The 110,298-nt window shown below is 51.6% G+C and carries 92 protein-coding genes, 10 tRNA genes and 4 rRNA genes; 28 read left to right on the top strand and 78 right to left on the bottom strand.

Annotated features, from left to right (window positions below; genetic code table 11):
• Nucleotides 1-132: 132 nt before the first annotated feature.
• From SK36_RS22240 to pepQ, 7 genes are all read right to left on the bottom strand, one after another.
• A tRNA-Ala gene (locus SK36_RS22240) sits at nt 133-208 on the bottom strand.
• Between the two features lie 105 nt (nt 209-313).
• Nucleotides 314-390, bottom strand: a tRNA-Ile gene (locus SK36_RS22235).
• Between the two features lie 70 nt (nt 391-460).
• A 16S ribosomal RNA gene (locus SK36_RS22230) occupies nt 461-2,002 on the bottom strand.
• Nucleotides 2,003-2,376: 374 nt separating this feature from the next.
• A complete protein-coding gene (gene hemG / locus SK36_RS22225; protein WP_045449176.1) occupies nt 2,377-2,922 on the bottom strand; it encodes a menaquinone-dependent protoporphyrinogen IX dehydrogenase in 546 nt (181 codons plus the stop codon).
• Between the two features lie 11 nt (nt 2,923-2,933).
• Nucleotides 2,934-4,385 (bottom strand): Trk system potassium transporter TrkH, encoded by a 1,452-nt coding sequence (trkH, locus tag SK36_RS22220; RefSeq protein ID WP_045449175.1) that lies wholly within the window; start codon nt 4,383-4,385, stop codon nt 2,934-2,936.
• A gap of 38 nt (nt 4,386-4,423) precedes the next feature.
• The gene (locus tag SK36_RS22215; RefSeq protein ID WP_048223317.1) at nt 4,424-5,038 is read right to left on the bottom strand and encodes an IMPACT family protein; all 615 of its coding nucleotides are present in this window, start codon (nt 5,036-5,038) and stop codon (nt 4,424-4,426) included.
• A complete protein-coding gene (gene pepQ / locus SK36_RS22210; protein WP_048223315.1) occupies nt 5,038-6,369 on the bottom strand; it encodes a Xaa-Pro dipeptidase in 1,332 nt (443 codons plus the stop codon). The genes SK36_RS22215 and pepQ overlap by 1 nt, the downstream gene beginning before the upstream one ends.
• A gap of 189 nt (nt 6,370-6,558) precedes the next feature.
• Here pepQ and fadB point away from each other — a divergent pair, with 189 nt between their 5' ends.
• Nucleotides 6,559-8,748: a fatty acid oxidation complex subunit alpha FadB gene (fadB, locus tag SK36_RS22205; RefSeq protein WP_048223313.1), complete on the top strand. Its 2,190-nt coding sequence runs from the start codon at nt 6,559-6,561 to the stop codon at nt 8,746-8,748.
• 9 nt (nt 8,749-8,757) lie between these two features.
• Nucleotides 8,758-9,921 (top strand): acetyl-CoA C-acyltransferase FadA, encoded by a 1,164-nt coding sequence (gene fadA, locus SK36_RS22200; protein ID WP_048223310.1) that lies wholly within the window; start codon nt 8,758-8,760, stop codon nt 9,919-9,921.
• Nucleotides 9,922-10,073: 152 nt separating this feature from the next.
• On the opposite strand, the gene SK36_RS22195 is transcribed toward fadA, so the two are convergent.
• The 4 genes from SK36_RS22195 to ubiD all read right to left on the bottom strand — a co-directional run bounded on the left by SK36_RS22195 (nt 10,074) and on the right by ubiD (nt 14,528).
• Nucleotides 10,074-11,054 carry a LacI family DNA-binding transcriptional regulator gene (locus SK36_RS22195; RefSeq protein ID WP_048223308.1) on the bottom strand — a complete coding sequence of 327 codons (981 nt, stop codon included), beginning with the start codon at nt 11,052-11,054 and terminating at the stop codon, nt 10,074-10,076.
• Between the two features lie 7 nt (nt 11,055-11,061).
• The gene (locus SK36_RS22190; RefSeq protein ID WP_045449165.1) at nt 11,062-12,000 is read right to left on the bottom strand and encodes an ROK family protein; all 939 of its coding nucleotides are present in this window, start codon (nt 11,998-12,000) and stop codon (nt 11,062-11,064) included.
• Between the two features lie 292 nt (nt 12,001-12,292).
• Nucleotides 12,293-12,994, bottom strand: coding sequence for an NAD(P)H-flavin reductase (gene fre / locus SK36_RS22185; RefSeq protein ID WP_045449163.1), 702 nt, complete (start codon nt 12,992-12,994; stop codon nt 12,293-12,295).
• Between the two features lie 40 nt (nt 12,995-13,034).
• Complete coding sequence (gene ubiD / locus SK36_RS22180; RefSeq protein ID WP_045449162.1) at nt 13,035-14,528, bottom strand: 4-hydroxy-3-polyprenylbenzoate decarboxylase; 1,494 nt, start codon at nt 14,526-14,528, stop codon at nt 13,035-13,037.
• Between the two features lie 204 nt (nt 14,529-14,732).
• Between ubiD and rfaH the strand changes: the two genes are divergently transcribed.
• Nucleotides 14,733-15,221 (top strand): transcription/translation regulatory transformer protein RfaH, encoded by a 489-nt coding sequence (gene rfaH, locus SK36_RS22175; RefSeq protein WP_045449160.1) that lies wholly within the window; start codon nt 14,733-14,735, stop codon nt 15,219-15,221.
• A 6-nt stretch (nt 15,222-15,227) separates the two neighbouring features.
• On the opposite strand, the gene tatD is transcribed toward rfaH, so the two are convergent.
• From tatD to udp, 9 genes are all read right to left on the bottom strand, one after another.
• On the bottom strand, nt 15,228-16,010 hold the full coding sequence (gene tatD / locus SK36_RS22170) for a 3'-5' ssDNA/RNA exonuclease TatD (protein WP_048223305.1): 783 nt from the start codon (nt 16,008-16,010) through the stop codon (nt 15,228-15,230).
• A gap of 41 nt (nt 16,011-16,051) precedes the next feature.
• Nucleotides 16,052-16,843, bottom strand: a complete 792-nt coding sequence (gene tatC, locus SK36_RS22165; protein WP_045449155.1) for a Sec-independent protein translocase subunit TatC — start codon at nt 16,841-16,843, stop codon at nt 16,052-16,054.
• A 2-nt stretch (nt 16,844-16,845) separates the two neighbouring features.
• Complete coding sequence (gene tatB, locus SK36_RS22160; protein ID WP_045449154.1) at nt 16,846-17,394, bottom strand: Sec-independent protein translocase protein TatB; 549 nt, start codon at nt 17,392-17,394, stop codon at nt 16,846-16,848.
• Between the two features lie 3 nt (nt 17,395-17,397).
• Nucleotides 17,398-17,652, bottom strand: a complete 255-nt coding sequence (tatA, locus tag SK36_RS22155) for a Sec-independent protein translocase subunit TatA (protein ID WP_045449152.1) — start codon at nt 17,650-17,652, stop codon at nt 17,398-17,400.
• A gap of 78 nt (nt 17,653-17,730) precedes the next feature.
• Entirely contained in the window at nt 17,731-19,371 is a 1,641-nt protein-coding gene (gene ubiB / locus SK36_RS22150; protein WP_045449149.1) for a ubiquinone biosynthesis regulatory protein kinase UbiB, read from the bottom strand.
• A complete protein-coding gene (gene ubiJ, locus SK36_RS22145; protein WP_045449146.1) occupies nt 19,368-19,973 on the bottom strand; it encodes a ubiquinone biosynthesis protein UbiJ in 606 nt (201 codons plus the stop codon). Before ubiJ ends, ubiB begins: the two co-directional genes overlap by 4 nt.
• Nucleotides 19,974-19,986: 13 nt before the next feature.
• Nucleotides 19,987-20,742, bottom strand: a complete 756-nt coding sequence (gene ubiE, locus SK36_RS22140; RefSeq protein ID WP_045449144.1) for a bifunctional demethylmenaquinone methyltransferase/2-methoxy-6-polyprenyl-1,4-benzoquinol methylase UbiE — start codon at nt 20,740-20,742, stop codon at nt 19,987-19,989.
• 94 nt (nt 20,743-20,836) lie between these two features.
• Entirely contained in the window at nt 20,837-22,267 is a 1,431-nt protein-coding gene (gene rmuC / locus SK36_RS22135) for a DNA recombination protein RmuC (protein ID WP_136345606.1), read from the bottom strand.
• Nucleotides 22,268-22,407: 140 nt separating this feature from the next.
• Nucleotides 22,408-23,169: a uridine phosphorylase gene (gene udp, locus SK36_RS22130; RefSeq protein WP_006686084.1), complete on the bottom strand. Its 762-nt coding sequence runs from the start codon at nt 23,167-23,169 to the stop codon at nt 22,408-22,410.
• 266 nt (nt 23,170-23,435) lie between these two features.
• On the opposite strand from udp, the gene SK36_RS22125 reads away from it, so the two are divergent.
• A complete protein-coding gene (locus tag SK36_RS22125; protein WP_048223301.1) occupies nt 23,436-24,245 on the top strand; it encodes a dienelactone hydrolase family protein in 810 nt (269 codons plus the stop codon).
• An 84-nt stretch (nt 24,246-24,329) separates the two neighbouring features.
• Here the strand turns inward: SK36_RS22125 and metE are convergent, their stop codons facing one another.
• Complete coding sequence (gene metE, locus SK36_RS22120) at nt 24,330-26,591, bottom strand: 5-methyltetrahydropteroyltriglutamate--homocysteine S-methyltransferase (RefSeq protein WP_048223299.1); 2,262 nt, start codon at nt 26,589-26,591, stop codon at nt 24,330-24,332.
• Between the two features lie 235 nt (nt 26,592-26,826).
• Between metE and metR the strand changes: the two genes are divergently transcribed.
• On the top strand, nt 26,827-27,780 hold the full coding sequence (gene metR / locus SK36_RS22115) for an HTH-type transcriptional regulator MetR (RefSeq protein WP_045449138.1): 954 nt from the start codon (nt 26,827-26,829) through the stop codon (nt 27,778-27,780).
• Here metR and SK36_RS22110 read toward each other — a convergent pair.
• The 3 genes from SK36_RS22110 to pldB form a co-directional block, all read right to left on the bottom strand.
• The gene (locus tag SK36_RS22110; RefSeq protein WP_048223295.1) at nt 27,668-28,567 is read right to left on the bottom strand and encodes a carboxylate/amino acid/amine transporter; all 900 of its coding nucleotides are present in this window, start codon (nt 28,565-28,567) and stop codon (nt 27,668-27,670) included. The genes metR and SK36_RS22110 overlap by 113 nt on opposite strands.
• Before the next feature lie 80 nt (nt 28,568-28,647).
• Nucleotides 28,648-29,448 carry a sugar/pyridoxal phosphate phosphatase YigL gene (gene yigL / locus SK36_RS22105; protein ID WP_048223292.1) on the bottom strand — a complete coding sequence of 267 codons (801 nt, stop codon included), beginning with the start codon at nt 29,446-29,448 and terminating at the stop codon, nt 28,648-28,650.
• A gap of 15 nt (nt 29,449-29,463) precedes the next feature.
• The gene (pldB, locus tag SK36_RS22100) at nt 29,464-30,480 is read right to left on the bottom strand and encodes a lysophospholipase L2 (RefSeq protein ID WP_045449131.1); all 1,017 of its coding nucleotides are present in this window, start codon (nt 30,478-30,480) and stop codon (nt 29,464-29,466) included.
• Between the two features lie 110 nt (nt 30,481-30,590).
• On the opposite strand from pldB, the gene rhtB reads away from it, so the two are divergent.
• The gene (rhtB, locus tag SK36_RS22095) at nt 30,591-31,211 is read left to right on the top strand and encodes a homoserine/homoserine lactone efflux protein (RefSeq protein ID WP_045449129.1); all 621 of its coding nucleotides are present in this window, start codon (nt 30,591-30,593) and stop codon (nt 31,209-31,211) included.
• Nucleotides 31,212-31,374: 163 nt separating this feature from the next.
• Nucleotides 31,375-32,259 carry an Rpn family recombination-promoting nuclease/putative transposase gene (locus SK36_RS22090; RefSeq protein WP_045449128.1) on the top strand — a complete coding sequence of 295 codons (885 nt, stop codon included), beginning with the start codon at nt 31,375-31,377 and terminating at the stop codon, nt 32,257-32,259.
• A 39-nt stretch (nt 32,260-32,298) separates the two neighbouring features.
• Here SK36_RS22090 and rhtC read toward each other — a convergent pair whose 3' ends face one another.
• The 3 genes from rhtC to pldA form a co-directional block, all read right to left on the bottom strand.
• On the bottom strand, nt 32,299-32,919 hold the full coding sequence (gene rhtC / locus SK36_RS22085) for a threonine export protein RhtC (protein WP_045449125.1): 621 nt from the start codon (nt 32,917-32,919) through the stop codon (nt 32,299-32,301).
• A 63-nt stretch (nt 32,920-32,982) separates the two neighbouring features.
• Complete coding sequence (gene recQ, locus SK36_RS22080) at nt 32,983-34,812, bottom strand: ATP-dependent DNA helicase RecQ (RefSeq protein ID WP_048223290.1); 1,830 nt, start codon at nt 34,810-34,812, stop codon at nt 32,983-32,985.
• A 90-nt stretch (nt 34,813-34,902) separates the two neighbouring features.
• A complete protein-coding gene (pldA, locus tag SK36_RS22075; RefSeq protein WP_045449120.1) occupies nt 34,903-35,772 on the bottom strand; it encodes a phospholipase A in 870 nt (289 codons plus the stop codon).
• Between the two features lie 163 nt (nt 35,773-35,935).
• Here pldA and yigI point away from each other — a divergent pair, with 163 nt between their 5' ends.
• Both yigI and rarD read left to right on the top strand, forming a co-directional pair.
• Nucleotides 35,936-36,403 (top strand): acyl-CoA thioesterase YigI, encoded by a 468-nt coding sequence (gene yigI, locus SK36_RS22070; RefSeq protein WP_005133301.1) that lies wholly within the window; start codon nt 35,936-35,938, stop codon nt 36,401-36,403.
• Between the two features lie 51 nt (nt 36,404-36,454).
• Nucleotides 36,455-37,351 (top strand): EamA family transporter RarD, encoded by an 897-nt coding sequence (rarD, locus tag SK36_RS22065; protein ID WP_045449117.1) that lies wholly within the window; start codon nt 36,455-36,457, stop codon nt 37,349-37,351.
• A gap of 83 nt (nt 37,352-37,434) precedes the next feature.
• Here the strand turns inward: rarD and corA are convergent, their stop codons facing one another.
• From corA to lptM, 8 genes are all read right to left on the bottom strand, one after another.
• Nucleotides 37,435-38,385: a magnesium/cobalt transporter CorA gene (gene corA, locus SK36_RS22060; protein WP_045449116.1), complete on the bottom strand. Its 951-nt coding sequence runs from the start codon at nt 38,383-38,385 to the stop codon at nt 37,435-37,437.
• Nucleotides 38,386-38,539: 154 nt separating this feature from the next.
• Nucleotides 38,540-38,596 carry a YsgD/CorL family protein gene (gene ysgD / locus SK36_RS25110; RefSeq protein WP_212723238.1) on the bottom strand — a complete coding sequence of 19 codons (57 nt, stop codon included), beginning with the start codon at nt 38,594-38,596 and terminating at the stop codon, nt 38,540-38,542.
• Between the two features lie 213 nt (nt 38,597-38,809).
• On the bottom strand, nt 38,810-40,972 hold the full coding sequence (gene uvrD / locus SK36_RS22055) for a DNA helicase II (protein WP_045449113.1): 2,163 nt from the start codon (nt 40,970-40,972) through the stop codon (nt 38,810-38,812).
• An 88-nt stretch (nt 40,973-41,060) separates the two neighbouring features.
• The gene (gene yigB / locus SK36_RS22050; RefSeq protein WP_045449112.1) at nt 41,061-41,777 is read right to left on the bottom strand and encodes a 5-amino-6-(5-phospho-D-ribitylamino)uracil phosphatase YigB; all 717 of its coding nucleotides are present in this window, start codon (nt 41,775-41,777) and stop codon (nt 41,061-41,063) included.
• A complete protein-coding gene (xerC, locus tag SK36_RS22045; RefSeq protein ID WP_048223287.1) occupies nt 41,777-42,679 on the bottom strand; it encodes a tyrosine recombinase XerC in 903 nt (300 codons plus the stop codon). Before xerC ends, yigB begins: the two co-directional genes overlap by 1 nt.
• Entirely contained in the window at nt 42,676-43,383 is a 708-nt protein-coding gene (locus tag SK36_RS22040; RefSeq protein ID WP_045449108.1) for a DUF484 domain-containing protein, read from the bottom strand. Before SK36_RS22040 ends, xerC begins: the two co-directional genes overlap by 4 nt.
• Nucleotides 43,380-44,204, bottom strand: coding sequence for a diaminopimelate epimerase (gene dapF / locus SK36_RS22035; RefSeq protein ID WP_045449106.1), 825 nt, complete (start codon nt 44,202-44,204; stop codon nt 43,380-43,382). Before dapF ends, SK36_RS22040 begins: the two co-directional genes overlap by 4 nt.
• 36 nt (nt 44,205-44,240) lie before the next feature.
• Nucleotides 44,241-44,444 carry an LPS translocon maturation chaperone LptM gene (gene lptM, locus SK36_RS22030; RefSeq protein WP_045449105.1) on the bottom strand — a complete coding sequence of 68 codons (204 nt, stop codon included), beginning with the start codon at nt 44,442-44,444 and terminating at the stop codon, nt 44,241-44,243.
• Between the two features lie 137 nt (nt 44,445-44,581).
• Here lptM and cyaY point away from each other — a divergent pair, with 137 nt between their 5' ends.
• The gene (gene cyaY, locus SK36_RS22025; RefSeq protein ID WP_045449855.1) at nt 44,582-44,902 is read left to right on the top strand and encodes an iron donor protein CyaY; all 321 of its coding nucleotides are present in this window, start codon (nt 44,582-44,584) and stop codon (nt 44,900-44,902) included.
• Nucleotides 44,903-44,997: 95 nt separating this feature from the next.
• Here cyaY and cyaA read toward each other — a convergent pair whose 3' ends face one another.
• Nucleotides 44,998-47,544: a class I adenylate cyclase gene (cyaA, locus tag SK36_RS22020; RefSeq protein WP_048223285.1), complete on the bottom strand. Its 2,547-nt coding sequence runs from the start codon at nt 47,542-47,544 to the stop codon at nt 44,998-45,000.
• A gap of 396 nt (nt 47,545-47,940) precedes the next feature.
• Here cyaA and hemC point away from each other — a divergent pair, with 396 nt between their 5' ends.
• From hemC to hemY, 4 genes are read left to right on the top strand one after another with little or no spacing between them, the layout of a single operon-like run.
• Nucleotides 47,941-48,882: a hydroxymethylbilane synthase gene (hemC, locus tag SK36_RS22015; protein ID WP_045449853.1), complete on the top strand. Its 942-nt coding sequence runs from the start codon at nt 47,941-47,943 to the stop codon at nt 48,880-48,882.
• Nucleotides 48,879-49,619 carry a uroporphyrinogen-III synthase gene (hemD, locus tag SK36_RS22010; protein ID WP_045449101.1) on the top strand — a complete coding sequence of 247 codons (741 nt, stop codon included), beginning with the start codon at nt 48,879-48,881 and terminating at the stop codon, nt 49,617-49,619. Before hemC ends, hemD begins: the two co-directional genes overlap by 4 nt.
• Nucleotides 49,620-49,640: 21 nt before the next feature.
• A complete protein-coding gene (gene hemX / locus SK36_RS22005; RefSeq protein WP_048223283.1) occupies nt 49,641-50,822 on the top strand; it encodes a uroporphyrinogen-III C-methyltransferase in 1,182 nt (393 codons plus the stop codon).
• A 2-nt stretch (nt 50,823-50,824) separates the two neighbouring features.
• Entirely contained in the window at nt 50,825-52,021 is a 1,197-nt protein-coding gene (gene hemY, locus SK36_RS22000; RefSeq protein ID WP_048223280.1) for a protoheme IX biogenesis protein HemY, read from the top strand.
• A gap of 541 nt (nt 52,022-52,562) precedes the next feature.
• On the opposite strand, the gene SK36_RS21990 is transcribed toward hemY, so the two are convergent.
• The 18 genes from SK36_RS21990 to trxA form a co-directional block, all read right to left on the bottom strand.
• Nucleotides 52,563-52,639 (bottom strand) — tRNA-Pro (locus tag SK36_RS21990).
• A 41-nt stretch (nt 52,640-52,680) separates the two neighbouring features.
• A tRNA-Leu gene (locus tag SK36_RS21985) sits at nt 52,681-52,767 on the bottom strand.
• A 20-nt stretch (nt 52,768-52,787) separates the two neighbouring features.
• A tRNA-His gene (locus SK36_RS21980) sits at nt 52,788-52,863 on the bottom strand.
• A 56-nt stretch (nt 52,864-52,919) separates the two neighbouring features.
• A tRNA-Arg gene (locus SK36_RS21975) sits at nt 52,920-52,996 on the bottom strand.
• Between the two features lie 102 nt (nt 52,997-53,098).
• Nucleotides 53,099-54,484 (bottom strand): bifunctional threonine/serine APC transporter ThrP, encoded by a 1,386-nt coding sequence (thrP, locus tag SK36_RS21970; RefSeq protein ID WP_045449093.1) that lies wholly within the window; start codon nt 54,482-54,484, stop codon nt 53,099-53,101.
• Between the two features lie 278 nt (nt 54,485-54,762).
• Nucleotides 54,763-55,503: a lipopolysaccharide N-acetylmannosaminouronosyltransferase gene (wecG, locus tag SK36_RS21965; protein WP_045449092.1), complete on the bottom strand. Its 741-nt coding sequence runs from the start codon at nt 55,501-55,503 to the stop codon at nt 54,763-54,765.
• Nucleotides 55,503-56,858 carry an ECA oligosaccharide polymerase gene (wzyE, locus tag SK36_RS21960; RefSeq protein WP_048223275.1) on the bottom strand — a complete coding sequence of 452 codons (1,356 nt, stop codon included), beginning with the start codon at nt 56,856-56,858 and terminating at the stop codon, nt 55,503-55,505. The genes wecG and wzyE overlap by 1 nt, the downstream gene beginning before the upstream one ends.
• Nucleotides 56,855-57,934: a TDP-N-acetylfucosamine:lipid II N-acetylfucosaminyltransferase gene (locus SK36_RS21955; protein WP_048223272.1), complete on the bottom strand. Its 1,080-nt coding sequence runs from the start codon at nt 57,932-57,934 to the stop codon at nt 56,855-56,857. The genes wzyE and SK36_RS21955 overlap by 4 nt, the downstream gene beginning before the upstream one ends.
• A complete protein-coding gene (gene wzxE, locus SK36_RS21950; RefSeq protein WP_048223270.1) occupies nt 57,931-59,181 on the bottom strand; it encodes a lipid III flippase WzxE in 1,251 nt (416 codons plus the stop codon). Before wzxE ends, SK36_RS21955 begins: the two co-directional genes overlap by 4 nt.
• A 1-nt stretch (nt 59,182) precedes the next feature.
• The gene (gene rffA / locus SK36_RS21945; RefSeq protein WP_048223510.1) at nt 59,183-60,313 is read right to left on the bottom strand and encodes a dTDP-4-amino-4,6-dideoxygalactose transaminase; all 1,131 of its coding nucleotides are present in this window, start codon (nt 60,311-60,313) and stop codon (nt 59,183-59,185) included.
• A gap of 4 nt (nt 60,314-60,317) precedes the next feature.
• Nucleotides 60,318-60,995 (bottom strand): dTDP-4-amino-4,6-dideoxy-D-galactose acyltransferase, encoded by a 678-nt coding sequence (gene rffC / locus SK36_RS21940; protein WP_048223269.1) that lies wholly within the window; start codon nt 60,993-60,995, stop codon nt 60,318-60,320.
• A complete protein-coding gene (gene wecC, locus SK36_RS21935; protein WP_048223267.1) occupies nt 60,992-62,254 on the bottom strand; it encodes a UDP-N-acetyl-D-mannosamine dehydrogenase in 1,263 nt (420 codons plus the stop codon). Before wecC ends, rffC begins: the two co-directional genes overlap by 4 nt.
• Entirely contained in the window at nt 62,251-63,381 is a 1,131-nt protein-coding gene (gene wecB / locus SK36_RS21930) for a non-hydrolyzing UDP-N-acetylglucosamine 2-epimerase (RefSeq protein WP_045449070.1), read from the bottom strand. Before wecB ends, wecC begins: the two co-directional genes overlap by 4 nt.
• Before the next feature lie 55 nt (nt 63,382-63,436).
• Nucleotides 63,437-64,483, bottom strand: a complete 1,047-nt coding sequence (gene wzzE / locus SK36_RS21925; protein ID WP_048223265.1) for an ECA polysaccharide chain length modulation protein — start codon at nt 64,481-64,483, stop codon at nt 63,437-63,439.
• 12 nt (nt 64,484-64,495) lie between these two features.
• The gene (gene wecA, locus SK36_RS21920; RefSeq protein ID WP_233617306.1) at nt 64,496-65,626 is read right to left on the bottom strand and encodes a UDP-N-acetylglucosamine--undecaprenyl-phosphate N-acetylglucosaminephosphotransferase; all 1,131 of its coding nucleotides are present in this window, start codon (nt 65,624-65,626) and stop codon (nt 64,496-64,498) included.
• 203 nt (nt 65,627-65,829) lie between these two features.
• The gene (gene rho, locus SK36_RS21915) at nt 65,830-67,089 is read right to left on the bottom strand and encodes a transcription termination factor Rho (protein ID WP_002437993.1); all 1,260 of its coding nucleotides are present in this window, start codon (nt 67,087-67,089) and stop codon (nt 65,830-65,832) included.
• 78 nt (nt 67,090-67,167) lie between these two features.
• Nucleotides 67,168-67,296, bottom strand: a complete 129-nt coding sequence (locus tag SK36_RS24175; RefSeq protein ID WP_071829085.1) for a rho operon leader peptide — start codon at nt 67,294-67,296, stop codon at nt 67,168-67,170.
• Between the two features lie 130 nt (nt 67,297-67,426).
• A complete protein-coding gene (gene trxA / locus SK36_RS21910) occupies nt 67,427-67,756 on the bottom strand; it encodes a thioredoxin TrxA (RefSeq protein ID WP_001280776.1) in 330 nt (109 codons plus the stop codon).
• A gap of 239 nt (nt 67,757-67,995) precedes the next feature.
• Here trxA and rhlB point away from each other — a divergent pair, with 239 nt between their 5' ends.
• The gene (rhlB, locus tag SK36_RS21905) at nt 67,996-69,264 is read left to right on the top strand and encodes an ATP-dependent RNA helicase RhlB (protein ID WP_045449063.1); all 1,269 of its coding nucleotides are present in this window, start codon (nt 67,996-67,998) and stop codon (nt 69,262-69,264) included.
• A gap of 7 nt (nt 69,265-69,271) precedes the next feature.
• On the top strand, nt 69,272-70,756 hold the full coding sequence (gene gppA / locus SK36_RS21900) for a guanosine-5'-triphosphate,3'-diphosphate diphosphatase (protein ID WP_045449060.1): 1,485 nt from the start codon (nt 69,272-69,274) through the stop codon (nt 70,754-70,756).
• 75 nt (nt 70,757-70,831) lie between these two features.
• Here gppA and rep read toward each other — a convergent pair whose 3' ends face one another.
• On the bottom strand, nt 70,832-72,853 hold the full coding sequence (gene rep, locus SK36_RS21895; RefSeq protein WP_048223263.1) for a DNA helicase Rep: 2,022 nt from the start codon (nt 72,851-72,853) through the stop codon (nt 70,832-70,834).
• 84 nt (nt 72,854-72,937) lie between these two features.
• Here rep and ppiC point away from each other — a divergent pair, with 84 nt between their 5' ends.
• Nucleotides 72,938-73,219, top strand: coding sequence for a peptidylprolyl isomerase PpiC (gene ppiC, locus SK36_RS21890; protein WP_015960967.1), 282 nt, complete (start codon nt 72,938-72,940; stop codon nt 73,217-73,219).
• A gap of 99 nt (nt 73,220-73,318) precedes the next feature.
• Here the strand turns inward: ppiC and ilvC are convergent, their stop codons facing one another.
• Nucleotides 73,319-74,794: a ketol-acid reductoisomerase gene (gene ilvC, locus SK36_RS21885; RefSeq protein ID WP_045449054.1), complete on the bottom strand. Its 1,476-nt coding sequence runs from the start codon at nt 74,792-74,794 to the stop codon at nt 73,319-73,321.
• 151 nt (nt 74,795-74,945) lie between these two features.
• On the opposite strand from ilvC, the gene ilvY reads away from it, so the two are divergent.
• Nucleotides 74,946-75,836 (top strand): HTH-type transcriptional activator IlvY, encoded by an 891-nt coding sequence (gene ilvY / locus SK36_RS21880; protein ID WP_048223261.1) that lies wholly within the window; start codon nt 74,946-74,948, stop codon nt 75,834-75,836.
• A gap of 51 nt (nt 75,837-75,887) precedes the next feature.
• On the opposite strand, the gene ilvA is transcribed toward ilvY, so the two are convergent.
• The 6 genes from ilvA to ilvL all read right to left on the bottom strand — a co-directional run bounded on the left by ilvA (nt 75,888) and on the right by ilvL (nt 82,440).
• Nucleotides 75,888-77,432 carry a threonine ammonia-lyase, biosynthetic gene (gene ilvA, locus SK36_RS21875; protein ID WP_045449849.1) on the bottom strand — a complete coding sequence of 515 codons (1,545 nt, stop codon included), beginning with the start codon at nt 77,430-77,432 and terminating at the stop codon, nt 75,888-75,890.
• Nucleotides 77,433-77,437: 5 nt separating this feature from the next.
• Complete coding sequence (gene ilvD / locus SK36_RS21870) at nt 77,438-79,288, bottom strand: dihydroxy-acid dehydratase (protein WP_045449050.1); 1,851 nt, start codon at nt 79,286-79,288, stop codon at nt 77,438-77,440.
• A gap of 60 nt (nt 79,289-79,348) precedes the next feature.
• Nucleotides 79,349-80,278 carry a branched-chain amino acid transaminase gene (locus SK36_RS21865; protein ID WP_045449049.1) on the bottom strand — a complete coding sequence of 310 codons (930 nt, stop codon included), beginning with the start codon at nt 80,276-80,278 and terminating at the stop codon, nt 79,349-79,351.
• A 17-nt stretch (nt 80,279-80,295) separates the two neighbouring features.
• Nucleotides 80,296-80,559 carry an acetolactate synthase 2 small subunit gene (gene ilvM / locus SK36_RS21860; RefSeq protein ID WP_045449048.1) on the bottom strand — a complete coding sequence of 88 codons (264 nt, stop codon included), beginning with the start codon at nt 80,557-80,559 and terminating at the stop codon, nt 80,296-80,298.
• On the bottom strand, nt 80,556-82,202 hold the full coding sequence (gene ilvG, locus SK36_RS21855; protein ID WP_048223251.1) for an acetolactate synthase 2 catalytic subunit: 1,647 nt from the start codon (nt 82,200-82,202) through the stop codon (nt 80,556-80,558). Before ilvG ends, ilvM begins: the two co-directional genes overlap by 4 nt.
• Nucleotides 82,203-82,341: 139 nt before the next feature.
• Nucleotides 82,342-82,440 (bottom strand): ilv operon leader peptide, encoded by a 99-nt coding sequence (gene ilvL, locus SK36_RS24170; RefSeq protein ID WP_001311244.1) that lies wholly within the window; start codon nt 82,438-82,440, stop codon nt 82,342-82,344.
• A 353-nt stretch (nt 82,441-82,793) separates the two neighbouring features.
• Here ilvL and SK36_RS21850 point away from each other — a divergent pair, with 353 nt between their 5' ends.
• Entirely contained in the window at nt 82,794-84,314 is a 1,521-nt protein-coding gene (locus tag SK36_RS21850; protein ID WP_048223249.1) for a YifB family Mg chelatase-like AAA ATPase, read from the top strand.
• A 25-nt stretch (nt 84,315-84,339) separates the two neighbouring features.
• Here the strand turns inward: SK36_RS21850 and maoP are convergent, their stop codons facing one another.
• The gene (gene maoP / locus SK36_RS21845) at nt 84,340-84,678 is read right to left on the bottom strand and encodes a macrodomain Ori organization protein MaoP (protein WP_003018025.1); all 339 of its coding nucleotides are present in this window, start codon (nt 84,676-84,678) and stop codon (nt 84,340-84,342) included.
• Between the two features lie 118 nt (nt 84,679-84,796).
• On the opposite strand from maoP, the gene hdfR reads away from it, so the two are divergent.
• Nucleotides 84,797-85,630, top strand: coding sequence for an HTH-type transcriptional regulator HdfR (gene hdfR / locus SK36_RS21840; protein ID WP_048223247.1), 834 nt, complete (start codon nt 84,797-84,799; stop codon nt 85,628-85,630).
• A gap of 102 nt (nt 85,631-85,732) precedes the next feature.
• On the opposite strand, the gene SK36_RS21835 is transcribed toward hdfR, so the two are convergent.
• From SK36_RS21835 to SK36_RS21805, 7 genes are all read right to left on the bottom strand, one after another.
• A tRNA-Trp gene (locus tag SK36_RS21835) sits at nt 85,733-85,808 on the bottom strand.
• Nucleotides 85,809-85,861: 53 nt separating this feature from the next.
• Nucleotides 85,862-85,938: transfer RNA gene (locus SK36_RS21830), tRNA-Asp, on the bottom strand.
• A gap of 55 nt (nt 85,939-85,993) precedes the next feature.
• Nucleotides 85,994-86,109, bottom strand: a 5S ribosomal RNA gene (gene rrf / locus SK36_RS21825).
• Nucleotides 86,110-86,200: 91 nt separating this feature from the next.
• A 23S ribosomal RNA gene (locus tag SK36_RS21820) occupies nt 86,201-89,107 on the bottom strand.
• 207 nt (nt 89,108-89,314) lie between these two features.
• Nucleotides 89,315-89,390: transfer RNA gene (locus SK36_RS21815), tRNA-Ala, on the bottom strand.
• A gap of 105 nt (nt 89,391-89,495) precedes the next feature.
• Nucleotides 89,496-89,572 (bottom strand) — tRNA-Ile (locus SK36_RS21810).
• Nucleotides 89,573-89,642: 70 nt separating this feature from the next.
• Nucleotides 89,643-91,184, bottom strand: a 16S ribosomal RNA gene (locus SK36_RS21805).
• Together the 16S, 23S and 5S rRNA genes with 4 tRNA genes alongside form the textbook arrangement of a ribosomal RNA operon.
• A gap of 478 nt (nt 91,185-91,662) precedes the next feature.
• On the opposite strand from SK36_RS21805, the gene SK36_RS21800 reads away from it, so the two are divergent.
• Both SK36_RS21800 and mdtD read left to right on the top strand, forming a co-directional pair.
• A complete protein-coding gene (locus tag SK36_RS21800; protein ID WP_045449039.1) occupies nt 91,663-92,367 on the top strand; it encodes a FadR/GntR family transcriptional regulator in 705 nt (234 codons plus the stop codon).
• Between the two features lie 3 nt (nt 92,368-92,370).
• Nucleotides 92,371-93,798 (top strand): multidrug transporter subunit MdtD, encoded by a 1,428-nt coding sequence (gene mdtD, locus SK36_RS21795; protein WP_048223244.1) that lies wholly within the window; start codon nt 92,371-92,373, stop codon nt 93,796-93,798.
• Here mdtD and rbsR read toward each other — a convergent pair.
• The 7 genes from rbsR to kup form a co-directional block, all read right to left on the bottom strand.
• Complete coding sequence (gene rbsR / locus SK36_RS21790; protein ID WP_136345351.1) at nt 93,764-94,756, bottom strand: ribose operon transcriptional repressor RbsR; 993 nt, start codon at nt 94,754-94,756, stop codon at nt 93,764-93,766. The two genes, mdtD and rbsR, sit on opposite strands and share 35 nt — an antisense overlap.
• A 3-nt stretch (nt 94,757-94,759) precedes the next feature.
• A complete protein-coding gene (rbsK, locus tag SK36_RS21785; RefSeq protein ID WP_048223241.1) occupies nt 94,760-95,686 on the bottom strand; it encodes a ribokinase in 927 nt (308 codons plus the stop codon).
• A 137-nt stretch (nt 95,687-95,823) separates the two neighbouring features.
• On the bottom strand, nt 95,824-96,714 hold the full coding sequence (rbsB, locus tag SK36_RS21780) for a ribose ABC transporter substrate-binding protein RbsB (protein WP_003023760.1): 891 nt from the start codon (nt 96,712-96,714) through the stop codon (nt 95,824-95,826).
• A gap of 24 nt (nt 96,715-96,738) precedes the next feature.
• Nucleotides 96,739-97,704, bottom strand: coding sequence for a ribose ABC transporter permease (gene rbsC / locus SK36_RS21775; protein ID WP_045449027.1), 966 nt, complete (start codon nt 97,702-97,704; stop codon nt 96,739-96,741).
• Nucleotides 97,705-97,709: 5 nt separating this feature from the next.
• A complete protein-coding gene (rbsA, locus tag SK36_RS21770) occupies nt 97,710-99,215 on the bottom strand; it encodes a ribose ABC transporter ATP-binding protein RbsA (protein WP_048223238.1) in 1,506 nt (501 codons plus the stop codon).
• Between the two features lie 7 nt (nt 99,216-99,222).
• A complete protein-coding gene (rbsD, locus tag SK36_RS21765) occupies nt 99,223-99,642 on the bottom strand; it encodes a D-ribose pyranase (protein ID WP_045449025.1) in 420 nt (139 codons plus the stop codon).
• A gap of 193 nt (nt 99,643-99,835) precedes the next feature.
• Nucleotides 99,836-101,704, bottom strand: coding sequence for a low affinity potassium transporter Kup (kup, locus tag SK36_RS21760; protein WP_048223237.1), 1,869 nt, complete (start codon nt 101,702-101,704; stop codon nt 99,836-99,838).
• A gap of 341 nt (nt 101,705-102,045) precedes the next feature.
• Here kup and ravA point away from each other — a divergent pair, with 341 nt between their 5' ends.
• Together ravA and viaA are read left to right on the top strand one after the other, a co-directional pair.
• The gene (gene ravA / locus SK36_RS21755; RefSeq protein ID WP_048223234.1) at nt 102,046-103,542 is read left to right on the top strand and encodes an ATPase RavA; all 1,497 of its coding nucleotides are present in this window, start codon (nt 102,046-102,048) and stop codon (nt 103,540-103,542) included.
• Nucleotides 103,536-104,987, top strand: coding sequence for an ATPase RavA stimulator ViaA (gene viaA, locus SK36_RS21750; protein ID WP_045449017.1), 1,452 nt, complete (start codon nt 103,536-103,538; stop codon nt 104,985-104,987). Before ravA ends, viaA begins: the two co-directional genes overlap by 7 nt.
• A gap of 3 nt (nt 104,988-104,990) precedes the next feature.
• Here the strand turns inward: viaA and asnA are convergent, their stop codons facing one another.
• Nucleotides 104,991-105,983: an aspartate--ammonia ligase gene (asnA, locus tag SK36_RS21745; protein ID WP_045449015.1), complete on the bottom strand. Its 993-nt coding sequence runs from the start codon at nt 105,981-105,983 to the stop codon at nt 104,991-104,993.
• A 151-nt stretch (nt 105,984-106,134) separates the two neighbouring features.
• Between asnA and asnC the strand changes: the two genes are divergently transcribed.
• The 4 genes from asnC to rsmG all read left to right on the top strand — a co-directional run bounded on the left by asnC (nt 106,135) and on the right by rsmG (nt 110,116).
• Nucleotides 106,135-106,593: a transcriptional regulator AsnC gene (gene asnC / locus SK36_RS21740; protein WP_045449013.1), complete on the top strand. Its 459-nt coding sequence runs from the start codon at nt 106,135-106,137 to the stop codon at nt 106,591-106,593.
• Between the two features lie 88 nt (nt 106,594-106,681).
• A complete protein-coding gene (gene mioC / locus SK36_RS21735) occupies nt 106,682-107,131 on the top strand; it encodes an FMN-binding protein MioC (protein WP_045449011.1) in 450 nt (149 codons plus the stop codon).
• 372 nt (nt 107,132-107,503) lie between these two features.
• Nucleotides 107,504-109,393, top strand: coding sequence for a tRNA uridine-5-carboxymethylaminomethyl(34) synthesis enzyme MnmG (gene mnmG, locus SK36_RS21730; protein WP_048223223.1), 1,890 nt, complete (start codon nt 107,504-107,506; stop codon nt 109,391-109,393).
• Between the two features lie 99 nt (nt 109,394-109,492).
• Nucleotides 109,493-110,116: a 16S rRNA (guanine(527)-N(7))-methyltransferase RsmG gene (gene rsmG, locus SK36_RS21725; protein ID WP_045449007.1), complete on the top strand. Its 624-nt coding sequence runs from the start codon at nt 109,493-109,495 to the stop codon at nt 110,114-110,116.
• Nucleotides 110,117-110,298: the final 182 nt, after the last annotated feature.

Genomic DNA, 110,298 nt, shown 5'->3' with positions numbered 1-110,298 from the left:
TCTTATTACGGAGAACAGACACAGTGTGTCGTTTCAATTTTCAGCTTGATCCAGATTTTTAAAGAGCGAAACTTCGCAGTGAACCTTTTCAGGTACACTCTGAAGTTTTCTTGGTATTTTTGCAGTAAGTAATGGTGGAGCTATGCGGGATCGAACCGCAGACCTCCTGCGTGCAAAGCAGGCGCTCTCCCAGCTGAGCTATAGCCCCATCGAAGTCATCTCGTTCACCTCAATTCGTTTCCGGGCGCGGCGTGGCGAAGCGAAGCATACTGAAGTATGCGAGCTTTGGCACAACAAAGCGCGGGAGCGAATTTGGTAGGCCTGAGTGGACTTGAACCACCGACCTCACCCTTATCAGGGGTGCGCTCTAACCACCTGAGCTACAAGCCTGCAGAGATTTCTTACTGCTAATTTTCATCAGACAATCTGTGTGGACACTACAAGGAACGGTTCTTTAAGGTAAGGAGGTGATCCAACCGCAGGTTCCCCTACGGTTACCTTGTTACGACTTCACCCCAGTCATGAATCACAAAGTGGTAAGCGCCCTCCCGAAGGTTAAGCTACCTACTTCTTTTGCAACCCACTCCCATGGTGTGACGGGCGGTGTGTACAAGGCCCGGGAACGTATTCACCGTGGCATTCTGATCCACGATTACTAGCGATTCCGACTTCATGGAGTCGAGTTGCAGACTCCAATCCGGACTACGACATACTTTATGAGGTCCGCTTGCTCTCGCGAGGTCGCTTCTCTTTGTATATGCCATTGTAGCACGTGTGTAGCCCTACTCGTAAGGGCCATGATGACTTGACGTCATCCCCACCTTCCTCCAGTTTATCACTGGCAGTCTCCTTTGAGTTCCCGGCCGGACCGCTGGCAACAAAGGATAAGGGTTGCGCTCGTTGCGGGACTTAACCCAACATTTCACAACACGAGCTGACGACAGCCATGCAGCACCTGTCTCAGAGTTCCCGAAGGCACCAAAGCATCTCTGCTAAGTTCTCTGGATGTCAAGAGTAGGTAAGGTTCTTCGCGTTGCATCGAATTAAACCACATGCTCCACCGCTTGTGCGGGCCCCCGTCAATTCATTTGAGTTTTAACCTTGCGGCCGTACTCCCCAGGCGGTCGACTTAACGCGTTAGCTCCGGAAGCCACGCCTCAAGGGCACAACCTCCAAGTCGACATCGTTTACGGCGTGGACTACCAGGGTATCTAATCCTGTTTGCTCCCCACGCTTTCGCACCTGAGCGTCAGTCTTTGTCCAGGGGGCCGCCTTCGCCACCGGTATTCCTCCAGATCTCTACGCATTTCACCGCTACACCTGGAATTCTACCCCCCTCTACAAGACTCTAGCCTGCCAGTTTCGGATGCAGTTCCCAGGTTGAGCCCGGGGATTTCACATCCGACTTGACAGACCGCCTGCGTGCGCTTTACGCCCAGTAATTCCGATTAACGCTTGCACCCTCCGTATTACCGCGGCTGCTGGCACGGAGTTAGCCGGTGCTTCTTCTGCGAGTAACGTCAATTGCTGAGGTTATTAACCTCAACACCTTCCTCCTCGCTGAAAGTACTTTACAACCCGAAGGCCTTCTTCATACACGCGGCATGGCTGCATCAGGCTTGCGCCCATTGTGCAATATTCCCCACTGCTGCCTCCCGTAGGAGTCTGGACCGTGTCTCAGTTCCAGTGTGGCTGGTCATCCTCTCAGACCAGCTAGGGATCGTCGCCTAGGTGAGCCGTTACCCCACCTACTAGCTAATCCCATCTGGGCACATCCGATGGCAAGAGGCCCGAAGGTCCCCCTCTTTGGTCTTGCGACGTTATGCGGTATTAGCTACCGTTTCCAGTAGTTATCCCCCTCCATCGGGCAGTTTCCCAGACATTACTCACCCGTCCGCCACTCGTCACCCAAGGAGCAAGCTCCTCTGTGCTACCGTTCGACTTGCATGTGTTAGGCCTGCCGCCAGCGTTCAATCTGAGCCATGATCAAACTCTTCAATTTAAGTTTGATGCTCGTGAATTAAACTTCGTAATGAATTACGTGTTCACTCAGAGACTTGGTATTCATTTTTCGTCTTGCGACATTAAGAATCCGTATCATTGAGTGCCCACACAGATTGTCTGATAAATTGTTAAAGAGCAGTTGCGACGCGCTTTAGCGCTCTGTCGCGAGGTGGCGTATATTACGCTTTCCTCATTCAGAGTCAAGCATTTATTTTTGCTTTTCTCCGCGAAGTTCTCAGTGGAACCCCGCTGACCCGGCGGCCTGTAGTCCGTTGTTCCGTGTCAGTGGAGGCGCATTATAGGGAGTTATTTCAGGCTGACAAGGGGAAATTTAAAATAATCTTCCGACTGCGTATTTTTTATTCTTTGCGTTTATTTTAACAACGCTTTGTTGGTTAATTGGGCAATTTCCCGCGCAAAAATCGCGACCTGTTCCCAGTCGGTATATACGACTTCTTTACTTGTATCCGTTTCACCGCCCGACATCTTCATAATCAGTTTGATCATGACACGGTCATACCAACGATAACGAGGATAAAGTAAAGCTCCGGCAATCACCGCACTGCGGTCTGGTCGCCACGGCGAGCTCATCAGAAACTTGCGCGCATAGCTGTTGGTCTGCGGGGTACGCTTTTCCGGCTTACGAGCAACCAGGTTAACGGAGTAGAACGCACTCGGCATCGCATTCAGCCGCGTGGCATGCTTCTTCACGAACTCCTGAAAAGCAGTATGGTAATGACCGTAGCGAATTGATGCACCAATCACCACGCTGTCATAGTTTTTCCAGTCAGGCTCTTCGGTGCGATGCAGATTCACAACATCGGCCCAGACGCCCAGTTCTTTTAGTTCAGAAGCCAGATACTCGGCGATTTCGCGCGTTTGTCCATCCCGGGAAGAAAAAAGAATCAGTGTTTTCACGTGTTACTCCGTTATTCACGCCAGAAGGTAGGGGTAAAGAGTACCAGCAAAGTAAAGACCTCGAGACGACCAAATAGCATATTGGCAATCAGGATCCATTTCGCCACTGGGTTCATACTGGCAAAGTTGTCGGCAACAACGCCCAGCCCTGGTCCCAAGTTATTCAGGGTCGCAACAACAGAGGCAAATGCTGAGAAGTCATCCACACCGGTCGCTATAATTGCCAGCATACTGATAATAAACACCAGCGCATAGGCTGAGAAGAATCCCCATACCGCTTCAAGGATCCGTTCCGGCAGCGCACGATTACCCAGTTTAATACTGTAAACCGCATTGGGGTGGACCAGCCTTTTGAGTTCCCGGTTACCCTGCTTAAACAGCAGCAGGATACGAATGACCTTCAAACCACCGCCCGTTGAGCCAGCACAGCCACCAATAAATGCAGAACACAGCAACAGTACCGGTAGGAACAGCGGCCAGCGGGCAATACTGTCCGTAGTAAACCCTGCGGTGGTCGCCATTGATACTACCTGGAAAAAGGCCTGATTGATCGTCGTTAGCGCCGAACCATAGGTGTTGTGTACCCACAGCACCAGCGTACAGACAGCCACCAGCGTCAACTGCACACCGATGAACATGCGAAATTCCGGGTCGCGCCAGTAGACCTTTAAACTACGCCCACTTAATAAAGAGAAGTGCAGGCCATAGTTACAGCCGGAGATCAGTAAAAAGATAGCAATAATCGTGTTAATAGTGGGGCTGTCGAAATAGCCAACACTGGCATCGTGTGTAGAGAAGCCGCCAATAGCAATGGTGGCAAAACTGTGCCCAATGGCATCAAACGCCGGCATCCCGGCAAACCATAGCGCCAGCGCACATGCAATCGTCAGCAGTACATAGATAAGCCATAACGTTTTTGCCGTTTCAGCAATACGCGGACGCATTTTATTATCTTTGAGCGGCCCAGGCATTTCTGCCCGATAGAGCTGCATACCACCGACGCCAAGAATAGGCAGGATAGCGACCGCCAGCACGATGATCCCCATACCACCAAACCATTGCAACATTTGGCGATAAAAGAGAATGGCGTGCGGCAATGAATCCAGCCCCACCAGCGTCGTCGCACCTGTCGTTGTTAACCCCGAAAAGGATTCGAAAAACGCATCAGTAATCGTGAGGTTAGGACTTTCGGAAAAGATAAATGGTAGCGCACCCACGCTGCCCAGCACGGTCCAGAACAAGACGACGATCAGAAACCCTTCGCGGGATTTCAGTTCACCCTTTTCCTTACGGTTCGGCCACCACAGCATGGAACCAATTGCCAGCGCGACAAAGAAAGTTTGCGTAAATGCACGACCCGCACCATCACGGTAGATGAGAGCGACCAGTCCGGGGAGGATCATTGTCCCCGAAAATAAGATGACCAGTAGTCCAACGATTCGGGTAATGGCGCGAAAATGCATCTCTGCCGCTTCCTTAATTCTTCAAAATGAGGTGGGGATTATTCTTCAATCGCTAACAATTGCAATGAACCACGACTAAAATCCGCCAGCTTTGCCGAAAATTCATCCACTTTCGCATAAGGAAGCGCTACCCTGAGCCGAACAAATGCCTGGTAATCACTGGAAATTATTTTACCGTCAAACTGCCCCAACAATATTTCAATGCCAGCCAACTGGCCGTACTCACACTGCAAAGTATATTCGGTTAATGGCGTCTTGCGCTGCGTTGTTAAGTGACGTAAAGCCTGATTCACGCCGCCGCCGTAGGCTTTCACCAGCCCACCCGTACCGAGAAGAATACCGCCGTAGTAGCGTACCACCACGGCGGTAATTTCACCGACACCGCTCCCCATCAGTTGAGCAAGCATCGGTTTCCCTGCCGTCCCCGCTGGTTCACCATCATCCGAGAATCCCAGCTGTTGCGAATCATTCGGCGCACCCGCCACCCACGCCACACAATGGTGGCGCGCGTCCGGGTGTTCCGCTCTAACTGACTCAACAAAGGCTTTCGCCGCTTCCACACCATCCGTATGCGCGAGCAGAGTAATAAAGCGGCTTTTTTTGATCTCTTCAACAACGCTAACCGGCGCCGCAGGGATTAACCAACTGTCCATTACGCCAGTTTTAAATCCCGCGTCATGTTTTCGACATTGCTCTCGTGGATAACCACGTTATCTTCAATACGAATACCACCGAACGGCTTCAGCGCTTCAATTTTCTGCCAGTTAAAGTGCTTGCTGAATTGCCCTTCGCGCCATGGCGCCAGCAGCGATTCGATAAAGTAAATACCCGGCTCGATAGTCAGGACCATGCCCGGCTGCAGCACTCGCGTACAGCGCAGGTAGGGATACTTTGATGGTGCAGCAAGGTGTGTACCGCTGTCATCCTGCATAAAGCCAGCAACATCATGAACCTGCAGCCCCAGCGGGTGGCCAATGCCGTGCGGCATAAACGGCCCGGTGAGATCGTTCTCTACCATCGCCTCTTCACTCATACCGGTGATGATTTGATGTTTACGCAACAGCTTTGCAATACGTTGATGGAACTGAATGTGATAATCCACATAGCTGACGCCCGCCTTCATGGTTGCAATCAGCGCCAGTTCTTCGTCGTTAACGTCCTTCACCAGTTGCGCATAGTCGTTGTCGCTTTTCGCCGACCAGGTTCGCGTCAGGTCTGCCGCATAACCGTTGTATTCTGCGCCAGCATCCAGCAGGAAACTGCGGATTTCTGACGGCGCCTGGTGATCCAGTTTGGTGTAATGCAGTACGGAGGCATGTTCGTTGAGGGCCACGATATTGCTGTAAGGCACGTCGGTGTCACGATGACCCGTGGCAGTCAAATAGGCCAGGTTAATGTCGAACTCGCTCATCCCGGAACGGAAGGCTTCTTCTGCCGCACGATGCCCACTCACCGCCATTTTCTGCGCTTCACGCATACAGGCCAGCTCGTAATCCGTTTTATACGCACGATAATAATGAAGATAGTCGATCACCCCTTTCGGGTTGATATTGCTGGCAGCGATGTCCAGTTGCAACGCACGCTCAGGAACCGGGCCGATATAACCAATATTACCGCGTGCAGCTGGCAGTTGGCCGCCAATACCATCGGCTTTTGGCAGCGCAATAATGTCAATTTCTTCCGTCCAGAAAGAGGTCGGTAGCGGTTCAACGTTGTGCCAGTAGTCGACCGGCAAGTAGAACCACAATTTAGGCTTATTAACGCCATCTACCAGCAACCAACAGTTAGGAACCTGCGTGACAGGTACCCAGGCTTTAAACTGCGGATTAACCTTAAACGGATATGGATGATCGTCGAGAAAAACGTTTAACAGCTCGCCGGAGTGAATAAGTAACGCATCCAGCTTAAAACGAGCCAGCGCATCGCGGGTCCGTTCCTGTAAGGTAACAATATGATTTTTATAGAGTGCGGCCAGTGATTCCATTATTTACCCTTCTGTTTTTTTGACCTCAAGTCACCGCATCTTAGCACATCGTTCTGTAGCTGCGTGATTTCTGCCGAGCGTGATCGAATCGTCATTTCTTTAATCATTCATTTGCATTTTATTAACATAAAACACACACTTCGATTCATCTGGTATGACCAGATCACCTTGCGGATTCAGGAGACTGACATGCTTTACAAAGGCGACACCCTGTACCTCGACTGGCTGGAAGATGGCATCGCCGAACTGGTGTTCGATGCCCCTGGCTCGGTCAACAAACTCGATACGGCAACCGTAGCCAGCCTGGGCCATGCGCTTGATGTGCTGGAAAAGCAGACAGATTTAAAAGGTCTGCTGCTGCGCTCGAATAAAGCGGCCTTTATTGTTGGCGCCGATATCACCGAATTCCTTTCATTGTTTCTTGTTCCTGAAGAGCAGCTAAGCCAGTGGCTGCATTTTGCCAACAGCGTCTTTAACCGGCTGGAAGATTTACCGGTGCCAACCATTGCCGCCGTAAACGGTTATGCGCTGGGCGGCGGTTGCGAGTGCGTGCTGGCGACCGATTACCGTCTGGCAACGCCGGACCTGCGTATCGGTCTGCCGGAAACGAAGCTGGGCATTATGCCGGGCTTTGGCGGCTCTGTGCGTATGCCACGTATACTGGGCGCCGACAGCGCGCTGGAAATTATTGCGGCGGGTAAAGATATCAGCGCTGAGCAGGCACTGAAAGTTGGCCTGGTCGATGGCATTGTTAAGCAGGAAAAACTGCTTGATGGCGCGATGGCTGTATTACGTCAGGCAATCAACGGCGACCTCGACTGGAAGGCCAAACGCCAGCCGAAACTGGAACCACTGAAACTCAGCAAAATTGAAGCCGCAATGAGTTTTACCATCGCCAAAGGCATGGTCGCGCAGACTGCAGGTAAACATTACCCTGCCCCCATCACCGCGGTAAAAACGATTGAAGCCGCAGCACGCTTTGGTCGTGAAGAAGCACTGAATCTGGAAAATAAAAGCTTTGTGCCACTGGCGCACACCAGTGAAGCACGCGCGCTGGTCGGTATCTTCCTCAACGATCAGTACGTAAAAGCAAAAGCGAAGAAGCTGACTAAAGACATTGAGGCACCGAAGCAGGCCGCAGTATTGGGCGCAGGCATTATGGGCGGCGGTATCGCTTACCAGTCTGCCTGGAAAGGTGTGCCGGTTATCATGAAAGACATCAATGATAAATCATTGACGCTTGGTATGACTGAAGCCGCCAAACTGCTGAACAAACAGCTTGAGCGCGGCAAGATTGATGGTCTGAAAATGGCAGGCGTGATTTCAACCATTCATCCCACCCTCGACTATACCGGCTTTGAGCGCGTAGATGTGGTAGTGGAAGCGGTCGTTGAGAATCCGAAAGTGAAAAAAGCAGTACTGGCAGAGACCGAAGAGAAGGTTCGCCATGATACCGTGCTGGCCTCAAACACCTCCACTATTCCAATTAGTGAACTGGCCAGCGTTCTGAAGCGTCCGGAAAACTTCTGCGGCATGCACTTCTTTAACCCGGTGCACCGTATGCCTCTGGTAGAGATCATTCGCGGTGAAAAAAGCTCGGATGAAACCATCGCCAAAGTTGTCGCCTGGGCAAGCCGTATGGGTAAGACGCCGATTGTGGTCAACGACTGCCCCGGCTTCTTCGTTAACCGTGTGCTGTTCCCGTACTTTGCTGGTTTCAGCCAGCTACTGCGTGATGGAGCGGACTTCCGCAAAGTCGATAAAGTGATGGAGAAACAGTTTGGCTGGCCGATGGGTCCGGCATATCTGCTGGATGTCGTCGGCATTGATACCGCCCATCACGCGCAGGCAGTCATGTCAGCAGGCTTCCCACAACGCATGCAAAAAGATTATCGCGACGCGATTGACGCATTATTTGACGCCAGTCGCTTTGGACAGAAAAACGGCCTCGGCTTCTGGCGCTATAAAGAAGACAACAAAGGTAAACCGAAGAAAGAAGAGGATGCCACTGTTGATAGTCTGCTGGCAGATGTCAGTCAGCCGAAGCGCGATTTTAGCGATGAAGAGATTATCGCCCGCATGATGCTCCCGATGGTCAACGAAGTGGTCCGCTGCCTGGAAGAAGGCATTATTGCCAGTCCAGCAGAGGCAGATATGGCGCTGGTTTACGGCCTGGGCTTCCCTCCGTTCCATGGCGGTGCGTTCCGCTGGCTGGATACACTCGGCAGCGCGAAATATCTCGATATGGCGCAACAGTATCAGCACCTCGGTCCGCTGTATGACGTCCCGGAAGGATTGCGCAATAAAGCACGTCATAACGAACCGTATTATCCCCAGGTTGAGCCTGCCCGCCCGGTTGGCGACCTGAAAACGGCTTAAGGAGTCACAATGGAACAGGTTGTAATTGTTGATGCGATCCGTACCCCGATGGGCCGTTCGAAAGGGGGGGCGTTTCGTAACGTGCGGGCAGAAGATCTCTCCGCACATTTAATGCGTAGCCTGCTGGCGCGTAATCCCGCGCTTGATCCTGCGGCTCTCGATGACATTTACTGGGGCTGCGTACAGCAGACGCTGGAGCAAGGGTTCAACATCGCCCGTAACGCCGCGCTGCTGGCAGAAGTTCCGCACTCCGTCCCGGCAGTAACGGTCAATCGCCTGTGCGGTTCATCCATGCAGGCACTGCACGACGCGGCACGCATGATCATGACCGGCGATGCACAAGCGTGTCTGGTTGGCGGCGTGGAGCATATGGGCCACGTCCCCATGAGTCACGGCGTCGATTTCCATCCGGGTATGAGTCGCAACGTAGCTAAAGCGGCGGGAATGATGGGCCTGACGGCAGAAATGCTCTCCCGTATGCACGGTATCAGCCGTGAAATGCAGGATGCCTTCGCCGCACGCTCACACGCCCGGGCCTGGGCAGCGACACAGTCTGGCGCATTCAGAAATGAAATAATCCCGACCAGTGGCCACGATGCTGACGGCGTGTTGAAACAGTTTAACTACGATGAAGTTATCCGCCCGGAAACCACCGTCGAAGCGCTGTCCACCCTGCGCCCGGCGTTCGACCCAGTCAGCGGTACAGTTACTGCCGGAACATCTTCAGCTCTCTCTGATGGCGCAGCTGCCATGCTGGTGATGAGTGAAAGCCGCGCTCGTGAACTGGGTCTGAAACCACGCGCCCGTATTCGTTCAATGGCGGTTGTCGGCTGCGACCCCTCAATCATGGGTTATGGCCCGGTCCCGGCCTCAAAGCTGGCGCTGAAAAAAGCAGGGCTCTCCACCCGCGATATCGGTCTGTTTGAAATGAACGAAGCCTTTGCCGCGCAGATCCTTCCATGCATTAAAGATCTGGGACTGATGGAGCAGATTGACGAGAAGATCAACCTCAACGGCGGCGCGATCGCACTGGGTCATCCACTGGGATGTTCCGGTGCACGTATCAGCACCACCCTGCTGAACCTGATGGAGCGCAAAGACGTGCAGTTTGGTCTGGCGACGATGTGTATCGGGTTGGGTCAGGGGATCGCGACAGTATTTGAGCGAGTTTAATCAGAGAGTGTCATCTATTGCAGGTCGGGTAAGCGAAATGCCCCGGCAACCATGCCGGATGGCGACGCAATATCGTCTTATCCGGTCTGCAACGACAGCGCCACTGTATAACAATTAGTTGCCGTTTTTCCCGCCTGTCAGGGGCGGGTTTTTTATTTCACAGAACTGGTACGGACCACTAACTGCACGGGTAGCAACAAATTCTGTTCCTGCTGTTCTTCCAACAACAAACGCAGTGCTTCACGCCCCAGTTGCTGTTTATCAACGGCAATGGTGGTCAGCGGTGGATGTGACCAGGCTGCGGCATCAATATCATCAAACCCTACCAGTGAAAGATCTTCCGGGATACGTATACTTTGCTGCGCACACACTCGCTGAACCACCAGCGCTGCCGCATCGTTATAAGCAAAAATGGCATCGGGCGGCTCGGGCAACCTGAACAATTCGTTGACCGCCTCGACCAGTGATTGTTCAGTATCCAGAAGCGGTGGTGCAATGGCTTCATACTCTGGCGGCATCAGTAGACGAGCGTCATACAGCGCCTGGCGATAGCCCTTCTCACGCTGGCGAATACTGTAATGAGAGAGTGTGCTGGCAAGAAAGGCAATGCGACTGCGCCCTTGTTCGATTAGATGTCGAGTGGCCAGATAGCCACCCTGGGTATTATCCGGATTGACGCATGGCAAACCAGGCACCCACAAATCCACCAGTACCATTGGCAGCTTCATTTGTTGCAGTAGCCCAAGCAGTTCAGGCTCAAAAAATCCGGCACAGATCAGCGCATCAGGCTGATGCAGCATCACCTGTTCACCCACTGCGTCACCAGGGCCAATAGAGAGAAAGCTCAGCGCAATATTGTGATCACGACATACTTCTTCTATGCCCAACAACAGCGGTGAATAAAACGGTAATGCCCGACTAATGTTGTGCTGGCGATGCAACAAAAACAGGACGCGCCTGAGTTTATCGCTACGCAGACGGGAGAAATCGTAGCCCTGCTGTTCCGCCACGGAAATAATGCGCAATCGGGTATCCTCACGCAGTCCCGGTTGCCCTTTTAGTGCGCGGGAAACAGCGCCAACCGACACACCGCAGGCTTCGGCAATATCTCTGATTCGTACAGGTTTCGTCATTTCACTCTCATTGATCGTGCGTCATCATACGGGTAGTTGCGGTCGCAGGCTGTTGTGCACCCAGCCAGGCGGCACCACGTACGCCGCTGCTGTCGCCGTGACGAGCCTGGACAATCGGCGTGCGGCACTGTTTTCCAAATACGTACTGTGCCACCCGCGCCTGTAAGCCTGAATAGAGTATGCCAATATTGGATACTCCGCCGCCCAACACGATAACATCTGGATCAAGCGTATTGACCACGCCAGCTAACGCTCGGGCTAATTGATCGCAGTAGCGCTCCCATAGCAGGCAGGCGTCTACGTCACCAGACTCGACCCGTTTCATTATTTGAGGAACACCGGCATGTTGCGTGGTGTGATTCAGGTACTGACGCTCCAGGCCGCTGCCCGAAATAAAACTCTCAATACAGTTTAACTGCCCGCAATAGCACGTTACCGCCGCGCCGTCCCGCTCTTCATTGTAACGCGGTAGCGCATTATGTCCCCACTCTCCCGCACAGGCATTAGGGCCTGAGATCAAACGGTTATCGACACACAATCCACCACCGCATCCCGTACCAAGGATCACTCCAAACACTACTCCATACCCGCGTCCGCTTCCGTCCATGGCCTCCGACAACGTAAAACAGTTGGCGTCGTTGGTTACGGGCACAGGTATTCCCAGCGCCTGCTCAAGATCGCGTGCGAAGGGTTGTTGATTGAGCACCAGAATATTGGAGTTTTTTATTAACCCATCACTGTCGACTGCGCCGGGCACACCCACACCGACTGATAATGGTCGATTAACGGTCTTCATGGCTTTCACGATAGCGTCCGTGACGACCCGGAAAAAATCGCCGTAGCTCTGCTTTGGTGTACTGCATCGTTCGCGGTAAATAATCTCACCCGTGTTATCAATCACCACTGCTTCGATTTTAGTCCCACCAATATCCAGTCCGAGCCTCATGATTCCCCCATTCGCTTGACGCAGAATTATCTCTGCACAGACTGACTTTTTTGTTTACTAAACACAAAGACAGACATCACAAAATAGAATTTTGACGATAGTTTTTATATAAAAACATGGCAAATAGAGCGTCAAGGCAGAACACCTGTGTTTACTAAAAAATAACGATGAGGGTAATTCGTCACGAACGGGGAGATTCACAGAGACCGAACCAGCAATCTCAGCAATTCAGGGAGTGAGTGATCGGGCATTAACGACCTGAATGCGCCGGAAAAGCTCCGGCGCACCCTGCTTAAATAAATGCGAAAGCGTCGCCAAACAGGCGGTCTTCACGCGCGCTGCGTTCATTGCAAAACAGGTCGCGTGCGATTTTTGCCATCTCAAAACGTCCGGCGATATAGATATCATGTTCCGCCAGGGTACCGTAATCCTGCAATACAGCGGTTAATACTGTGCCTGTGCGACCACGCCAACCCGCTTCAGGTTGTTCCACCACTGGCTCAACGCGCAGATTAGGGTGATTAACTGACAGGGCTTCCAGCTCGGAGAGATCATAAAGATGCTTCTCTTCTCGCCCGCCCCAGTAAATCGTGACATCACGGTCTGGATTACGCGCCAGTGCTGTTAGCAGAATTGAGCGCACATAAGAGAACCCTGTACCGCCAGCGATCAGGATCAGCGGACGATTTTCATCATCACGCAGCCAGGCTTCACCGTGTGGAATATCGACCTTAATTTCCCGGTCTTTCAGAATTCGATCCATAACGGCCATGGCATAAAGATTTAGCTCAGAGGCGCCAACGTGCAGCTCAATGAATCCGTGCTCATCCGGTGTAGATGCCATGGAAAACGGACGCTTATCCCGTTCATCCATCACGACCATTAAATACTGACCAGCACGAAAGGAAAACGCCGCGTCTGGCACTAAACGAACGCGATATACGGTGTCAGTGATAGCTTCTACCGAGGTCACTTTACAGCTTAAGGTTGTCATGCGCTCTCTCTGTCGGATCAATAGGCAAAATGATCGCGCCTCAGGCGCTTTTGCCGTCATTAAAGATGGCCAATTCATCCCAAATTGCGTCAATACGCGCAGTCACTTCAGGATCTTTTTTAATCGGGCGTCCCCACTCACGTTGGGTTTCACCCGGCCATTTATTTGTGGCATCCAGTCCCATTTTTGAACCAAGGCCGGAAACCGGCGAGGCAAAATCCAGGTAATCAATTGGCGTATTTTCTACCAGAACCGTATCCCTTGCCGGGTCCATACGGGTGGTAATTGCCCAAATCACATCGTTCCAGTCACGTGCGTTGACATCATCATCGCAGACAATAACAAATTTGGTGTACATAAACTGACGTAAAAACGACCAAACACCCATCATGACGCGTTTAGCATGGCCAGCGTACTGCTTTTTCATCGTCACTACGGCCAGTCGATAAGAGCAGCCTTCCGGCGGCAGGTAAAAATCGACGATTTCCGGGAATTGTTTTTGCAGAATAGGCACGAAAACTTCGTTCAGCGCCACGCCTAGTACCGCAGGCTCATCTGGCGGACGGCCGGTGTAAGTCGAGTGATAAATCGCATCTTCACGCTGAGTAATGTGTGTAACGGTGAAAACAGGGAAGCTATCCACCTCATTGTAGTAGCCTGTATGGTCGCCATACGGGCCTTCCGGCGCCATTTCTCCCGGCTCTATATACCCTTCCAACACAATCTCCGCGCTGGCAGGAACTTCGAGATCGTTGGAAATACATTTAACCACTTCGGTCTTGGTACCACGTAACAAGCCCGCAAAAGCGTATTCCGATAACGTATCAGGTACTGGCGTTACGGCCCCCAGAATCGTTGCCGGATCAGCGCCCAGCGCAACGGAAACCGGGAAACGTTCGCCTGGATGAGCCGCACACCACTCCTGATAATCAAGCGCGCCGCCACGATGAGAAAGCCAGCGCATGATGAGTTTATTTTTGCCAATCAGCTGCTGGCGGTAAATACCCAGATTCTGTCGCTCTTTATGGGGGCCCCGCGTTACGGTGAGTCCCCAGGTGATCAGCGGAGCTGCATCTTCCGGCCAGCAGGTCATTATCGGAATACGGTTTAGATCGACATCATCGCCTGAATAGATTTTTTGCTGACAAGGCGCACCGCGTAACCGCTTAGTCGGCATGTTCAGTACCTGCTTGAACTGCGGCAGCTTATCAAACAGATCGCGAAATCCTTTTGGCGGCTCAGGCTCTTTCAAAAACGCCAACAACTTACCCACTTCCCGCAACGCAGAGACATCTTCTTGTCCCATTCCCATGGCAACACGCTTCGGCGTGCCAAACAGGTTACACAGCACTGGCATTGAATAGCCTTTGGGATTCTCAAACAGCAACGCAGGCCCACCAGCACGCAGGGTGCGATCGGCTATTTCTGTGATTTCCAGATGGGGATCCACCGGAAGCGTGATGCGTTTGAGCTCGCCTTGCTGCTCAAGTTGCGTCAGGAAGTCGCGTAAATCGTGATATTTCATGGCGTCCATTGTGGCCTCTTCGTAAGCGCTTCATTATACGGCGTTCATCATTGCGATGCTGTATTTTTGTTAAATTAGCGTGAACTCTGGCGGTACATCTAAGCCCCGGGAGTATATACCCAACGGATTTCGAGTTGCTTTAAGTCGGGTATAATTAACTTAGCGCATGGCTTTTGTTATGCTTGCGCTCAGAACAAGCGGATAAGAGTTATTATGCAATCCTGGTATTTACTGTACTGCAAACGCGGGCAACTTCAGCGTGCCCAGGAACACCTGGAAAGGCAGGCGGTGAACTGCCTGACGCCTATGATCACCCTGGAAAAAATGGTGCGCGGCAAACGTACCACAATCAGTGAGCCACTTTTCCCTAATTACATGTTTGTCGAATTCGACCCGGAAGTGATCCACACCACGACGATCAATGCCACGCGTGGCGTCAGCCATTTTGTACGCTTTGGAGCAACACCAGCGACGGTTCCCTCTGCAGTTATTCACCAGCTTTCCATCTACAAACCCGAGGGTATTGTTGATCCGGAAACCCCTTATCCAGGGGACTATGTGATTATCACTGAAGGTGCATTTGAAGGATTGAAAGCGATCTTCACTGAACCTGATGGCGAAGCACGCTCTATGCTTCTGCTTAACCTGTTGAATAAAGAGGTTAAGCAGAGCGTGAAAAATACCGGTTTTCGAAAAATTTAATCTACCTTAGAAGGTAACTTCAAACAGCGTTCTCACGTTGGAGTCGATTGTTGTTGATAGCCATTGAGGATCTTCCCCGCGCCAGTGTGCAATCCGTTCAAGAATGTGCGGCAGGTAGGCCGGCTCATTACGCCGTGTAGACGGTTTAGGTGTTAAATCGCGGGGCAGTAAATAAGGCGCATCAGTTTCGATCAGGAGCCTCTCTACCGGAATAAAAGGTAACAGCTCCCTAAGCTCCATCCCCCGACGCTCATCGCAGACCCATCCGGTAATACCAATATAAAGCCCTCTGTCCACGCAGTCCTGCATCTCCTGACGTGAACCGGTGAAGCAATGCAGTACCGCGCCTGGAATGCTGTCCAGCCAGGGCTCCAGCAATGCCAGAAAACGGTCATGCGCATCCCGGCAATGCATGAAAACTGGCATCTGCAGTTCAGCGGCAATGCGCAGTTGTGCCTCAAAAGCCCGCTCCTGCTCTTGTGGCGTGGAGAAATTACGATTGAAATCCAGACCGCATTCACCAATGGCGACCACTTCAGACTGGTTTGCCAGAGCGACTATCGCTTCTTCGGTTGAGGATTGCCACTGGCTACTATCATGCGGATGGACGCCGGCTGTGGACCAACAATTCGGGTAATGCTGCGCCAGCTTTAGCGCCTGCTGGCTTTCATGCAGGTTCGTTCCGGTCAGAAGCATACCGTGAACACCGGCCGCAAAGGCGCGCGCTACAACCTCATCCCTGTCTTTCGCAAATTGTGAACTGGTTAAATTAACGCCAATATCAAACATGCTTCCTCCCATATGACAACCGCCCTGACGGGCGGTTGAATTTATTCTTCGGTTTTCTCGGTGGCTTCAGCTTCTTTTGCATTCTCAGCCTCGTTATCTTCGTCTCGCGTACGTCGCTTACCGACATAGAAACGGGAGAAGAAAACGCCCACTTCAAACAGGCAGTACATTGGTATTGCCAACAGCGTTTGCGAGAAGACATCTGGCGGGGTCAGTAACATCCCCACGACAAATGCACCGACAACAACGTATGGACGTTTCTTACGCAAGTCATCAGGCGTCGTAATACCCATCCAGCACAGCAGCACAATGGCAACAGGAACCTCAAAAGAGACCCCAAAAGCCATAAATAGCGCCATCACGAAGCTAAGGTAACTGGCAATATCTGTCGATACTTGTACGCCTTGCGGTGCCGTATTAGCAAGGAAACCAAAGGCTAACGGGAAGACGACAAAGTAGGCAAATGCCATACCGATATAGAACAGCAACGAACTGGAAACCAGTAACGGCACAACAAGGCGACGCTCATGCTTATACAAAGCAGGAGCAATAAACGCCCATACCTGATACAGGATCACTGGCGCTGAAAGGATCAGCGACACCATGAAAGTGAGTTTTATCGGGGTAAAAAACGGCGAGGCCACATCCGTGGCGATCATCGTCGCACCCTGCGGCATCTGTTTTATCAGCGGTGCCGCAACCATATGGTAAATGTCGTTGGCAAAATAAACCAACGCCAAAAAGATTACCATTACGGCAATAATGCAGTTCAGGAGTCGCTTACGCAGCTCAATAAGATGCGTGATGAGCGGTTGAGTATCTTCTACAGCCATGTTTACGGTTTATCACTCGACGATGGGGAGGATTCGACAACAGGCGCGGCGGTTTTCTTTTCAGCGTCCATCACTGTTTCGGACGCGGTTTCCGTCGATTCAGATGTCCTGGTACCCGTGGATTGCGGTTTTTGCTCCGGCGAGCTGGCCTGCGTTTCAGCGGAAGCAGGAGTAACCCCTTCATGCTGCGCTTCGCTATCTTTCACCACCGGATTATGGATAGTGTGCGCTTCATCGCTCGCTTTCTCAGGCTCGTTAACGCTGTAAGAACGCTTCATCGACTCTGCAGCTTCACGCAATTCATCCATCGATGCTTTCAGCTCCGGCGTCAGATTTGTCAGGCTCGCTTTCTCAACCTTCTTCAGGCTGTCCTGAAACTCCTGAAGCTTAAGCTCCTGGGTCAGTTCATTCTGAACAGTAGTTGCAAGGGAACGCAACGCACGAACCCAGCCCGCGACCGTTTTTACCGCAACCGGCAATCGTTGTGGCCCCAATACGATGAGGCCTATCACGAACACCAATAACAGTTCGCTAAAACCGATATCAAACACGGATTATACCTGCTCTTTATCGTGGCTTTTGGCGTCTTCTTTTTTCACTTCGCCCTGCTTATCGGTGATGGATTTAGCAGTAAAATCAGCGTCCTGACTGGATTTATCCTGCTTGGGTTCATCATCTCCCATCGCTTTCTTGAAGCCTTTAATAGACGCACCAAGATCGGAACCGATGGAGCCGAGTTTCTTGGTGCCGAATAGCAGCACAACGATGACGGCAATGATCAACAACTGCCAGATACTGATACCACCCATACATGTTCCTCTGTCATAGATGATGAATTAATAAGGCCGTAGTATACGTTACACGACCTGCCTTGAGCGATGAAAAATTCAGCGCATTTTGCGCCAGCCGATCAGCCAGGCAATGACGCCGCCCGCTATTAACCAACCAGGCATAAGCCCCCACTCAGGACGGCTTACCAGCAAGAATGTCCCACTTAACAACAACGTCGCGCCAATACCCAATAAATAACGAGATTGTCCCTGACGGACGTGATTCGCATGAAGCTCGCGCGCAATCTTATCAACACTGTGCTGTAAATATTTGCCCTGGCGCAAACTGTCATACACCAGTTCAGGTATTTCTGGCATTTTTTCGACCCAGAACGGTGCTTTTTCTTTAAATGCCCTGACAAGGGCGGGAATTCCGACCTGCTCTTTAATCCAGGATTCAAGAAATGGCTTGGCCGTCTTCCACAAATCCAACTGCGGATAAAGCTGTCTCCCAACGCCTTCAACATACAGCAGTGTTTTCTGCAACAGCACCAGTTGGGGCTGGACTTCCATGTTAAATCGACGTGCCGTATTAAACAGATTCAGCAGCACGTGACCAAATGAAATCTCCGCCAGCGGCTTTTCAAATATCGGCTCGCAGACGGTACGAATAGCAAATTCAAATTCTTCGACGTTGGTATCCGGTGGAACCCAGCCAGAATCTACATGCAGCTCTGCAACCTTACGGTAGTCACGATTAAAGAACGCAATGAAGTTTTCAGCCAGATAGCGTTTATCTTCTTTATTTAATGAGCCAACAATCCCGCAATCTATGCCGATGTACTTTGGATTTTCAGGGTGTTCATAGCTGACAAAAATGTTGCCAGGATGCATATCGGCATGGAAAAAACTGTCACGGAATACCTGAGTAAAGAAGACCTGCACACCGCGCTCGGCCAACAACTTCATGTTGGTGCCGTTCTTCTCAAGCGTTGCAACATCCGAAACGGGGATACCGTAAATACGCTCCATCACCATCATGTTCTGACTGCAATAGTCGGAATACACTTCCGGGATGTACAGCATTGGGCTGTCTTCAAAATTGCGGCGCAATTGAATAGCATTCGCCGATTCACGCAGCAAATTCAACTCATCAATTAATGTCTTCTCATATTCGCGAACCACTTCCGTCGGCCGCAAACGGCGACCGTCAGGCAGCAAGCGAGGAACCCAACGGGCAAGGCGATAGATCAGTTTTAAATCCGCTTTGATAACCGGCAGAATGTCCGGGCGAATAACCTTGATCACGACCTCTTTACCATTCGATTTCAGTCGGGCCGTGTGTACCTGTGCAATGGACGCAGATGCCAGTGGCTGGATCTCAAAATCATCAAACCATGCCTCAACGGGTAACCCACCCATTGCTTCTTCAATTTGCTGTTTTGCTCTTTGTCCATCAAAGGGGGCAACACGATCCTGCAACAGTGCCAGTTGATCGGCGATATGCGGAGGGAAAAGGTCACGACGGGTGGAGAGCATTTGACCAAACTTGATCCACACTGGCCCCAATTCTTGCAACGCCAGTCTCAGTCTCTCACCCAGTGGCTTTTCTTTATGCCGATTAGGCATCCAGAACAAGGTGTAACGCCACAACCGAAGCGGCAGCGTAATACGCATTTTGGGGATGAGTTCATCAAGACCGTAGCTTAAAAAAGTGCGAATGATGAAATAAAGGCGCCGTACTTCACCTGGCGTCATTTGACCTCCAGTTTTTCCAGCCGTTTGGCCAGAGATTCAACCGCACGCTCAACGGCTGCCGTTTCTTCCGCGAACCATGCAACCTCAAGCGGACCAGGAGCCATACGCCACTCTTCAGTGATCGCTTCGGCAACGTAACGCTGCTGACGTTGCATGGTGTGACACAGAAACTTCGCCCCACCACGCAGGGCTTTGCTGACCCCTTCCGCGACGATATCGCCGGTATAGGGCGCTAACAGTTCAGCAGGATCAAACTCTGCAAGGTCAGCCAGAGCGACAAAGTTCTGTACCACCTGAATATCGCCCTGAACTTCCAGCTCGCCGCTACGAATAAGGGTTGTGAGTTGCTGCCGGTCACGTAATTTCGGTAAAACGCTGGCATGTGTGATCACGGTGCAATCGGCTTCGCCTTCCCAGGCCCCCAGCACATCGACCTGGCGCTCACTAAACACCAGGACTAACGGTGTCGAAAATCCTTTGAGATCCACACGCAGCACCTTGCTCTGCAGACGCGTTCGGGCTGATTTCAGCGCAGGCGAACGGTACAGAAAGGTGTTGAGTAGGTTTTCAACTCCTGCGGTCACTAAGGGTTTTAAAGGCATCCCCGATCTCCTGTCAGAACTTATAGCCACGGTGCAGCGCAACCACACCTGCTGTCAGGTTGTAGTAATCCACGCTTTCAAACCCGGCATCTTGCATCATCGCTTTTAAGGTGTCCTGATCGGGATGCATGCGGATGGACTCCGCCAGATAACGGTAGCTTTCTGCATCGTTGGCCACCATTGAACCAATACGTGGCAGAATATGGAAAGAGTAAGCATCATACGCTTTGCTCAGAGGTTCGATAATCGGTTTGGAAAACTCCAGCACCAGCAAGCGTCCACCGGGCTTCAATACCCGATACATGGATCGTAATGCTTTCTCTTTTTCCGTTACGTTACGCAGACCAAACGAAATCGTGATGCAGTCGAAGGTATTGTCAGGGAAAGGCAGTGCCTCAGCATTTGCCTGGACATACTCGACGTTACCAATCACACCGATATTGCGCAGCTTTTCGCGACCCATTTTGAGCATTGAGTCATTGATATCCGCCAGGACGACTTGACCGGTTTCACCAACCATGCGAGAAAATTTCGCCGTCAGATCTCCCGTACCACCCGCCAAATCCAGAACGGTTTGTCCGCGACGCACGCCACTACAGTCAATGGTGAAGCGCTTCCACAAACGATGAATGCCAAATGACATTAAATCATTCATAACGTCATATTTAGACGCCACAGAATGAAAAACGTGGGCCACCATGTCAGCTTTCTGCTCTTTAGCGACGGTCTGAAAGCCAAAGTGCGTCGTTTCTTGTGAATCTTCCACCATCTCAGTGCCTACTCATCAATAAAATGTTCGAGAAGTGTAACAGATTGGGCCAATTTGCCCTACCCTTCTGCCGGGTTCAACTACCCCAAACGGGCTAGTTCGATTGCTGATTTGCCGCCACATTATCGGGATAAGCCTCATCCAGCTGCGCCTCCGGGACCGAGCGTAAGCGGTATTCTTCATCCTGAGTTGTGGCTTGTTCAGCCAGTTCAGGATTAATCTCGCGCTTAATTTCTACACCTAATCCACGAAACGCTTCTGCCTGCGACAGGACGTTTCCACGCCCTGAGGAGAGTTTTTTCATCGCCTGTCGGTAGTTGTCCTGCGCTTTGTCCAGACTCTGGCCGATCGCCGACATATCATCGATAAACAACCGCATTTTGTCATAAAGCTTGCTGGCCCGATCTGCAATCTGCTGCGCGTTACGGCTCTGGTGTTCATAACGCCACAGATTCGCGATAGTGCGCAATGCCACCAACAACGTAGTAGGGCTAACCAGCATAATGTTATTTTTGAGTGCTTCGGTTATCAGTTCGGGCTGTCTGTCCAGCGCAAGCAAAAAAGCAGGTTCAACGGGAATAAACATCAGTACATAATCAAGCGTGCGTAACCCTGGGAGCTGTTGGTAATCTTTGCGTCCCAACAGACGAATATGGTTACGCACAGAGGCAATATGCTCCTGCAACGCGCTCTCCCGGGTGTAGTCATCTTCTGCATTAAAATAGCGCTCGTAGGCGACCAGCGTCATTTTAGCGTCGATAACCACGTCTTTTCCCTGTGGTAGTCTGACAATAACATCCGGTTGCATCCGTGAACGCGCGTCATTTTCAATGCTGACCTGGGTTTCATATTCATAGCCTTCACGCAGACCGGAAGCCTCCAGTACTCGCGTGAGCACCACTTCTCCCCAGTTCCCCTGGGTCTTGTTATCCCCTTTCAACGCCCGCGTCAGGTTAACGGCTTCCTGCGCCATCTGCGCGTTCAATTGCTGGAGATTACGAATTTCGTGCGCCAGAGTGTGCCTTTCCTGCGCCTCTTTACCAAAGCTATCCTGAACCTGACGGCGAAAACCGTCCAGCTGTTCACGCAATGGCGTAAGCAGACTATTCAGGCTTTGCCGGTTTTGCTCGTCAACGCGGCGGTTGCTGTGCTCAAAAATACGGTTCGCAAGGTTTTCGAACTGCTCGCTCAGACGCTGTTCACTGTTGATCATCTGGCGAATTTTATCTTCAGCGTGCTGCTGCGTCGCTTCCAGACGGGTGGTGACTTCCCGGAGATCGGCTTCCAGAGAGATGTTGATGCTGTGTAAGCTGCGTAACTCGTTATTGAGTAGCTCACACTCTTCTCGCCAGTGGGCTTCCTGCGAAAGCTGTTGCCGGGCGGCGCTCAGCGCAATATCCAACTCACGCCGTTCTTCGATGAGATCTGCTCGGATCTGATCGGCACGCGCTTTGGTCGCCAGCCAACCCACAAGCAGCCCTGCAGCCAACGCCACCACAGCACTCATCATAATTGAAATATCCACAACGCCCCCTTACAGCAACGACTTACCTGCACAAAATAGAATTGTGCTGTATAAACGTCCAGTTTAAAAGGAATTTCCTGCGAGGCACTACGCAAAATAAAAAGGCCGAACACGTCGGCCTTTTTACAAAGAAGGGTGTATTACAGCAGGCGACGCGCTGCTTCTACCACGATTTTCACCGCGTGGCTTTCCGTTTGCTTCATGGTTTCTGCATTCGGGATCTCTTGCTGAGTACGGTTGACGATAACACCAGCAACCATACCTGCACGCAGACCCTGACTTGCGCACATAGTCAGCAGCGTAGCGGATTCCATTTCATAGTTCATAACGCCCATGGACTGCCACTCTTCCATAGAACCTTTGAAACGGCTCACCACACGACCAGAGAAGGTGTCGTAACGCTCCTGGCCTGGGTAGAAGGTATCAGAAGAGGCAGTAACGCCCACGTGAGTAGTTGCACCGATAGATTTCGCTGCTTCAACCAGCGCGGTGGTGCATTCGAAGTCCGCAACAGCCGGGAATTCCATTGGCGCAAAGTGCAGGCTTGCACCGTCCAGGCGAACTGATGCCGTGGTTACCAGCACATCACCAACATTGATATGCGGCTGAATAGCACCAGTAGTGCCGATACGCAGGAAGGTACGAATGCCCAGTTGAGCCAGTTCTTCTACAGCGATAGAAGTAGATGGGCCGCCGATACCGGTGGAGCAGACGATCACTGCTTTACCATCCAGTTCTGCACGCCAGGTAGTGAATTCGCGATGAGATGCCAGCTTGACCGGCTTATCCATCAGCGCGGCGATCTTTTCCACACGCTCCGGGTCGCCAGGGACGATAGCGAGCTGGGCCCCTTGTAAATCGTTCTTAGTGAGGCCGAGATGAAAAACATCAGACTTAGACATAAAAAACTCCTCTGTGAATCGGTTTTGTCAGAAGAAGCAAAAAGACACTTTACCGAAGGCATAAACATATTTTCGTGACAGCCATCACCATGATGTAAATCAATTGCATTAATTTACCGTGAAAAAGTGACACACATCACATTAACTACTCATCATCGGGAAGCCTTGCACAAAAGATAGACCGTTTAAGGCAATGTGATTCGTTGCATGTGTCTATAGTTAACAATGCGCTTTTTTGCTGATTATTTAAGGGTACGGAGAATACCATGACAACAATACGACAATCTGGCTTTGCACCTGCTGCATCCCCACCCGCATCAACAACAGTTCACACACCGGATAACGCGATTATCGCAGGTGTAACGTCAATACCTTCTCAAGGCGATGATATGCCGGCGTATCACGCGCGGCCAAAACAGGCTGATGGCCCGCTGCCCGTAGTCATTGTCGTGCAGGAAATATTTGGCATTCATGAACATATCCGTGATGTTTGCCGCCGACTTGCGCTGGAAGGGTATCTGGCTATCGCCCCGGAACTCTATTTTCGCGAGGGCGATCCAAATGATTTTGCAGATATCCCTACGCTACTGAGTGGCCTGGTAGCTAAAGTGCCTGACTCCCAGGTGCTGGCCGATCTGGACCACGTTGCCAGTTGGGCCTCCCGCAACGGCGGTGATGCACATCAACTGATGATCACCGGTTTTTGCTGGGGCGGTCGTATCGCCTGGCTGTATGCCGCTCACAATCCACAGCTCAAAGCGGCTGTGGCGTGGTACGGAAAACTGATTGGCGACAAAACCCTGAACTCACCTAAACACCCTGTCGATATCGCTACCGACCTGAATGCACCGGTATTGGGGCTTTACGGCGGTCAGGACCACAGCATTCCACAAGAGACTATCGAAACGATGCGTCAGGCACTGCGCGCCGCGAATGCCAAAGCGGAAATCGTGGTCTATCCCGATGCCGGACACGCGTTTAACGCCGATTATCGCCCGAGCTATCACGAAGAGTCTGCAAAAGACGGCTGGCAAAGAATGCTGGAGTGGTTCGCACTTTATGGCGGGAAGAAATAACGTATTTTGCCGGGTAGTGGCTACGCCTTACCCGGCTTACAAAACATCTCATCAGAACAGAGGCTTGCGCCTCCGTTTTTAATCTTACGCCTGACGCAGGTTCTGCGCGGCTTTGACCATGTTTGCCAGTGCGGCACGGGTTTCCGGCCAGCCGCGGGTTTTCAGACCACAGTCCGGGTTCACCCATAGACGCTCTGCGGGGATACGTTGCTCAGCTTTCTTCAGCAGGGCTTCAATCCACTCGACACTTGGAACGTTCGGTGAGTGGATGTCGTACACGCCCGGTCCGATTTCATTCGGATAGTCAAATTCTTCGAATGACTCCAGCAGCTCCATGTCAGAACGTGAGGTTTCAATAGTGATCACGTCTGCGTCCAGCGCCGCAATCGAATCCATGATGTCGTTAAACTCGCAATAACACATATGAGTGTGGATTTGGGTTTCGTCCTTCGCCACCGCAGCATTAATGCGGAAAGCTTCCACGCCCCACTCCAGGTATGCTGCCCAGTCGCTGCGACGCAGTGGCAGACCTTCGCGCAATGCCGGTTCGTCAATCTGGATGATGCCAATGCCAGCGGCTTCCAGATCCGCGACTTCATCACGCAGCGCCAGCGCAATCTGTTTAGCGATAGTTTCACGAGTCACATCTTCACGTGGGAATGACCAGCAGAGAATAGTCACAGGGCCAGTCAGCATGCCTTTAACCGGTTTATCAGTCAGTGACTGTGCGTACTTCGCCCACTCAACGGTAATCGCTTCCGGACGGCTGACATCACCAATTACCACTGGCGGCTTCACGCAGCGAGAGCCGTAACTCTGTACCCAACCGTTCTGGGTGAAGACAAAGCCATCCAGATGCTCACCGAAATACTCCACCATGTCGTTACGCTCGGCTTCACCGTGTACCAGCACGTCGAGGCCTAAACGCTCCTGTTCTACAATGGCCTGTTTAATGTGCTCCGCAATGCCGGTGCGGTAGTTGTTGGCGTCAAGATTGCCTTTCTTGAAGTCCAGACGCAGGCCGCGAATTTCCGTGGTTTGCGGGAAGGAACCAATGGTCGTGGTCGGCCATGCCGGCAGGTTAAAGCGCGCACGCTGCGCTTCGGCACGTACCGGATAAGCATTGGTACGCTGGCTGTCCTGTGCAGTGATCGCAGCCAGACGTTTTTCAACGGCTGCATTATGTACACGGGTTGAATGGCGACGAGCCTGAATCGGCGCGCTCCACTCCTCCAGCGCGGCAGTATCACCGCTGTTCAGCGCATCACGCAGCAGCGCCAGCTCACCGCATTTTTGCAGAGCGAAAGAAAACCAGCTCTTCACTTCAGCATCAAGGCGAGTCTCGACACTCAGATCAATTGGGCTGTGCAGCAGGGAACACGAAGAGGCTACCCACAGCGCACGTTTGCCGACAATGTCTTTAATCTGCGCATATTTCTCGGTTAAATCGGCACGCCAGACGTTGCGGCCATTCACCAGACCCGCAGAGAACAGCCAGTCAGTTGGCAAACGTTTGTGCAGTTCTGCCACGTCATCTTTACCATGGACCAGGTCAACATGCAGACCCTGTACCGACAGTGCGGTGATGGTGTCGAGATTCGGGGTTACTCCTTCGAAATAGGTGGTCAACAGCAGCTTCACTTGTCCTGTAAGCGCGTCATACGCTGATTTGTAAGCATCCAGCCACTCCAGCGGCAGTTCCAGCACCAGTGCCGGTTCATCAATCTGCACCCACTCAATGCCACGTTGCGCCAGCTCAGTCAGCACCTGCTGGTAAACTGGCAGAATGTCTTTCAGCAGGCTCAGACGGTCAAACTGCTCGCCCTTCACTTTGCCCAGCCACAGGTAAGTCACAGGACCCAGCAGCACCGGTTTCACTTTGTGACCCAGCGCCTGCGCTTCGTCAACTTCGTCCAGCAGTTGGGTCCAGGTCAGTTTGAACTCCTGACCTTTAGTGAACTCCGGCACCATGTAGTGATAGTTGGTATTAAACCATTTGGTCATTTCTGCCGCCGCCGCCGGTTGACCGGTCGGTGCACGGCCACGGCCAATGCGGAATAAGGTGTCGATGTCGACAGAGCCGTCTTTGTTCTGATGGCGGGCCGGGACGTTACCCAACAGCAAACTGGTGGTCAGGACGTGATCGTACCAGGCAAAGTCCCCCACCGGCAGCAGGTCAATACCCGCTTGCTTTTGTTGATCCCAGTGGCGGGCACGCAGCTCACGGCCTACTACCAGCAACTCTTCACGAGAGGAATTTCCCGCCCAGTAGCTTTCTTGTGCTTTTTTCAGCTCGCGGCGCAGGCCAACACGAGGGAAACCGAGGGTGTGATTAAGTATTGTCATTTTTCTTCCTCTAATTATATGTAAATCCTATAGATTTTGAATTTAGGGAAGGAGGCAAGTTTATTCATCCCTGAGAGCTTACTGAAGTAAGTGACCGGGGTGGAAAAACGCAGCCAACACACCATAAATTTAAAAGACGAAGGATTTTAGCCATCCAGATGTTTACACATCCATAATGTAAAGGTACTGTGTATTCCTCAAGCGCAATTTGTTCATGCCGAGGTGAAGGACTTTCATGATCGAGATTAAACATCTGAAAACGCTGCAAGCGTTGCGGAATAGTGGTTCGCTGGCAGCCGCAGCAGCGACGCTGCATCAGACTCAATCCGCCCTGTCTCACCAGTTCAGCGATCTGGAGCAGCGTCTTGGCTTTCGACTATTTGTCCGTAAAAGTCAGCCTTTGCGCTTTACGCCGCAGGGCGAAATTTTGCTGCAACTGGCAAACCAGGTGCTGCCACAAATTGGTCGTGCGCTGCAGGCATGTAATGAGCCGCAGCAAACCCGGCTGCGTATCGCCATTGAGTGTCATAGCTGTATTCAGTGGTTGACCCCCGCGCTGGAGAATTTCCGCGCAAATTGGCCGCAAGTAGAGATGGATTTTAAATCCGGCGTGACGTTCGATCCGCAGCCGGCATTACAGCAGGATGAGCTGGATCTGGTAATGACGTCCGACATTCTGCCGCGTAGTGGCCTGCACTACTCACCGATGTTCGATTTTGAAGTGCGTCTGATCCTGGCACCCGATCATCCGCTGGCCAGCAAAACGCAGATCACGCCGGAAGATTTAGCCAGTGAGACTCTTCTCATTTATCCGGTACAGCGCAGTCGACTGGATGTCTGGCGTCATTTCCTGCAGCCTGCTGGCATTAGCCCGTCGTTGAAGAGCGTGGATAACACCCTGCTGTTGATTCAAATGGTTGCCGCCAGAATGGGTATCGCCGCCTTGCCGCACTGGGTAGTGGAGAGTTTTGAACGCCAGGGTCTGGTGGTGACCAAAACCCTGGGCAATGGATTGTGGAGTCGACTGTACGCCGCTGTACGCGACGGTGAGCAGCGCCAGCCAGTCACTGAAGCGTTTATTCGTTCAGCGCGGAATCACGCCTGCGATCACTTACCGTTTGTGCGGAGTGCGGAGCGACCCAATGCCGATGTACCCACAGTGAGGCCACTATCACAGCCGCACCAGTGATAAAGCTCGGCCAGTGAGGCTGTTGATGCCAGATTGCCAGGTTAACCAACAGTCCCGCAGGCACATGCATATTATTCATAATGCCCAGCGTACCCGCGTCCACCTGCGTCGCGCCATAGTTCCACATAAAGTAACCAATGCCAGATGCCGCCACCCCAAGAAACACCAGGATCCCCCACTGCAACGTGGTTTCAGGCATTTTTTGGGCATTCCCCAACATGAACCAGGCAACAATCGCCACCAGCAACGCCCCCATATAAAACCAGGCAAAGGCGTTGTGTTGTGGCATTGGACGAGTTTCCATTAGACGCTTGTAACCCACCATACCGATGGCAAAGCTAATGTTGGAAAGCTGCACCAGAAGCAGACCGGTCCAGAAATGACTGGTCACCTGATCGTAACGAATAATCCCTGCACCAATCACCGCCAGTAACGCGCTGAACGCGTAACTCCAGCGTAAGCGGCGTCGGCTCATCAGGTCATAAATTAGCGTAATGTAGAGCGGCGTCAGGACAGTAAACAACAGTAACTCTGAAACCGTCAGATAGAGATAGGCACGGAAACTCAGCATATACATGATGCCAAGCTGCATGGCTCCCACCAACATGTACAGACCGATTGTTTTTACGCTGTGCCCACGGGTACGCAGAAACGGCAGGAATACCAGCGCCGCAAGCCCAACACGAACCAGTACCGCAAAATAGCTATCAACATGACCGGCAAGGTACTCGCCAAACAGGCTAAAAGAAAAGGCCCACAGAATCGTGGTAATGATGAGTAACGCCACAATGGATGTCTCTTAACAAAAGGTACACCCATTGTAGCGAAGAACAGAGTTGACAACTGGTCAATTAACAAACAACAACATTACTGTAAAAAAAGCTCACGCAAATAATGTGGCACAGCATCGTCGGCATTGAGACCAATCACATCCAGTTCCGGATGCAGATCTTTCAGGCGCTGATGCGCATTCCCCATAATGCAGCCTTTTCCTGCCATGGAGAGCATCTCTGCATCATTCATACCGTCGCCGAAGGCAATGCAGTCCTGAAGGCTGTAACCCATCGCTTTCGCTACCGCTTCCAGTGCATGGCCTTTCGAGACGCCGCCAGCCATCACTTCCAGGCAAGTGAGAGTGGAGAAACTGACGTTCACGCGATCGCCCCAGCGGGCATTAATCGCCTGCTCCAGCGGTAGCAGCCTTTCGTGTGAGTCGGTGGTGAAAAACACTTTGCTGATGCCTTCCGGCTCCAGTAGCGCAGGTTCAAACAGCGAGTAGTTAAATACCGCTTCTTTGAAAAAACGCATTTCATCCGGGCGATGGCGGTTCATAAACCACTCATCATCGCGATAAACGTTAGTCACGATGTCCGGATTTGCATTCACCACACCAAACAGGTCACTGGCAATGTCACGATCCAAGTTATGCGAGAACACCAGCTTTCCATCAGGATCATGCACACGCGCGCCGTTGGAGGTGATCATGTAGGATTTAATCCCCAGGTTATCGCGAATTTGCCCCACATCAACATGATGCCGACCGGTTGCGAACACAAAGTTGACACCACGAGCAGTCAGCAATTTCAGTGTCTCTTTGGCATAAGGGGACAGGGTATGGTCGGGGGAAAGCAATGTACCATCTAAATCAGACGCAACAACCTGATACATAAGAAAATTAAACCTCTAAGCAAAGCGATTTCCGCTGGATGAGTTATGCCTGTTGAAAAATTCAACAATGGCGTTGAGCGCGACTGAGCGCATTGCGTCCTTTTCAAAAAGGATCTCATGGTACGCGCCTTTTATGACAAGCGGCTGACCTCCTTCTACAGGATGGTCCGCTGCGGCGCGGAGTTCACAAAAACGATCGTGCATGCGGTTATCCACCACACGTTCTTCTTCAGCCTGAATTAGCAGCATTGGGGTAGCGTCATCTCCAGCTCCGGCCAGGACCTGCTCACCAGCCAGAATGCCTTCACGCACCCAGTGATAAGTGGGACCGCCGACACGCAGTTGCGGATCATCAGCATAGAAGCGCAAATTACGCCGATAGCGCTGTCGGCTATGGGTTAGCGAATTCATCCCAAACGGCAGTGCCCGCCAGCGACCGGTTCCCATAGCATAGCCTTCGCGAATGCGCGGGTGCCCCTCGGCCCAGTCAAGAATATGGCGCACCATCCAGTCAGGAAAGCGCATCACAATACCAAACATTGGGGCGCAGAGCGCGATGGCATCACACTGATTAGGATGGCGCTGCAGGAACAGCGTTGCAATCGCACCGCCCATGGAATGCGCCAGTATGTAACGTTTTCTCCATGGACCTGGCTGTACTTCCTGCTGCCAGAAGGCGGCTAAATCGTCAACATAGTCATTAAAGTTATCCACATGACCACGATGCGGGTCCGATAACATCCGCCCGGAACGCCCTTGCCCGCGGTGATCGATAATGAGTATGTCAAAACCAGAATAAAACAGGTCATACGCCAGTTCAGCGTACTTCACGTAGCTTTCAATGCGCCCAGGACAGATAACGATCACACGATCGTTTTTTTCTGCACGAAAGCGGACGAAACGAACAGGGACATCATCTACGCCTGTAAACTCCGCTTCCTCCCGCTGATGCCAGAAATCTGTCAGTGGCCCCATGGAAAAAGCGGCAAACGCGTTTTCTCTTGTTTCCCAGTCTTTTTGCTGCTGAAACATCAGGTATCCAGCCTCGCTGACCAAGTAAAATCGTTTTTTTCGCCGTGTCTGACACAACGCAGCGACAGTAGCGTATTGTGGCATAAAAATAGACAATCCGGGAGTTTCTCATGACCTTTGAATGGTGGTTCGCCTACCTGCTGACCTCTATTATTTTGAGCTTGTCTCCGGGCTCAGGTGCAATCAATACCATGACTACCGCCATCAGCCACGGCTATCGGGGAGCAAGTGCATCGATTGCTGGTTTGCAAACCGGGCTGGGTATCCATATCGTGCTGGTTGGCGTTGGACTGGGAACGTTATTCTCACGTTCGGTTATCGCATTTGAGGTGTTGAAATGGGCGGGAGCGGCTTATCTGATTTGGCTGGGAATTCAACAATGGCGCGCTGCGGGCGCTATCGACCTGAACACCATGGCGAATTCACAATCACGCAGTCGCCTGTTCAAACGGGCCGTTTTTGTCAATCTGACTAACCCGAAGAGTATTGTGTTTCTCGCCGCACTGTTCCCCCAGTTCATTATGCCGCAGGAGCCTCAGTTAATGCAGTATGTCGTGCTTGGCATCACGACCATTGTGGTCGATGTGATAGTGATGATCGGTTACGCGACACTGGCCACGCGCATTGCAGGCTGGATTAAAGGGCCAAAGCAAATGAAGGCGCTAAACAAAGTGTTTGGGTCACTGTTTATGCTGATAGGCGCCCTGTTGGCATCAGCTCGGCATGCGTAGCAAATGGAACAGTGCTCGCACTGAAATACTGACAGTCAGAACATCTGTACATGGCTTTTCGGGCCTCGCCGCAAAGGGATAAAAGTCTTTTATTCTGCGCTATCAGGGGGTTAATTGCTCATGCCAGAATTCAGCCACATTCACCTTTCACGGATGATGGACGATGGCGGAAGCAACGACACCACACGATGCTGTATTTAAGACCTTCCTCTCCCGCGTGGAAACCGCGCGGGACTTCATCGAACTTCATCTTCCTCCCTCATTACTCAAAATTTGCAAACTGGAAACGCTGCAACTTGAATCAGGTAGCTTTGTGGAGGACGATCTGCGTCCCTATTTCAGTGACATCCTCTATTCACTGGAAACCACCAGCGGCCATGGCTACGTACATGTGCTTATTGAGCATCAAAGCTCACCGGATAAATATATGTCGTTTCGACTGATGCGCTATGCAATCGCAGCCATGCAACGTCATCTGGAGGCAGGAAACGATACTCTACCGCTGGTTATTCCTGTTCTCTTTTACCATGGGAAGCAAACGCCCTGGCAAGGTTCAATGAACTGGCTGGATCACTTTGAGGATCCGGGTACCGCCCGTCAGCTTTACAGCACGCCATTTCCACTGGTGGATGTGACGATAATCCCCGATGATGAAATCATGCAGCATCGCAGTATGGCAGCACTGACATTAGTGCAAAAACATATTCGCCAGCGTGACATGGCGCAGTTGCTGGATAAACTTACCCGCCTGTTTATGCTGGAGAAGATGAGCGGACAACAAATAATCGTGCTGATAAACTACATGGTGCAAGCAGGGAATACACAAGATGTTCAGACATTACTGTATAAGCTGGCACAGCGCGTGCCGCAGCATGGAGACAAACTGATGACAATGGCGGATCAGCTAAAGCAAATTGGTCGCGAAGAGGGCAAACGTATTGCCATACTGGACATTGCAAAAGCAATGCTTAAGCGAGGTCTGGATATTGATGCAATTATGGAAATGACCGGCCTTTCGAAGGATGAATTACAGAAACTTGCGCAATAAACAGCTCTCCGCCTGGGTCTACCCAGGCGGGTAACCGAATTAACGCGAAATAATCAAATGGATACCAAAACCAGCGAACAACGCGCCAGCAAATCCATCAATCCACTTCGCCAGACGCTGATAGCCACGACGCATTTTCGGTAGCGCAAACAGGCTGGCGACCACGGTAAACCAGGCCAGCGTTTCTACGATTATCAGGGCAAAAATGCCCCAGCGCGCGCCGGTACCTACGCTATCACCTACAAACAGCGAGAATACAGAGCCAAAATAGATAATGGCTTTAGGATTCGCCAGGTTGGTCAGCAGGCCTTTGATAAAGCTGCGTCCACTCTGTGCCAGCTCAACCTGCGGTGCGGGAGCAGCGACATCCTGTTTTTTAAACGCGCCACGCAGCATCTGGTAGCCCATCCAGCACAGATACAGACCGCCACCCACCATAATAATAGTGTGCAGCCAGGCCATTTTTTCGATGATCAGATGCAGACCGAGCAGCGCCACACCTGCCCAGACCATGACACCACAGGTGATGCCCAGCACGCCCATCATCGCTTCTTTACGCGAACGGCTGACGGCCGTTTGAGAAACAAAGAAAAAATCGGGGCCAGGGCTCATCAGCGCAACGATGTGTACCAACGCAACGGTAAAAAATAGCGTTAACATAAAATTGACTCGCGGGGGAATAGTTCAGTGAGTCACCATCCTGGCACTTTTTTGCCTGGCTGACTACTCTTCGTCGTCACCATCAACGTGCGCACGAATAAGCGCCATAAACTCTTTGCCGAATCGCTCAAGTTTACGCATCCCTACGCCATTGACGCTCAGCATTTCGCTCGGTGAAACTGGCATCTGTTCCGCCATTTCAATCAGCGTGGCATCGTTGAAGACCACATACGGTGGAATATTCTCTTCATCTGCAATGGCTTTGCGCAGCTTACGCAATTTGGCAAACAGCTTGCGATCGTAGTTGCCGCCAAAGGATTTCTGCATCGCACGCGGTTTTAGCGCCACAATACGCGGCACGGCAAGCTGTAGCGGGACATCGCCGCGCAGTACCGGACGCGCCGCTTCGGTTAACTGTAACGCGGAGTGATGGGCAATATTCTGCGTGACCAGGCCAAGATGGATCAACTGGCGGATCACGCTCACCCAGTGCTCGTGGCTCTGCTCACGTCCAATACCGTAGACTGGCAGTTTGTCATGAGCCAGCTCACGAATACGCTGGTTATTTGCTCCGCGCAGCACTTCGACGACATAGCCCATCCCAAAACGTTGGTTAACGCGATATATCGTCGACAGCGCTTTACGCGCATCCATTAAACCATCGTACTGTTTCGGCGGATCGAGACAAATATCGCAGTTGCCGCACGGCTCCTGACGCCCTTCACCAAAATAATTCAGCAGGACCAGACGACGGCAGGTTTGCGCCTCGGCAAACGCCCCCATCGCATTCAGCTTATGTCGCTCAATATCAAGCAATTGCCCGGCGGGTTTCTCTTCAAGGCAGCGGCGTAACCACGCCATATCGGCTGGATCATAAAACAGCATCGCTTCTGCAGGCAGGCCGTCACGCCCGGCGCGCCCCGTTTCCTGGTAATACGACTCGATGTTACGTGGGATATCAAAGTGCACCACAAAGCGTACGTTAGGTTTATTAATTCCCATACCAAACGCCACGGTTGCCACGACGATTTGCAGGTCATCGCGCTGGAATTTCTCCTGCACCTCAGCACGAATGCTGTTTTCCAGCCCGGCATGATAGGCCCCTGCGCTGATCCCACGACTTTGCAGACGTGCGGCGGTATCTTCTACTTTCGCACGGCTATTACAGTAAATAATACCGGACTTGCCGCGCTGTTCTTGCACGTAACGCATCAGTTGATCGAGAGGCTTAAACTTCTCCATCAACATGTAGCGAATGTTCGGTCGGTCAAAGCTGCTGATCTGAATTAACGGATCATTCAGCCCCAGCAGACGAACAATATCCAGTCGGGTTGTTTCATCAGCGGTTGCCGTCAGTGCGACAAACGGCAGAGCAGGAAAACGTTGACGCAGCTGGCCCAGTGCGGCGTATTCCGGACGAAAATCATGCCCCCACTGAGAAATACAGTGCGCTTCATCAACAGCCAACAGCACCGGATTCCAGTGCGCCAGATGTTCAAGAAAGTTATCCAGCATCAGACGTTCGGGCGCAATGTATAGCAAGCGGATTTGCCCGCTGCGGCAACCGGCCATCACCTCAAGCTGCTGCTCGCGACTCTGGGTGGAGTTCAGACACGCAGCCGCTACGCCATTTGCCAGCAGTTGATCAACCTGGTCTTTCATCAGGGAAATCAGCGGTGAAACGACAACGGTTAGCCCGTTCAGCAATAATGCGGGAATTTGATAGCAGAGGGATTTACCGCCACCGGTCGGCATGACGACCAGGCAGTCGCGGCCAGAGAGCACGGTGTCGATGATTTCTTCCTGACCAGGGCGAAACTGTTGGTAGCCAAAGGTTTCCTGTAAAACCTGTTTAGCGCCCATTTCCAGATTCAACACTTCCGCCTGCGCCACATTAACCCCATTAGCTATAAATAAAAACAGGCGCTATTTTCAGCGCCTGAGAGAGAAACTGCAATGTTTAAAACACAATCATTGCGCAGATCAGAAAATGTCATTGAGCATCACGCCCACACCCACGCGCGTCTGATTAAAGTTGTAGTCGATCAACGATTCGCCATAGCCACTGTAGACCTGGGTATAAAGACGAACATGCTTCGTGATGGGGTAACTTAAACCCAGCTCCGCGCCGCCATAGCCCGTATTCCAGTTGTACTGACCTTTGGCGCTTAATACGGCATCCCCCAGGTGATAACCAATTTTGAGCTGATAGTAACCCATGTATTTGGTGATATCGGGGTTGTCATCTGTGCTACCGATGACGTACCACGGTTTCACTTCCACCAGCCAGTTACCCTGTTCTGCCATCAGGCGGGTATACAGGCGGTTCCAGCTACGCGAGGTCGGATCGGAACGACCGTTAGAGTCATGGTTGTACCCCATTTCGACATCACGCAGCGTCCAGCCGGCAAAGCGATAGTCGGTGGCAAAACCGAGGAAAAGTTGCGGCTCGTAGTTGGTTTCGCGAAACGGTGAGGACTCTTCACTATTGGAAAGCTGCCACCATGATTTCTGGGTATAGGAGCCACCGAGCACAGAGTTCGGGCCTAAAATCCCGCGCCAGAGCGGAAACGCCAGGCTCAGCTGGAACTTAACCTCATCTTTACGCGCATTATCAGACCAGCTATAGCTACTGATAGCCTCTTTATTCATGTCGCTGGTATTGGTGTAGATGAGATAGTTGGTGTCATAAGGGTAAAGCGTGAAGGGGTTATCATGCTCCTGCAGCATATTGGCGATAACACTGCCGCGCACCGCTGGTGCATCATGAATCTCTTTCACTGTCGCTTCCTGCGCATACGCGGTCAACGGCAGCATGACTGCTGGTAATAACCAACCCAGAATCGCCCGCATTTTTAGTGTTCTCCAGACCAAATATTGATGAATTGTATAATTATCTGGCAAGTATTCTACATACTTAGCTGGCTTCTCGTTAGTTATCCCGTCTTAAAGTAGAAAACAACAAATAATAAGCATAATATCAACATTTCATTAACCAATGGGGTATCAGGATCGTATGTCTGCCGTACTTACTGCTGAGCAAGCGCTGAAATTAGTGGGTGAAATGTTTGTCTACCATATGCCGTTTAACCGGGCTCTGGGGCTGGAACTGGAACGCTATGAAAAAGAGTTTGCGCAATTAGCGTTTAATAACCAACCCATGATGGTCGGCAACTGGGCGCAAAGTATCCTGCATGGAGGCGTAATCGCCTCAGCATTGGACGTTGCCGCCGGACTGGTATGCGTTGGCAGTACGCTGACCCGCCACGAAACCATCAGCGAGGACGAACTGCGCCAACGGATGTCTCGTATGGGGACTATCGATCTACGTGTTGATTACCTGCGCCCGGGCAGGGGCAATCGCTTCACGGCGACCAGTAGTCTGCTGAGAGCGGGCAACAAAGTTGCTGTTGCTCGTGTGGAACTGCATAACGAGGAACAACTTTATATCGCCAGCGCAACCGCCACTTATATGGTGGGGTAAGCGCGTAAAAACAGGTAAACTGCTGTTACATTTCTGAACCGAGTTTTCCCGATGGATGCTAAACAAACGCGGCAGGGCGTGTTACTCGCTCTTGCTGCCTATTTTATTTGGGGCATCGCACCCGCGTACTTCAAGCTGATTTACTATGTCCCCGCCGACGAAATCCTGACGCACCGCGTCATCTGGTCGTTTTTCTTTATGGTGGTGTTGATGAGCGTCAGCCGCCAATGGTCGGGCATCAAAACGCTGCTGCAAACACCAAAGAAGATTTTCCTGCTGGCGCTATCAGCGGTGCTCATCGGCGGAAACTGGCTGCTTTTTATCTGGGCGGTCAATAACCACCATATGCTGGAAGCGAGCCTGGGCTATTTTATTAACCCGCTGGTAAATATTGTGCTGGGGATGATTTTCCTCGGCGAGCGCTTTCGCCGCATGCAGTGGCTGGCCGTACTGTTAGCCGCCTGCGGTGTACTGGTACAACTGTGGACATTCGGTTCACTGCCCATCATTGCGCTGGGGCTGGCTTTCAGCTTTGCTTTTTATGGTCTGGTACGTAAGAAGATTGCCGTCGAGGCGCAAACTGGCATGCTGATTGAAACCCTGTGGTTATTACCCGTTGCGGCAATTTATCTGTTTGGTATTGCAGATAGTCCAACCAGCCACATGGCTCAGAACCCTATGTCGCTGAATCTGCTGCTGATTGCTGCGGGGATCGTAACCACTATTCCCCTGCTCTGTTTTACCGGCGCAGCCACGCGTCTACGTCTGTCCACGCTGGGCTTTTTCCAGTACATCGGCCCAACGCTGATGTTCCTGCTGGCAGTGACATTCTACGGCGAGGTTCCGGGTGCGGATAAAATGGTAACGTTCGCCTTTATCTGGGTAGCATTGGCGATTTTTGTTGCGGATGCGATTTACACCCAGCACAGGACGCGCAAAGGGCTTTAATATCGTTTACCTGATGGCGCGGGCTTATCTGGTCTACAGATTACGTAGGCCGGGAAAAGCTAAGTCGCCATCAGGCATAAAAATTACAACCAGTTCTTGCGCTTAAAGTACAGATATGGCGCCAGCCCTGCGAGCATCATAAAGACAATCGCCCCTGGGTAACCAAAACTCCAGTGCAGCTCAGGCATAAACTCAAAGTTCATCCCGTAGCTTGAAGCCACCAGTGTTGGCGGCAGGAATACCACAGATACCACCGAGAAGATCTTGATGATACGGTTCTGCTCGATATTGATAAAGCCCATCGCCGCCTGCATCAGGAAGTTAACTTTCTGAAACAGTGATTCGTTGTGCGGCAGCAGGGATTCGATATCTCGCAGGATCTCACGCGCCTGCTCCAACTGACCGCCTGGCAGACGCGCCTTGCGCACAAGGAAGTTCAGTGCGCGCTGGGTATCCATCAGACACAGGCGAACTTTCCAGCCGATATCTTCCAGTTCCGCCAGCGTAGAGAGCGCCTCGTCATATTCATCGCCCTGACGTCCTTCCATAATCACGCGACTGAGCTTTTCCAGATCGCTGTAGATGTTTTCTATTTCATCTGCCAGTTGTTCGATTTTGGTTTCGAACAGGTCGAGCAACAGCTCGTAAGCGTTGCCATCTACCATCGCTTGGCTTCGCGCACGCATACGGTACAAACGGAATGCCGGCAGTTCGCGCTCACGCAGGGTAAACAGGCGCCCTTCGCGAATGGTAAATGCGACAGTTGAGTTGCCCGCGTGATCGTCGGCATCTTCATAGAAGAAGAAGGAGTGAATATGCAGACCGTCTTCGTCTTCGAAAAAACGTGCGGATGCTTCGATGTCTTCCAGTTCAGGGCGCGTAGCCAGATTCTGGCCCAAGTCCTTTTGCACACGGTTTCGTTCTTCGTCATCCGGCTCGACTAAATCGACCCAAACCGAACTGGCCAGGTGCTCGATCTCGTCTGCCTCAAGGCGAGTTAAACGATTGTTTTCCAGTTGAAATGCGCTCAGCATGACCGGGACTCCCAATGCAAAAAATTATCGGACAGTTCGGTGGGCACACAGAAACAAATTGGGTTTCAGACCATTAAACAGCCTGACTCAGCGCGACGGGAAAAAACAGAAGGTCGCTGACAACCGCGAAGGCTATCAGCAAAAAGGGATAGCCTTAGGAGTTGATCCTGGATGACAGGATAATGAGCCAGTATCTACTGGGTGTGTCCAAGGCGAATGTCCTCTTAGCGTAATCGTGCGCGCATGTTACGCCAGCAAAATTTTGACGTCAACACGCAACAGATGGCGAAAAAGTAATAATTTCCCCTCATGCACCAAGGTTAGCAGAATAAGGGTATTTATCTATGATTTCAGAAGATTAAGCGACAGATTGCCGGATAGCGGCTGCATCCTATCCGGCCTACAAATCAGAGCGTTAGCACCTTCACACCGTTTCTAGCCTTGCGTAGGCGGCTACCAGCCATTTTATCCCCTGGCCCTGGAATGCAACCTGCAAACGGCTATGTTCGCCACTCCCTTCCAGATTGACAATAGTACCTTCGCCGAACTTCGCATGCCGAACACGCTGTCCCAGCTTGTAGCCGGTGTCATTTTCCGCCATCGGAGTGCCCATCCGTTGATGGCTCACAGGGCGGCTGACCGTTGCACGTAAACGAACTTCTTCCACGCACGCTTCGGGTAATTCACCAATAAAGCGCGATGGTCGGTGGTAAACCTCTTTACCGTACAGACGGCGCGTTTCCGCATAGGTCAGCGTCAGTTTCTGCATAGCGCGGGTGACGCCAACGTAGGCCAGACGACGTTCCTCTTCAAGTCGTCCACCTTCGTCGAGTGACATCTGGCTGGGGAACATACCCTCTTCCATACCGACGATAAACACCTGCGGGAACTCGAGGCCTTTTGCCGAGTGCAAAGTCATCAGTTGTACCGCGTCCTGCCAGGTATCCGCCTGCCCTTCACCAGCTTCCAGCGCCGCATGGGAGAGGAATGCCTGCAATGGCATTAAATCTTCATCTTCTTCGTTGTAGCTGAACTGGCGCGTTGCCGTCACCAGTTCGTCTAAGTTTTCGATACGCGTCTGGCCCTTCTCGCCTTTTTCCTGCTCGTACATCATGCGCAGACCGGAGTCTTTTACCACCCTGTCGGTCTGCACGTGCAGCGGCATATCGGCCGTTTCCTGGGCCAGCGCGTCAATCAGCTCCATAAAGCGCTGCAATGCGCTGGCGGCTCTACCGGCCAGGGCTTTCTCCTGCAACAGTTCACGACACGCTTGCCACAGCGTCAGTTGGCGGTCACGCGACGTCTGGCGCACCACATCTAAGGTACGATCACCAATACCACGCGTGGGCGTATTCACCACACGTTCAAAGGCCGCATCGTCGTTACGGTTAGCGATCAGGCGCAGGTAAGAGAGTGCATCTTTGATTTCCTGGCGCTCGAAGAAGCGCATACCACCGTAAATACGGTACGGCATACTGGCCTGTAATAAAGCCTCTTCAAGCACACGCGACTGGGCGTTACTACGGTACAGAATGGCGCACTGTTCCAGCGCACCGCCGTTGTCCTGCCAGGTCTTGATACGGTTAACCACAAAGCGCGCTTCATCGAGTTCGTTGAACGCACAGTAAAGCGAAATCGGTTCACCATCGACACCGTCAGTCCACAGTTTCTTGCCCAGACGCCCGTTGTTATTCTCAATCAGGGCGTTGGCAGCGCTGAGGATATTATTGGTCGAACGGTAGTTCTGCTCCAGGCGAATAGTCTCTGCACCAGGGAAGTCGGTGAGGAAGCGCTGGATATTTTCCACCTGTGCTCCGCGCCAGCCGTAAATCGACTGGTCGTCATCACCAACGATCATCACCTTACCGGTATCACCTGCCAGCAAGCGGATCCACGCGTACTGGATATTGTTGGTATCCTGGAATTCATCCACCAGGATGTTGGTAAAGCGTTCACGATAGTGCTGCAGGATGTGTGGTTTGTTGAGCCACAGTTCGTGGGCGCGCAGCAGCAGCTCAGCGAAATCCACCAACCCCGCACGGTCACACGCTTCCTGGTAAGCCTGATAGACTTTCTGCCAGGTTTGTTCAACCGGATTGCCGTAGCTCTGTAAATGGTGCGGACGCAGGCCTTCATCTTTCTGGCTGTTGATAAACCACATTGCCTGACGCGGTGGCCACTGCTTCTCATCAAGGTTCATCGCTTTAATAAGACGCTTAAGCAGACGCAGTTGGTCTTCGCTGTCGAGGATCTGAAAATCCTGCGGCAGATTAGCGTCCATATGGTGTGCGCGCAGCAAACGATGCGCCAGACCATGGAAAGTCCCCACCCACATACCGCCCTGACTGGTCCCCATAATCTGACCAATACGATGGCGCATTTCCGCCGCGGCCTTATTGGTAAAGGTCACAGCCATAATGGAGTACGGTGAGTTATTCTCTACGGTCAACAGCCAGGCGATGCGGTGCACCAGCACGCGGGTCTTACCACTCCCCGCCCCCGCTAATACCAGCATATTGCTGCGTGGCGCGGCCACCGCTTCGCGCTGTTTATCATTGAGGCTGTCGAGCAGGTAAGAAACGTCCATTGGCACCGCCGCGTAAAAGTATGTAGGGCGGATAAGCGCAACGCCATCCGCCAAAAAGCTGGGTATATATACAGAGTTCTGTTGGTGATTATATCAGCGAGGTCAGAGATGCCAACCGTGAAATTTCGATATGCGGCAGTAAACGACTGTCAGATGTTTGCATCAGGTCGGCATTTTCCGGTTTGATCCAGCAAGCCTGCATACCACAGCGAATCGCGCCAGCGACGTCTGTTGTCAGGTCGTCGCCCACATGCAGGATTTCACCAATTGGCATATTCAGTTTTTCCGCCGCCAGTGAGTACATGTCGCTGAACGGTTTGGATCGTCCATCCGGTCCGGCACGCAGCACAAACTCAAAGTAATCGCCCAGACCAAACAGTTCCGGCTGCGCATTACCGTTGGTGATAGCAACCAGTGGCCACTTGCGGGCCAGAGCCTTCAATGTGTCATGTGTAGACTGCGGGACGTCGATGCGGCTGCGCCATTTCGCGAAATTCATCATCGCGGCGTTCGCCCCCATTTTTGCCTCTGCCGCCGACAGGCCAGCCTCCAGCATGGCACGCTCTACAGCACGATGACGCCACTGGGTAACATCATGGTAGATCTCCGGTTCGGCGTCGCGTACAGCCTGACGCAGACGCTGTAGATCGCTATTTTTTAGCGTACTCAGCGCCGGGTGATAATTTTGTACAAAGGCAAGCGCTTCCTGCTCGGTGCGCAGGATCACGGGACGGTTATCGTAAAGGGTATCATCAAGGTCAAAGGTGAGCGCAGAAATGCGCCCCAACGGCCGGTAAAAACGCATTATTTCCCCCGTTTGGCGCGCGGATGCGCCGCATCGTACACTGAAGCCAGGTGTTGAAAATCAAGATGGGTGTAGATTTGGGTGGTAGAAAGGTTGGCATGTCCCAACAGCTCTTGTACACCGCGAAGGTCGCCACTCGACTCCAGCATATGTGTCGCAAATGAGTGGCGTAATTTATGTGGGTGCACGTGGCTGTTCAGCCCCTGCTTAATACCCCATTCAGCAAAACGTTTCTGCACGTTACGCGCCGAGATGCGTTTACCCAGTTTTGACAGGAAAAGAGCATCGTCATCACCACCAAACAATCCACGCAGATCCAGCCAGTGTTCAATCCACGCCACCGCGTTGCGACCAATGGGCAGACGGCGTTCTTTGCTACCTTTTCCCATCACCCAGACTTCGCCTGTGTCGAGATCGAGATGTTTAATATCCAGCCCAACCAGTTCTGATAGACGCAATCCTGCGCCGTACATAACCTCCAGCATCGCCCGGTCACGAACGGCGAGGGGATCGTTGAGATCGATATCCAGCAGACGGTTAACGTCATCCACATCAATATTTTTTGGCAGATGACGCGGTGCTTTCGGTGCGGATACACCTTTTGCCGGGTTGGCTTTCAGCTCGCCCTGATTAACCAGCCAGTCAAAGAAACTGCGCAACGCAGAGAGGCGCAATGCCAGGCTCGCAGGTCCCAAACCTTTGCGCCGGCTACGCACGGCAAAACTACGAACCATCGCAGCATCACATTGTTGCCAGCTTTGCAGGCCGGTTTCTCCGGCTAACGCGATGATGGCATCAAGCTGACGCTGATAATTGAGTAGCGTTATCGGGCTAAGTTGACGCTCAACGCCCAGATAGCGTAAGAAGCGTGCAACGTCCTGAGAAAGCGGTGAGTCGGTCATACGCGTTCAATCCAGCGCTCCAGCAGCTCCGGCAACATCAGCGAAATTTCCTGTAATAGCTGCGTTCCCTGCCCTTGCTGGTAATGATTGGCATCACGACTGCTAAACAGCATGACACCAAGAGAGCCATCCTGCCCCAGCAGCGACATGGCCACAGAACCGATAGCTTTCGCTTCCGGCATCATGACCAGCAGTTCCGGGCCGTGAAGTGGGCCAAGGTAATGCTGCGACTGACCCAGACGCTGAATACGCAACGGTTCGAACGCCTGACGACTTAATGCCAGATGGGTGAATTTCGACGGTGCGCCGAGTCGCCAGCGATCCGGAAACAAGCGAACCGTAGCGCCTGCCAGCCCCAGGTCTCGCGCCCAGCGATGCAATCGCATCAGCATATCGTCGAGACTGTTGGCTGCCACCAGGCGCCCTTGCAGATTTAACAGACGATAGAACAGACTTTCATTGGCGTTTGCTTGTTCCATCAATAACGCCATGTTCTCTTCAAGCACGTTGATGTGATTACGCGCCCTTGCCATATGCCATTCAACTAAAGAGATCGTGCCTCGCACCGGGTGCGGGACACGCATCGCTTCAACTGCCTGGGCATTACGGATAAAAAACTCAGGATTACGTTGCAGATAATCGACGACCGCCCGATCGTCCAGATCCATGAGCGTTTCCTGTAGTTCTTCCCCTGGTTGCTTCATAAGTGAATAAATCCGTCGTAGACATGTGCCGCCGGGCCAGTCATATACAACGGATGACCCGGACCTTTCCAGGCGATATCAAGTCGACCACCCGGTAATTCCACGCGCACTTCTTCTGCCAGCAGGCCCTGCTGAATACCAACAGCAACAGCTGCGCACGCGCCGCTGCCGCAGGCTTGTGTTTCACCCGCCCCGCGTTCATAGACGCGCAGTCGGATATGCTCGCGTTTCACTACTTGCATAAACCCGATATTTGCGCGTTCAGGAAAGCGTTCATGGCTTTCCAGAACTGGCCCCAGCGTTTCCACCGTGGCAGTTTCAACATCATCAACCTGAATCACGCAATGCGGATTCCCCATTGAGACTACGCCGCACAATACTGTCTGCTCAGCCACTCGCATAATATAGGTCTTCTCTGCTTTATTGGCGCGAAAAGGGACCTGCGAAGGTTCAAAGTTGGGTTCTCCCATATTCACCCGCACCAGCTCGTCATCCGTTACGCTCAATACCATGCGACCATTGGCGGTGCTGACTCGAATATCACGTTTGTTCGTTAGCCCTTTCAGGCGAACAAACCGGGCAAAGCAACGAGCGCCATTACCACACTGTGACACTTCACTGCCGTCGGCATTGAAGATGCGGTAATGGAAATCCAGCTCCGGATCATACGGAGGCTCAACCACCAGCAGTTGATCAAACCCAACGCCAAGATGCCTGTCTGCCAGGCGGCGGATCAGCTCCGGTGAGAAAAAGACATTCTGCGTTACCGCGTCGACGACCATAAAATCGTTGCCAAGGCCATGCATTTTAGAGAATTGCATTGTTCACTCCGTTTACGCGGGTACAGAGACTTACCGTCAGTAATTCACCTGAGAAGGGCCATCTCCCGTTGCCCGATCGTTTTTCTCGGGCACCGTGGATTGCGTTTGTGGCTCAATGCTCTTTGTCGGAGGCGGCGCGGTTTTATCTGCTGGCGGAAAATAGAGTGGACCTTTCAGACCACAGCCCGTCAGGCTGAACAGAGTAAAAAGTACAGCGAGTGCCTGAAACACGTTTTTCATTATGGATTGCCTGTAAGTTCATACTTTCTGTTTTCTATCATCGCAGGAGAAGGCGTAAAAGCAAGAGTTTGCCTGCAAACTGCAACGTGATTTATTTCGCGTTATACTGCGACCATCACGAAAAACAGGATAAAAAAATGAACGACAGTGAATTTCATCGCCTTGCCGACACCCTGTGGATGACTATTGAAGAGCGTCTGGATGACTGGGATGGCGACAGCGATATTGATTGTGAGATCAACGGCGGCGTATTGACCATCAGTTTTGAAAACGGCAGCAAAATTATCATTAACCGTCAGGAGCCGCTGCATCAGGTATGGCTGGCAACTAAACAAGGCGGCTACCATTTTGATCTGAAGGGTGATGAGTGGATTTGCGATCGTAGCGGCGAAACGTTCTGGGATCTGCTGGAACAGGCAGCAACGCTGCAGGCAGGTGAAGACGTTCGGTTCCGTTAATGTCTTTTTGCCGGATAGGAGCCTCGCCTTATCCGGCTTACAAGCAGCGCTGTGCATCCAGGCCCGGCAAGCATAGCGCCTCCGGGTAAGCGCAATTACGAGAAATACTGCTGCAACATCGGTGTGTCGTTATCCTGATTAGCCGGAGGAATAGGATTAATCGGCTGAGTACGGAACGGGATTACCTGCGCGCGCCCGTCGGTTTTCACGATCTGATAAAACTGCGGCAGGTTAAAGTTGATAAAGCTGGAGCCGTAGGTAAAGCGATCGTGCGACGATGAATAGAAGCGACTGACATCACGTACCAGCTCCTCTTTGCTGCCTTCGCAGTGGTGATACACTTCAACCCGGTTACTTTCATCCAGAATATAAATATTAAAGCCCTGTTCATCGCCCGTTTCTTCAAAAAAGAACTGGATGATCCCTTCACTGGCAAAACCATCCACCACAGACGGCAATTTCACATGGTTAGTCTCAACCTGTACGGAAAGACCGTGCAGTTTGTTGTGCGAAATCGCGCCATAAAACTCAATGGCGTTTTCCAGTTTCTGTACTGATACGTTCAGGCGTTCGAAGAACAGTCCCCACGTCTGACCGGAAACGCGCAGCGCTTTGAAGCGTCCGGTTTCATGGCGCGTACTGGAAAGGCGCAGTTCAATGCATTCAGACACCAGTTGCTGGACGCGGGTACGGATCAGGCCACGCAGATGCTGACTGTAGCAGAAGACTTCAACACTATCTGGCGGCGCCGCGTCCTGGTGCATTTTGCCCAAAATCGTTTTTAACGCTTCAATCATCGCCTGCTCGCCGTTGAAGTGCAGCGTACGCACTTCGTTCCACGAGTTGCGGTACAGCAGATCTACACTACCCACCAGACAATTTTGTTCTTCGCCAAAGCTGAAGACATCCAGCTTACGAAAATCAAAATGCACGACCTGATTACGGAACGCTGCTGTCGGGTCGTATTCAAGGTTAACGATAATCGCCAGATGGCGAATTTCGCACGGGCTATAGAGCGCTTTTGGTGTGGGCGCAGGTAAACGCAGCGGGAAGTGGTGCGACACATCAGCCACCATCTCCTGCAGCTTCGGCAAATCGACAATGCCGTTACCCTTAATAAACAGATGCGTACGCGACGTCAGAAGACCGTTAAACCACGCCCACGCCACCAGCTTGTTCAGGTAGCGGTTATATTCAAGCGGCTGATGGCTGACGATGGAATCCATATTGGGCGCACGGTTGTAGAGATACCAACCTGAACGGTTGGCACGCCCAGGCGGCACATGGATAAAGGTCAGATTCGGTTCCGAGAGATCCGGTGAGATCTGTGGGTTCACCAGCGTCACTTTACCCGGCAGGGCTTCGAACGCAGCATACAACTTACGGGTCAGTACGCCGATATCCTGCGGGCTGGCGCTGACGCTAAGGTTATTGCGGCGCGCAAAGCGGATCAGATTACGATAGCTCTGCATCATCGCGTCGAGCAGTTCGTTATGTGCCTCGCGCACCTGGTCAATCTTCCAGTTGGCGCGGTTATCAAGCATCGTCAGACGGGCGTCATCCCACCCCCACTCTTGCACTAACTGACTTAACACTTCACGACGCCAGCCAACGCACGCGCGCTCGCGGCTCAGTTTCTCGCAGACTTTTAAGTAGAAACATCGACGCACTAAATCCAGACGAGTCGGATCTTCAATCGCCGTGAGGTATTCGGTGACGCGCTCCAGCATCATGCAATACGGATCAAGACCAAAAGAAACGATTTCGCCGTCGTGCAGGCGCTGTTTAATGTCTTTCGCCAACAGGCGTGGGTTCGGGTATTCCCAGGAATAAGCTTCCAGCAGCAGCGTTTTCAACACCGCTTTGTACGGGGAGTCGATACTCTTGTACAACTGCCAGAGGCTGGCACCAAAGTACTCTTCAGCAGAGAGCGAGCTGAGTCCGCCCAGATCCAGCCATTCGTTTGGTGTTAACACCCCCTGCGCGTAGAGCGTCATGACGTAATCGTCGTAATGCTCTTCTTCATCGCCCGGCACCATATTCCACAGAATACGTTTGCCCGCGAGGCGCACGGCGGTGCGATAGAATTCATCAAGCAACAGAATATGCTGCGTCGAGCCACAGTCTTCACCACCCAGGCTGCCGCTTTCATTGTGACGGAAACGGTTTTCATCAATCAGGAAGAAACTGACTTCCACGCCCAGCGAGGCAGCCCAGCTTTCTAACAGGCTACATTTACGCTGCAGCAACTGACGCTCTTCGCTATCCAGCCAGGATTGATGGCAGACCCAAATATCCAGGTCAGAGGAACAACTTTGCCCTACTGAAGAGGTACTGCCCATCGAGTAAACGCCGGTAATAGGCAGTTCGCCCTTGGGAGGGTCCTGCGGTGACATACCACGGTACAGTTCCAGTTCATTCAGGTAGTGGCGTTGGGTTTCATCAGGCGTGTAAAAGCATATGCCTTTGGGAACGTTACCATCGAGGTAACCCGGCATCAGCGGATGGTGGTAGTGCAATAATGTCGGCAGCAGACTGTATACCTGCTGGAAGGCAGGTCCCATGGCAGCAAGCGCGCGATCCACACGCAGTTGATTTATGGCATCCAGTCTCTGTTTCAGAGTCTCAATATAGAGGTACAAGACGTATCGCCTGATGTTGCTATCCGTCATGTTGTCGATCGTTGCGGCATATACGCCCGCAAATAATCTTCATCCATTCGGATAAACCGTATGTCAAAAATAACCGTTACCTTTTTTTCGCCCCTCTTTTTTTATGGAGTACAGCCGAAAAAATGGTCTAAAACGTGATCAATTTAACACCTTGCTCATTGACCGTAAAGAAAGATGCGCTACATACAAGTGTAGCACCGTTCGTTACGTGTAAATTCCTTCATACGGTCGGGAGGTTTCTCGTCATTAATCACTGCCAGTGATGATGCAGCGCCTTTTTCCTCTCACTAACGTTTGAGCGTAACGCTGACATCCCTTTGATAAGGATGTTAGGATGGTCAATGATTGATAATGACGGTAACAAGCATGTTAGACAATGTTTTGAGAATTGCCACACGCCAAAGCCCCCTTGCGCTCTGGCAGGCACATTATGTCAAAGACGCCTTAATGGCAAACCACCCCGGTCTGATCGTAGAACTGGTACCTATGGTGACCCGTGGCGATGTGATTCTGGATACTCCACTGGCAAAAGTGGGGGGTAAGGGTTTGTTTGTTAAAGAGTTGGAAGTCGCGCTGCTGGAAAAACGTGCCGATATCGCCGTGCATTCCATGAAGGATGTGCCGGTCGAATTCCCTGAGGGACTCGGACTGGTCACTATTTGCGAACGCGAAGATCCACGCGATGCTTTTGTCTCGAATAAGTACAACACGCTGGATGAACTTCCTGCAGGCAGCATCGTTGGAACATCCAGCTTACGTCGCCAGTGCCAGTTGGCTAAACGTCGCCCGGATCTCGTTATCCGTTCGCTACGCGGCAACGTGGGAACACGCCTGAGCAAACTGGATAACGGCGACTATGATGCGATTATTCTGGCCGTAGCCGGGTTAAAACGCTTAGGGCTGGAGTCGCGGATCCGCACAGCGCTGTCGCCGGAAGTCTCTCTTCCAGCTGTCGGACAGGGCGCAGTAGGCATAGAATGTCGACTCGATGATCTGCGTACTCAAGCACTGTTAGCACCGCTCAACCATGAAGAAACCGCTCTGCGTGTAAAAGCCGAACGCGCAATGAACACCCGCCTGGAAGGGGGTTGTCAGGTGCCCATCGGCAGCTATGCTGAGCTCATTAACGGTGAGATTTGGCTACGTGCGCTGGTCGGTGCTCCTGACGGCTCACAGATGGTTTGCGGGGAACGTCGCGGCACACCAAATAATGCCGAACAAATGGGCATTTCTCTGGCGGAAGAACTGTTGGAAAACGGTGCACGCGCCATTCTGGCTGATGTTTATAACGGAGAAGCACCCGCATGAGTATTCTGGTCACCCGCCCATCTCCCGCAGGGGAAGAGTTAGTGAGCCGTCTGCGCACACTGGGGCAGGTGGCCTGGAGCTTTCCGCTCATTGAGTTTTCGCCAGGCAGGGAACTGGCAACACTAGCCTCCCGCCTGTCGACACTGACGGAAAACGATCTGGTTTTAGCTCTCTCGCAGCACGCGGTCACTTTTGCTGATGCTCAGCTTCAGCAGCAAGGAGAGCGCTGGCCCTCCCTCCCGCGCTATTTTGCCATTGGCCGCACCACGGCATTGGCGCTCCATACCGTTAATGGATGCAATATTCACTATCCTCTGGATCGGGAAATTAGCGAAGTCTTGCTACAATTACCTGAATTACAAAATATTGCGGGAAAAAAAGCGCTTATTTTACGCGGCAACGGCGGTCGGGAGTTGATAGGCGAAACGCTGAAAGCACGTGGGGCCAATGTAGATTTTTGTGAATGTTATCAACGCAGTGCAAAGTATTACGATGGTGCAGAAGAAGCGATGCGATGGCAATCTCGCGGCGTGACGACGGTGGTTGTCACCAGCGGAGAGATGCTACAACAGCTCTGGTCGCTCATTCCGCAGTGGTATCGTGAGCACTGGTTACTACGCTGTCGGCTGCTGGTCGTCAGTGAGCGTCTGGCGCACCTCGCCCGGGAACTGGGCTGGCAAGATATTAAGGTCGCTGATAACGCCGACAACGATGCGCTGCTACGCGCATTACAATAACTCTCATAATGGGATGCCATAATGACGGAACAAGAAAAATCCTCCGCCGTGGTTAAAGAGACCAGGGAGGCCGTGGAAACCACGTCACAGTCAGTCAATGCTGAAAAAAAGAGCAAGGGCAGCACCGCACTGATACTAAGTGCAGTAGCGATCGCTATTGCACTGGCGGCAGGCGTCGGACTGTATGGCTGGGGGAAACAACAGGCAACAACACAGACTGCAACCAGCGATGCGTTGGCTAATCAGCTCACGGCGCTGCAAAAAGCGCAGGAAAACCAGAAAACTGAGCTGGAAGGTATTATTAAACAGCAGGCAACACTGCTGGATGAAGCAAACCGTCAGCAAGCAGCACTGGCTAAACAGCTTGATGAAGTGCAGCAAAAGGTTGCCACAATCTCTGGCAGCGATGCTAAAACGTGGCTGCTGGCGCAGGCTGATTTTCTGGTGAAACTGGCCGGTCGTAAATTATGGAGCGATCAGGACGTTACCACCGCAGCGGCGCTATTGAAAAGCGCCGATGCCAGCCTGGCCGATATGAACGATCCAAGTTTAATCACCGCCCGTCGAGCGATTACTGATGATATCGCCAGCCTCTCTTCTGTCTCTCAGGTTGATTATGACGGCATCATTCTCAAGATAAATCAGTTGTCTAATCAGATTGATAACCTACGTCTGGCCGACAATGATACTGATGATTCGCCGATGGACTCCGACAGCAGCGAGCTTTCCAGCTCCATTAGCGAATGGCGCGTCAATCTGCAAAAAAGCTGGCAAAATTTTATGGACAGCTTTATTACCATTCGACGTCGCGATGAAACCGCCGTACCGCTGTTAGCACCAAATCAGGACGTGTACTTACGTGAGAACATCCGCTCCCGTCTGTTAGTGGCCGCGCAGGCCGTACCACGCCATCAAGAAGAGACATACCGGCAGGCGCTGGAAAATGTCTCCACCTGGGTGCGCGCGTACTACGATACCGACGATGCAGCGACGAAAGCCTTCCTTGAAGAAGTGGACCAACTGAGCCAACAAAGCATCAGTATGGATGTACCAGAAACGCTTCAAAGCCAGACCATTCTTGAGAAATTAATGCAGACCCGTGTGCGTAATTTACTGGCCCAGCCAGCAACATCTCCGGTTGAAGCAGCTCCTGCGCCAGCGCCTCAGGCAGAAACCCCGGCAACCGCGCCGCAAGGAGAGTAACGATGCTAAAAGTATTATTGCTCTTTGTGCTGTTGATCGCCGGGATCGTCATCGGTCCGATGATAGCCGGTCATCAAGGCTACGTACTGATCCAGACGGATAACTACAATATCGAGACCAGCGTAACTGGCCTGGTGATCATTCTGATCGTCACCATGGTGGTCCTGTTTGCGATTGAGTGGTTGCTGCGTCGTATTTTCCGTACCGGCGCACACACGCGTGGCTGGTTCGTCGGTCGCAAGCGCCGCCGCGCCCGCAAACAGACCGAACAGGCGCTGCTCAAGCTGGCAGAAGGCGATTATCAGCAAGTCGAAAAACTAATGTCGAAAAATGCCGATCACGCAGAACAGCCGGTGGTGAATTACCTTCTGGCGGCAGAAGCGGCTCAACAACGTGGTGACGAGGCTCGGGCCAATCAACACCTTGAGCGCGCAGCCGAGCTCGCCGGAAATGACACGATTCCGGTAGAGATCGCTCGCGTTCGCCTGCAACTGGCCCGGAATGAAAATCACGCCGCGCGCCATAGTGTAGATAAACTGCTGGAGGTGACTCCACGTCACCCGGAAGTATTGCGTCTGGCTGAGCAGGCTTACATTCGCACTGGCGCATGGAGTTCCCTGCTGGATATCATTCCATCCATGGCAAAAGCGCACGTTGGTGATGAAGAGCACCGCGCCATGCTGGAACAGCAGGCATGGGTTGGCCTGATGGATCAGGTTCGTGCCGATCAGGGCAGTGAGGGGCTACGTGCCTGGTGGAAAAATCAAAACCGTAAGACCCGTCATCAGATCGCTCTGCAGGTGGCAATGGCGGAACATCTGATTGAGTGCGACGATCACGATACAGCACAACAGATCATCATCGACGGCCTGAAACGTCAGTATGATGACCGTCTGGTGCTGCCAATCCCGCGTCTGAAAACAAACAACCCAGAGCAGATTGAAAAAGTTCTGCGCCAGCAGATTAAAGCCGTGGGCGATCGTCCGCTGTTGTGGAGTACGCTTGGTCAGTCGTTGATGAAGCACGGCGAATGGCAGGAAGCCACTCTCGCCTTCCGTGCGGCGCTCAAACAACGCCCGGATGCATACGACTACGCGTGGCTTGCTGATGCGCTGGACAGACTGCATCAGCCGGAAGAGGCCGCTACCATGCGCCGTGATGGCTTAATGCTGACACTACAGAACAATCCCCCGCAGTAATCCTTTAAGCCCGGTAGCGAAATGCTTACCGGGCTTACACCAATACACAGAATCATTCGAAACACATTGAGACAAACTCAGAGCACTTACATAAGTAAGTAGCAGGGTGAGAGGACGCCGCCAATAAAGAGGCGTCTGAAGAGTGAAGTGTATGCATAAAAAAACGCCCGCTCGGTTAAGAGCAGGCGTTAAACAGGTCTGTATGACAACATAAATGGGTGCTTCACTCAACGTTATGTCCATGGTGTTCGATGAGGCTAAGCGACATCTGTCAGTGGACGATAAGCACCGTAAACGGCTCTGCGTCATTCCTGAGTTTATGAGGCCTGATGGCGAACATAAGAGATGGAATGAGCATCTACCCCAATATTATCGCACAACACATGGCATGATTGCACTGCAAAAACCAGGTCTTCGGGATTTTTAGGACATCAGGTAATTCAGATCAGATTGGTGGCGTAACGCCGGTATTGACTGGCACAAGAGCAGAGAGAAAGGGAAATCAGAAAACAAAAAACCCCGCCGAAGCGGGGTTCAAAATTGGTCGGCGAGAGAGGATTCGAACCTCCGACCCACTGGTCCCAAACCAGTTGCGCTACCAAGCTGCGCTACTCGCCGTTTTACTGCTTTTTGAATTTTTAGTTCAATTCTTTAAGTCGTGGTGCGAGGGGGGGGACTTGAACCCCCACGTCCGTAAGAACACTAACACCTGAAGCTAGCGCGTCTACCAATTCCGCCACCTTCGCATTTCACAACTTTAAATTAATGGGGTGGCTAATGGGATTCGAACCCACGACAACTGGAATCACAATCCAGGGCTCTACCAACTGAGCTATAGCCACCACTGCAAATCTTTTACGCGGTATTAAAACCACCGCAGCTCCGGCACCTTACTAAATGGTGCGCCCGACAGGATTCGAACCTGAGACCTCTGCCTCCGGAGGGCAGCGCTCTATCCAGCTGAGCTACGGGCGCTTAGCGCCGTTGCGGGGCTGGATATTACGGAGGTCTCGGTCTGCTGTCTAGTGCTTTTTTAAAATAAATTATCGTTTGGTCATGCTTTGTGCGTTTTGTCGCTTATTCCTCCAGTTTTTGGGCCACACCATGACGATTCAGGCCAAAAACCTTATAAATGAGCGTCACACCCAGCAGGAAGGCGATACCGACAAAAAGCGACATACGGGTATCTTCATTAAAGTACATACCGATTAATACGCAAACCAGGAACGCCATCGTCAAATAATTCGCCCACGGGAACAAAATGGAACGGAAGGGATGGCTGGCAATCGCGTCTTTGTGCGCTTTGCGAAAACGCAGCTGGCTTATCAGGATCACAAACCACGGCACCATGCCCGGCAACACGCTGGCGCTATAGACATAGACAAATACGCGCTGCGGATTCGGAATGATGTAGTTCAGGCATGAGCCAATCAGCAAGATGGCGATAGAAATCGCAACGCCGGCAACTGGCACGCCATGACGAGAGACTTTTCCGACAACCGCAGGCAACTGACGATTCTTCGCCAGGGCGTAGAGCATGCGGCCGCAGCTATACATCCCACTGTTGCAACCAGAAAGCGCTGCCGTCAGGACCACAAAGTTGATAATCCCGGCCGCAGCGGTAATACCAATTTTGGCAAACGTGAGAACAAACGGGCTACCGTTGCTACCGATCTCATTCCACGGGAAGATGGTGACGATAACGAAGATCGCGCCTACATAGAAAATCAGGATACGCCACAGCACCTTACCTACCGCGCTACGCAACGTGACCTGTGGGTTTTTGGCTTCGCCCGCCGTGATACCGATTAGCTCCACGCCCTGGTAGGAGGCTACCACAATACACAATGCAGTCAGAAAGCCTTTCCAGCCGCCGGCAAAGAAGCCGCCGTGTTCAGTCAGGTTGCTGAAGCCAATCGCCTGACCACCATTACCAAAGCCGAAGAAAATGACACCCACTCCTATAACAATCATCACAATGATGGTTGTCACTTTGATCATGGCAAACCAGAATTCAATTTCACCATACAGGCGAACCGCAGCCAGATTTGCCAGCGCCACCAGGCCTACGGCAATCAGCGCGGGTATCCACTGCGCCATTTCCGGGAACCAGAACTGCACGTAGACCCCAATGGCGGTAATCTCCGAGATCCCCACAGCCATCCACATAAACCAGTATGACCAGGCGGTGAGATAACCAAAGAAAGGGCTCATATAGCGGTGAGCGTAAACGGCGAACGAACCGGCAACCGGCTCCAGGAACAACATCTCGCCCATGGAACGCATGATAAAGAAGACAAATAGTCCGGCAACGATATACGCCAACAGGACCGATGGCCCCGCCCATTTCAGGGTACTGGCGGCGCCCATAAACAATCCGACGCCAATGGTGCCCCCAAGGGCAATCAATTCGATATGACGAGCCTCCAGCCCACGCTGTAGCTCTGGTTTGTTCTCTGCCATAAATCCTCTTGTTGTGTTTGTATTGTTTCCGGTATTACCGGTTATCGTTATGGGTACATCTTCTTATGCCATAACAGGCCATCCAGCGCCGACCGCTTTACGGTTGGCGCCAAAAACACCACGACACTGAAATGATTGTTGCGAATGGTTTCTTAAAATCGTCTAAATGGCAATTAAAGCATTCAAAAAATAAATAGATTGTGCGAGAAAGCAGCGATTATGTTGTGAATAAGTAGCGCATTTAGCAGAACACACTACTTATCAGAGGAGAGAAAATGTTAGAGATTGCCGGTATAGTGCCAGCGGAGATAGCGCAATAAACGAAGTTGACGGGTAATACGGCTCGGCTGTGACAGTAAGCGGTACAGCCACTCCAGCCCCAAATTCTGCCAGAATTTAGGCGCTCGCTTTACGTGTCCGGTAAACACATCATAGGTGCCACCCACCCCCATATACAGCGCATTCGGATGTACCAGGCGGCAATCGCGCATAAAAATCTCTTGTTTAGGCGAACCCATTGCCACCGTAACAATCTGCGCACCGCTGGCATGAATACGTTCAAACAATGCCTGCCGCTGCTCTGGCGTGAAATATCCGTCCTGGCTACCAACAATATTGACGCGCCACTGTGCTCGCAGTTTTGCTTCTGTTTGCGCCAGTACCTCTGGCTTACCACCAACCAGGAATACGGGTGTGCTCTCCCGCCCAGCGCGCGCCATCAAGGCTTCCCAGAGATCGGCTCCGGCCACGCGTGAAACCTGTGCTTGTGGGTATTTTTTACGCACGGAACGCACCACGCTAATTCCATCTGCATACTTGAACTCGGCGGCATCAATCAAAGCCCGAACCTCCGGGTTATCTTCCGCCGTTAGCATTTTCTCGGCGTTAATAGCCACCAGCGTCCCCTGTCTGAGATGCCCCTCAGCAAACAGGTAATTCAGCGCATGCTGCATATCACGCCAGCCAATAAGTTTTAATCCGCGCAGCGAATATAGCGGCGCAGTTGTATTATCTGTCATTACGATCCTTCAACCTGTGTCCGGGGCAGCGTCTTTATTCGTCTATGGACAAGTCCTGCACTATCAAACAGCCAGAACAATAATTTTGCTACCAGCAAACAGACACCAAAAATCACGAGGAAAAAGACCACTCGCGAGACAAACGAATCCAACCCTTCTCGTGCCAAAACGATCATATTGAAAATGGCACCAAAACAGAAGCTGTGCAAAATCGCCGCCTTATAACGGTTTTTTTCCTGATTGCCTAACTCATACAGCCAGTCGAACCATTTGATTATCAACCCGACCACGATCGCGCCTAACGGGATAAACAACGCTCCCCCCATAACCATCAGCGAACCAATCAACGTTGGAGAGATAGCCAGGCCCGAGTGGTTGTTCAGCACTTCCCAGGTAAAATAGTTCGCAGAGTTGAGTACGATACTCGGCCGTCCAGGCCACAGCCAGGAGGGAATAAAAACGTAGAAATCACGGACAATCGGTGCCAGTCCCTGGAACTCAATATTGTGGTAATTCTGCAGTAACAGCGCCAGATTCTCCCACGGTGAGAAGGTATCCCTCGTGAGATACAGGAAAGTATAGAATGCCTCATCGCCGCTCACGTTCATCCCGTAGCGCTTCAATGCCAGCCAGAACATGCCGACAATTCCCAGCACACCGGCCGCAGCCATCATCCACAGTGAAATCCAGCCGCGAATAATGCCGATAAACAAGAAGATGGCAAACGCGATAATGATATTGGCGCGCGTGCCGCCAACAATCATATAAGTCAGAAGACCAAACGCGACGGTGCTCACCAGGAAGAACAGCCACGCTTTACTATCCTGGCGCAGGAAATACACCACCAGCATTGCCGGAATGAAGAAGTAGAAGAAGCGTTTCAGGGCCACACCAGAAACTTCACTGGAGAAGATCTGGCTATAGGACTGCAATCTGAATAACAGGAAACCGTTGTGCATAAAGAAAATGCCTACACTCACCAGCGCAATCGCCATCAGGATAATCCATGTCAGATGGGCCTCAACGCGATTGATGGTAAACAACGGTTTGCGTGACTTTTCTGGTATTCGCTTACGTAAACGCGTTTTATAGGTCACGTAGTAGACGGCATAGAAACAGGCGGCGGAAAGCAGTGCCTGTAACAGAATTTCCGGTGGGGCGACCGCGACGTCGAAACGGAACACCAGTACGCTGGTCAGGGGAAATCCGAAGAAAAACGTCAGCAAAAACAGCAATGAGAAGAACACATTGAAGTTAAAGCGCACACGCCGAAACTCAAACCAGGTCAGCGTAGCGATAAATAAGGTAGAGAGTAGCCATACTACCAGCAGACCGCTGAATTGCATCAGACTCATAGGGTTTCTCCGGAGGCAATGCTCAGCGCGTTATGCCACGGTTGCAGGTAATTCGGGCTAAAAAAGGTAATCGTGCTTTTATCAACCGAGGCCAACTGACGCTGCGCTTCACGCACAACATCGGCATTGAGTTCATCGGTGGTAAACAGTACCGGGAGGTGCTGCTCTGCCATATCCTGCCAGAAAGGGTTTTCGCGGTTTAGCACGCACGGAATACCGGCCTGGATCAGCAAACACAATGTACCAATCCCTTGCTGACGTGCAAAAATAAAGTAACCGAGATCGCACTGACGCAGTAATGCCAGATAGGCATCAAATTCCAGTTTTTCACTTAGAATTTGCAGATTTCCTGCACTAAATAATTCCTGGCCAGCCTGGCGTACTTCATCAATATACGCCCCGTTATTAGCCGGATAGCCCATTGGCACAATCACGTTCACCGTATCACCGAACTGCTGATGTACGGCGCGTAACGCTGTGATATGTTCATTGCTGCGATCGCCAGAATTACCTACAAGAATCGTCATTTTCCCGCTGCGTTCGCACTCGCTGCCCATATTATTCAGCGACGGATCCATACGCGTAGGGAAATAGAGCAGTTCACCGCGCACACGGGGATGCTGCTGTGCGAAATAGCTCAAATCACCTCGAGTGGCAAACACGCAGCCCACACGGTTTTGCGCCATGCGGCGAATCGGATAAAACAGGCGGAATTTCAACCCACTGGAGACTTCATACAAATCTGCGCCCCAGATATGCCAGTAAAACTGCTCTGGTTTAATTCCTCCGCTCAACAGCGCCAGCCACAGGCTGGTGTTGAACTGACCATGGAAGAAGAAACGCTGCTGGCGATCTGCTTTCGCTTTCGCGATTACCGCTTCCGCCAGTGCCTTTTTTCCGCCATAGAAGCTCAGCGATAACGCCGGGCAGCTTGCACTGAATCCCGCATCCTGACCTGCAACCATAAATACGCGCGCGTGCTCGCTCGTCGCGGCCAGCGAATCATTAAAAAACCGCAGTACGGTTTGATTATGGTGAGGGATATCCGATCCCAGAACGTGAACCAGTACTGTCATGCCCGCCTACACCAGAGTAAAAATACGCCACAGCAAAGAGAAAAATAGACCACATAGGTTGCCATATAAGCCTGCGCTGCCCCCAGAGCGCCATGCGCGGGGATCAGCCAGTGGGCAAATGCCGTCAACAAAATGAACTGGCTAATTTCAGCCAAAATATAAAACCGCAGCGACGCCTTCGCGATCACCAGATACCCGAAAACGTAAGCACCGACCTTCAGTACATCGCCCACCAGTTGCCAGGCAAACAGGTCTCGCATGGCAGTAAATTTAGCGGAAAAGAGCAGCCAGATAGCAAAATCACGCAGTAACCAAACGGTAAAACTCGCGGCGGCAACCGCCGGTAACACAAACTTCAGCGACTTCACCACTTCACGCGTAATGTCACGCTTTTCGCTCAGGCGCGACAACGTCGGCAGCAAATAAACGCTGAATGAGGCGGTGATAAATTGCAGATAGGCATCGGAGATACTGCTTACCCCTTGCCAGATCCCAACATCATCCCAGCTGTAATGCGCAGCCAGAAGGTTTCGCATCATTACATATGCCACTGGCAGCGTCACAGAGGTGATCAGCGCCATCAGCGTAAACTTGCTTAACTGCCCTGCCAGACCGTTATCCCATGAGGGTTTCAGGTAGTGCAGTGGAATGGTTCCACGCTTGATCAGCATAAAACTGGCTGGCACAACCACCAGCGCAGGCACCAGCGCCAGGCCCAGTAAAGCACCTTCATAGCCCCCCAGTCGATAGCAGCCATAATAAGCCACCACACCGACCAGACTGCCAACAATCAGCGACAGTGCATTGCCTGCGGCATCACGGAAGCCTTTCATTAACGCCAGTAAGAGATTCGCCCAGGCAATACCCATCTGTACCAGCGCAACCAGACGCACCAGCCCCTGGTAATGCGTATGACCAAACAATCCCTGGCTTATGGGCGCAGCCGCCAACAAAAAGATCACGGCCATCAGTGTGGAGAATCCCAACACCATGGCGGAAGATGTGCCAACCACGTTGCGTAGCCGCGCCGGATCATCACGATGCTGTGCCACATACTTTGTGACACCGTTGAAAATTCCGGCTCCTGCCAGCACGCCCAGCACAGTGACCATCTGACGAAAGTTACCCGCCTGCCCGACTCCCGCAGGGCCAAACGACACCGCCAGCAGTTTTACCACCAACAAGCCTGCACCGATTTTTACCAGCGTACTGGCTGCCGTCCAAAGGGACGCTTTAGCAAGCGACATCTCAGGCGAAGTAGTTCAACAGGGTCGTAATTACTGTGCGCTGGTTCACCGGCGACAGATTGTAAAACAGCGGCAGGCGCAGCAGGCGCTCGCTTTCTTTGGTGGTGTAACGATCGACACCCGCGAACTCACCAAATTTATCGCCAGCCGGGCAATCATGCAGCGGGATATAATGGAATACCGCCATAATTTCGGCTTCTTTGAGGAAGTTAATCAACGCCGTGCGATCATCAATATCACGCAGCTTGATGTAAAACATATGGGCGTTTTGCACGCAACCATCCGGTATGGAAGGCAGGTCAATCCGCCCGGCTTTCGCCAGCGGCTCAAGTGCATCGTAGTAGTTTTGCCACAATGCCAGACGCTGCTGATTGATACGATCGGCCACTTCCAGTTGCGCCCACAGATAGGCAGCCTGCAGATCGGACATCAGATAGCTGGAGCCGATATCCCGCCAAGTATATTTATCCACCTGGCCGCGGAAAAACTGACTGCGGTTGGTGCCTTTTTCACGGATGATCTCAGCACGTTCGACTAATTTACGGTCGTTAATCAGCGTTGCGCCACCTTCACCACCTGCGGTGTAGTTTTTGGTTTCGTGGAAGCTGAAACACCCAATGTGACCAATCGTTCCCAGCGCACGTCCCTTGTAGGTAGACATTACGCCCTGCGCAGCATCCTCCACTACAAACAGATTGTACCGTGTCGCCAGCGCCATAATGGTATCCATTTCGCAGGCGACGCCCGCGTAATGCACCGGTACGATAGCGCGGGTTTTGTCGGTGATCGCCGCTTCAATCAGCGTTTCGTCAATGTTCATGGTATCTGGTCGGACATCAACAAAGACGATTTTTGCCCCGCGCAACACGAAGGCATTAGCGGTGGAGACGAAGGTGTAGCTTGGCATGATAACTTCATCACCAGGCTGGATATCCAGCAACAATGCTGCCATCTCAAGTGATGCAGTACAGGACGGCGTCAGCAGCACTTTCTCACTGCCAAAATGCTGTTCCAGCCACTGCTGGCAACGACGGGTAAAACCGCCATCGCCACACAGTTTGCCGCTGCTCATCGCAGACTGCATATACTCAAGCTCGGTTCCCACCACCGGCGGTGCGTTAAATGGAATCATTTTGTCACCTGTATAACCAGTACGCGGTGCTTTCCACATTCGCACCACTCTGTATATAACGTTTAAGCGCGGCGGTGTTGCCCATCTGGGTCGCCACCCGCAATGTTGTTTTACCGCGAGCCTGCGCCCAGAAAAGCGCCGCCTGCATTAATTCTGCACCCACACCGCGACCTGCCAACAGGCCAATTCGCACGTCAGTGTTATTCAGCTCACGCAGCGAGACATACCCGCGGATCTCGTCTGTCGCTGTGCGAAAAACAAGGCATTGATGATCGAATGTGCCCAACACCGCATTTTCAATCCATTGCGCGTAGAAACGGGCGCTGGCATCCGGCGCATACCATGGAGCACGAAAGCGGCTTTGTGCGAACGCCTGGCCCGCGAGCTGGCGTAGTGCCGGGATATCTGCGGGTTGCGCCACCTGCACGCCGGAATTATCGCAGACGCGCGTTACCGGCAACACAAAATCCACTTCGCCTTCTACCAGCGAGAAACCCAGTTGCTGCAAAACGTCTAATTCGTGAGTGTTCGCGGCGGGAATTTTTGCCTGTACCCGTCCCCAGGACTGCAATGCTTCCGCAGTCAGGACCGCCCCGTGCGGGTCAAAACGTACGATGGCGCTATTAACGCCAAAGAACGTATTTTCCCAGATAAGGGGCTCAATACTGGCACGGATTGTCACCGCCAGACTCCCTTGGTATCAACCACATACTGCTGTTGAACCGCATCGCCCTTAATGGCTTTAAATTCATTATGGTCAACCAGCATTACCAGCACATCTGCGCTTGCCAGCGCATCATCCAGTTTCGCCAGCGTGCAAAGACCATCCAGTTTTTTCGGCAATTGATGAATATTCGGTTCCACCACCAACGTTTCGCCGCTATGCCAATGCGCAATACTTTGCGCAATTCCCATCGCCGGGCTTTCACGTAAATCGTCGATATTCGGTTTAAATGCCAGACCAAAACAGGCAATTTTCACTTCGCTGGCAAGTTTGTTACTCTCCGTGAGGCAGTCCGCCACGGCGGCTTTTACCCGATCAACGACCCAGTGAGGTTTGCCATCATTCACTTCACGCGCGATGCGGATTAATTTCGCCTGCTCTGGGTTCTGTGCCACGATAAACCACGGATCGACCGCAATACAGTGCCCACCAACCCCCGGTCCAGGCTGCAGAATATTCACGCGTGGATGGCGGTTCGCCAGACGGATCAGTTCCCAGACGTTAATCCCCTGATCGGCACAAATCAGTGACAGTTCATTGGCAAAAGCAATATTGACATCGCGGAAGCTATTCTCAGTCAGCTTGCACATTTCCGCCGTACGGGAATTGGTCACCACACACTCACCTTCAAGGAAGATGTTGTACAGCTCGCTGGCACGCGCGGAACAGACGGGGGTCATCCCGCCAATCACGCGATCGTTTTTAATTAGCTCAACCATCACCTGGCCTGGCAGAACACGTTCTGGACAGTACGCAATATTTACGTCTGCCTGTTCCCCTACCTGCTGTGGAAAAGTCAGGTCGGGCCGCATTTCTGCAAGCCACGCAGCCATCTGTTCCGTTGATCCTACAGGTGAAGTCGATTCGAGGATCACCAATGCCCCTTTTTTTAGCACTGGTGCAAGAGACTTCGCGGCAGCCTCGACGTACACCATATCGGGTTCATGTTCCCCTTTAAACGGTGTTGGTACGGCAATTAAATACGCATCAGCTTCTACGGGTGTTGTGGTAGCGCGAAGATATCCATCTTCGACTGCTGTTTTCACCGCGATACCCAGATCCGGTTCAACAATATGGATTTCACCACGGTTAATGGTATCTACCGCATGTTGATTTACATCTACGCCAATGACATGTTTTTGACGGGAAGCAAAGGCGGCTGCCGTTGGCAGCCCGATATAACCCAGCCCGATGACAGAAATGGTCGTAAAACTCATAGCGATATCCGATTATTTTTTAACGCGTGTAAAATGCGGCCACACGCCTGCCCGTCACCATACGGATTATGGGCGCGGCTCATGGTCTGATATTCATTTTCGTCATGCAGCAAACGGGTGACTTCTTCCACAATTCGCTGCGAGTCTGTTCCCACCAGACGAACAGTACCTGCAGTGATGGCCTCCGGGCGTTCAGTCGTTTCACGCATCACCAACACAGGTTTGCCCAGAGAGGGGGCTTCTTCCTGAATCCCGCCGGAATCGGTAAGGATCAGCCAGGCATGGTTCATCAACCAGACGAACGGCAAGTAGTCCTGAGGTTCAATCAGAATCACGTTTTCAACGTGGCCCAGGATGCGATTAACCGGCTCGCTGACATTAGGGTTCAGGTGTACCGGATAGACAATTTGCACATTCTGATTTGCTGCAGCAATTTCCGCCAGCGCATGGCAAATTTGCTCAAAACCGCGACCGAAGCTTTCCCGACGATGACCGGTCACCAGGATCATCTTTTTATCAGAACGAAGGAAAGGATAGTGTTCAGCCAGTTCAGCGCGCAGCGTTTCATTCTCGAGTACGCGATCCCGAACCCAGATCAACGCATCAATAACCGTATTGCCCGTGACAAAAATACGGTCATCGGGAATTGTTTCGCGTAATAAATTTTGGCGTGAATTTTCGGTTGGAGCAAAATGATACATTGCCAGACGCCCTGTCAGCGTGCGGTTTGCCTCTTCCGGCCAGGGTGAGTAGAGATCGCCAGTTCGCAATCCAGCCTCAACATGCCCCACCGGAATACGCTGGTAAAAGGCGGCCAGACTGGTGGCTATTGTCGTTGTGGTATCACCGTGCACCAATACGACATCGGGTTTGAACTCAGCCAGAATGGGTTTTAATCCTTCCAGAATTCGGCAGGTAATTTCTGTGAGTCCCTGGCCTGGCTGCATAATATTGAGATCGTAGTCAGGTACAATAGAAAAGAGGTTTAACACCTGATCGAGCATCTCCCGATGCTGCGCAGTGACGCAAACTTTCGCTTCAAAATCAGGATCTTTTGCCAGCGCATGAACCAGAGGTGCCATTTTAATAGCCTCTGGTCGCGTGCCAAATACAGTCAGTACTTTCACATCGATTCTCTTAGGATTGGCAGTGAGGGCCCAGCCCCTCACTGCAACGGAGTTGCTAAATCGAGCGACGACGGGTTAACGCGACACCGGCACCGATCAGAGCCCCAACGATGCCCCACATAATCATCAGGAAGGCACGACGTGGGCTATCACGTTTTACCGGTTCTTCCGGCGTTCGCAAATAACGATAGGTCTGAAAACGCGAATCCAGAGTTGGCCCCACGTTCAGCGTGTTCAGCATGGCCCGATTTTGAAAATAGTCCAGATCGAAGTCCGGGCCAACAGCCTGCAGGTTTTCGAGTCGCGCCTGCAGCATCGGGCGTCCGAGTAAAAACAGTTCAGAATCAGGTAATTCATCAGCAGGGACATCGGTTGATGTGCGAGAAATGTTATTTTGTTCTGCAATTTTAAGCGCCTGCTCAATATTATGAACACCGCGAGAGAAAATAGCTTTTGCCACTTCTTCCTGACGTTTAACCTGCGCCTTCATTTGCACAGTGCGCGCAGCCCACGCCCCTTTTAACTCATCGTTCAGATGACCCGCCGCACGCTGGCTGGCAAACGCCACATACTGGCGTAGCAGGTTATTGGCGTCAGGAGCCGTTTCCGCAATCAGCTTCACGCTGTCATTGGTATTGCGCACTGCATCGCCAGCCATAAACTGAATGTTATTAATCAGTTCATCCAGCATTGCCGCGTCGGCTTTACTGTTACCGACCATACGTTGCTTGTAATAATCGGTCTGCAGCCAGAAATCGCGGCGCGTATCCCAGGAAGCAAGTTGCATGACAAATTCTTTATAGGCCTCATCCATTACCGACGGTTGATCCGTTGACGCGAGGCTGGCCTTAATATCCAGATTACGCAAAAACTGTTGTTGGGAATAATATCCGCCCAACATATTAACCGTAGGCTTGTCCGAAATGGCCGTTGCACTCCACTCCTGGCGGGCAAAAAAAGTATAGGCGAGCGCAATGAGCGCAAAGGCGAGAGCTATACCGACAATCCACACCTTTCCTGCCCACAAGGTACGAAACAAGCCACGAATATCCAGTTCATTTTCAGCGCTCACGGCGTCTTCCCCCGGTAATGGTTGTGTCATCGCATCCTCAGTTCACTTGGTTAAGTTTGGTTTGCTTTCACGGATTCTTCGCAATCTGCGCTTCACTCGTTTGATAAATCTCGCCACCTTCCAGGCTCGCTTAATGCAGTAACCATAAAGGCCAAATGCCAGTAAAAAGAGCACCAGCATGCCCCATTCAGGGACCAAACGAAAATATTCAGCCAGCACACCGATGGAGGCCAGAATCGCGGCGGCCAGCGTAATCAGAACAAATGCCTGTCGTGAAGTAAACCCCGCACGCATCACCAAATGATGAATGTGCTGGCGATCAGCAGAGAAAGGACTCATGCCTTTACGCAAACGACGGTACATGATTGCCACCATATCCATCAACGGAATGGCGATAATCCACAGTGCGGTAACCGGGCTGATAGGATGCGTTTTACCCTGCGTAGTTTCCAGCAGGATCCAAATAACGGTAAAACCAATCAGCGTGCTACCAGCATCGCCCATAAAGACTTTATAACGGCGTCCAAGAACCCCCAGGTTCAGCAGGATATAAGGTAGAATTGCGGCGATCATGGCAAAGCACCAGATAGCCAGGCTAGTCTGACCATCAAACCACAGAATAAATCCCATCGCTGCGAATGAGACGCTCGACAATCCGCCTAATAATCCATCTATGCCATCTACCATATTAAAGGCGTTAATTGCTGCCCAAACGGCAAAAAGGGTGAGGAAATAACCAAAGGGACCGAGTATCAACTCCCAGGAACCAAAGATATATCCCAGGCTACTCAAATAAAGATTTCCTTTTACCATCATAACAATAGCAATCGCAGCCTGAACAACGGCTCGTATCTTTACGCTTATGTCAAAACGGTCGTCAAGTGCGCCAATCAACACCAGCACACCAGCACAAAAGAGGTATAACGAGGCATGCGGGATGTAATAATCCGAGAGGCCAAACATAAAATTAATTCCTGCAAACACAGAAATCCCACCAACTAAAGGAATGATCCCCTGGTGTCGTTTGCGGAAATTAGGCTTATCCACTAAACCTATTTTTATGGCTACTTTTCGCGCAAAAAAAATAAAAATGGTAGTGAATAAGAAAATACTGATTAGCTCAGATAAAGCAGCGAGTAAATTCACAGTGTATGTGCTCTCAGCATATATCATTTCCTTAAAGTATAATGCGTTACGAGGTCTCCTTGAAGAGACCAACTAAAACATTACACTTCTGACCTCTTGTCGTTCATGCCGCACATTGTGACATCTCTTCGACGCCGACAATAATGACTAGTTTATCCGACCAGACATTAGGATGAATCGCAAAAGCAAAACGCCACGTAAAAACGTGGCGTTTTCGGATGATGCCAGAGTTACGAACGTTTCATCATATCGAAGAAGTCGTCATTGGTCTTGGTCATCGCCAGCTTATTAATGAGGAATTCCATCGCATCAATTTCACCCATCGGATGGATAATTTTGCGCAGGATCCACATTTTCTGCAGCTCTTCCTGAGTCGTGAGCAGTTCTTCTTTACGGGTACCAGAACGGTTGTAGTCGATAGCCGGGAAGACGCGTTTTTCAGCAATTTTACGCGAGAGATGCAGTTCCATGTTACCGGTGCCTTTAAACTCTTCGTAGATAACTTCATCCATTTTAGAGCCGGTATCGATAAGCGCGGTTGCAATGATGGTCAGGCTACCGCCCTCTTCCACATTACGCGCGGCACCGAAGAAACGCTTCGGACGGTGCAGAGCGTTAGCATCCACACCACCCGTCAGCACTTTACCGGAAGCAGGAACCACGGTGTTGTATGCACGCGCCAGACGAGTGATGGAGTCGAGCAGGATGATAACGTCTTTCTTGTGTTCAACCAGACGTTTCGCTTTCTCGATAACCATTTCCGCAACCTGAACGTGACGGGATGCCGGCTCGTCAAAGGTAGAAGCAACTACTTCACCTTTCACCAGACGCTGCATCTCGGTCACTTCTTCCGGGCGTTCATCAATTAACAGAACCATCAGCACGCAGTCTGGGTGATTGTAGGCAATGCTCTGTGCGATGTTCTGCAACAGCATGGTTTTACCCGCTTTCGGCGGTGCCACAATCAGACCACGTTGGCCACGGCCAATCGGAGAAGCCAGGTCCAGTACGCGAGCCGTTAAGTCCTCAGTAGAACCGTTACCACGCTCCATACGCAGACGAGAGTTTGCGTGCAGCGGCGTTAAGTTCTCAAAGAGAATTTTATTACGGGCGTTTTCCGGTTTGTCGTAGTTAACTTCGTTAACTTTCAACAGCGCAAAATAGCGTTCACCTTCTTTCGGCGGGCGAATCTTACCGGAGATGGTATCACCAGTGCGGAGGTTGAAACGGCGGATTTGGCTGGGAGAAACGTAGATGTCATCAGGACCGGCGAGGTAGGAGCTGTCTGCAGAGCGGAGGAAACCAAATCCATCCTGCAATATCTCCAGCACACCGTCACCAAAGATATCTTCGCCACTCTTTGCGTGCTGCTTCAGGATGGCAAAAATAATGTCCTGCTTGCGCATACGAGCCAGGTTTTCCAGACCCATATTTTCGCCGAGAGTGATCAGCTCAGAAACCGGCGTATTCTTTAATTCGGTAAGATTCATAATGGTGTGAGTTCTTAAACTTGGGGTAAATCTCGAACTTAATGTTGTGAATGGTATGGCAGGGTCATCCATGCCTGTTTACGGCCTTCGACTCATGTCTGTTCGCTGTCTGGTCACAGGAAAGTACGCAGAACTGAAACGACAAGACGGATTGAGTGACAAGCCAGGAATCTGTCCACTTCTCGCACGAGAAACAACGGGAAGCAGTGGATAAAACAAGATTCAAACTTAATAAGGTATGTTTAATACGAAGTCAACACTAACTTAGCACGACTCAAGTCGGGCGTCCAGTCATCCGAATCATTTTGGAGTATGGGCGCCCGATCATGATACTTCCTTACGCCAGGTTGGCGTCGAGGAACTCTTTCAACTGACCTTTGGACAGCGCGCCGACTTTCGTCGCCGCAACTTCGCCGTTTTTAAACAGCAGCAGGGTCGGGATGCCACGGATACCATACTTCGGCGCGGTGCCTGGGTTTTGGTCAATATTCAGTTTAGCAACCGTCAATTTGCCCTGATATTCGTCAGCGATTTCATCCAGAATCGGAGCGATCATTTTGCACGGACCGCACCACTCTGCCCAGAAATCAACGAGGATAGCTCCGTCCGCTTTGAGTACATCCGTGTCAAAACTGTCGTCAGTCAGGTGAATAATTTTATCGCTCATAATAACTCCACAGGAATAAGCCTGGTGTGTTGGTGTATACACATCATCCTTCAAGCTGCCTCATTGTTGGCTGCGCTCTGTGTCCCAGTCACGTACTATTGTACGCTCCAGTGACTCATTCACTTGCCGCCTCGACGCATCATGAATGCTTTATGTACTGCATTAACCAACTAAAGGTTGACTTTATTTCACCGGATACGCTTTCGTAAAGCAATAGTAAGCTGATATTCTACCACACTATGAGCAAAACACATTTAACAGAACAGAAGTTTTCCGACTTCGCCCTGCACCCAAAGGTGATAGAAGCCCTTGAAAACAAAGGGTTTCATAATTGTACGCCCATTCAGGCACTGGCCCTCCCGCTTACGCTGGCTGGTCGTGATGTAGCAGGGCAGGCGCAAACCGGTACCGGAAAAACGATGGCGTTTCTTACGTCAACGTTTCATTACCTTCTCTCTCATCCCGCGATTGCCGATCGCAAGGTGAACCAACCGCGTGCGTTAATTATGGCGCCAACGCGTGAGTTAGCCGTGCAGATCCACGCAGACGCCGAGCCACTCGCGCAGACAACAGGACTGAAATTAGGCCTGGCATATGGCGGCGACGGTTACGACAAGCAGTTAAAAGTGCTGGAGAGCGGGGTCGATATTCTTATCGGCACCACTGGCCGTCTAATTGACTACGCAAAGCAGAACCACATTAACCTGGGCGCGATTCAGGTCGTCGTACTGGATGAAGCCGATCGCATGTACGATCTGGGCTTTATTAAAGATATCCGTTGGTTGTTCCGTCGTATGCCGCCAACCAACCAGCGTCTGAACATGCTGTTTTCCGCAACCCTCTCTTACCGCGTTCGCGAACTGGCGTTCGAACAGATGAACAATGCCGAATACGTTGAAGTCGAACCGGAACAGAAGACAGGTCACCGTATTAAAGAAGAGCTCTTCTATCCTTCAAATGAAGAGAAAATGCGTTTGCTGCAAACGCTGATTGAAGAAGAGTGGCCGGATCGCGCCATTGTTTTTGCCAATACCAAGCACCGCTGTGAAGATATCTGGGGCAGTCTTGCTGCCGACGGTCATCGCGTAGGTCTGCTAACTGGCGACGTGGCACAGAAAAAACGCCTGCGTATTCTGGAAGAGTTCACCCGTGGCGATCTCGACATTCTTGTTGCGACTGATGTTGCCGCGCGTGGTCTGCATATTCCGGCCGTAACACACGTGTTCAACTATGACCTGCCAGATGACTGTGAAGATTACGTTCACCGTATTGGTCGTACGGGTCGCGCTGGAGCAAGCGGTCACTCTATTAGCCTCGCCTGTGAAGAGTACGCGTTGAATTTACCTGCAATCGAGACCTATATCGGCCACTCGATTCCGGTTAGCAAGTACAACCCAGACGCGCTGATGACCGATCTGCCAAAACCGCTGCGCCTGACGCGCTCGCGCCCTGGCAATGGCCCACGTCGTACTGGTGGTGCTCCACGTAATCGTCGTCGTTCAGGTTAACTAAGTCATGCTCAACTCTACTTCGCTCTATGCAGCAATAGATCTCGGATCCAATAGTTTTCATATGCTGGTAGTGCGCGAAGTAGCAGGGAGTATTCAGACACTCACGCGAATTAAGCGCAAAGTGCGTCTGGCTGCTGGGCTGAACAGCGAAAATATTCTCTCCGCAGAAGCAATGGAGCGCGGCTGGCAATGCCTGCGCCTGTTTGCTGAGCGTCTGCAGGATATCCCTCAGCCGCAAATCCGGGTGGTCGCCACAGCGACATTGCGTATCGCCGTCAATGCCGATGTTTTTATTGCGAAAGCGCAAGAGATCCTCGGCTGTGCTGTTCAGGTTATTAGCGGCGAAGAAGAAGCGCGTCTTATCTATCAGGGCGTTGCCCACACCACCGGCGGCGCTGATCAGCGTCTGGTCGTTGATATTGGTGGAGCCAGTACAGAGCTGGTAACTGGCTCTGGTGCGCAAACAACCTCACTGTTTAGTCTGTCAATGGGCTGTGTTACGTGGCTCGAACGGTATTTCACCGATCGAAATCTGGCACAAGAAAACTTTGACGAAGCCGAGAAAGCAGCACGTGACGTTCTGCGCCCGGTCGCTGACAAGCTGCGCTTTCATGGCTGGAAAGTCTGCGTAGGTGCTTCTGGCACCGTACAGGCTTTGCAGGAAATTATGATGGCGCAGGGCATGGATGAACGCATTACTCTGGCAAAACTCCAGCAGTTAAAACAACGCGCCATTCATTGCGGACGTCTGGAAGAGCTGGAAATCGAAGGGCTAACACTGGAGCGCGCACTGGTGTTCCCCAGCGGGCTGGCGATTCTGATCGCCATTTTTACCGAACTGAACATTCAGTGTATGACTCTCGCGGGCGGTGCATTACGTGAAGGCCTGGTGTACGGCATGCTGCACTTGCCGGTGGATCAGGACATTCGCAGTCGTACGTTACGCAATATTCAGCGTCGGTTTATGGTCGATACCGATCAGGCAAACCGCGTTGCAAAGTTGGCAGTACATTTATTCGATCAAGTGAAAAATGAGTGGCATCTTGAAGCTATCAGTAGCGAACTGCTGCAAAGTGCCTGTCAGTTGCATGAAATAGGCTTGAGTGTGGAATATAAGCAGGCACCACTACATGCCGCCTGGCTGGTGCGAAACCTTGATCTTCCAGGATTTACCCCGGCACAGAAAAAACTGTTAGCGACGCTATTATTAAACCAGACCAATCCGGTCGATCTCTCCTCACTCCACCAGCAAAATGCCGTGCCGCCTCGCATCGCAGAACATCTTTGCCGCTTGCTACGCCTGGCGATTATTTTCGCCAGTCGTCGCCGTGACGACTTAGTGCCAGAAATTCATCTGGACGCAAAGAATGAGCACCTTACGGTAAGATTGCCAGAAGGCTGGCTGGCGCATCATCCGCTGGGTAAAGAGCTTATCGATCAGGAAAGCCAGTGGCAAAGTTACGTCCACTGGCCACTGGAAGTACAGTAACGTTTCACATGCCGGATGGTGATGCCAGCGCATCTTATCGGGTCTGTCAGCACATTTCAGACCCGCCCCGATCGACTATTTCGCTTTCTTTGCAGCCATCATTGCTTTCAGATTCGCCAGGTGACTCTGTCCTTTTTGCATCCGTTCTTCAGCACTCACCACTTTACGTTCCTGTTCCCAGATAACGTCATCCTGCGGTAATTCCAGCAGAAAACGGCTCGGTTCCGGGCGCACCAGTTCGCCGTACTGGCGACGCTCTTTACACAGCGTGAAGATAAGCTCTTTCTGTGCACGGGTGATCCCTACATAGGCCAGGCGACGCTCTTCATCTATGTTGTCTTCGTCAATGCTGCTCTGGTGCGGCAGGAATCCCTCTTCCATGCCCACCATAAACACATACGGAAACTCCAGCCCTTTTGAGGCGTGTAGCGTCATTAACTGCACCTGATCCAACTCTTCTTCGCTCTCCCCGCGCTCCATCATGTCGCGTAACGTAAAGCGCGTCACCACCTGGGTCAACGTCATCGGCTCTTCCAGCTCGCTGCCTTCCAGCATCTCCGTCATCCAACTGAACAGCGTATTGACGTTTTTCATGCGCATTTCTGCAGCTTTCGGACTGGGCGAGGTTTCATACAGCCAGGATTCGTAATCAATGCCGTGGATCAGGTCACGTACTGCTGCAATCGGTTCGCGCTCTGCCAGGCGCTGAATTTCACCCAGCCAGTGAGTAAAACGAGTCAGAGAGTCATAACCACGCCCGGTAAGCGTCTGGCTAAGCCCCATATCAAAGCTGGCAGTAAACAAACTTTTATTACGCGTCATTGCCCACTCGCCCAATTTTTGCAGCGTGGCAGGGCCGATTTCACGTTTCGGGGTATTCACTATGCGCAGAAATGCACTGTCATCATCCGGATTGCTCAATACCCGCAGATAGGCCAGCAAATCTTTGATCTCCGGGCGCGAGAAAAACGACGTTCCGCCGGAAATTTTGTACGGAATGCGGTTCTGCATCAGGAATTTTTCGAACACCCGCGACTGATGATTACCGCGATAGAGGATCGCGTAATCTTTATACTGTGTTTTGTTAACAAAGTGATGGGCAATCAGTTCTCCGGTCACGCGCTCTGCTTCGTGCTCTTCGTTATTGGCACTCAGTACTTTTAGTTCAGCGCCATAACCCAGTTCGGAAAAGAGCCTTTTTTCAAAGACATGTGGGTTGTTGGCAATGAGAATATTTGCCGCTTTCAGAATACGTCCGGAAGAACGGTAGTTTTGTTCCAGCTTGACCACCTGCAACGCCGGAAAATCTTTGCTCAGCAGCACCAGATTCTGCGGACGTGCACCACGCCAGGAATAGATAGACTGGTCATCGTCCCCCACCACAGTAAAGCGCGCACGGCGTCCCACCAGCAGCTTAACCAACTCGTACTGACTGGTGTTGGTATCCTGGTATTCATCCACCAGCAGATAGCGGATTCTGTTCTGCCAGCGTTCTCTCACCTCTTCATTGCGCTGTAGTAGCAAAGTCGGAAGCAAAATCAGATCGTCAAAATCGAGAACGTTACACGCCTTCATATGGGCATCGTACAAACCGTAGCAATGGGCAAAAATACGGTCACGCTCCCCTTTAGCGCTAGCCGCCGCCTGCGCCGGAGTCATTAGATCGTTTTTCCAGTTGGAGATCGTCGAGATCAGCTGTTGCAGCACCACTTTATCATCGTCGATCAACCCTTCGGTCAGATCTTTAAGCAGCGCCACCTGATCGGTATCATCAAATAGTGAGAAGTTGGATTTCATCCCCAACGCCGCGTACTCACGCTTGATAATATCCAACCCCAGAGTGTGGAAGGTGGAGATCATCAAACCACGCGCTTCTTTACGACCCAGCGTCTGCGCCACACGCTCTTTCATCTCGCGCGCGGCCTTGTTAGTAAAGGTCACCGCTGCAATATGCCGTGCCTGATAGCCACATTCGCGAATCAGATGGGCAATTTTATTCGTGATCACGCGCGTCTTACCAGAACCGGCCCCCGCCAGCACCAGGCAAGGTCCGGTGACGAATTCGACGGCTTGTTGTTGTCCGGGGTTTAAACGCATAAAGGTCACTCAATGAAAGTCGGGAGGGGAGATTTAGAGCATGGTAGTATAGCCAGCCTCAACCATCCCACTCAAGGCACGATCATGGCAAAAACAGCAGCAGCACTGCATATCCTTGTTAAAGAAGAGAAACTGGCTCTGGATCTTCTGGAACAAATTAAAAACGGCGCAGACTTCGAGAAACTGGCGAAGAAACACTCTACCTGCCCGTCAGGTAAAAAAGGCGGTCACCTAGGTGAATTCCGTCAAGGCCAGATGGTTCCGGCGTTTGATAAAGTGGTTTTCTCCTGCCCGGTACTGGAACCCACCGGCCCACTGCATACGCAGTTCGGTTACCACATCATTAAGGTGCTGTACCGCAACTAATAAAAAACCCGGTGAGTATAAGCACCGGGTTTATCTGCCGGATGGCAGCTACGTACTACGATGAAAGTCGGGTAAGCGTTAACGCCACCCGACACATTTTTAGCCCGCGACAGCAATACGCTTCATGTCAGTCATGTAGCCACGCAGCTTCTGACCAACTTTCTCGATTTCGTGGCTGCGAATCGCATCGTTCACATCACGCAGCTGTGCGTTATCTACCGCACCTTCGGCAATCGCTTTACCCAGGTCGCCGGTCTGCAACGTAGTCATGAACTCTTTCAGCAGCGGTACGCAAGCGTAAGAGAACAGATAGTTGCCGTATTCTGCAGTATCGGAAATAACCACGTTCATTTCGTACAGACGCTTACGGGCAATGGTGTTGGCAATCAGCGGCAGCTCATGGAGTGACTCATAGTAAGCAGACTCTTCGATAATGCCGGACGCCACCATGGTTTCGAATGCCAGCTCAACACCCGCTTTCACCATCGCAATCATCAGTACACCTTTATCGAAGTACTCCTGCTCGCCAATTTTGCCTTCAAACTGCGGCGCAGTTTCAAACGCAGTTTTACCGGTCTCTTCACGCCAGGTCAGCAGTTTCTTATCATCGTTGGCCCAGTCCGCCATCATACCGGAGGAGAATTCGCCGGAGATGATGTCATCCATATGTTTCTGGAACAGCGGCGCCATGATCTCTTTCAGTTGCTCGGACAACGCGTAAGCACGCAGTTTCGCCGGGTTAGACAGGCGGTCCATCATCAGCGTAATACCACCCTGTTTCAGCGCTTCGGTGATGGTTTCCCAGCCGAACTGAATCAGTTTTTCTGCGTAAGCCGGGTCAGTACCTTCTTGCACCAGTTTATCGAAGCACAGCAGAGAACCGGCCTGCAGCATACCGCACAGGATAGTCTGCTCACCCATCAGGTCAGATTTCACTTCCGCGACGAAAGATGACTCCAGCACGCCCGCACGGTGACCACCGGTCGCAGCAGCCCAGGCTTTAGCAATCGCCATGCCTTCACCTTTAGGGTCATTTTCCGGATGAACGGCGATCAGGGTCGGTACACCGAAACCACGTTTGTACTCTTCACGCACTTCGGTTCCCGGGCATTTCGGCGCTACCATCACCACGGTGATATCTTTACGGATCTGCTCCCCCACTTCCACGATGTTGAAGCCATGGGAATAGCCCAGCGCCGCGCCGTCTTTCATCAGCGGCTGAACGGAACGCACAACGTCAGAGTGCTGTTTGTCTGGCGTCAGGTTAACCACCAGATCAGCCTGCGGGATCAGCTCTTCGTAAGTACCTACTTTGAAGCCGTTTTCTGTTGCTTTGCGCCAGGATGCGCGCTTCTCAGCAATCGCTTCTTTACGCAGGGCATAGGAGATATCCAGACCAGAGTCACGCATGTTCAGCCCCTGGTTCAGACCTTGAGCACCACAGCCGACGATAACCACTTTTTTACCCTGAAGGTAGCTCGCGCCGTCGGCGAATTCTTCGCGGCCCATAAAGCGACATTTACCCAGCTGTGCCAGCTGCTGGCGCAGATTCAGTGTATTAAAGTAGTTAGCCATGGTGATTCCTCGTGATGTTGTGCTTCTTATTGTTCGGTTCGCGTTTAAGCGAGAATGTACTCACATTACAACAGGAAATTTATTGCGGAAATTGATATATTCACAACGTCACATTGCAATATCTGCAACGTCAACATTGAGGGCTAAGCCTGTGGATTTACGCGATCTGAAAACCTTCCTGCACCTGGCGGAAAGCCGCCATTTTGGCCGCAGTGCACGGGCGATGCACGTCAGTCCTTCCACGCTCTCCCGACAGATTCAGCGCCTTGAGGAAGATCTCGGGCAACCACTGTTTGTGCGCGATAATCGCACGGTCACGCTGACCGAGGCGGGAGAAGAGTTGCGCGTGTTTGCCCAACAGACGTTGCTCCAATATCAGCAATTGCGTCATACCCTTGATCAGCAAGGGCCATCGCTGTCCGGTGAGTTACATATCTTCTGCTCGGTAACCGCCGCCTACAGCCATTTGCCCCCCATTCTGGATCGCTTTCGCGCCGAACATCCGTCAGTAGAAATTAAGCTCACAACCGGCGACGCCGCTGATGCGATGGAAAAAGTGGTCACCGGAGAAGCCGATCTGGCCATTGCAGGGAAACCAGAAACATTGCCTGGCGCAGTGGCATTTTCGATGCTGGAAAATCTGACGGTGGTGCTCATCGCCCCGGCGCTGCCTTGCCCGGTGCGTAATCAGGTATCGGCAGAGAAACCCGACTGGTCGACGATTCCATTTATCATGGCCGATCAGGGGCCGGTGCGTCGCCGCATTGAATTATGGTTCCGGCGCAACAAAATCAGCAACCCTATGATTTACGCCACAGTCGGTGGGCATGAAGCCATGGTATCGATGGTGGCGCTCGGGTGTGGCGTGGCATTGCTGCCAGAAGTGGTGCTGGAAAACAGTCCTGAACCGGTGCGTAACCGCGTGATGATATTAGAACGTAGCGATGAAAGAACACCGTTTGAGCTGGGCGTTTGTGCACAAAAAAAGCGGCTGCATGAGCCGCTCATTGATGCATTCTGGAAAATTTTACCCAACCATTAAAACCTGGGCGGATAGGACGCTTGCGCCCTATCCGCCCAACGAACGTTAATACTAACCTGCAAGGAAGAAGCGAAAAGCCGGGTTGTGAGTCTCATCATGACAGTCATAACCCAACTCGTTCAGTCTGGTTTCAAAGTCCGGTTCATGATCGGCCAGTTCAAATGCAGCCAGCACCCGACCATAGTCGGTACCGTGGCTGCGGTAGTGGAAAAGGGAAATATTCCAGTGGGTACCCAGGGTATGCAGGAATTTCAACAGCGCCCCCGGAGACTCAGGAAACTCGAAGCTGTACAAACGCTCTTGTAGCGGTTTTGACGGACGCCCACCAACCATATAGCGCACATGCAGCTTGGCCATTTCGTCGTCGGAAAGATCCACCACGCTGTAACCACCGTCATTGAGCAACTGGAGGATTTCCTTACGTTCTTCCAGCCCACGGCTCAGGCGCACACCGACAAAAATACAGGCGTCTTTGGCATCGGCAAAACGGTAGTTAAACTCGGTGACCGAGCGCCCACCCAGCAGCTGACAGAATTTCAGGAAGCTGCCCTTCTCTTCCGGGATCGTCACCGCCAGCAACGCTTCACGCTGTTCCCCCAGCTCGCAGCGTTCAGAAACGTAGCGCAGACCATGGAAATTGACGTTAGCGCCAGAGAGCACATGCGCCAGACGTTCGCCGCGAATATTGTGCTGGGCAATGTATTTTTTCATCCCCGCCAGCGCCAGTGCACCAGACGGTTCCGCCACAGCACGCACGTCCTCGAACAGATCCTTCATCGCCGCACAGATAGCATCGCTGTCAACGGTGATGATGTCATCAAGGTATTCCTGACACAGGCGGAAAGTTTCGTCACCGATACGCTTGACCGCCACCCCCTCTGCAAACAATCCGACGCGCGGAAGATCTACCGGATGACCGGCTTCCAGCGCCGCCTTCAGGCAAGCAGAATCTTCAGCTTCAACCGCAATGACTTTGATCTGCGGCATCAGCTGTTTAATCAGCACCGCAACACCTGCCGCCAGTCCGCCGCCACCCACCGGAACAAAAACGCGATCCAGGTGCGCATCCTGCTGAAGTAATTCCAGCGCCAGCGTCCCTTGTCCGGCAATAACCATAGGATGGTCGAACGGCGGAACCCAGGTAAAGCCCTGCTGTTGCGAAAGCTCAATGGCTTTAGCTTTAGCTTCATCAAAATTTGCGCCGTGCAGCAACACCTCGCCGCCAAAACCGCGTACCGCATCCACTTTGATATCCGCAGTCGCGGTCGGCATGACAATCAACGCCTTCACGCCAAGACGAGCAGAAGAAAAGGCAACGCCCTGGGCATGATTACCTGCAGATGCGGTGATTACACCATGCGCTTTTTGCGCTTCTGTAAGGCCCGCCATCATGGCATAGGCACCACGCAGCTTGAAGCTGTGAACCGGTTGTCGGTCTTCGCGCTTCACCAGAATGACGTTGTCGAGGCGCGATGAGAGCTTTTCCATTTTTTGCAGCGGCGTCACCTGTACCGCTTCATAGACCGGCGCACGCAGCACCGCCCTGAGATACTCAGCACCCTCAGGGGTGCCAGACAGGGGTTGTGAATCAGCCATAGTCATTACCCCCCCAATTTCGATTTATCACGTACCGCACCTTTGTCGGCACTGGTTGCCAGACTGGCATAAGCGCGAAGAGCAAAGGAAACCTGACGCTGACGATCTTTTGGTGTCCAGGCTTTATCGCCGCGGGCTTCCTGCGCTTCACGGCGGGCAGCAATTTCCGCATCGCTGAGTTGCAATTGAATACCGCGATTCGGGATATCGATGGCAATCATGTCGCCATCTTCAATGATAGCAATATTGCCGCCGCTGGCCGCTTCCGGAGAGACGTGACCGATAGAGAGACCCGATGTTCCACCGGAGAAACGACCGTCGGTTATCAGCGCGCACGCTTTACCCAGCCCCATCGATTTCAGGAAGGTCGTTGGGTAGAGCATTTCCTGCATCCCCGGTCCACCTTTAGGCCCTTCGTAGCGAATAACGACCACATCGCCTGCTACAACTTTACCGCCAAGAATCGCATCTACCGCCTCATCCTGACTCTCATAAACTTTGGCAGGACCAGTGAATTTCAGAATACTGTCGTCCACACCAGCGGTTTTGACGATACACCCATTTTCAGCGAAATTACCGTACAGTACTGCCAGGCCACCATCTTTGCTGTAGGCATGTTCCAGCGAGCGGATACAACCCTCAGCACGATCATCATCCAGCGTATCCCAGCGGCAGTCCTGCGAGAATGCCTGGGTGGTACGAATACCCGCCGGGCCTGCGCGGAACATCTTTTTCACCGCCTCATCCTGAGTCAGCATCACATCGTACTGCTCCAGAGACTGCGACAAAGTCAGCCCCAGTACGTTTTTCACATCACGATTCAACAGACCTGCACGATCCAGCTCGCCTAAAATGCCCAGTACGCCGCCCGCACGGTGAACATCTTCCATATGGTATTTCTGCGTACTTGGCGCCACTTTACACAACTGTGGAACCTTGCGAGACAGCTTATCGATATCACTCATCGTGAAGTCAATTTCCGCTTCCTGCGCGGCGGCCAGCAAGTGCAGAACGGTGTTAGTGGAACCGCCCATGGCGATATCCAGCGTCATGGCGTTTTCAAATGCCGCCTTGCTGGCAATATTGCGCGGCAGGGCGGAATCATCATTCTGCTCGTAATAGCGTTTGGTCAGTTCAACGATTCGTGAACCGGCATTGAGAAACAGCTGCTTACGGTCAGTGTGGGTTGCCAGCAGCGATCCATTGCCCGGCTGCGACAAGCCCAATGCTTCTGTCAGACAGTTCATCGAGTTAGCGGTGAACATCCCGGAACAGGAACCACAGGTTGGGCAGGCGGAACGTTCAATCTGATCGCTTTGGGAGTCAGAGACTTTCGGATCTGCACCCTGAATCATCGCATCAACCAGATCGAGCTTGATGATTTGGTCGGAGAGCTTGGTTTTACCGGCTTCCATCGGCCCGCCGGAAACAAAAATCACCGGAATGTTCAGCCGCAGAGAGGCCATTAACATCCCCGGGGTGATTTTGTCGCAGTTGGAAATGCAAACCATCGCATCAGCGCAATGGGCATTCACCATATACTCCACCGAATCGGCAATCAGTTCGCGCGACGGCAGTGAATAAAGCATACCCCCGTGCCCCATGGCGATACCGTCATCCACAGCGATAGTGTTGAACTCTTTCGCCACGCCGCCTGAGGCTTCAATCTGTTCGGCAACCAGCTTACCGAGATCGCGCAGGTGCACGTGGCCCGGTACGAACTGGGTAAAGGAGTTCACCACGGCAATAATCGGTTTACCGAAATCATCATCGGTCATCCCGGTGGCGCGCCACAGTGCGCGTGCACCCGCCATGTTTCGGCCGTGGGTGGTGGTGGCAGAACGATACTTAGGCATGCTGTATTTACTCCCGTCTATCTAATAATTGGGACGGTGCGTGCCGTCCCAAATTTATGTTTATTGGTTAACCTGATCCAACCAACCGTATTTATCTTCCGTTTCACCAGTAAAGAGACCAAAGAAAGCTTGCTGGATACGTTTTGTCACCGGGCCACAACGGCCTTCACCCACCTGGATACCATCAACGCTACGCACCGGAGTGATTTCTGCCGCAGTACCGGACATGAACACTTCGTCGGCCAGGTACAGGGATTCGCGGGACAACACCTGCTCACGCACTTCGATATCAAGATCTTTCGCCAGCTTGATGATCGCGTCACGCGTGATGCCTGGCAGCGCGGAGGAGGTAAATGGCGGGGTAAACAGAATGCCATCTTTAACTTCAAACAGGTTTTCACCTGCACCTTCGGAGATGTAGCCATTTACGTCTAGCGCAATCCCTTCCTGGTAGCCATGACGACGTGCTTCGCTACCCACCAGCAGCGAAGACAGGTAGTTACCCCCCGCTTTAGCAGCGGTAGGAATAGTGTTTGGTGCAACACGGTTCCACGAGGAAACCATCGCATCGATCCCCTGATCCAGCGCTTCAGCGCCCAGATACGCCCCCCACGGGAACGCAGCGATGATCACATCCGTGGTGTATCCTGCCGGCGGGTTAACGCCCATACCCACATCGCCAACAAATACCAGCGGACGGATATAGGCGCTGGTCAGATTGTTTTTGCGGATCACCGCGCGACAGGCTTCCATCAGTTCATCAACGCTCTGAGATACCGGAAAACGATAGATCTTGGCTGAATCACGCAGACGCTGCATATGTTCGCGATGACGGAACACCACCGGGCCTTTGTGAGAATCGTAGCAACGGATACCTTCAAATACTGAAGTACCATAGTGCAGTGCGTGGGACATCACGTGAACCTTCGCATCTTCCCAACGAATCATCTCGCCATTGGACCAAATGTAATCAGCTTTTTTCGTCGTCATTTTTCTTCCTTTTGCGCTCAGGCGCGGATTTGTTGTGATGTGGTAGAACTCTGGCAGATAGCAACATGTGCAACATCGACCAGTTTAGTTAACTGACTAAACAGTAAGTCGACCGACCGGGGGCTGGCAACGGTCAATTCGATATTTATATTTTGAGCATCGGAAGCTGCTTCCATGTTCATGGAACACACCTGAAAACCACGATGGCGTACCACGCGTAAAACACGTTCTAACGTTTCCGGATTGAAACGAGCCTCAACGGCGACCTGATGTTGCATCATGATAATTTCTCCAGCATTTCTGAGTTACTGGCACCTGGCGGTACCAGAGGCCAGACGTTCTCAAGTTCGTCGATTGAGACATGAAGCAGGTATGGACCCTCACTATTCAGCATAGTGTCGAGTGCCGCTTCAACCTGGTCTTTACGGGTAATGTGTTGGCCAGGGATGCCGAAGGCGCTGGCTAACATAAGAAAATCGGGGTTATCGGTAAGAGTAGTTTCGCTATAACGTTCCTGGAAAAACAGCTGCTGCCATTGTCGCACCATGCCTAACCGCTGGTTATCGAGTAAGACAATCTTCAGCGGCAACTGCTTGCGTTTTACGGTGCCCAGCTCCTGTACGTTCATCATAAAAGAGCCGTCACCGGAGATACAGATTACCGTATCGTCCGGGCGAGCCACCTGCGCGCCTACCGCCGCAGGTAAGCCAAAACCCATTGTTCCAAGGCCACTGGAGGTGATGAAGTTCTCCGGGCGAGCGTAGGTCATGTGCTGTGCGGACCACATCTGATGCTGACCGACATCGGTGGTGACTACGCTATCGGCAGGTTTACGGTCGGACAATTGTTTTAATAACAATGGCGCGTAGATAGCTTCGCCAGGATGATCGTAGCGCCAGGCATGTTCAGCCCGCATATCTGCGACATATTGGCACCATTCGTTGATGGTCAACGGCTGTTGTAATGCGGGTAACAGCGTATTCAAATCACCTTGCAGCGCAACGTGTGCCTGACGCAGCTTGTTCATCTCGGCCGGATCGATATCCATATGGATCACGTTGGCATTCGGTGCGAAAGTATTCAACTTACCGGTCACCCGGTCATCAAAACGAGCACCGACAGCAATCAGCAAGTCGCACTCCTGCACGGCAAAGTTTGCAGCTTTGGTACCGTGCATTCCCAACATACCCAGGTAGTACGGGTAAGCTGCATCGACAGAACCCAGACCTTTCAGTGTACAAACCGCTGGGATCTGCGTTACTGCAATGAACTCACGCAGAGCCGGAACCGCCTGCGCCATGCCCACACCGCCGCCAACGTACAGAACCGGCTTTTGTGCCTGCACCAGCATCTTACGGGCTTGTTCAACCTCAGGATATGGGAAAGCCGCTGCGTTTTCGACGGTAGAAAAATAGGGTTCCAGCGACCCACTGGCCAGTTGGATATCCTTTGGGATATCCACCAATACCGGGCCTGGGCGACCAGAATTCGCAACCTCGAAAGCTTCAGCCAGGATGCGTGGTAACTCTTCAAATGATTGCACCAAAAAACTGTGTTTAGTACATGCCAACGACAATCCCAGAATGTCCACTTCCTGGAACGCATCGGTTCCGATAAACGGGGAGGACACCTGGCCGGTGATGGCAACAACGGGAACGGAATCTAACAAGGCATCAGCCAGACCGGTGATCAGGTTAGTAGCACCTGGACCAGAGGTGGCAATACAAACGCCGGTTTTACCCGTTGAACGGGCATAGCCAATCGCCGCCATCGCCGCACCTTGCTCGTGTCGGCACAACAAGTGTTCTACGCCACCGTCATACAATGCATCGTAAACCGGCATAATTGCGCCCCCGGGATAACCAAAGACGGTTTTAACCCCTTGTGCACGCAACGCATGTACCACCCACTGTGCCCCATTCATAGTTACATCCCCGCCGTAAATCTTGAGAAACAGAATTTTATGCTACCGTTCACTTTCTGCTCCTCGTTTATGTTTTTAAGGTCAAAAAAAACCCCCGGACCTTTCGGTGCGGGGGTCTTAGTTCGTTAAGGCTTGTTTTCTAAGCCTTTCCTCGTCCAAGTGCAGCCCCGCACGGTGGGATAATAATCACCACCACGCTAATCACGACCAGGCTAATCACTCGTAGAAGGGCTGTCATTTTTGTATTTTCTTGCATCTTGTTCGAAGGAATACCTAAAGAGTTACCATAGAATTTAAAGATGACACAAGATATTTTTACATTCATTTTTCTGACGCAGTTAACGGTTTATATAAACACCGTTGTTTTTTATACAAAAAATAGAAAATGAAAATATTTCACGTTATTGAGCAATTTCGACGGCGCTATCTATCGACTTTGAGCTGATTAACTTACCTTTGCTAGCACGATTCCAGAGGTTACATAGGCAGTTTGCAATTACACAAAAATACGTGAATAAGCATCTAAAAACATCAAAAAGACAAGATATTGCCGCTATTTTTTACGACATAATACCTACCTCAGGAGGGGATATGTCACTGTCAATTGTCCACACACGCGCCGCGCTTGGTGTGAATGCGCCACCCATTACCATTGAGGTACATATCAGCAATGGTCTGCCAGGTTTAACCATGGTGGGGTTACCCGAAACGACGGTGAAAGAAGCCCGCGATCGGGTTCGCAGTGCGATTATTAATAGCGGGTATGAATTCCCGGCAAAAAAGATAACGATTAACCTCGCCCCGGCAGATCTTCCCAAAGAAGGGGGGAGATACGATTTACCTATCGCTATCGCGCTTCTGGCCGCTTCTGAGCAGCTTACAACTCATAATCTCAACACATATGAGCTGGTAGGCGAATTAGCGCTTACAGGCGCACTACGCGGCGTTCCAGGAGCTATATCCAGCGCGACCGAAGCAATTCGTGCAGGCAGGCAAATTATTGTTGCAAAAGAGAATGCAGCAGAAGTTGGACTGATACACGGTGAAGGGTGTTTGATTGCCGATCACTTGCAGGCCGTATGCGCATTTCTGGAAGGTAAGCATGATTTGGAAAGGCCGATATCCGCAGATTCCACACCCAGAGTTTTTCCTGATGACCTTAGTGACGTCATCGGTCAGGAACAGGGCAAACGAGGGTTAGAGATCACCGCTGCAGGCGGTCACAATCTCCTGCTAATTGGTCCTCCCGGGACGGGGAAAACGATGCTGGCAAGTCGTCTGAGAGGGTTGTTACCACCTCTTAGCAATGACGAGGCTCTGGAAAGCGCAGCAATCCTCAGTCTGGTCAATTCCGACACGATACAAAAGCAGTGGAAGCAACGTCCATTTCGCTCACCTCATCACAGCGCCTCATTAACCGCAATGGTGGGTGGTGGCTCCATTCCCGCGCCAGGAGAAATTTCTCTGGCACATAACGGCGTATTGTTTCTGGATGAATTACCCGAGTTTGAACGGCGTACGTTGGATGCACTACGCGAACCTATTGAATCCGGGCAGATCCATTTATCACGCACTCGGGCAAAAATAACTTACCCTGCACGATTTCAACTGGTTGCTGCAATGAACCCAAGCCCAACGGGCCACTATCAGGGAAACCACAACCGTTGTACCCCAGAGCAAACGCTACGTTATCTCAGTCGATTATCAGGTCCTTTTCTCGACCGCTTCGATCTCTCACTCGAAGTACCCCTGCCGCCTCCAGGCATACTTAGCCAGAGCGTAATGAAAGGAGAAGACAGCGCTACAGTGAAGAAACGCGTCATGGTGGCAAGAGAGCGTCAGTATCAGCGACAAAAGAAATTAAACGCGCATCTGAATAGCCAGGATATACATAAATTTTGCGAGCTGTGCAGCGATGACGCACGCTGGCTGGAAGAAACGTTATCGCACCTTGGATTATCCATCCGCGCCTGGCTACGGTTGATAAAGGTCGCTCGAACTATTGCAGATATTGAACAATGCGACCATATAACCCGCCAGCACTTACAGGAAGCTGTTGGTTATCGGGCAATAGACAGATTATTAATTCATTTGCAGAAACTACTGGCATAAAAAAAGGGCTTTCGCCCTTTTTTTATTAATCATCTGACTCGGTGTAATCTTCAGCACCTTCTACCTGAGGTTTCCCGCCAGACAGAGTGTGGAAACGCTTCGGACGCTTAATACGCGTCATGTATTTAGACCACACACGTTCAGCTTCGGTAACCGGCTCACGTTCACCACGGCATACCGCAACAAACAGTTTTTCTTCTTCAGTTACCGGTTCACGCTTGCCCAGATCCAACTCATTGAAGGCATAACCGTGACGCTCAAGCAGCTGTGCCTCTTTAATGGTGAAATCACCATGACGGGAGAATCCGCGGGGATAATATTTATTGTCGAAATATCGATTAGTCGTCGTAAAGCTTTCCGCCATCCTGCACGCTCCTAATTCTTTGGCCGAGCTATTTATGGCGCGGAGTATTAGTTACGCTTGACAGAGCGTCAAACAAAAGATTTAAATCATAACGACAAATAATTTTACGGAGTGAGTTGTGGATACGGAATTGTTAAAAACTTTCCTGGAAGTTAGCCGGACACGCCACTTTGGTCGGGCTGCTGAAGCGCTCTACCTGACCCAATCGGCAGTAAGTTTTCGGATCAGACAGCTGGAAAATCAACTTGGTGTGAACCTCTTCACCCGACACAGAAACAATATCCGTTTGACCGCTGCGGGTGAAAAATTATTGCCCTATGCAGAAACGCTGATGAATACGTGGCAAGCAGCACGTAAGGAAGTTGCAAATACCTCGCGACATAATGAGTTTTCTATCGGAGCCAGCGCATCCCTTTGGGAGTGCATGCTTAATAACTGGTTGGGTCGTTTGTATCAGTTGCAAGAGCCACAATCCAGCCTGCAATTTGAAGCCAGGATCGCTCAGCGTCAGTCATTAGTTAAACAGCTTCATGAGCGACAACTTGATCTGCTGATTACAACTGAAGCCCCAAAAATGGACGAATTTAGTAGCCAATTGCTGGGATATTTCACGCTGGCACTTTATTGCAGTACACCATCACTAACAAAAGATGAATTGAATTATTTGCGCCTGGAATGGGGACCGGACTTTCAACAACATGAAGCTGGCTTGATCGCAGCCGATGAAGTTCCGGTGCTTACCACCAGTTCAGCTGAACTGGCAAGGCAACAACTTTCTGTACTTAAGGGGTTTAGCTGGCTTCCCGTCAATTGGGCAAAAGCAAAAAGCGATCTCCACACAGTTGCCGACAGCGCTACGCTTTCACGTCCATTGTATGCAGTTTGGCTACAAAATAGCGATAAGTACCCGCTTATTCGAGATCTTCTAAAAACGAATATTTTGGAAGGTTAGAGAAAATACTGGCAAGGATGCCGGGAAACTGAAATCAGGAGGGTCTATTGGCACAATTTTCAGGTAAAAAAAATCCTTAGCAAAAATGCTAAGGATTGTTTCTGGCAGGGGCGGAGAGACTCGAACTCGCGACACCCGGTTTTGGAGACCGGTGCTCTACCAACTGAGCTACGCCCCTAAATTTTATTATCATTAAGCCTGCATTAATAGCAGGCTTAATTTTCTAATAAGTGGCGGAACGGACGGGACTCGAACCCGCGACCCCCTGCGTGACAGGCAGGTATTCTAACCAACTGAACTACCGCTCCACCGAATTTCTTTGTCACTACCCGGATTAGTCATCCCGGTTTACTGCAATTTGATGCCTGGCAGTTCCCTACTCTCGCATGGGGAGACCCCACACTACCATCGGCGCTACGGCGTTTCACTTCTGAGTTCGGCATGGGGTCAGGTGGGACCACCGCGCTACAGCCGCCAGGCAAATTCTGTTTATCAACACGCTTTCGCATGTCAATTTAATCTGTATCAAGCTGAAATTTCGTCTCTTCGCCAAAACAGCTTCGGCGTTGTAAGGTTAAGCCTCACGGTTCATTAGTATCGGTTAGCTCAATGTATCGCTACACTTACACACCCGACCTATCAACGTCGTCGTCTTCAACGTTCCTTCAGGAGACTTATAGTCTCAGGGAGAACTCATCTCGGGGCAAGTTTCGTGCTTAGATGCTTTCAGCACTTATCTCTTCCGCATTTAGCTACCGGGCAATGCCATTGGCATGACAACCCGAACACCAGTGATGCGTCCACTCCGGTCCTCTCGTACTAGGAGCAGCCCCCCTCAATTCTCCAGCGCCCACGGCAGATAGGGACCGAACTGTCTCACGACGTTCTAAACCCAGCTCGCGTACCACTTTAAATGGCGAACAGCCATACCCTTGGGACCTACTTCAGCCCCAGGATGTGATGAGCCGACATCGAGGTGCCAAACACCGCCGTCGATATGAACTCTTGGGCGGTATCAGCCTGTTATCCCCGGAGTACCTTTTATCCGTTGAGCGATGGCCCTTCCATTCAGAACCACCGGATCACTAAGACCTGCTTTCGCACCTGCTCGAGCCGTCACTCTCGCAGTCAAGCTAGCTTATGCCTTTGCACTAACCTCCTGATGTCCGACCAGGATTAGCTAACCTTCGTGCTCCTCCGTTACTCTTTAGGAGGAGACCGCCCCAGTCAAACTACCCACCAGACACTGTCCGCAACCCGGATCACGGGTCTACGTTAGAACACCAGCCATTAAAGGGTGGTATTTCAAGGTTGGCTCCATGCAGACTGGCGTCCACACTTCAAAGCCTCCCACCTATCCTACACATCAAGGACCAGTGTTCAGTGTCAAGCTATAGTAAAGGTTCACGGGGTCTTTCCGTCTTGCCGCGGGTACACTGCATCTTCACAGCGAGTTCAATTTCACTGAGTCTCGGGTGGAGACAGCCTGGCCATCATTACGCCATTCGTGCAGGTCGGAACTTACCCGACAAGGAATTTCGCTACCTTAGGACCGTTATAGTTACGGCCGCCGTTTACCGGGGCTTCGATCAAGAGCTTCTCCTTACGGATAACCCCATCAATTAACCTTCCGGCACCGGGCAGGCGTCACACCGTATACGTCCACTTTCGTGTTTGCACAGTGCTGTGTTTTTAATAAACAGTTGCAGCCAGCTGGTATCTTCGACTGATTTCAGCTCCATGAGTAAATCACTTCACCTACATATCAGCGTGCCTTCTCCCGAAGTTACGGCACCATTTTGCCTAGTTCCTTCACCCGAGTTCTCTCAAGCGCCTTGGTATTCTCTACCTGACCACCTGTGTCGGTTTGGGGTACGATTTCGTGTTACCTGATGCTTAGAGGCTTTTCCTGGAAGCAGGGCATTTGTTACTTCAGCACCGTAGTGCCTCGTCATCACACCTCAGCGTTAATAAGGTACCGGATTTACCTGGAACCTCCGCCTACATGCTTAAACCGGGACAACCGTCGCCCGGCTAACATAGCCTTCTCCGTCCCCCCTTCGCAGTAACACCAAGTACAGGAATATTAACCTGTTTCCCATCGACTACGCCTTTCGGCCTCGCCTTAGGGGTCGACTCACCCTGCCCCGATTAACGTTGGACAGGAACCCTTGGTCTTCCGGCGTGCGGGTTTTTCACCCGCATTATCGTTACTTATGTCAGCATTCGCACTTCTGATACCTCCAGCACCCCTCACAGGACACCTTCAACGGCTTACAGAACGCTCCCCTACCCAACAACACATAGTGTCGCTGCCGCAGCTTCGGTGCATGGTTTAGCCCCGTTACATCTTCCGCGCAGGCCGACTCGACCAGTGAGCTATTACGCTTTCTTTAAATGATGGCTGCTTCTAAGCCAACATCCTGGCTGTCTGTGCCTTCCCACATCGTTTCCCACTTAACCATGACTTTGGGACCTTAGCTGGCGGTCTGGGTTGTTTCCCTCTTCACGACGGACGTTAGCACCCGCCGTGTGTCTCCCGTGATAACATTCTTCGGTATTCGCAGTTTGCATCGGGTTGGTAAGTCGGGATGACCCCCTAGCCGAAACAGTGCTCTACCCCCGAAGATGAGTTCACGAGGCGCTACCTAAATAGCTTTCGGGGAGAACCAGCTATCTCCCGGTTTGATTGGCCTTTCACCCCCAGCCACAAGTCATCCGCTAATTTTTCAACATTAGTCGGTTCGGTCCTCCAGTTAGTGTTACCCAACCTTCAACCTGCCCATGGCTAGATCACCGGGTTTCGGGTCTATACCCTGCAACTTAACGCCCAGTTAAGACTCGGTTTCCCTTCGGCTCCCCTATTCGGTTAACCTTGCTACAGAATATAAGTCGCTGACCCATTATACAAAAGGTACGCAGTCACCCCATAAAGAGGCTCCCACTGCTTGTACGTACACGGTTTCAGGTTCTTTTTCACTCCCCTCGCCGGGGTTCTTTTCGCCTTTCCCTCACGGTACTGGTTCACTATCGGTCAGTCAGGAGTATTTAGCCTTGGAGGATGGTCCCCCCATATTCAGACAGGATACCACGTGTCCCGCCCTACTCTTCGAGTTCACAACATGTGTGATTTTGTGTACGGGACTATCACCCTGTACCGTCGGACTTTCCAGACCGTTCCACTACCACACATGCTGATTCAGACTCTGGGCTGCTCCCCGTTCGCTCGCCGCTACTGGGGGAATCTCGGTTGATTTCTTTTCCTCGGGGTACTTAGATGTTTCAGTTCCCCCGGTTCGCTTCATTACGCTATGTATTCACGTAATGATAGTGTGACGAATCACACTGGGTTTCCCCATTCGGAAATCGCCGGCTATAACGGTTCATATCACCTTACCGACGCTTATCGCAGATTAGCACGTCCTTCATCGCCTCTGACTGCCAGGGCATCCACCGTGTACGCTTAGTCGCTTAACCTCACAACCCGAAGATGTTTCGTAAAACATTTCGACTTGCGAAAATTTGAGAGACTCGAACACACCATTTATCTGTTCTTATTACGGAGAACAGACACAGTGTGTCGTTTCAATTTTCAGCTTGATCCAGATTTTTAAAGAGCGAAACTTCGCAGTGAACCTTTTCAGGTACACTCTGAAGTTTTCTTGGTATTTTTGCAGTAAGTAATGGTGGAGCTATGCGGGATCGAACCGCAGACCTCCTGCGTGCAAAGCAGGCGCTCTCCCAGCTGAGCTATAGCCCCATCGAAGTCATCTCGTTCACCTCAATTCGTTTCCGGGCGCGGCGTGGCGAAGCGAAGCATACTGAAGTATGCGAGCTTTGGCACAACAAAGCGCGGGAGCGAATTTGGTAGGCCTGAGTGGACTTGAACCACCGACCTCACCCTTATCAGGGGTGCGCTCTAACCACCTGAGCTACAAGCCTGCAGAGATTTCTTACTGCTAATTTTCATCAGACAATCTGTGTGGACACTACAAGGAACGGTTCTTTAAGGTAAGGAGGTGATCCAACCGCAGGTTCCCCTACGGTTACCTTGTTACGACTTCACCCCAGTCATGAATCACAAAGTGGTAAGCGCCCTCCCGAAGGTTAAGCTACCTACTTCTTTTGCAACCCACTCCCATGGTGTGACGGGCGGTGTGTACAAGGCCCGGGAACGTATTCACCGTGGCATTCTGATCCACGATTACTAGCGATTCCGACTTCATGGAGTCGAGTTGCAGACTCCAATCCGGACTACGACATACTTTATGAGGTCCGCTTGCTCTCGCGAGGTCGCTTCTCTTTGTATATGCCATTGTAGCACGTGTGTAGCCCTACTCGTAAGGGCCATGATGACTTGACGTCATCCCCACCTTCCTCCAGTTTATCACTGGCAGTCTCCTTTGAGTTCCCGGCCGGACCGCTGGCAACAAAGGATAAGGGTTGCGCTCGTTGCGGGACTTAACCCAACATTTCACAACACGAGCTGACGACAGCCATGCAGCACCTGTCTCAGAGTTCCCGAAGGCACCAAAGCATCTCTGCTAAGTTCTCTGGATGTCAAGAGTAGGTAAGGTTCTTCGCGTTGCATCGAATTAAACCACATGCTCCACCGCTTGTGCGGGCCCCCGTCAATTCATTTGAGTTTTAACCTTGCGGCCGTACTCCCCAGGCGGTCGACTTAACGCGTTAGCTCCGGAAGCCACGCCTCAAGGGCACAACCTCCAAGTCGACATCGTTTACGGCGTGGACTACCAGGGTATCTAATCCTGTTTGCTCCCCACGCTTTCGCACCTGAGCGTCAGTCTTTGTCCAGGGGGCCGCCTTCGCCACCGGTATTCCTCCAGATCTCTACGCATTTCACCGCTACACCTGGAATTCTACCCCCCTCTACAAGACTCTAGCCTGCCAGTTTCGGATGCAGTTCCCAGGTTGAGCCCGGGGATTTCACATCCGACTTGACAGACCGCCTGCGTGCGCTTTACGCCCAGTAATTCCGATTAACGCTTGCACCCTCCGTATTACCGCGGCTGCTGGCACGGAGTTAGCCGGTGCTTCTTCTGCGAGTAACGTCAATTGCTGAGGTTATTAACCTCAACACCTTCCTCCTCGCTGAAAGTACTTTACAACCCGAAGGCCTTCTTCATACACGCGGCATGGCTGCATCAGGCTTGCGCCCATTGTGCAATATTCCCCACTGCTGCCTCCCGTAGGAGTCTGGACCGTGTCTCAGTTCCAGTGTGGCTGGTCATCCTCTCAGACCAGCTAGGGATCGTCGCCTAGGTGAGCCGTTACCCCACCTACTAGCTAATCCCATCTGGGCACATCCGATGGCAAGAGGCCCGAAGGTCCCCCTCTTTGGTCTTGCGACGTTATGCGGTATTAGCTACCGTTTCCAGTAGTTATCCCCCTCCATCGGGCAGTTTCCCAGACATTACTCACCCGTCCGCCACTCGTCACCCAAGGAGCAAGCTCCTCTGTGCTACCGTTCGACTTGCATGTGTTAGGCCTGCCGCCAGCGTTCAATCTGAGCCATGATCAAACTCTTCAATTTAAGTTTGATGCTCGTGAATTAAACTTCGTAATGAATTACGTGTTCACTCAGAGACTTGGTATTCATTTTTCGTCTTGCGACGTTAAGAATCCGTATCATTGAGTGCCCACACAGATTGTCTGATAAATTGTTAAAGAGCAGTTGCGACGCGCTTTAGCGCTCTGTCGCGAGGTGGCGTATATTACGCTTTCCTCATTCAGAGTCAAGCATTTATTTTTGCTTTTCTCTGCGAAGTTCTCAGTGGAACCCCGCTGACCCGGCGGCCTGTAGTCCGTTGTTCCGTGTCAGTGGAGGCGCATTATAGGGAGTTATTTCAGGCTGACAAGGGGAAATTTAAAATAACTTTCTGAGTGCGTGTTTTTTCACCAAAACCGTCATTAACATGCCATAAAATAAGCAATTTGCCGTTTTTGCAACCGCAATCACACTTCCTGATGGCATACTAATGAATAAGAGAAAGACTTAAGGAAGAACATTCATGCCTTTAAATGCCCAACAGTTAGCTGCACAGAAGAACCTTTCCTATGTTCTGGCTGAAAAGCTGGCTCAACGAATATTAAAAGGTCAGTACGCACCGGGTGCAATCCTACCAGGCGAAATTGAGCTGGGTGACCAGTTTGGCGTGAGTCGCACGGCGGTAAGAGAGGCGGTAAAAACATTAACGGCAAAAGGTATGGTATTACCACGCCCCCGGATTGGCACACGAGTGATGCCGCAGGCAAACTGGAATTTCCTCGACCAGGAGCTGCTTACCTGGTGGATGACGGAAGATAATTTCCCTCAGGTCATCAAACATTTTCTGGTGATGCGCATTAGCCTGGAGCCCCAGGCCTGTTTACTAGCTGCAACCATAGGTACGGCAGAACAGAAGGCACATCTGAATACATTAATGGAAGAGATGGTCGAGCTGAAAAGAAACTTTAAGCGTGAACGCTGGATTGAAGTTGATATCGCCTGGCATGAGCACATCTATGAGATGAGTGCTAATCCATTCCTGATATCCTTTGCATCGTTGTTCCATTCTGTCTACCAGACCTATTTTACCTCTATTACCTATAACGATGTGGTAAAGCTGGATTTGCATCAGGCCATTGTCGATGCAATAGAGGATAGTGATGGCGATCGCGCCTTCACTGCCTGTCAGGCATTACTGATAGCGCCGAACGAACTCCCGGATAAATAATCTATGGCAGAAAAGAAATCGCGCAGTATGGCCGGGTTGCCATGGATAGCAGCCATGGCCTTTTTTATGCAGGCATTAGACGCCACCATCCTCAATACCGCCTTACCCGCAATAGCACAAAGCCTGAACCGCTCCCCACTTGCCATGCAGTCTGCCATTATCAGTTATACCCTGACTGTTGCGATGTTGATCCCAGTGAGTGGATGGCTGGCAGACCGCTTCGGCACCCGGCGCGTATTTATGATCGCCGTTAGTCTCTTTACCCTGGGTTCACTTGCCTGTGCGCTATCTGGTTCATTAACCGAACTGGTGATATTTCGTGTTATACAAGGCATTGGTGGCGCAATGATGATGCCTGTTGCCCGCCTGGCACTGCTTCGTGCCTATCCACGTAGTGAACTTCTTCCCGTCCTTAACTTCGTGACCATGCCTGGACTTGTGGGGCCGATTTTAGGTCCAGTACTGGGTGGCGTGCTGGTCACGTGGGCCAGTTGGCACTGGATCTTCCTGATTAATATTCCCATTGGCATAGCAGGTATCTTTTATGCCCGCAAATATATGCCTAACTTCACCACGCCGCGCCGCGGTTTTGATATGACCGGTTTCCTTCTCTTTGGCCTGAGTCTGGTGCTGTTTTCCAGCGGCGTTGAGCTGTTCGGTGAGAAGCTGGTCGCCAGCTGGATTGCCCTAAGTATTATTCTCGGCAGCATTTTGTTACTGCTCGCCTACATTCGCCACGCGCGCCGTCATCCGACACCGCTAATATCGCTGCCAATCTTTAAGACGCGAACCTTTTCCGTCGGTATCGCGGGAAACCTGGCGACTCGTCTGGGTACAGGATGCGTTCCCTTCTTAATGCCGCTGATGTTGCAGGTAGGATTTGGTTATCCGGCGCTGATTGCCGGTTGCATGATGGCGCCGACGGCGCTGGGATCAATTCTGGCTAAATCGATGGTGACGCAGGTACTGCGTCGCCTTGGCTACAGAACTACACTGGTCGGCATTACGGTGTTTATCGGCCTGATGATTGCACAGTTCTCATTGCAATCCCCAGCAATGCCAGTATGGATGCTGATCCTGCCATTGTTCATTTTAGGCATGGCGATGTCCACCCAGTTTACCTCGATGAATACGATTACCCTCGCGGACCTGACCGATGATAATGCCAGTAGCGGAAACAGCGTGTTAGCCGTCACTCAGCAGTTGTCGATCAGTTTAGGAGTGGCAATCAGCGCCGCCGTGCTGCGTATATATGAAGGCATTGAAGGAACCAATACGGTCGAACAGTTCCACTATACCTTTATTACCATGGGCGCTATCACTGTGGTTTCGGCGCTGATGTTTATGCTGCTAAAAACCAAAGATGGTCGCAATTTAATCAAAGACCGGCATAAGACTAAGCCGAGCCCCGCGCCATCAGAACAGGAGTAAGCTGCAATCGCTGTTGCTGCAATGCGGGCTGTGCCATACGGTGGATCAACACATCTATGGCCAGTTCGCCCAATTCATCTTTCGGTTGATGAATCGTCGTAAGCGGCGGCGTCATATAGCGAGCCAGCTCAATATCATCATAACCCACCACCGCCATATCCTGCGGGATACGCAATCCTGATTGATACAGGGCCTGATACGCACCGACTGCCATCGCATCATTTCCCGTGAAAACGGCCTGCGGTCGTTGTTTATGCGACAGCAGCGTTTGCATGGCTGAAAATCCACCGCCAAACTCGAAATCGCCGGTAATCTCATAACCTTCCGGGATAGCTAATCCTGCCCGCTGCATTGCTGCCCGATACCCTTCCAGGCGCAAACGCGCCGGTGTTTTATCCAGAGGTCCGGTAATACAGGCAATGCGTGTAAACCCTTTTTCGATAAGATGCTGCGTGGCTAAATCCCCGCCCAACAAGGAATTATCCTGAATCAGGTCACTTTCACCATCAAAGGGGGACCAGTCCATCATCACAGTAGGAATAGAAGGATAACGCTGCATGATCTCTCTGGATGGCTGATGTGTTTCCGTGCAGAGCAGCAGTAAACCGTCCACCCGCTTTTGCATCAACGTTTCCAGATTACGATTCATACGCTGTTCATCACCTTCGGTATTGCACAACACCAGACTGTAGCCCCGCTCAAAACAGCTGCGTTCAACACCGCGAACCAGTTCAGAATAAAAGGGATTGGTACTGGCAGTGATTAACATGCCTATGGTGTGGGTCTGATTTAACTTGAGGCTACGCGCCAGCGCGGAAGGCGCGTAGTTAAGCTCTTTAATCGCAGCGTCAACTTTATCGGTGATAGCCTCACTGACAAAGCGATCTTTATTAATGACGTGAGAAACCGTCGACGTGGAAACGCCCGCAAGGCGGGCAACGTCCTTCATTGTAGCCAAGCGTTACCTCTGCTGTAAAAACGCCTCTATTTCTTCGCGCCACGGAACGGAAGGCTGTGCGCCTTTACGCGTTACCGCAATCGCCGCAGCCGCATGCGCAAAGCGAATCGCTTCTGGCAACGGAGTCTCTTCCAGTAAGGCTGTGATTAACGCGCCGTTAAAAGTGTCTCCGGCCGCGATGGTATCTACGGCATCCACTTTGAAACCGGGAACTCGACTACCTTTACCGTTCACGCTGGCCCATACACCACGACTACCTAAGGTAATCAGTACGGTGTGAATACCCTTTGCATGCAACGCCTGCGCTGCTTTAGCCGCATCATCATCATTTTCTACACGGATCCCTGTCAGCTTTTCAGCCTCGGTTTCATTTGGGGTAATGATGTCCACCAGCGCCAGCAGCTCGTCAGAAAGTTCACGCGCCGGAGCCGGGTTAAGCGCTACCGTCGTATTGTTTTGATGCGCAATCTTTGCTGCGGTCAGCACGCTTTCGATCGGCGACTCTAATTGCATCAGTAGTGCCGATGCCTGGGCAATGCGATCACGCTGAGCTTCCACCAGCGCAGGCGAAAGCGCAGCATTCGCTCCGGCATGAATACCGATGACGTTCTCACCTTCACCATTAACAAAAATCAGCGCCACGCCGGTCGATTCCCCCTGAATCACGCTAATGGGAGCAATATCGATGTTATCACTGGCTAATTGCTTGCGAACACTTTCACCAATATCGTCGTCACCTGTACAGGCAATAAACGCGATATTCGCGCCACTACGACCCGCAGCAACTGCCTGATTCGCGCCTTTTCCACCAAATGCCACCTGATAATGGCTACCGGTTACGGTTTCACCAGGAGTGGGGAAGGATTTAAGGTTAAGGATGTGATCGGCATTAATACTGCCAAGAACAACGAGGTTGCCTGCGGTTTTCATGTTCGGAATTCCAAGTCAAAGTGCGCCACCGGGTTAGGGTGGCGCGTGCCCTGCTTTTCTTTTTACGCTTTCATCTTCAAATTGATGATGATGGCGTATTTATGTCGCCATCAGGCCGCGAGCGACCTGAATCGCTATTACTGCTTGATGACCAGCTTCAGGTCAACCGGATATTTAGCCTGAACTTTCTCGCCTTTCAGTACTTTATCCGCAGTTTCAACGCCTTTCGCGCCAATCTGATCCGGTAACTGAGCGATAGTCGCAGCCAGTTTGCCATCATTTACCGCTTTTTCGCCATCTGGCGTGCCGTCAAATCCAACCACCATCACATCAGATTTACCGGCAGTTTGCAGTGCACGCAGCGCGCCAAGTGCCATTTCATCGTTCTGGGCAAATACAGCCTGCACATCAGGGTGAGCAGTCAGCAGGTTCTGCATAACGTTCAGACCTTTGGTACGGTCGAAGTCTGCCGGCTGGCTGGCCAGTACATTAAATTTGTGTGCCGCAACGGCCTGCTGGAAACCTTCGCCACGCTCACGGGCCGCAGAAGTTCCGGCAATACCCTGCAGTTCAATAACTTTCGCGCCTTCACCCGCTTTTTTCGCGATGTAATCGCCAGCAATTTTACCGCCCAGCACGTTGTCTGACGCAATGTGGCTCACAACCTCACCTTTAGACGCTACGCGGTCCAGGGTAATTACCGGGATTTTCGCCTGGTTAGCCATCTTCACGGCGTTACCGACAGCATCGGAGTCAGTCGGGTTAATCAGCAGAATTTTAGTACCGCGAACTGTTAAATCCTGAACGTTCGCCAGCTCTTTCGCCGGGTTATTCTGCGAATCCAGAATCACCAGGTTGTAGCCCAGTTTATCCGCTTCTTTTTGCGCCCCATCCTTCAGAGAGACAAAGAACGGGTTGTTGAGCGTGGAGACCACCAGCGCAATGGTATCTTTTGCCATCGCATTCGCACTCACAGTGGCGCTCAGCGCGACAGCAGAAACCAGGGTAGCCAGTTTTTTCATGTTCATATTTAAGATGTCCTGTAGTCGTTATTACTGCTTTTTGTTGTCTACCAGTACCGCCAGCAAAATCACCACAGCTTTGACGATCATCTGGTAATAGGAGGAAACACCTAACAAATTCAAACCATTATTGAGGAAGCCAAGAATTAATGCGCCGATCAGCGTCCCAACAATGCGTCCTTTACCGCCAGCCAGGCTGGTACCGCCTAATACGACCGCGGCGATAGCATCCAGCTCATAACCAGTTCCAGCCGTTGGTTGAGCAGATGAAAGACGCGCAACTTCGATGATGCCCGCCAGCGATGCCAGCAGCCCACAAAGTGAATAAACAATAATTTTGATTTTACTGACGCTGATGCCTGACAGGCGCGTCGCCGCTTCGTTACCGCCCAGCGCATAGATATAGCGACCAAGGCGAGTATGATGAAGCATGTACCACGCAGCGAGGAAGACAATCCCCATAATCCACACTGGCGTTGGGATCCCCAGAGGACGGCCAATACCAAACCAACCGAAGACATCGGCATTATCGGTAAATCCGGTATTAACGGGGCTACCGTTGGTATACACCATGGTCACACCGCGCAGCAGCAACATCATCACCAACGTAGCGATGAACGCCTGTACGCGGCCTTTCGCGACGATCACTCCGGTCACCGCACCAATAGCAGCACCTAACGCCAGAGCAGCCGCAACAGCCACCAGCGCGTTAACCTCAATCCCGACAATGGAAGCAGCAACCGCACCGGTAAGCGCCAGCAGGGAACCGACTGACAGATCGATACCCGACGTCAAGATCACCAACGTCATGCCGACAGCCATAATGGCGTTAACTGACGTTTGCTGGAGAATGTTAAACAGGTTATTTACGGTAAAAAAGTTGGGACTCATAGTGGAAACAATCGCGATCAGCACCAACAGAGCGATGAGCGACTTTTGCTCCAGAAGCCATGCTTTGGTGAAATAACGGCGACCAGAAACAGCCTGGGTAGTCATCTTTTTTACTCCTGATTCACGCGATTAAGCTTGCCTACAGCGGCAGCCATTAATACTTCCTGAGTGGCCTGCTCGCGAGTGAACTCACCGCCAAGATGCCCTTCATGCATGACGATAATTCGATCGCTCATGCCCAATACTTCTGGCATCTCCGAGGAGACCAGAATGATACTTAGCCCATCAGCCTTAAACTGATTGATAAGCTGATAAATCTCTTTCTTAGCCCCGACATCCACGCCACGCGTTGGTTCATCGAGGATCAGCACTTTTGGCCGGGTCATCAACCCGCGCGCAATCGCTACTTTCTGCTGATTGCCGCCGGAGAGCAGACCAATGGCCTGTTCCATTGATGGCGTTTTCACATTGAACAGACGGATAAAATCATCCACCGCCTGCTGCTCATCTTTATGTTTCAGGCTTCCGCCCGCGCGACTGAAATAACGCAGCGCCGTCAGCGACATGTTCTCTTTAACCGACATACCCAGCACTAAGCCATCGCGCTTACGGTCTTCAGAAATATAGACGATACCGTTAGCCAGCCCATCCTGCGGAGAACGGGTGACAACCTCATGTCCGTCAAGCGTGACGTAACCGCTGGAGCGAGGTAACGCGCCGTACAGCACTTTCATCAGTTCGGTACGCCCAGCGCCCATCAGTCCTGATACGCCAAGGATCTCTCCTTTACGCAGGGTGAATGAAACGTCATTAACCCCAGGACCGCACAGATTATCGACCTTCAGACGCACATCGCCTGGTGCTTTATCCAGACGTGGATACTGATCTTCCAGCTTTCGCCCCACCATCATTTCAATCAGCGAGTCTTCAGTAAGCGTTGCAACTTCACGTTCAGCAATAAACTGTCCATCGCGAAAAACGGTCACGTCATCGCAGATCTCGAAGATCTCTTTCATGCGGTGGGAGATATAGACAATGCCGCGCCCCTGCAACTTAAGCTCGCGGATCACGCGGAACAAAGACTCAGTTTCGGTATCGGTCAGCGCATCCGTCGGTTCATCCATAATGATGACTCTGGATTCAAAGCTCAGCACTTTGGCAATTTCTACCATCTGCTGATCGCCAATTGACAACTCCCCCACCAGCCTGTCGCTTTTAAAACGCAGATTGAGTTTGGCTAGCAGCAGGTCGGCTTCGGCGTACATCTTCTTCCAGTCAATTTTGCCAAAGCGATTTACAAACTCACGGCCAAGAAAAATGTTCTCAGCAATAGTGAGTTGTGGGATCAGGTTTAGCTCCTGGTGAATGATGCCAATCCCGGCCTCCTGAGAGGATTTAGGACCGTTAAAGGTGGTTTCTTTACCCAACCATAATAAAGAACCGGCATCACGGGTATAGATACCGGTCAGGACTTTCATCATGGTGGATTTACCCGCGCCGTTTTCTCCCACCAGCGCCATGACGCGGCCTGGGTAGACATTTAACGCGGCGCCGGATAGCGCTTTGACGCCCGGGAACGCTTTATCGATCCCTTTGAGTTGCAGTAATGCGTTCATGATGGCCTCAGAACGTGACGCCAGCACAAAGAATGATATTCGCATACGGAGAACATTCTCCGCTGCGAATTACCGCCTGACTGTCTGCGGTCTGTTTTTTGAATTGTTCATGCGTGGTGTAACGAATTTCAATGGTATTTCCCTGGTGTTGTTGCAGTTGCTCAATGTGGTTGAGCAACGTTTCGTGGAGTTGCGGATTATGTTGTTTAATTTCCGTCGCGAGAATGGCCGCCTCGACCTGCATTTCACGAGTAACCACATCCAGTACCTGCATAAAAGAAGGTACGCCCTGGGTTAATGCCATATCAATACGCGTTGTGCTGTTCGGAATGGGTAAACCTGCATCACATACTACCAGCGTATCGGTATGCCCCAGACGGGAGATCACCGATGAAATTTCAGAGTTGAGTACTGCGCCTTTCTTCATTTTCTTTCCCCACTAGCGAAACGTTTCGCTGAGAATAATTTTAGTCTGAAGGATGCACAGAAAACCACCACGACGTTACGAAAATGTGATCGCCATCGAAACGTTTCGCAAGCCGTATCATTTGACGAAAAGAAAATTGCGATGATGAAAACAAAACCCCCTCTTTCATTATGAAATAGGGGGGTCAGTTGCATTAAATCTCGACCTGAGTACCGAGTTCAATAACCCGGTTCGGCGGGATCTCAAACTGGTCTGGTGCGCGTAGCGCATTGCGTTGCAGCAGAAGATACAACTTACCGCGCAGGCGTAAATACCAAGGCCGTTTACCCACGATTAGCGACTCGTGCGACATGAAGAAAGATGTTTCCATCATCCGACAGCTAAGTCCTTCCAGACCACAGCGATGGAATACTTCTTCTACATTAGGCGTTTCACGCCAACCATAACTGGCAACCACGCGCCAGAAGGTGGGCGACAGCTGCTCAATTTGCACCCTACGCACATTATGAACATACGGCGCATCTTCCGTTCGTAGCGTCAGCAGGATCACACGCTCATGCAGCACTTTGTTATGTTTTAAGTTATGTAGAAGCGCAAACGGGATAACATTTAGCGCTCGCGACATATACACGGCCGTTCCCGGCACACGTACCGGTGGTGATTTCTCCAGGGAAGCAATCATCGCTTCCAGAGAGTTACCGTGTTCATGCATGCGACGTAACAGACGGAAGCGTTCACTCTTCCAGGTCGTCATAATGGTGAACATCACCAGACCGAGCGAAAGTGGCAGCCAGCCGCCAGAAATCAGTTTATCGAGGTTCGCAGAGAACAGCGGAATATCGATGCACAGGAACGCCACCAGAATCAGGAAAACGAAGTATTTATTCCAGTGCCAGTTTTTACGCGCCACAGTGGTCGACAGAATAGAAGTCAGTACCATCGTTCCCGTTACCGCAATACCGTACGCGGCAGCCAAATTGCTGGAATGCTCAAAGCTCACAATGACAATCACCACCGCAAAGTAGAGCATCCAGTTTACAAAAGGAATATAGATCTGACCCGATTCCATTTCGGAGGTATGGATAATACGCATAGGTGATAAATATCCCAAACGTACGGCCTGACGTGTCAGAGAGAATACGCCGGAAATGACCGCCTGTGAGGCGATAACCGTTGCCAATGCAGCAAGGATCAACAGTGGAATTAACGCCCAGTCAGGCGCCAACAGGAAGAACGGGTTTTTGATCGCTTCAGGATGTTTTAACAGCAACGCTCCTTGACCAAAATAGTTTAGCACCAGCGAAGGCAAAACGACCGAGAACCAGGCCAGACGAATAGGCAACTTACCAAAGTGGCCCATATCGGCATACAGCGCTTCAACACCGGTGATTGACAGAACCACAGCGCCCAATGCGATGAATGACAACGTTTTGAATTCCAAGAAGAAATGCACTGCCCAGTAAGGATTCAGCGCTTGCAGTACTTCCGGGTTCGCAATAATACTGCGCACGCCTAATACGGCCAGAACCAGGAACCAAAGCAGCATAATGGGAGCAAACAGCTTACCCACCATCCCGGTACCGTGTTTTTGAATTAAAAACAGCAGGGTAAGTACGATAATGGATAGCGGGACTATCCAGGTATCAAGCTGTGGGGCTATGATTTCCAGGCCTTCAATCGCCGACATCACCGAAATGGCCGGGGTAATCACCACCTCACCATAGAAGAAGCTGCCACCAATCAACCCCATAATGACCAGCATTGACGTTGTTCGCGCCGACGTATTGCGCCCGGCCAACGACATCAACGTCAGGATCCCACCTTCACCGGCATTATCCGCACGCATGACAAACGTCAGATACTTAATAGAGACAACAAAGATCAGTAGCCAGAAAATCAGCGAGAGAAAACCAAACACGGCATCACGTTCAACACCAAAGCCGAACTGGCCGGACAAACATTCACGAAGTGTATAAAGCGGGCTGGTACCGATATCACCGTAGACAACCCCAATGGCTGCGAGAGTAATCGCAGACAATGATTGCTTATTATCAGTGCTCATAGACTAGTCTTTCGTTTATACACGTCATCCTTCAAACTACTCCGCGTTGGCAGCACTCCCCCGGTAACTTACAAATGTAAGCTCAGAAGGTTCACTCCTTTGCCGCCTTGATGCAGCCTGAATGATTTAGTGTATATATATATGAAATGTGTGCGTAGTCCCTTGGCCCACAAAAAGGCGCACAGTATGCACGATTAATCGCAAAATCGTACCCCTAAATGAGACCAGATTAATCTGGCTCAAAGAAAATTAAACGCACCTTAAGTCTATTATTGCCCTGGTGTGAAACAGCTATACTCGCTGTTCACGCAGTACATTTGGCGAAAGGACGCCACTTCATTATGGCTCACCCACATTTATTAGCGGAAAGAATTTCCCGTCTGAGCAATGCGCTGGAAAAGGGACTTTATGAACGTAGCCACGCCATCCGTCTTTGTCTGCTGGCTGCACTGAGCGGCGAGAGCGTTTTCTTATTAGGCCCTCCAGGGATCGCTAAAAGCTTAATAGCTCGCCGATTGAAGTTTGCTTTTAAAAACGCACGCGCTTTCGAATACCTGATGACGCGCTTCTCTACACCAGAAGAGGTTTTTGGTCCCCTGTCCATTCAGGCCCTGAAGGATGAAGGACGCTATGAGCGCTTAACGGCAGGCTATCTTCCTGAAGCTGAAATCGTCTTTCTGGATGAAATCTGGAAAGCAGGCCCGGCCATTCTTAATACCCTGCTTACCGCCATTAACGAACGCCATTTCCGTAACGGTGCGCACGAAGAAAAAATCCCGATGCGTCTGCTGGTGGCGGCTTCCAACGAACTGCCTGAAGCAGACAGTAGTCTGGAAGCCTTGTACGACCGTATGCTGATTCGCTTGTGGCTGGATAAGGTGCAGGACAAGGCCAACTTCCGCTCAATGCTGTTAAGCCAACAAGATGAAAGCGACAATCCGGTCCCAGCGACGTTACAGGTGACGGATGAAGAGTATTACCAGTGGCAAAAAGACATTGGTGCGATCCAGCTTCCTGATCGTGTATTCGAACTTATTTTTACGCTGCGCCAACAACTGGACGCGATACCAAACGCCCCTTACGTGTCTGACCGTCGCTGGAAGAAAGCGATCCGCTTACTCCAGGCAAGCGCCTTCTTTAGCGGACGCGATGCAGTCGCTCCTATCGATCTCATTCTGTTGAAAGATTGCCTGTGGTACGACGCACAAAGCCTGAATCTGATGCAGCAACAGCTGGAAGTTTTGATGACCGGACACGCCTGGCAACAACAGGCGATGCTGACGCGCCTTGGGGCTATTATGCAGCGTCGAATCCAGCTTCAGCAGCAGCAAAGCGATAAAACTGCCTTCACCGTCATTCGTCAGGGTGGAATGTTCAGCCGTCGTCCTCACTATGATCTTCCCCCAGAAGTCACTGCATCCGTATTGACGTTACTGCTACAAAAGCCCTTAAAACTGCACGATATGGAGGTGATCCATATTTCGTTTGAACGTAGCGCCCTGGAACAGTGGCTTACGAAAGGCGGTGAGATCCGTGGAAAACTAAACGGGATCGGGTTTGCACAGACGCTAAATATGGAGGTCGACAGCGCCCAACACCTGGTGGTTCGCGACGTCAGTTTACAAGGCTCCCGTCTGGCGCTGCCTGGATCATCTGAAGAGAGTATGCCCAGCGAGATAAAACAGCAGCTTGAAGCGCTCGACAACGAGTGGCACCAACAGCATAGCGGGTTTAGCGAACAGCAAAAATGTCTGTTTATCCATAGTGACTGGTTAGGTCGTATTGAGGCCAGCCTGCAGGAAGTTGGAGAGCAGATCCGACAGGCGCAACAATGCTAACCCTTGATACGCTAAATATCATGCTGGCAGTAAGCGAAGAAGGGATGATCGAAGAGATGATCCTCGCTCTGCTGGCCTCTCCACAACTGGCGGTATTTTTTGAAAAATTCCCCCGGTTAAAGAAAGCCATTGCTAACGATCTTCCCCGCTGGCGAGAGGCATTACGCAACCGTCTTAAAGATACTCGCGTACCGCCGGAGCTGACAGAAGAGGTGATGTGTTACCAGCAAAGTCAACTTCTATCCACCCCGCAGTTTATCGTCCAGTTACCGCAAATATTAACGCTGTTACACCGGCTACATTCCCCCTACGCTGGACAAGCCCAGCAACTGGTCGATAGCAATAGTACGTTTACGCCCGCGCTGCACACGCTTTTTCTACAGCGCTGGCGCTTAAGCCTGGTGATTCAAACCACAACGCTGAATCAGCAACTACTGGAAGAAGAGCGCGAACAACTGCTCAGTGAAGTACAGGAGAGGATGACTCTCAGTGGACAACTGGATCCAGTGCTGGCGGAAAATGACAATGCCGCAGGCCGTTTGTGGGATATGAGCGCAGGTCAAATCAAACGTGGCGATTATCAGCTGATTGTGAAATACGGCGATTTCCTGACACAACAACCCGAACTCCAGCGTCTGGCCGAGCAACTGGGGCGCTCCAGGGAAGCGAAATCTGTACCGCGAAAAGATGCGCCGATGGAAACATTCCGTACCCTGGTGCGGGAACCTGCAACCGTCCCCGAACAGGTTGATGGCATTCAGCAAAGTGACGATATTCTGCGCCTGTTGCCGCCAGAATTAGCCACACTCGGCATCACTGAACTGGAATATGAATTCTACCGTCGGCTGGTGGAAAAACAGCTACTGACCTACCGCCTTCATGGTGAAGCATGGCGCGAGAAAGTGACAGAGCGTCCGGTTGTACATCAGGACTTTGATGAACAGCCACGCGGGCCTTTTATTGTCTGCGTGGATACCTCAGGGTCAATGGGGGGATTTAACGAACAGTGCGCAAAAGCCTTTTGCCTGGCGCTGATGCGCGTTGCCCTCGCCGATAACCGCCGCTGCTTCATTATGCTATTTTCAACTGAAGTCGTGCGCTATGAGCTGTCCGGAGCGCAAGGCATTGAGCAAGCGATCCGTTTTCTAAGCCAGCGTTTTCGCGGCGGTACAGATATTGCCAGCTGTTTTCGCGCCATTATAGAAAGGATGCAGGGGCGAGAATGGTTTGATGCCGATGCGGTAGTTATTTCGGATTTTATCGCTCAGCGCTTGCCTGATGAGGTCGTCAATAAAGTGGGAGAGCTACAGCGGGTACACCAGCACCGTTTTCATGCGGTCGCAATGTCTGCCCATGGCAAACCCGGTATCATGCGCATTTTCGATCATATCTGGCGCTTTGATACCGGGATGCGAAGCCGCCTGCTCAGACGCTGGCAGCGTTAGTACTTACAGCAGAGAGGCAACGCTTTCACGTACCTGTGTCGGCCATACGCCGCACTGTACCTGACCAATGTGCGGCAACTGCAGCAACAGCATAGTCAGGCGTGACTGACCAATACCCCCGCCAATGGTCTGCGGCATTTCGCCACGCAACAGCGCCTGGTGCCACTCCAGACTCAGGCGATCTTCATCACCAGTCAGAGCAAGCTGGTGCTTAAGCGCATCAGCATCCACGCGGATCCCCATAGAAGAAAGTTCAAACGCATCTTCCAGCACCGGGTTCCACACCAGGATATCACCGTTCAGACCAGCGTAGCCCAGTTCGGAAGCTGAGCTCCAGTCATCATAGTCCGGCGCACGAACGTCATGGCGATGACCGTCGCTGAGCTTGCCGCCGATCCCCACCAGGAATACAGCGCCCAGCTCTTTAGCAATCGCACGCTCACGACCTTTTGCATCAAGCCCCGGATAACGGGATAACAGCTCCTGGCTGTGAACAAAGTGGATCTGCTCTGGCAGGAACGGTGCCAGACCAAATTCTTTGCTCACCGCAGCTTCAGTTGCCTTAATTCCCGCCCAAATAGCCTCTACCGTGCTTTTCAGGGTGGAGAATTGACGCTCACCGTCGCCCATTACGCGCTCCCAGTCCCACTGATCGACGTAAACAGAATGGAGCGGAGAGAGGCGATCTTCATCGGGGCGCAGGGCTTTCATGTGCGTGTACAGCCCTTCGCCCGCGCTGAAGTCGTGTTGTCCCAGTGTTTGACGTTTCCACTTCGCCAGTGAATGAACCACTTCGAACTGGGCGTCAGGCAATGCTTTTACTTTTACCTGCACCGCTTTTTCACAGCCCGACAAGTTATCCTGCGTGCCATCTCCTACACGACTGAGGATCGGGGCCTGTACTTCGATCAGACCTAAACGCTCCTCCAGCTGACGAGAAAAATGAGATTTCACGAAGCTAATTTGACGTTGTTTGGCAATGTAAGCGGTTTTCATTATTTTTACTCCTGTGTCCTGTTGCCTATGATTAAGCAACAGAATGAGGGCAATATTCAATAATCAACAAACAAAAAGCCATGTTCGATTTTGATTCGTTAAAAATAACCGCTAAAATAGATGGAATCATTAATCTACATAAGAAAAACCTATGGAAAATTATCAGATCGACAATCTGGACCGCGGCATTCTTGACGCCCTGATGGAAAACGCCCGCACCGCATACGCAGAACTGGCCAAACAATTTGGCGTCAGCCCCGGTACGATCCATGTGCGCGTAGAGAAGATGAAGCAAGCCGGGATAATTACCGGCGCGCGTATTGATGTCAGTCCCAAGCAGTTGGGTTATGACGTCGGCTGCTTTATCGGCATCATCCTGAAAAGTGCGAAAGACTACCCGTCTGCGCTTGCCAGACTGGAAAGTCTCGATGAAGTGACGGAGGCGTATTACACCACCGGCCACTACAGTATCTTTATTAAGGTAATGTGCCGCTCCATTGACGCCTTACAGCAGGTACTTATCAACAAGATCCAAACAATTGACGAAATTCAGTCCACTGAAACCTTGATCGTCCTGCAGAACCCGATTATGCGTACAATCCGCCCATGATCGTTTTTTTTAATTCCCTGCTTTTCCACAGGTAGATCCCAGCTCACTCACAGCGTACAATAGCCCCTCTTTATCAGGATGGGCTCATATGGCGGACATTACTCTTATCAGCGGTAGTACCCTTGGTGGTGCCGAATACGTTGCGGAACATCTGGCTGAAAAGCTGGAAGATGCAGGTTTTTCAACCGAAACACTGCACGGACCGCAAGTAGAGGAGCTCCCTACCTCTGGTATTTGGTTGGTGATCAGCTCAACACACGGAGCTGGAGACATCCCGGATAACCTGCTTCCTTTCTATAAAGATCTTCAGTCTCAGAAAACAGACCTTTCTCAGGTTCGTTTCGGTGCAATTGGTATTGGCAGCCGCGAATATGACACCTTCTGTGGCGCGATCGACAAATTACAGGCTGAACTGACATCGTCTGGTGCAAAACAGATCGGCGAAACACTCAGGATCAATGTCCTTGAGCACGATATTCCGGAGGATCCAGCGGAAGTTTGGCTGGGATCCTGGATTAATTTACTCAAAAATGTGTAAAGATCGTGCGATCGAGTGTGGATAACTCTGGTAGTAAGCTTGGATTAACCAGTAGTTATCCAAAGAACAACCGTTGTTCAGTTTTTGAGTTGTGTATAACCCTTCATTCTGATCCCAGCTTATACGGACCAGGATCACCGATCATTCACAGCTAATGATCCTCAACAACCTGTTGATCTTATTCAAAGGATCGCCCTTATCCACAGAAAGTCGCGATCCTAATAAGAGATCACAATAAAACAGATCTCTAAATAAAAAGATCTTCTTTTTAATACCCAGGATCCCAGGTCTTTCTCCATCGACTAAAGTTGAGTAGAATCCACGGCCCGGGCTTCAATCCATTTTCACACCGCGTTATGCGAGGCAATTACCATGTTTTATCAGGATCCTTTTGACGTCATCATCATTGGCGGGGGTCATGCAGGCACCGAGGCCGCAATGGCAGCGGCGCGGATGGGTCAGCAGACTCTGCTTTTGACACACAATATCGACACGCTGGGGCAGATGAGCTGCAACCCGGCCATTGGCGGCATTGGGAAGGGACACCTGGTAAAAGAAGTGGATGCGCTTGGTGGGCTTATGGCCAAAGCGATCGACCATGCCGGTATTCAGTTTAGGATACTAAACGCGAGCAAAGGACCTGCCGTCCGAGCGACCCGTGCTCAGGCGGATCGTGTGCTCTATCGGCAGGCTGTACGCACTGCGCTGGAGAATCAGCCAAACCTGATGATCTTCCAGCAGGCGGTTGAAGATCTGATTGTTGAAAACGATCGTGTTGTTGGTGCCGTTACTCAAATGGGTTTGAAGTTCCGCGCCAAAGCGGTGGTTCTGACCGTCGGTACCTTCCTCGATGGTAAAATACATATCGGTCTGGACAACTACAGCGGTGGCCGTGCTGGCGATCCGCCGTCTATTCCATTGTCACGTCGCTTGCGTGAACTCCCGCTGCGTGTGAGCCGCCTCAAAACCGGAACACCACCGCGCATTGATGCCCGTACTATCGATTTCAGCGTACTGGCGCAGCAGCACGGCGATAACCCAATGCCAGTTTTCTCGTTTATGGGTAGCGCCTCGCAGCATCCCAATCAGGTACCTTGCTACATCACGCATACCAACGAGAAAACCCATGACGTGATCCGAAATAACCTCGATCGTAGTCCAATGTATGCTGGTGTGATCGAAGGCATTGGTCCACGTTACTGCCCATCGATCGAAGACAAAGTAATGCGTTTTGCCGATCGTAACCAACATCAGATCTTCCTCGAACCAGAAGGACTGACTTCCAACGAAATTTACCCGAACGGCATCTCCACCAGCCTGCCATTCGATGTACAGATGCAGATTGTTCGCTCTATGCAGGGGATGGAAAACGCGAGAATCGTTCGCCCCGGCTATGCTATTGAGTATGACTTCTTCGACCCACGCGATCTGAAACCCACTCTGGAAAGCAAATTTATCCAGGGATTGTTCTTTGCCGGACAAATCAACGGCACGACAGGTTATGAAGAAGCCGCGGCGCAGGGGCTGCTTGCTGGCCTGAACGCTGCCCGTCTGTCAGCTGACAAAGAAGGCTGGGCTCCTGCACGTTCTCAGGCATACCTTGGCGTATTAGTCGATGATCTTTGTACACTGGGTACCAAAGAACCGTACCGTATGTTTACCTCACGTGCGGAATATCGTTTGATGTTGCGTGAAGATAACGCCGATCTCCGTCTGACAGAAATGGGCCGCGAGCTGGGTCTGGTGGATGACGAACGCTGGGCGCGTTTCAATGAAAAACTGGAGCGCATCGAACAAGAACGTCAACGTCTTAAATCGACCTGGGTGAACCCGTTAGCTGAGTCTGCCGCTGAAGTGAACGCTCACCTTGCGACTCCTCTGTCACGTGAAGCCAGTGGTGAAGATCTTCTGCGTCGCCCGGATATGACCTACGCACAGCTGACATCTTTGTCTGCGTTCGCCCCGGGTCTTGACGATGCACAGGCCGCAGAACAGGTTGAGATTCAGGTTAAATACGAAGGGTATATTGCCCGTCAGCAGGATGAAATAGACCGGCAGCAACGTAATGAAAACACTTTGTTGCCTGCGACTCTGGACTATCGCCAGGTTTCCGGTTTATCGAATGAAGTTATTGCCAAGCTTAATGATCACAAACCTGTGTCGATTGGTCAGGCATCACGTATTTCTGGTGTGACACCTGCGGCCATCTCCATTCTGCTGGTATGGCTGAAAAAACAAGGTATGCTGCGCCGCAGCGCGTAAAACCAATTTTGGCGGGTGCGTTTTGTTTACCCGCCCTACAGATTCGTTAGCCTGGTAAGCAAAACACCACCGGGCAAATTTTATAGACAGGTAACTGCCGTGCTCAACAAACTCTCTCGTCTGCTGGCTGATGCTGGTATTTCGCTTACCGATCACCAGAAAAATCAGTTGATTGCGTATGTCGATATGCTGCACAAATGGAACAAAGCGTACAATCTGACATCGGTGCGGGATCCCAATGAAATGCTGGTGCGCCATATTCTGGACAGCATCGTAGTCGCACCTCATTTGCAGGGGGAGCGCTTTATTGACGTTGGTACTGGCCCTGGTCTGCCGGGCATTCCGCTCTCCATAGTTCGTCCTGACGCCCATTTTACGCTGCTGGATAGCCTGGGGAAACGTGTTCGCTTCCTGCGCCAGGTGCAACATGAGCTTGCGCTTACTAACATCACCCCTGTACAGAGCCGGGTTGAAGAGTTTCCTTCTGAACCTCCATTTGATGGGGTGATAAGCCGTGCTTTTGCGTCGCTTAACGACATGGTGAGTTGGTGTCATCATTTACCCGGTCAAAACGGGCGTTTTTACGCGTTAAAGGGACAGTTGCCTGAAGATGAGATAGCCTCTCTACCTGCTGAATTTAGCGTCGAGTCTGTTGAAAAATTACGGGTTCCACAGCTGGACGGTGAACGCCATCTGGTGGTTATTAAGCCAAACAAAATTTAATATTTGTCAAAAAAAATAGAAAAAAAGCGGTGCTTCAGGTGTTAAAAATTGGAGGGTGTAGTGGGGTTAAATGTTGTTACATTTCACCTGTGCCTTACTGTTTTGCATCATAACTATAACGTACCGTTTTTTGTTAAATGCGAAACAAGTCAACTGTGAAAATATCAGTCTGCTAAAAATAG

Source organism: Citrobacter sp. MGH106 (assembly GCF_001037495.1).
GTDB classification, from domain to species: Bacteria; Pseudomonadota; Gammaproteobacteria; order Enterobacterales; family Enterobacteriaceae; genus Citrobacter; species Citrobacter murliniae.
The sequence above is the reverse complement of the archived record's forward strand: the minus strand, read 5'-3'. Positions and strand labels throughout refer to the sequence as shown.

Coding starts and splice junctions, on each gene's coding strand:
- trkH (WP_045449175.1), bottom strand. CDS start 4,385: ATGCATTTTCGCGCCATTACCCGAATCGTTGGACTACTGGTCATCTTA.
- SK36_RS22215 (WP_048223317.1), bottom strand. CDS start 5,038: ATGGACAGTTGGTTAATCCCTGCGGCGCCGGTTAGCGTTGTTGAAGAG.
- pepQ (WP_048223315.1), bottom strand. CDS start 6,369: ATGGAATCACTGGCCGCACTCTATAAAAATCATATTGTTACCTTACAG.
- fadB (WP_048223313.1), top strand. CDS start 6,559: ATGCTTTACAAAGGCGACACCCTGTACCTCGACTGGCTGGAAGATGGC.
- fadA (WP_048223310.1), top strand. CDS start 8,758: ATGGAACAGGTTGTAATTGTTGATGCGATCCGTACCCCGATGGGCCGT.
- SK36_RS22195 (WP_048223308.1), bottom strand. CDS start 11,054: ATGACGAAACCTGTACGAATCAGAGATATTGCCGAAGCCTGCGGTGTG.
- SK36_RS22190 (WP_045449165.1), bottom strand. CDS start 12,000: ATGAGGCTCGGACTGGATATTGGTGGGACTAAAATCGAAGCAGTGGTG.
- fre (WP_045449163.1), bottom strand. CDS start 12,994: ATGACAACCTTAAGCTGTAAAGTGACCTCGGTAGAAGCTATCACTGAC.
- ubiD (WP_045449162.1), bottom strand. CDS start 14,528: ATGGACGCCATGAAATATCACGATTTACGCGACTTCCTGACGCAACTT.
- rfaH (WP_045449160.1), top strand. CDS start 14,733: ATGCAATCCTGGTATTTACTGTACTGCAAACGCGGGCAACTTCAGCGT.
- tatD (WP_048223305.1), bottom strand. CDS start 16,010: ATGTTTGATATTGGCGTTAATTTAACCAGTTCACAATTTGCGAAAGAC.
- tatC (WP_045449155.1), bottom strand. CDS start 16,843: ATGGCTGTAGAAGATACTCAACCGCTCATCACGCATCTTATTGAGCTG.
- tatA (WP_045449152.1), bottom strand. CDS start 17,652: ATGGGTGGTATCAGTATCTGGCAGTTGTTGATCATTGCCGTCATCGTT.
- ubiB (WP_045449149.1), bottom strand. CDS start 19,371: ATGACGCCAGGTGAAGTACGGCGCCTTTATTTCATCATTCGCACTTTT.
- ubiJ (WP_045449146.1), bottom strand. CDS start 19,973: ATGCCTTTAAAACCCTTAGTGACCGCAGGAGTTGAAAACCTACTCAAC.
- ubiE (WP_045449144.1), bottom strand. CDS start 20,742: ATGGTGGAAGATTCACAAGAAACGACGCACTTTGGCTTTCAGACCGTC.
- udp (WP_006686084.1), bottom strand. CDS start 23,169: ATGTCTAAGTCTGATGTTTTTCATCTCGGCCTCACTAAGAACGATTTA.
- SK36_RS22125 (WP_048223301.1), top strand. CDS start 23,436: ATGACAACAATACGACAATCTGGCTTTGCACCTGCTGCATCCCCACCC.
- metE (WP_048223299.1), bottom strand. CDS start 26,591: ATGACAATACTTAATCACACCCTCGGTTTCCCTCGTGTTGGCCTGCGC.
- metR (WP_045449138.1), top strand. CDS start 26,827: ATGATCGAGATTAAACATCTGAAAACGCTGCAAGCGTTGCGGAATAGT.
- yigL (WP_048223292.1), bottom strand. CDS start 29,448: ATGTATCAGGTTGTTGCGTCTGATTTAGATGGTACATTGCTTTCCCCC.
- pldB (WP_045449131.1), bottom strand. CDS start 30,480: ATGTTTCAGCAGCAAAAAGACTGGGAAACAAGAGAAAACGCGTTTGCC.
- rhtB (WP_045449129.1), top strand. CDS start 30,591: ATGACCTTTGAATGGTGGTTCGCCTACCTGCTGACCTCTATTATTTTG.
- SK36_RS22090 (WP_045449128.1), top strand. CDS start 31,375: ATGGCGGAAGCAACGACACCACACGATGCTGTATTTAAGACCTTCCTC.
- rhtC (WP_045449125.1), bottom strand. CDS start 32,919: ATGTTAACGCTATTTTTTACCGTTGCGTTGGTACACATCGTTGCGCTG.
- pldA (WP_045449120.1), bottom strand. CDS start 35,772: ATGCGGGCGATTCTGGGTTGGTTATTACCAGCAGTCATGCTGCCGTTG.
- yigI (WP_005133301.1), top strand. CDS start 35,936: ATGTCTGCCGTACTTACTGCTGAGCAAGCGCTGAAATTAGTGGGTGAA.
- rarD (WP_045449117.1), top strand. CDS start 36,455: ATGGATGCTAAACAAACGCGGCAGGGCGTGTTACTCGCTCTTGCTGCC.
- corA (WP_045449116.1), bottom strand. CDS start 38,385: ATGCTGAGCGCATTTCAACTGGAAAACAATCGTTTAACTCGCCTTGAG.
- uvrD (WP_045449113.1), bottom strand. CDS start 40,972: ATGGACGTTTCTTACCTGCTCGACAGCCTCAATGATAAACAGCGCGAA.
- yigB (WP_045449112.1), bottom strand. CDS start 41,777: ATGCGTTTTTACCGGCCGTTGGGGCGCATTTCTGCGCTCACCTTTGAC.
- xerC (WP_048223287.1), bottom strand. CDS start 42,679: ATGACCGACTCACCGCTTTCTCAGGACGTTGCACGCTTCTTACGCTAT.
- SK36_RS22040 (WP_045449108.1), bottom strand. CDS start 43,383: ATGAAGCAACCAGGGGAAGAACTACAGGAAACGCTCATGGATCTGGAC.
- dapF (WP_045449106.1), bottom strand. CDS start 44,204: ATGCAATTCTCTAAAATGCATGGCCTTGGCAACGATTTTATGGTCGTC.
- lptM (WP_045449105.1), bottom strand. CDS start 44,444: ATGAAAAACGTGTTTCAGGCACTCGCTGTACTTTTTACTCTGTTCAGC.
- cyaY (WP_045449855.1), top strand. CDS start 44,582: ATGAACGACAGTGAATTTCATCGCCTTGCCGACACCCTGTGGATGACT.
- hemC (WP_045449853.1), top strand. CDS start 47,941: ATGTTAGACAATGTTTTGAGAATTGCCACACGCCAAAGCCCCCTTGCG.
- hemD (WP_045449101.1), top strand. CDS start 48,879: ATGAGTATTCTGGTCACCCGCCCATCTCCCGCAGGGGAAGAGTTAGTG.
- hemX (WP_048223283.1), top strand. CDS start 49,641: ATGACGGAACAAGAAAAATCCTCCGCCGTGGTTAAAGAGACCAGGGAG.
- hemY (WP_048223280.1), top strand. CDS start 50,825: ATGCTAAAAGTATTATTGCTCTTTGTGCTGTTGATCGCCGGGATCGTC.
- thrP (WP_045449093.1), bottom strand. CDS start 54,484: ATGGCAGAGAACAAACCAGAGCTACAGCGTGGGCTGGAGGCTCGTCAT.
- wecG (WP_045449092.1), bottom strand. CDS start 55,503: ATGACAGATAATACAACTGCGCCGCTATATTCGCTGCGCGGATTAAAA.
- wzyE (WP_048223275.1), bottom strand. CDS start 56,858: ATGAGTCTGATGCAATTCAGCGGTCTGCTGGTAGTATGGCTACTCTCT.
- SK36_RS21955 (WP_048223272.1), bottom strand. CDS start 57,934: ATGACAGTACTGGTTCACGTTCTGGGATCGGATATCCCTCACCATAAT.
- wzxE (WP_048223270.1), bottom strand. CDS start 59,181: ATGTCGCTTGCTAAAGCGTCCCTTTGGACGGCAGCCAGTACGCTGGTA.
- rffA (WP_048223510.1), bottom strand. CDS start 60,313: ATGATTCCATTTAACGCACCGCCGGTGGTGGGAACCGAGCTTGAGTAT.
- wecC (WP_048223267.1), bottom strand. CDS start 62,254: ATGAGTTTTACGACCATTTCTGTCATCGGGCTGGGTTATATCGGGCTG.
- wzzE (WP_048223265.1), bottom strand. CDS start 64,483: ATGACACAACCATTACCGGGGGAAGACGCCGTGAGCGCTGAAAATGAA.
- wecA (WP_233617306.1), bottom strand. CDS start 65,626: ATGATATATGCTGAGAGCACATACACTGTGAATTTACTCGCTGCTTTA.
- rho (WP_002437993.1), bottom strand. CDS start 67,089: ATGAATCTTACCGAATTAAAGAATACGCCGGTTTCTGAGCTGATCACT.
- trxA (WP_001280776.1), bottom strand. CDS start 67,756: ATGAGCGATAAAATTATTCACCTGACTGACGACAGTTTTGACACGGAT.
- rhlB (WP_045449063.1), top strand. CDS start 67,996: ATGAGCAAAACACATTTAACAGAACAGAAGTTTTCCGACTTCGCCCTG.
- gppA (WP_045449060.1), top strand. CDS start 69,272: ATGCTCAACTCTACTTCGCTCTATGCAGCAATAGATCTCGGATCCAAT.
- rep (WP_048223263.1), bottom strand. CDS start 72,853: ATGCGTTTAAACCCCGGACAACAACAAGCCGTCGAATTCGTCACCGGA.
- ppiC (WP_015960967.1), top strand. CDS start 72,938: ATGGCAAAAACAGCAGCAGCACTGCATATCCTTGTTAAAGAAGAGAAA.
- ilvC (WP_045449054.1), bottom strand. CDS start 74,794: ATGGCTAACTACTTTAATACACTGAATCTGCGCCAGCAGCTGGCACAG.
- ilvA (WP_045449849.1), bottom strand. CDS start 77,432: ATGGCTGATTCACAACCCCTGTCTGGCACCCCTGAGGGTGCTGAGTAT.
- ilvD (WP_045449050.1), bottom strand. CDS start 79,288: ATGCCTAAGTATCGTTCTGCCACCACCACCCACGGCCGAAACATGGCG.
- SK36_RS21865 (WP_045449049.1), bottom strand. CDS start 80,278: ATGACGACGAAAAAAGCTGATTACATTTGGTCCAATGGCGAGATGATT.
- ilvM (WP_045449048.1), bottom strand. CDS start 80,559: ATGATGCAACATCAGGTCGCCGTTGAGGCTCGTTTCAATCCGGAAACG.
- ilvG (WP_048223251.1), bottom strand. CDS start 82,202: ATGAATGGGGCACAGTGGGTGGTACATGCGTTGCGTGCACAAGGGGTT.
- ilvL (WP_001311244.1), bottom strand. CDS start 82,440: ATGACAGCCCTTCTACGAGTGATTAGCCTGGTCGTGATTAGCGTGGTG.
- SK36_RS21850 (WP_048223249.1), top strand. CDS start 82,794: ATGTCACTGTCAATTGTCCACACACGCGCCGCGCTTGGTGTGAATGCG.
- maoP (WP_003018025.1), bottom strand. CDS start 84,678: ATGGCGGAAAGCTTTACGACGACTAATCGATATTTCGACAATAAATAT.
- SK36_RS21800 (WP_045449039.1), top strand. CDS start 91,663: ATGCCTTTAAATGCCCAACAGTTAGCTGCACAGAAGAACCTTTCCTAT.
- mdtD (WP_048223244.1), top strand. CDS start 92,371: ATGGCAGAAAAGAAATCGCGCAGTATGGCCGGGTTGCCATGGATAGCA.
- rbsK (WP_048223241.1), bottom strand. CDS start 95,686: ATGAAAACCGCAGGCAACCTCGTTGTTCTTGGCAGTATTAATGCCGAT.
- rbsB (WP_003023760.1), bottom strand. CDS start 96,714: ATGAACATGAAAAAACTGGCTACCCTGGTTTCTGCTGTCGCGCTGAGC.
- rbsC (WP_045449027.1), bottom strand. CDS start 97,704: ATGACTACCCAGGCTGTTTCTGGTCGCCGTTATTTCACCAAAGCATGG.
- rbsA (WP_048223238.1), bottom strand. CDS start 99,215: ATGAACGCATTACTGCAACTCAAAGGGATCGATAAAGCGTTCCCGGGC.
- rbsD (WP_045449025.1), bottom strand. CDS start 99,642: ATGAAGAAAGGCGCAGTACTCAACTCTGAAATTTCATCGGTGATCTCC.
- kup (WP_048223237.1), bottom strand. CDS start 101,704: ATGAGCACTGATAATAAGCAATCATTGTCTGCGATTACTCTCGCAGCC.
- ravA (WP_048223234.1), top strand. CDS start 102,046: ATGGCTCACCCACATTTATTAGCGGAAAGAATTTCCCGTCTGAGCAAT.
- viaA (WP_045449017.1), top strand. CDS start 103,536: ATGCTAACCCTTGATACGCTAAATATCATGCTGGCAGTAAGCGAAGAA.
- asnA (WP_045449015.1), bottom strand. CDS start 105,983: ATGAAAACCGCTTACATTGCCAAACAACGTCAAATTAGCTTCGTGAAA.
- asnC (WP_045449013.1), top strand. CDS start 106,135: ATGGAAAATTATCAGATCGACAATCTGGACCGCGGCATTCTTGACGCC.
- mioC (WP_045449011.1), top strand. CDS start 106,682: ATGGCGGACATTACTCTTATCAGCGGTAGTACCCTTGGTGGTGCCGAA.
- mnmG (WP_048223223.1), top strand. CDS start 107,504: ATGTTTTATCAGGATCCTTTTGACGTCATCATCATTGGCGGGGGTCAT.